The sequence below is a fragment of the Achromobacter sp. JD417 genome, assembly GCF_041879325.1.
In the GTDB taxonomy this organism is placed as follows: domain Bacteria; phylum Pseudomonadota; class Gammaproteobacteria; order Burkholderiales; family Burkholderiaceae_B; genus Achromobacter; species Achromobacter mucicolens.
Genome location: NZ_CP087159.1, coordinates 2,272,438 through 2,386,281 on the forward strand (window position 1 = coordinate 2,272,438; position 113,844 = coordinate 2,386,281).

100 protein-coding genes, 1 tRNA gene and 1 riboswitch (2 of these 102 cut by a window edge) are annotated in these 113,844 nt (G+C 67.4%); of the genes, 64 read left to right on the forward strand and 37 right to left on the reverse strand.

Features of this window, described 5'->3' with window-relative positions:
- A protein-coding gene (locus tag LN047_RS10435) for an ATP-binding cassette domain-containing protein (protein WP_373981701.1) crosses the window boundary here: on the reverse strand, positions 1–655 show its 5' portion. Its footprint begins 2,957 nt before the window's first position; only the first 655 of its 3,612 coding nucleotides appear in the window; the start codon lies at positions 653–655; its stop codon lies beyond the left edge, outside the window.
- A gap of 94 nt (positions 656–749) precedes the next feature.
- On the opposite strand from LN047_RS10435, the gene LN047_RS10440 reads away from it, so the two are divergent.
- Entirely contained in the window at positions 750–1,685 is a 936-nt protein-coding gene (locus LN047_RS10440; protein ID WP_056316296.1) for a LysR substrate-binding domain-containing protein, read from the forward strand.
- A gap of 45 nt (positions 1,686–1,730) precedes the next feature.
- On the opposite strand, the gene LN047_RS10445 is transcribed toward LN047_RS10440, so the two are convergent.
- The 4 genes from LN047_RS10445 to LN047_RS10460 all read right to left on the reverse strand — a co-directional run bounded on the left by LN047_RS10445 (position 1,731) and on the right by LN047_RS10460 (position 5,263).
- Positions 1,731–2,519 (reverse strand): ABC transporter ATP-binding protein, encoded by a 789-nt coding sequence (locus LN047_RS10445; protein ID WP_226848863.1) that lies wholly within the window; start codon positions 2,517–2,519, stop codon positions 1,731–1,733.
- Complete coding sequence (locus LN047_RS10450) at positions 2,507–3,277, reverse strand: ABC transporter permease (RefSeq protein WP_056316301.1); 771 nt, start codon at positions 3,275–3,277, stop codon at positions 2,507–2,509. Before LN047_RS10450 ends, LN047_RS10445 begins: the two co-directional genes overlap by 13 nt.
- Positions 3,278–3,295: 18 nt before the next feature.
- Entirely contained in the window at positions 3,296–4,294 is a 999-nt protein-coding gene (locus tag LN047_RS10455; protein WP_056316304.1) for an aliphatic sulfonate ABC transporter substrate-binding protein, read from the reverse strand.
- Positions 4,295–4,507: 213 nt separating this feature from the next.
- Positions 4,508–5,263 (reverse strand): SDR family oxidoreductase, encoded by a 756-nt coding sequence (locus tag LN047_RS10460; protein ID WP_373981702.1) that lies wholly within the window; start codon positions 5,261–5,263, stop codon positions 4,508–4,510.
- Between the two features lie 164 nt (positions 5,264–5,427).
- Here LN047_RS10460 and LN047_RS10465 point away from each other — a divergent pair, with 164 nt between their 5' ends.
- The 5 genes from LN047_RS10465 to LN047_RS10485 all read left to right on the forward strand — a co-directional run bounded on the left by LN047_RS10465 (position 5,428) and on the right by LN047_RS10485 (position 9,983).
- Positions 5,428–6,321, forward strand: coding sequence for an AraC family transcriptional regulator N-terminal domain-containing protein (locus tag LN047_RS10465; protein WP_373981703.1), 894 nt, complete (start codon positions 5,428–5,430; stop codon positions 6,319–6,321).
- 111 nt (positions 6,322–6,432) lie between these two features.
- A complete protein-coding gene (locus LN047_RS10470) occupies positions 6,433–7,620 on the forward strand; it encodes an FAD-binding oxidoreductase (protein WP_056316314.1) in 1,188 nt (395 codons plus the stop codon).
- On the forward strand, positions 7,604–8,233 hold the full coding sequence (locus LN047_RS10475; RefSeq protein WP_373981704.1) for a HutD family protein: 630 nt from the start codon (positions 7,604–7,606) through the stop codon (positions 8,231–8,233). Before LN047_RS10470 ends, LN047_RS10475 begins: the two co-directional genes overlap by 17 nt.
- Before the next feature lie 68 nt (positions 8,234–8,301).
- The gene (locus tag LN047_RS10480) at positions 8,302–9,051 is read left to right on the forward strand and encodes an electron transfer flavoprotein subunit beta/FixA family protein (protein ID WP_056316320.1); all 750 of its coding nucleotides are present in this window, start codon (positions 8,302–8,304) and stop codon (positions 9,049–9,051) included.
- Entirely contained in the window at positions 9,051–9,983 is a 933-nt protein-coding gene (locus LN047_RS10485; protein ID WP_373981705.1) for an electron transfer flavoprotein subunit alpha/FixB family protein, read from the forward strand. Before LN047_RS10480 ends, LN047_RS10485 begins: the two co-directional genes overlap by 1 nt.
- Before the next feature lie 7 nt (positions 9,984–9,990).
- On the opposite strand, the gene LN047_RS10490 is transcribed toward LN047_RS10485, so the two are convergent.
- Positions 9,991–11,004 (reverse strand): LysR family transcriptional regulator, encoded by a 1,014-nt coding sequence (locus LN047_RS10490; protein WP_334167452.1) that lies wholly within the window; start codon positions 11,002–11,004, stop codon positions 9,991–9,993.
- A 33-nt stretch (positions 11,005–11,037) separates the two neighbouring features.
- A complete protein-coding gene (gene hutG / locus LN047_RS10495; RefSeq protein ID WP_373981706.1) occupies positions 11,038–11,841 on the reverse strand; it encodes an N-formylglutamate deformylase in 804 nt (267 codons plus the stop codon).
- Between the two features lie 251 nt (positions 11,842–12,092).
- On the opposite strand from hutG, the gene LN047_RS10500 reads away from it, so the two are divergent.
- On the forward strand, positions 12,093–12,776 hold the full coding sequence (locus tag LN047_RS10500) for a MarC family NAAT transporter (RefSeq protein ID WP_056316331.1): 684 nt from the start codon (positions 12,093–12,095) through the stop codon (positions 12,774–12,776).
- A gap of 118 nt (positions 12,777–12,894) precedes the next feature.
- Here the strand turns inward: LN047_RS10500 and LN047_RS10505 are convergent, their stop codons facing one another.
- Positions 12,895–14,196 carry an LLM class flavin-dependent oxidoreductase gene (locus LN047_RS10505; protein ID WP_373982125.1) on the reverse strand — a complete coding sequence of 434 codons (1,302 nt, stop codon included), beginning with the start codon at positions 14,194–14,196 and terminating at the stop codon, positions 12,895–12,897.
- Positions 14,197–14,377: 181 nt separating this feature from the next.
- A riboswitch (TPP riboswitch) is annotated at positions 14,378–14,484 on the forward strand.
- Positions 14,485–14,582: 98 nt separating this feature from the next.
- Here LN047_RS10505 and LN047_RS10510 point away from each other — a divergent pair.
- Positions 14,583–16,034: a sodium:solute symporter family protein gene (locus LN047_RS10510; protein ID WP_373981707.1), complete on the forward strand. Its 1,452-nt coding sequence runs from the start codon at positions 14,583–14,585 to the stop codon at positions 16,032–16,034.
- Between the two features lie 418 nt (positions 16,035–16,452).
- On the opposite strand, the gene LN047_RS10515 is transcribed toward LN047_RS10510, so the two are convergent.
- From LN047_RS10515 to LN047_RS10535, 5 genes are all read right to left on the reverse strand, one after another.
- Positions 16,453–16,528 (reverse strand) — tRNA-Ala (locus tag LN047_RS10515).
- Positions 16,529–16,598: 70 nt separating this feature from the next.
- Complete coding sequence (gene xth, locus LN047_RS10520; protein ID WP_226848888.1) at positions 16,599–17,381, reverse strand: exodeoxyribonuclease III; 783 nt, start codon at positions 17,379–17,381, stop codon at positions 16,599–16,601.
- Positions 17,382–17,801: 420 nt separating this feature from the next.
- Positions 17,802–18,023, reverse strand: a complete 222-nt coding sequence (locus LN047_RS10525; RefSeq protein ID WP_063952506.1) for a hypothetical protein — start codon at positions 18,021–18,023, stop codon at positions 17,802–17,804.
- Between the two features lie 86 nt (positions 18,024–18,109).
- Positions 18,110–18,892 (reverse strand): 3-oxoacyl-ACP reductase, encoded by a 783-nt coding sequence (locus LN047_RS10530; RefSeq protein ID WP_373981708.1) that lies wholly within the window; start codon positions 18,890–18,892, stop codon positions 18,110–18,112.
- Positions 18,893–18,909: 17 nt separating this feature from the next.
- Positions 18,910–19,713 (reverse strand): FadR/GntR family transcriptional regulator, encoded by an 804-nt coding sequence (locus LN047_RS10535; protein ID WP_056316345.1) that lies wholly within the window; start codon positions 19,711–19,713, stop codon positions 18,910–18,912.
- A 289-nt stretch (positions 19,714–20,002) separates the two neighbouring features.
- On the opposite strand from LN047_RS10535, the gene LN047_RS10540 reads away from it, so the two are divergent.
- Together LN047_RS10540 and LN047_RS10545 are read left to right on the forward strand one after the other, a co-directional pair.
- Complete coding sequence (locus LN047_RS10540) at positions 20,003–21,439, forward strand: aldehyde dehydrogenase family protein (RefSeq protein ID WP_373982126.1); 1,437 nt, start codon at positions 20,003–20,005, stop codon at positions 21,437–21,439.
- 101 nt (positions 21,440–21,540) lie between these two features.
- Positions 21,541–22,245, forward strand: coding sequence for a riboflavin synthase (locus LN047_RS10545; protein ID WP_062840838.1), 705 nt, complete (start codon positions 21,541–21,543; stop codon positions 22,243–22,245).
- Between the two features lie 72 nt (positions 22,246–22,317).
- On the opposite strand, the gene LN047_RS10550 is transcribed toward LN047_RS10545, so the two are convergent.
- Positions 22,318–23,814, reverse strand: a complete 1,497-nt coding sequence (locus LN047_RS10550) for a M81 family metallopeptidase (protein WP_373981709.1) — start codon at positions 23,812–23,814, stop codon at positions 22,318–22,320.
- 306 nt (positions 23,815–24,120) lie between these two features.
- Between LN047_RS10550 and LN047_RS10555 the strand changes: the two genes are divergently transcribed.
- From LN047_RS10555 to LN047_RS10605, 11 genes are all read left to right on the forward strand, one after another.
- Positions 24,121–25,554 carry an amidase gene (locus tag LN047_RS10555; RefSeq protein WP_373981710.1) on the forward strand — a complete coding sequence of 478 codons (1,434 nt, stop codon included), beginning with the start codon at positions 24,121–24,123 and terminating at the stop codon, positions 25,552–25,554.
- Between the two features lie 59 nt (positions 25,555–25,613).
- Positions 25,614–27,197, forward strand: a complete 1,584-nt coding sequence (locus LN047_RS10560) for an ABC transporter substrate-binding protein (RefSeq protein WP_226848894.1) — start codon at positions 25,614–25,616, stop codon at positions 27,195–27,197.
- 18 nt (positions 27,198–27,215) lie between these two features.
- Positions 27,216–28,157: an ABC transporter permease gene (locus LN047_RS10565; protein ID WP_062840841.1), complete on the forward strand. Its 942-nt coding sequence runs from the start codon at positions 27,216–27,218 to the stop codon at positions 28,155–28,157.
- An 8-nt stretch (positions 28,158–28,165) separates the two neighbouring features.
- Positions 28,166–29,029, forward strand: a complete 864-nt coding sequence (locus LN047_RS10570; protein ID WP_062840842.1) for an ABC transporter permease — start codon at positions 28,166–28,168, stop codon at positions 29,027–29,029.
- 6 nt (positions 29,030–29,035) lie between these two features.
- Positions 29,036–30,688, forward strand: coding sequence for an ABC transporter ATP-binding protein (locus LN047_RS10575; protein WP_373981711.1), 1,653 nt, complete (start codon positions 29,036–29,038; stop codon positions 30,686–30,688).
- Between the two features lie 12 nt (positions 30,689–30,700).
- On the forward strand, positions 30,701–31,627 hold the full coding sequence (locus tag LN047_RS10580) for a 2-hydroxyacid dehydrogenase (protein WP_373981712.1): 927 nt from the start codon (positions 30,701–30,703) through the stop codon (positions 31,625–31,627).
- 45 nt (positions 31,628–31,672) lie between these two features.
- A complete protein-coding gene (locus LN047_RS10585) occupies positions 31,673–32,653 on the forward strand; it encodes an alpha/beta hydrolase fold domain-containing protein (RefSeq protein ID WP_062840845.1) in 981 nt (326 codons plus the stop codon).
- 8 nt (positions 32,654–32,661) lie between these two features.
- Positions 32,662–33,300, forward strand: a complete 639-nt coding sequence (locus tag LN047_RS10590; protein WP_262760290.1) for an FMN-binding negative transcriptional regulator — start codon at positions 32,662–32,664, stop codon at positions 33,298–33,300.
- A 17-nt stretch (positions 33,301–33,317) separates the two neighbouring features.
- A complete protein-coding gene (locus tag LN047_RS10595) occupies positions 33,318–34,061 on the forward strand; it encodes a class II aldolase/adducin family protein (RefSeq protein WP_373981713.1) in 744 nt (247 codons plus the stop codon).
- Positions 34,058–35,260 carry an alanine--glyoxylate aminotransferase family protein gene (locus LN047_RS10600; protein ID WP_373981714.1) on the forward strand — a complete coding sequence of 401 codons (1,203 nt, stop codon included), beginning with the start codon at positions 34,058–34,060 and terminating at the stop codon, positions 35,258–35,260. The genes LN047_RS10595 and LN047_RS10600 overlap by 4 nt, the downstream gene beginning before the upstream one ends.
- Positions 35,261–35,322: 62 nt before the next feature.
- Positions 35,323–36,903 carry an ABC transporter substrate-binding protein gene (locus tag LN047_RS10605; protein WP_373981715.1) on the forward strand — a complete coding sequence of 527 codons (1,581 nt, stop codon included), beginning with the start codon at positions 35,323–35,325 and terminating at the stop codon, positions 36,901–36,903.
- Between the two features lie 10 nt (positions 36,904–36,913).
- Here the strand turns inward: LN047_RS10605 and LN047_RS10610 are convergent, their stop codons facing one another.
- The gene (locus tag LN047_RS10610; protein ID WP_062840848.1) at positions 36,914–37,705 is read right to left on the reverse strand and encodes an IclR family transcriptional regulator; all 792 of its coding nucleotides are present in this window, start codon (positions 37,703–37,705) and stop codon (positions 36,914–36,916) included.
- A 183-nt stretch (positions 37,706–37,888) separates the two neighbouring features.
- Between LN047_RS10610 and speG the strand changes: the two genes are divergently transcribed.
- Positions 37,889–38,473, forward strand: a complete 585-nt coding sequence (speG, locus tag LN047_RS10615) for a spermidine N1-acetyltransferase (protein WP_056316355.1) — start codon at positions 37,889–37,891, stop codon at positions 38,471–38,473.
- Positions 38,474–38,494: 21 nt separating this feature from the next.
- Here speG and LN047_RS10620 read toward each other — a convergent pair whose 3' ends face one another.
- From LN047_RS10620 to LN047_RS10640, 5 genes are all read right to left on the reverse strand, one after another.
- Positions 38,495–38,812 carry an NIPSNAP family protein gene (locus LN047_RS10620; RefSeq protein ID WP_105238410.1) on the reverse strand — a complete coding sequence of 106 codons (318 nt, stop codon included), beginning with the start codon at positions 38,810–38,812 and terminating at the stop codon, positions 38,495–38,497.
- A 32-nt stretch (positions 38,813–38,844) separates the two neighbouring features.
- On the reverse strand, positions 38,845–39,834 hold the full coding sequence (locus tag LN047_RS10625) for a tripartite tricarboxylate transporter substrate binding protein (protein ID WP_373981716.1): 990 nt from the start codon (positions 39,832–39,834) through the stop codon (positions 38,845–38,847).
- Positions 39,835–39,884: 50 nt separating this feature from the next.
- Positions 39,885–41,570 (reverse strand): thiamine pyrophosphate-binding protein, encoded by a 1,686-nt coding sequence (locus tag LN047_RS10630; protein WP_373981717.1) that lies wholly within the window; start codon positions 41,568–41,570, stop codon positions 39,885–39,887.
- A gap of 149 nt (positions 41,571–41,719) precedes the next feature.
- The gene (locus tag LN047_RS10635) at positions 41,720–42,619 is read right to left on the reverse strand and encodes a helix-turn-helix domain-containing protein (protein WP_056316364.1); all 900 of its coding nucleotides are present in this window, start codon (positions 42,617–42,619) and stop codon (positions 41,720–41,722) included.
- A gap of 79 nt (positions 42,620–42,698) precedes the next feature.
- Entirely contained in the window at positions 42,699–45,023 is a 2,325-nt protein-coding gene (locus tag LN047_RS10640) for a heavy metal translocating P-type ATPase (RefSeq protein ID WP_373981718.1), read from the reverse strand.
- A 199-nt stretch (positions 45,024–45,222) separates the two neighbouring features.
- Between LN047_RS10640 and cadR the strand changes: the two genes are divergently transcribed.
- The 6 genes from cadR to lpdA all read left to right on the forward strand — a co-directional run bounded on the left by cadR (position 45,223) and on the right by lpdA (position 51,701).
- Positions 45,223–45,657: a Cd(II)/Pb(II)-responsive transcriptional regulator gene (gene cadR / locus LN047_RS10645; protein WP_056316368.1), complete on the forward strand. Its 435-nt coding sequence runs from the start codon at positions 45,223–45,225 to the stop codon at positions 45,655–45,657.
- Positions 45,658–45,761: 104 nt separating this feature from the next.
- On the forward strand, positions 45,762–46,355 hold the full coding sequence (locus LN047_RS10650) for a nitroreductase (protein ID WP_056316369.1): 594 nt from the start codon (positions 45,762–45,764) through the stop codon (positions 46,353–46,355).
- Positions 46,356–46,554: 199 nt separating this feature from the next.
- A complete protein-coding gene (locus LN047_RS10655; protein ID WP_056316373.1) occupies positions 46,555–47,787 on the forward strand; it encodes a 3-methyl-2-oxobutanoate dehydrogenase (2-methylpropanoyl-transferring) subunit alpha in 1,233 nt (410 codons plus the stop codon).
- Positions 47,788–47,789: 2 nt separating this feature from the next.
- Positions 47,790–48,833: an alpha-ketoacid dehydrogenase subunit beta gene (locus LN047_RS10660; RefSeq protein ID WP_373981719.1), complete on the forward strand. Its 1,044-nt coding sequence runs from the start codon at positions 47,790–47,792 to the stop codon at positions 48,831–48,833.
- Between the two features lies 1 nt (position 48,834).
- On the forward strand, positions 48,835–50,295 hold the full coding sequence (locus tag LN047_RS10665; RefSeq protein WP_373981720.1) for a dihydrolipoamide acetyltransferase family protein: 1,461 nt from the start codon (positions 48,835–48,837) through the stop codon (positions 50,293–50,295).
- A 2-nt stretch (positions 50,296–50,297) separates the two neighbouring features.
- Positions 50,298–51,701 (forward strand): dihydrolipoyl dehydrogenase, encoded by a 1,404-nt coding sequence (lpdA, locus tag LN047_RS10670; protein WP_373981721.1) that lies wholly within the window; start codon positions 50,298–50,300, stop codon positions 51,699–51,701.
- Between the two features lie 27 nt (positions 51,702–51,728).
- Here lpdA and LN047_RS10675 read toward each other — a convergent pair whose 3' ends face one another.
- Positions 51,729–52,640 carry a LysR substrate-binding domain-containing protein gene (locus LN047_RS10675; RefSeq protein WP_253857007.1) on the reverse strand — a complete coding sequence of 304 codons (912 nt, stop codon included), beginning with the start codon at positions 52,638–52,640 and terminating at the stop codon, positions 51,729–51,731.
- A gap of 89 nt (positions 52,641–52,729) precedes the next feature.
- On the opposite strand from LN047_RS10675, the gene LN047_RS10680 reads away from it, so the two are divergent.
- Entirely contained in the window at positions 52,730–54,001 is a 1,272-nt protein-coding gene (locus LN047_RS10680; RefSeq protein WP_373981722.1) for an amidase, read from the forward strand.
- Position 54,002: 1 nt separating this feature from the next.
- Positions 54,003–54,980, forward strand: coding sequence for a Bug family tripartite tricarboxylate transporter substrate binding protein (locus LN047_RS10685; RefSeq protein WP_373981723.1), 978 nt, complete (start codon positions 54,003–54,005; stop codon positions 54,978–54,980).
- An 18-nt stretch (positions 54,981–54,998) separates the two neighbouring features.
- Here LN047_RS10685 and LN047_RS10690 read toward each other — a convergent pair whose 3' ends face one another.
- Together LN047_RS10690 and argH are read right to left on the reverse strand one after the other, a co-directional pair.
- Complete coding sequence (locus tag LN047_RS10690) at positions 54,999–57,017, reverse strand: PEP/pyruvate-binding domain-containing protein (protein WP_373981724.1); 2,019 nt, start codon at positions 57,015–57,017, stop codon at positions 54,999–55,001.
- A gap of 130 nt (positions 57,018–57,147) precedes the next feature.
- Positions 57,148–58,569: an argininosuccinate lyase gene (gene argH / locus LN047_RS10695; protein WP_373981725.1), complete on the reverse strand. Its 1,422-nt coding sequence runs from the start codon at positions 58,567–58,569 to the stop codon at positions 57,148–57,150.
- Positions 58,570–58,729: 160 nt separating this feature from the next.
- Between argH and LN047_RS10700 the strand changes: the two genes are divergently transcribed.
- The 3 genes from LN047_RS10700 to LN047_RS10710 all read left to right on the forward strand — a co-directional run bounded on the left by LN047_RS10700 (position 58,730) and on the right by LN047_RS10710 (position 62,779).
- A complete protein-coding gene (locus LN047_RS10700; protein WP_152384131.1) occupies positions 58,730–60,103 on the forward strand; it encodes a mechanosensitive ion channel family protein in 1,374 nt (457 codons plus the stop codon).
- A 102-nt stretch (positions 60,104–60,205) separates the two neighbouring features.
- A complete protein-coding gene (locus tag LN047_RS10705) occupies positions 60,206–62,272 on the forward strand; it encodes an NAD(+) synthase (protein WP_253856998.1) in 2,067 nt (688 codons plus the stop codon).
- Positions 62,273–62,440: 168 nt separating this feature from the next.
- A complete protein-coding gene (locus LN047_RS10710) occupies positions 62,441–62,779 on the forward strand; it encodes a P-II family nitrogen regulator (protein ID WP_006386376.1) in 339 nt (112 codons plus the stop codon).
- Between the two features lie 72 nt (positions 62,780–62,851).
- On the opposite strand, the gene gspF is transcribed toward LN047_RS10710, so the two are convergent.
- Entirely contained in the window at positions 62,852–64,057 is a 1,206-nt protein-coding gene (gene gspF, locus LN047_RS10715; RefSeq protein WP_373981726.1) for a type II secretion system inner membrane protein GspF, read from the reverse strand.
- Between the two features lie 176 nt (positions 64,058–64,233).
- Here gspF and gspD point away from each other — a divergent pair, with 176 nt between their 5' ends.
- Positions 64,234–66,615: a type II secretion system secretin GspD gene (gene gspD, locus LN047_RS10720; protein ID WP_373981727.1), complete on the forward strand. Its 2,382-nt coding sequence runs from the start codon at positions 64,234–64,236 to the stop codon at positions 66,613–66,615.
- The gene (gene gspE, locus LN047_RS10725; protein ID WP_062840860.1) at positions 66,612–68,039 is read left to right on the forward strand and encodes a type II secretion system ATPase GspE; all 1,428 of its coding nucleotides are present in this window, start codon (positions 66,612–66,614) and stop codon (positions 68,037–68,039) included. Before gspD ends, gspE begins: the two co-directional genes overlap by 4 nt.
- A gap of 166 nt (positions 68,040–68,205) precedes the next feature.
- On the opposite strand, the gene gspN is transcribed toward gspE, so the two are convergent.
- The 9 genes from gspN to LN047_RS10770 form a co-directional block, all read right to left on the reverse strand.
- On the reverse strand, positions 68,206–68,970 hold the full coding sequence (gene gspN, locus LN047_RS10730; RefSeq protein ID WP_373981728.1) for a type II secretion system protein N: 765 nt from the start codon (positions 68,968–68,970) through the stop codon (positions 68,206–68,208).
- Positions 68,970–69,554, reverse strand: coding sequence for a type II secretion system protein GspM (gene gspM / locus LN047_RS10735; protein ID WP_373981729.1), 585 nt, complete (start codon positions 69,552–69,554; stop codon positions 68,970–68,972). The genes gspN and gspM overlap by 1 nt, the downstream gene beginning before the upstream one ends.
- Complete coding sequence (gene gspL / locus LN047_RS10740; RefSeq protein ID WP_373981730.1) at positions 69,551–70,543, reverse strand: type II secretion system protein GspL; 993 nt, start codon at positions 70,541–70,543, stop codon at positions 69,551–69,553. The genes gspM and gspL overlap by 4 nt, the downstream gene beginning before the upstream one ends.
- Positions 70,540–71,526: a type II secretion system minor pseudopilin GspK gene (gene gspK / locus LN047_RS10745; RefSeq protein ID WP_373981731.1), complete on the reverse strand. Its 987-nt coding sequence runs from the start codon at positions 71,524–71,526 to the stop codon at positions 70,540–70,542. The genes gspL and gspK overlap by 4 nt, the downstream gene beginning before the upstream one ends.
- Entirely contained in the window at positions 71,523–72,134 is a 612-nt protein-coding gene (locus LN047_RS10750) for a prepilin-type N-terminal cleavage/methylation domain-containing protein (protein WP_180100052.1), read from the reverse strand. Before LN047_RS10750 ends, gspK begins: the two co-directional genes overlap by 4 nt.
- Positions 72,131–72,565 carry a type II secretion system minor pseudopilin GspI gene (gene gspI / locus LN047_RS10755; protein WP_373981732.1) on the reverse strand — a complete coding sequence of 145 codons (435 nt, stop codon included), beginning with the start codon at positions 72,563–72,565 and terminating at the stop codon, positions 72,131–72,133. The genes LN047_RS10750 and gspI overlap by 4 nt, the downstream gene beginning before the upstream one ends.
- Entirely contained in the window at positions 72,552–73,040 is a 489-nt protein-coding gene (gene gspH / locus LN047_RS10760) for a type II secretion system minor pseudopilin GspH (protein WP_373981733.1), read from the reverse strand. The genes gspI and gspH overlap by 14 nt, the downstream gene beginning before the upstream one ends.
- A complete protein-coding gene (gene gspG, locus LN047_RS10765; RefSeq protein ID WP_373981734.1) occupies positions 73,012–73,440 on the reverse strand; it encodes a type II secretion system major pseudopilin GspG in 429 nt (142 codons plus the stop codon). The genes gspH and gspG overlap by 29 nt, the downstream gene beginning before the upstream one ends.
- A gap of 88 nt (positions 73,441–73,528) precedes the next feature.
- The gene (locus LN047_RS10770) at positions 73,529–73,972 is read right to left on the reverse strand and encodes a hypothetical protein (protein WP_373981735.1); all 444 of its coding nucleotides are present in this window, start codon (positions 73,970–73,972) and stop codon (positions 73,529–73,531) included.
- Positions 73,973–74,886: 914 nt separating this feature from the next.
- Between LN047_RS10770 and LN047_RS10775 the strand changes: the two genes are divergently transcribed.
- Genes LN047_RS10775 through LN047_RS10785 form a run of 3 tightly spaced genes read left to right on the forward strand, consistent with a single transcriptional unit; the run spans position 74,887 to position 79,259 of the window.
- The gene (locus LN047_RS10775; protein WP_373981736.1) at positions 74,887–76,875 is read left to right on the forward strand and encodes an alkaline phosphatase family protein; all 1,989 of its coding nucleotides are present in this window, start codon (positions 74,887–74,889) and stop codon (positions 76,873–76,875) included.
- A gap of 21 nt (positions 76,876–76,896) precedes the next feature.
- Positions 76,897–77,094 (forward strand): hypothetical protein, encoded by a 198-nt coding sequence (locus LN047_RS10780; RefSeq protein ID WP_174245375.1) that lies wholly within the window; start codon positions 76,897–76,899, stop codon positions 77,092–77,094.
- A 35-nt stretch (positions 77,095–77,129) separates the two neighbouring features.
- Positions 77,130–79,259 carry a phosphocholine-specific phospholipase C gene (locus LN047_RS10785; RefSeq protein WP_373981737.1) on the forward strand — a complete coding sequence of 710 codons (2,130 nt, stop codon included), beginning with the start codon at positions 77,130–77,132 and terminating at the stop codon, positions 79,257–79,259.
- 45 nt (positions 79,260–79,304) lie between these two features.
- On the opposite strand, the gene LN047_RS10790 is transcribed toward LN047_RS10785, so the two are convergent.
- On the reverse strand, positions 79,305–80,207 hold the full coding sequence (locus LN047_RS10790; RefSeq protein ID WP_062840868.1) for a LysR family transcriptional regulator: 903 nt from the start codon (positions 80,205–80,207) through the stop codon (positions 79,305–79,307).
- 92 nt (positions 80,208–80,299) lie between these two features.
- On the opposite strand from LN047_RS10790, the gene ggt reads away from it, so the two are divergent.
- From ggt to LN047_RS10815, 5 genes are all read left to right on the forward strand, one after another.
- Positions 80,300–81,928 (forward strand): gamma-glutamyltransferase, encoded by a 1,629-nt coding sequence (gene ggt / locus LN047_RS10795; protein WP_056316430.1) that lies wholly within the window; start codon positions 80,300–80,302, stop codon positions 81,926–81,928.
- 47 nt (positions 81,929–81,975) lie between these two features.
- On the forward strand, positions 81,976–83,487 hold the full coding sequence (locus LN047_RS10800) for an ABC transporter substrate-binding protein (RefSeq protein WP_373981738.1): 1,512 nt from the start codon (positions 81,976–81,978) through the stop codon (positions 83,485–83,487).
- Between the two features lie 129 nt (positions 83,488–83,616).
- On the forward strand, positions 83,617–84,561 hold the full coding sequence (locus LN047_RS10805; RefSeq protein ID WP_056316436.1) for an ABC transporter permease: 945 nt from the start codon (positions 83,617–83,619) through the stop codon (positions 84,559–84,561).
- Positions 84,558–85,436 carry an ABC transporter permease gene (locus LN047_RS10810; RefSeq protein ID WP_056316437.1) on the forward strand — a complete coding sequence of 293 codons (879 nt, stop codon included), beginning with the start codon at positions 84,558–84,560 and terminating at the stop codon, positions 85,434–85,436. The genes LN047_RS10805 and LN047_RS10810 overlap by 4 nt, the downstream gene beginning before the upstream one ends.
- 14 nt (positions 85,437–85,450) lie before the next feature.
- Positions 85,451–87,319 carry a dipeptide ABC transporter ATP-binding protein gene (locus LN047_RS10815; RefSeq protein ID WP_152385475.1) on the forward strand — a complete coding sequence of 623 codons (1,869 nt, stop codon included), beginning with the start codon at positions 85,451–85,453 and terminating at the stop codon, positions 87,317–87,319.
- A gap of 752 nt (positions 87,320–88,071) precedes the next feature.
- On the opposite strand, the gene LN047_RS10820 is transcribed toward LN047_RS10815, so the two are convergent.
- Positions 88,072–88,872, reverse strand: coding sequence for a LysE family translocator (locus LN047_RS10820; RefSeq protein WP_373981739.1), 801 nt, complete (start codon positions 88,870–88,872; stop codon positions 88,072–88,074).
- Positions 88,873–89,159: 287 nt separating this feature from the next.
- Between LN047_RS10820 and LN047_RS10825 the strand changes: the two genes are divergently transcribed.
- The 18 genes from LN047_RS10825 (at position 89,160) to LN047_RS10910 (ending at position 108,334) form a co-directional block, all read left to right on the forward strand.
- The gene (locus tag LN047_RS10825; RefSeq protein WP_063952521.1) at positions 89,160–89,696 is read left to right on the forward strand and encodes a YaeQ family protein; all 537 of its coding nucleotides are present in this window, start codon (positions 89,160–89,162) and stop codon (positions 89,694–89,696) included.
- 75 nt (positions 89,697–89,771) lie between these two features.
- On the forward strand, positions 89,772–90,365 hold the full coding sequence (locus tag LN047_RS10830) for a TetR/AcrR family transcriptional regulator (RefSeq protein WP_056316442.1): 594 nt from the start codon (positions 89,772–89,774) through the stop codon (positions 90,363–90,365).
- A gap of 119 nt (positions 90,366–90,484) precedes the next feature.
- Positions 90,485–91,177: an SDR family oxidoreductase gene (locus LN047_RS10835; RefSeq protein ID WP_373981740.1), complete on the forward strand. Its 693-nt coding sequence runs from the start codon at positions 90,485–90,487 to the stop codon at positions 91,175–91,177.
- A 17-nt stretch (positions 91,178–91,194) separates the two neighbouring features.
- Complete coding sequence (locus LN047_RS10840; protein WP_373981741.1) at positions 91,195–92,700, forward strand: MFS transporter; 1,506 nt, start codon at positions 91,195–91,197, stop codon at positions 92,698–92,700.
- A gap of 171 nt (positions 92,701–92,871) precedes the next feature.
- Positions 92,872–94,560, forward strand: a complete 1,689-nt coding sequence (locus LN047_RS10845) for a diguanylate cyclase (protein WP_373981742.1) — start codon at positions 92,872–92,874, stop codon at positions 94,558–94,560.
- Positions 94,561–94,622: 62 nt separating this feature from the next.
- Entirely contained in the window at positions 94,623–95,420 is a 798-nt protein-coding gene (locus tag LN047_RS10850; protein ID WP_056316452.1) for a GntR family transcriptional regulator, read from the forward strand.
- Between the two features lie 19 nt (positions 95,421–95,439).
- Positions 95,440–96,645 (forward strand): ABC transporter substrate-binding protein, encoded by a 1,206-nt coding sequence (locus LN047_RS10855; RefSeq protein ID WP_373981743.1) that lies wholly within the window; start codon positions 95,440–95,442, stop codon positions 96,643–96,645.
- Positions 96,646–96,653: 8 nt separating this feature from the next.
- Positions 96,654–97,526, forward strand: coding sequence for a branched-chain amino acid ABC transporter permease (locus tag LN047_RS10860; RefSeq protein ID WP_056316458.1), 873 nt, complete (start codon positions 96,654–96,656; stop codon positions 97,524–97,526).
- Between the two features lie 2 nt (positions 97,527–97,528).
- On the forward strand, positions 97,529–98,500 hold the full coding sequence (locus LN047_RS10865) for a branched-chain amino acid ABC transporter permease (protein WP_373981744.1): 972 nt from the start codon (positions 97,529–97,531) through the stop codon (positions 98,498–98,500).
- Positions 98,493–99,248, forward strand: a complete 756-nt coding sequence (locus tag LN047_RS10870) for an ABC transporter ATP-binding protein (protein ID WP_062840874.1) — start codon at positions 98,493–98,495, stop codon at positions 99,246–99,248. The genes LN047_RS10865 and LN047_RS10870 overlap by 8 nt, the downstream gene beginning before the upstream one ends.
- Positions 99,245–99,955, forward strand: a complete 711-nt coding sequence (locus tag LN047_RS10875) for an ABC transporter ATP-binding protein (RefSeq protein ID WP_262761669.1) — start codon at positions 99,245–99,247, stop codon at positions 99,953–99,955. Before LN047_RS10870 ends, LN047_RS10875 begins: the two co-directional genes overlap by 4 nt.
- Positions 99,956–99,957: 2 nt before the next feature.
- Positions 99,958–101,226 carry a 3-isopropylmalate dehydratase large subunit gene (locus LN047_RS10880; protein WP_373981745.1) on the forward strand — a complete coding sequence of 423 codons (1,269 nt, stop codon included), beginning with the start codon at positions 99,958–99,960 and terminating at the stop codon, positions 101,224–101,226.
- A complete protein-coding gene (locus LN047_RS10885; RefSeq protein ID WP_373981746.1) occupies positions 101,223–101,723 on the forward strand; it encodes a 3-isopropylmalate dehydratase in 501 nt (166 codons plus the stop codon). Before LN047_RS10880 ends, LN047_RS10885 begins: the two co-directional genes overlap by 4 nt.
- A 10-nt stretch (positions 101,724–101,733) precedes the next feature.
- A complete protein-coding gene (locus LN047_RS10890) occupies positions 101,734–103,404 on the forward strand; it encodes a hydantoinase B/oxoprolinase family protein (protein WP_142049207.1) in 1,671 nt (556 codons plus the stop codon).
- Positions 103,401–105,449 (forward strand): hydantoinase/oxoprolinase family protein, encoded by a 2,049-nt coding sequence (locus LN047_RS10895; RefSeq protein WP_373981747.1) that lies wholly within the window; start codon positions 103,401–103,403, stop codon positions 105,447–105,449. The genes LN047_RS10890 and LN047_RS10895 overlap by 4 nt, the downstream gene beginning before the upstream one ends.
- 9 nt (positions 105,450–105,458) lie before the next feature.
- Positions 105,459–106,067, forward strand: coding sequence for a cysteine hydrolase family protein (locus LN047_RS10900; protein WP_152384151.1), 609 nt, complete (start codon positions 105,459–105,461; stop codon positions 106,065–106,067).
- A complete protein-coding gene (locus LN047_RS10905; RefSeq protein ID WP_373981748.1) occupies positions 106,064–107,461 on the forward strand; it encodes an FAD-dependent oxidoreductase in 1,398 nt (465 codons plus the stop codon). Before LN047_RS10900 ends, LN047_RS10905 begins: the two co-directional genes overlap by 4 nt.
- Before the next feature lie 9 nt (positions 107,462–107,470).
- The gene (locus LN047_RS10910; RefSeq protein ID WP_373981749.1) at positions 107,471–108,334 is read left to right on the forward strand and encodes an oxaloacetate decarboxylase; all 864 of its coding nucleotides are present in this window, start codon (positions 107,471–107,473) and stop codon (positions 108,332–108,334) included.
- A gap of 114 nt (positions 108,335–108,448) precedes the next feature.
- Here LN047_RS10910 and LN047_RS10915 read toward each other — a convergent pair whose 3' ends face one another.
- On the reverse strand, positions 108,449–109,069 hold the full coding sequence (locus tag LN047_RS10915) for a chorismate lyase (protein WP_373981750.1): 621 nt from the start codon (positions 109,067–109,069) through the stop codon (positions 108,449–108,451).
- 115 nt (positions 109,070–109,184) lie between these two features.
- On the opposite strand from LN047_RS10915, the gene LN047_RS10920 reads away from it, so the two are divergent.
- Positions 109,185–109,916 carry a pseudouridine synthase gene (locus LN047_RS10920; RefSeq protein WP_373981751.1) on the forward strand — a complete coding sequence of 244 codons (732 nt, stop codon included), beginning with the start codon at positions 109,185–109,187 and terminating at the stop codon, positions 109,914–109,916.
- A gap of 372 nt (positions 109,917–110,288) precedes the next feature.
- Here the strand turns inward: LN047_RS10920 and LN047_RS10925 are convergent, their stop codons facing one another.
- Positions 110,289–111,200 carry a LysR family transcriptional regulator gene (locus tag LN047_RS10925; protein WP_062840885.1) on the reverse strand — a complete coding sequence of 304 codons (912 nt, stop codon included), beginning with the start codon at positions 111,198–111,200 and terminating at the stop codon, positions 110,289–110,291.
- Between the two features lie 332 nt (positions 111,201–111,532).
- Between LN047_RS10925 and LN047_RS10930 the strand changes: the two genes are divergently transcribed.
- Together LN047_RS10930 and LN047_RS10935 are read left to right on the forward strand one after the other, a co-directional pair.
- Positions 111,533–112,735, forward strand: a complete 1,203-nt coding sequence (locus LN047_RS10930) for an efflux RND transporter periplasmic adaptor subunit (RefSeq protein ID WP_373981752.1) — start codon at positions 111,533–111,535, stop codon at positions 112,733–112,735.
- Between the two features lie 14 nt (positions 112,736–112,749).
- A protein-coding gene (locus LN047_RS10935; RefSeq protein WP_373981753.1) for an efflux RND transporter permease subunit crosses the window boundary here: on the forward strand, positions 112,750–113,844 show its beginning. It continues 2,085 nt past the right edge of the window; the window shows 1,095 of its 3,180 coding nt (coding positions 1–1,095); its start codon is at positions 112,750–112,752; its stop codon lies beyond the right edge, outside the window.

The following is a 113,844-nucleotide window of genomic DNA, read 5'->3' on the forward strand; positions in this document are numbered from 1 at the left end:
CGCCCCAGGCCTTGCCCTGGCCATATGACTTGAGCGTGGGCAGGCCCTGCACGGCGTCCAGGAATTCTTCGCCAAATTCGTTCAGCGACCGGCTGCGCGCCAGGCTGGCGCGCCGGTCCAGCATGTGCACCGCCATCGGCCCGAACAGCGCGAACAGCGCCGCGGCCAGGAACACCAGGGCGGTCGGCACGTCCCAGAATGCGATGACGGCAAAGATCGCGAACGGCGCGGCCGCGGCGATGGCGACCTGCGGCAGGTACTGTCCAAAGAACGTCTGCAACTGTTCGACGCCGTCCACCACGGTGAGCATGACGCCGCCGGTGCGCTGGTTGGCGAACCACGCTGGCCCCAGCGCGACGATGCGGTCGTAGAGGCGCGCGCGCAGCGTGTGCTGGATGGCGGCCGACGTGCGGTTGGCCTGCACCGTGCGCCAGTCGTCCAGGAACGCGCGCAGCAGCACCATGGCCGCCACGCACAGCGCGGGCGCCGCCCAGTCCTGCCACGGCGCACCGTCGAACACGCGGGCCAGCAACTGGCCCAGGAACACGTAGCGTGCAATCCCGGCTGCCAGGGCCAGCAGGCCCAGAAAGATGCCGCCCGCCATGCCGGCGCGCAGACCCTCGGTCAGGCGCCACAGCCTCGAATCGAAATACATAGCCATTACTCCATCCAGAGCCTGCATGGTCCCCGATCCGGCCTGCATGCGAAAGCGATGAATTTTCAATCAAGGGTTGAGATAAACTCAACCGATGTCCGACGCCTCCACCCGCACTCCGCCGCTGGCCGCCTTGCGCGCCTTCGAAGCCGTGGCCCGGCTGGGCAGCCTGAGCCGCGCTGCCGCAGAGCTGAACGTCACGAAAAGCGCCGTCAGCCATCAGTTGCGGGCGCTTGAGGCCGATCTGGGGGCGCCGCTGCTGCGCCGGGGCGGCACCGTGCGGCGCGCCGAGACCACGGAAGCGGGCGCCGCGCTGCTGGCATCCGTACAACAGGCCTTGACCCTATTGGAGACGGCCTGCCGCAATGTCCGGGCCAGCGCCCGCGGCAAGCGGCGCTATACGTTGAACGTGTCCGCCAACCCGTCGCTGGCCGCGCTGTGGCTGGCGCCGCGCATCGGGCGGTTCATCGAACTGCATCCGGACATCGACATCCAGGTGTATCTGCACGCCAGCCAGGATCCGGCCTGGAAAACCCAGGACATCGATCTGGCCTTCCTGCACGTGCGCGCGATGGGACCGCACATCGCCGCGCCCGGCGACATCCCGCTCATGACCGAAACCGTGGTGCCGGTGTGCAGCCCGGCGCTGGTGCCCGAGGCCGAGCGCAACGATCCGGGCGTGTTCCTGCGTCATCGCTGGCTGGAGGAAAAGCACATCGACAGCCCCGAGACCGACTGGCGCACGTGGCGTCCCAGGCTGGGCCTGGCCCCGGACGACTGGCAGGACCCGATGGTGCTGAGCGGCCTGAGCACCGTGGTGGCCGCCGCGGCGGCGGGCGTCGGCATCGCGCTGGGCCGCGCGCCGCTCATCGACGAAGACCTGGCGAGCGGCCGGCTGGTGCCGTTGGCGCCCCACCTGCGCATGGCGGGTTCGTGGGGCTATGTGATGCGCATCCACGCCAACCGGCCGATGGATCCTTCGTTGCCGGCGCTGGTGGAGTTCCTGGCCGAGGAAGGCCGCCGCGCGTAGCAGGGCGTGGGGGAAGGGCGGGGCACCCATCGGACCCCCCCGCCATTAGTCGGCCGCCAGCTCCATGCTGCGCGTGACTTCCTCCTGCACGCGCTCCCAGATGGCACGCTTCAGTTCCACGAAGCGGGGCGACAACTGCACGTCGGCGCTGCGCGGATGCGGCAGGTCGTTCTGGATGTCCTGCACGATGCGGCCGGGCTTGGATCCCATGACGGCCATGCGCGTCGACAGGGTCAGCGCCTCGTCGATGGAGTGCGTGATGAAGACGATGGTCTTGCCGCTCTGCTCGTAGATCGACAACAGCTGGTCTTGCAGCACCTGCCGCGTCATCGCGTCCAGCGCGGCGAAGGGCTCGTCGAACAGCATCACGTCCGGGTCGTTGGCCAGCACGCGCGCGATCGACACGCGCTGCTTCATCCCGCCCGACAACGCATGCGGATACTTGTCCGCCGCGTGCTTCAGTCCCACCATCTCGATGAAACGGCGGGCAATCGGCGCGCGTTCCTGGCGGGACATGCCCCGCATCTTCAGGCCGAACTCCACGTTTTCCTGGACCGTGCGCCACGGAAACAGCGCGTACTGCTGGAACACCATGCCGCACGCGGCGGTCACGTCGGTGACCTCTCTGCCGTTGATCTGCACCGATCCGGTGTTGGGCGTGATGAAGCCGGCCATCAGGTTCAGCAGCGTCGACTTGCCGCAGCCCGAGGCGCCCAGCAGCACCAGGAATTCTCCGCGCTTGACCTCCAGGTTCACCTTGTCCAGCACGGGCACGTCGCCGTAGGCCTTGGAGACGTCCGTCAGCCGGATCATCGTGTCGTTTATCGCTGCCATGCCAGCACCCACCGTTCAAGAAGCCGCAAACACAGATCGGTCACCAGCACGGTGAAACTGATCAGCACCATGCCCAGCACCACCGTGTCGGTCTGGAAGAATTCCTTGCCGTTCATGATCATGAACCCCAGGCCTTCCTTGGACGCCACCAGTTCCGCCGAGATTACGCAGGTCCAGGACAGGCCCAGGATGATCTTCATGCCCGACAGGATCTGCGGCAGACAGCCCGGAAACAGCACCTCGCGCATGACCTGCCAGCGGTTGGCGCCCAGGTTGCGCGCGGCGCGCACCAGCACCGGATCGATGCTGCGCGAGGCTTCCATCACGTAAAGCAAGGCGGGCACGAAGGAACCCATGAAGACGATGCTGTACTTCTGCGTTTCGGTAATGCCGAACCACAGCAGCGACAGCGGAATCCAGCTCATGGACGGCAGCGGGCGCAGGAACGAGATGATGGGATCGAAGACGGCGCGCGCCACCTTCGAGGTGCCCAGCAAAATGCCCAGCGGAATCGCGACGATCACCGCGGCCAGAAAGCCCACCATGACGCGGCGCGTCGAGGCCAGCACGTTGTAGAACAGCGTGCCCTGGTCGGACATGGACAGCGCCCGCGCCAGGACCTGGGACGGCGCGGGCAGGAAAATGGGATCGACCGCGCCGGCGCGGCACAGCCCCTCCCACAGCAACAGAAAACCGAGCAGCGAAAACACGCTGACCCAGAGCAGGCGTGTTTCGCGTGAAGAAGAACGTGCGGACATAGGCAGAATGTCCCGGGTTCAGAGATACGCGGACTGGACCCAGTCCTTGACGGCCGGCGCGCGGTCGATCTGCTTGAGCGACACCAGCATCTCGGCCAGTTTCTGCATGCCGTTCACGAAGTTGCCCGGTTCGATCATCAGCGCTTTCTGGTCCTCGGCCGAATACCACTGCGTCTGCTTGATGACCGCAAGCTGCTCGTCCTTGGACAGACCCGTCAGCTCCAGCAGCACGCCCGCGGCCTCCTCGGGCTGGTTCGTCAGCATCGCATTGGCCTGGAACACCGCCGTGAGGAACTTGCGCACGGCCTCGGGGTTCTCCTTGCCCAGCTTGGCATGGGTCAGCAGCACATCGGGACCCGGGGTGATGGCGTACTGCTTGTAGAGCGAGAACGCCGTATCGTCCAGCAGCACATGCGTGCCCGGCACGGCCTTGATGCGGTCAAAGGCCGGCGTCCACGCCACGGCGGCGTCGATCTGCCCGCCCTGGTAGGCCGACAGCAGGTTGGTGGCCGGCAGGTTGATGATGGCCACGTCGCGGTCGGGGTTCAGACCGGCCTGGCGCAGCACGTCCAGCAGCAGCACGTGGGCGCTGGAGGCGTAGGTGACGCCGATCTTCTTGCCCTTCAGGTCGGCCACCGACTTGACGTTCTCGCGCACCAGCACGCCCTCGGCGCGGCCGAAGTTGTTCGGGGTGGCGATGACCTGGAACTGGCGCGCGCCCGCGGCCATCAGCGCCAGCGACGACACCACGCCGGTGCCCGCCAGATCGATGTTGCCGGCCATCACCGCGCTCATGCGGTCGGACGACGTGGCAAAGCTCTGCCACTTGATGTCCAGGCCCTGCTTGGCGAACAGCCCCGTCTTCATGGCGATGTAGGCGGAGTAATGGCCCAGCCACGCGGAGCCGCCATAGGTGTAGGACGCGCCCGCGGCGCGGCCGATCATCGGAAAGCCCAGGGCGCTGGCGCCCGCAAGCGCGGCCGTACGCACCAGCATGGCGCGGCGATTCATGTTCATATTTTTCCCCTACTGTCTGTAGATTGACCGATGGATTCCATGTCGCCGGCACTCTGGGGTGCGGCAGACGAGACTTTCGCCCGAGCATCCGGCCGCGGCATGAATATAAGGAGCGGCGATGGTCAACATCAGCGGCGCTTAATCGGCGCGCCGCAGGCAGCAAGGGAAAGGCGGGCGCGGCCGCAACGCGCGGCCGTGCCCGAGGCGCCCGTGTCAGATGCCCTGGCCGCCCGAGACTTCGATGCGCTGGGCGTTGACCCAGCGGTTGTCTTCGGACAGCAGGCTGGCAATCATCGGCCCGATGTCGTCGGGCACGCCCACGCGTCCCAACGCGGTCATGTCCGCGAACGCCTTGTTGAACTCGTGCGTGTCGCGCACCGCGCCGCCCAGGAAGTCCGTTTCGATGGCGCCCGGCGCCACAGTGTTGACGGCGATCCCGCGGTGGCCAAGCTCCTTGGCCAGGTAAACCGTCAGCACCTCGACGGCGCCCTTGGCCGCGGCATACGCCGCCCAGCCGGGCGCCGACACGCGCGTCAGGCCGCTGGACAGGTTCACGATGCGGCCGCCGTCGGCCAGCAGCGGCAGCAGGTGCTGCGTCAGAAAGAACACGCCCTTGAAATGCACATCGACCAGCTTGTCGAAGGCCTCGACGCTCATGTCGGCAATCGGCGCCATCTCGCCATGGCCGGCATTGTTGACGAGATGATCGAAGCGGTCGCGCTGCCATGTCCGGGCCAGCGCAGCCTGCAGGCGGGCGGCAAAATCCGGAAACGCGGCGACGTTGCCTGCATCGAGCTGCAACGCCACGGCCTTGCCGCCCAGTTTTTCCACCTCGGCGACGACCTCGTTGGCCTGCGCCTCGCGGCTTTGGTAGGTGATGACGACATCGTTGCCGTGGCGGGCGAGGGCCAGGGCGGCGCTGCGGCCCAGGCCGCGGCTCGATCCGGTGACGAGAGAAATCTTGCTCATGGAATGGCTCCTTGGTGGTTTGCGGTGAGGCTTCCATTCTGTGGCGGATGCCGCCGATGGCCTTTGCCTGAACGTTGACGTTGTTGGCCTGATCCTCCAAATGTGCGCCCGGCCAGACGAGAAGCCATTACGATGGCCCCGTGGCAACCTCTTGCGAATCCTCCATGAACGACGCCTTGCGCGCGGCCGCCAGCCGCTACGCGGCGTGCCATGCCGGGCCCGCCGGTTTGGCACAAACCCCCATCCCGGGACTCGCCGTCATCCGCGCGGTGCAGCCCAGCGGGCTGGACCACGCGATCTCGCGGCCGCTTGCGTGCCTGGTGCTGCAGGGAGCCAAGCGCGTGTCGCTGGGTGCGGACATCTTCGATTTCGGCGCGGGCGATTCGCTGCTGATCACGGCCGATGTGCCCACCGTCAGCCAGATCACGCGCGCCAGCGCGGCGCAGCCATATCTGTCGCTGGTCCTGGATCTGGATCTGGCCGTCATCGCCGAACTGGCCCTGGAAATGAAGCTGGGGCCGGGAGAGCCCGGCGCGCCGGTGCGGGTGGAGCAGACGGATGCCGAAGTCGCCGACGCCGCGCTGCGTCTGCTGCGCCTGGTCGAACGGCCGTCTGCGCTGCCCATTCTGCAAGCCCAGCTGGTGCGCGAAATGCACTATTGGCTGCTGGCCGGCCGCCACGGGCAGGCAATCCGCCAGCTGGCCGGGCCGGCCGGCGCTGCCCCGCGCATCGCGCGCGCCGTCGCGCTGCTGCGGGCCGAGTTTGCGCAACCGCTGCCGGTCGAGCGGCTGGCGGCCGCGGCCGGCATGAGCGCATCGTCGTTCCATCAGCACTTTCGCGCGGCCACGTCGCTGTCGCCGCGCCAGTTCCAGAAGCAACTGCGCCTGATCGAGGCGCGCCGGCGCATGACGGCCGAGGGCGCATCCGCCAGCAGCGCGGCGTTCGCCGTGGGCTATGAAAGCGTGCAGCAGTTCACCCGTGAATACCGGCGGATGTTCGGCCTGCCGCCGGGCAGGGATGCCGAGGCGATACGCGCCGCCGCCAGCGCAGCCGCCTGACATCCGGCGCGCTTTTCCAGAACGCTTTTATTAAGTATTCGCGGCGCTTATATTGCCGCGGCTCCGAAAGGCCGGGCCCACACTCGCGGCACTTGTCCTTGGAGCCTTGTCGTGAAAAGTTATGACGTGATCGTGATTGGTGCCGGCGTGATCGGCAGTTCGGTGGCCTTTCACCTGGCCGAGCTCGGCGCGAAGAACGTGCTGGTGCTGGACCGCGAGACCATCGGGGCGGGCACCACGTCGCAGTCGTCCGGCATCCTGCGCACGCACTATTCCGTGCGCGAGAACGTGGAGCTGGCCCAACGCTCCTGGAGCGTGTTCAACAATTTCGCCAGCTATCTGGGCGACGACGAGGCCTCCTGCGGACTGGTCAAATGCGGCTACCTGATCACCGCCGCCGACGACGACAAGCTGGAACCGCTGCGCGGCGCGCTGGCGCAGCAAAAGGCGCAGGGCATCGCGCTGGAATTGCTGGACGCCGCCCAGGCCCGCGAACTGCTGCCCATCGCGTCTTTCGACAACGCCGCGCTGATCGGCTACGAGCCGGAAGCGGGCTTTGCCGACGCGTACCTGGTGGCCACCAGCTTTGCGCGCGGCGCGCGCCGCCGTGGCGTCACCATCCGCGAGAACGTCAACGTCCAGCGCCTGCTTATCGACAACGGCCGCGTGACGGGCGTTTCCACCTCGGAAGGCGACTACCACGCCCCGTTGGTCATCAGCACGCAGAACATCTGGACGCCCGAGCTTGCTGGCTGGACGGGCGTTGCCATGCCCGTCGTGCCTGAGCGCCACGCCGTGCTGGCGCTGGAATGCGACGCCGCGCCCTATACGTATTCGATGCCCGTCTTCAAGGACCTGGCGTCGCCCGGCATGCTGTACTGCCGCAGCTACGGCGGCAACCAGATGCTGGTGAGCGAGGGCGTCGTGGGCGAGGCGCTGCAAAAGAGCGACGCCGAACAGGGCGACATTCCGCTGGACTACGTGGCGGAAGTCGGCGCCCAGGTCGCGGACCGCTTTCCGGCCTACGAGACGGCCGGACTGGCGTCGTCCTGGACCGGCGTCTACGACGTGACGCCCGACTGGAATCCCGTGCTGGGCCGCGTGCCCGGCGTGCAGGGCCTGATCGTGGGCTTTGGCTTCTCGGGCCACGGCTTCAAGCTGTCGCCCACCGTGGGCCGCGTGCTGGCGCAGGAGGCGCTGGGCCTGGCGACCGACGTGTCGCTTACGCCTTATGAACTTGGCCGCTTTCAGCGCGGCGCGTTGTTGACCGGGAAGTACGGCCTTGGCGCGGTGTCCTGATCTGGCCGCGCCGCAGCGCGCCAGCTGGCTGGCGCTGCCGCCCGAGCCTTGGAAGAACGGCGGCGGTGTCACGCGCACGCTGGCGGCCGACCCGGACGGGCGTTGGCGTGTCAGCATCGCCGACATCGAGCGCGACGGTCCGTACTCGCGCTTTCCCGGCTACGACCGCGTGTCGGTGGTGCTGTCCGGGGAAGGCGTGACGCTGCAAGGGGAAGGGGTTTTGGTGGCGTTGCGGCCTTGCGAACCCGCGCCGTTCGGGGGCGATGATGTGCTGCAGTCCACGCTGATCGGCGGACCCGTGCGCGTGCTGAACCTCTTTGTCCGGCGTGGCGAGGCGGTGGCGTCGGTGACTTGCGCGGGCGTGGCGGCGGGCCGATGCGACGTGGGCGGTTTGCCCGGCGCGATGGCGGGGCGCGCGGTCACGCAGTTGATCGTGGCCGCGGACTCGGGGGGTGCGGGCGGTCGGGGTGGTTCTCCGGGGGAGCTGGAATCAGGCGAATACCTGCTGTGGCGGGGCGTCCCCGCACCAGACACCCACCCGCTGCCGGCCACCCCCGCCGCCGGATTCGCGGTGATTCTCACCATCGCCGTCTCCGCTGCCAGCCCCGGCTGAACAAGCTGCATCCGTTTCCGCCGCGATGCGGTAACGGCCGTTGATTCCTTTCACTCAGGAGTGTTTCCATGAAGGTACTTGCCGCGGTCAAGCGCGTGGTTGACTACAACGTCAACGTACGCGTCAAGGCCGACCAGAGCGGCGTGGACATCGGCAACGTCAAGATGTCGATGAACCCGTTCGATGAAATCGCCGTCGAGGCCGCCGTGCGCCTGAAAGAGCAGGGCGCTGCCGCCGAGGTCGTGGCCGTGTCCTGCGGCACGGCCCAGTCGCAAGAGACGCTGCGCACCGCGATGGCCATCGGCGCCGACCGTGGCGTGCTGGTGCAGACGGATGCTGCGCTGCAGCCGCTGGAAGTGGCCAAGCTGCTGCGCGCCGTCGTGGAGCAGGAAGCGCCCGCGCTGGTGATCCTGGGCAAGCAGGCGATCGATGACGACGCCTGCCAGACCGGCCAGATGCTGGCGGCCCTGCTGGGCTGGCCGCAGGCCACCAACGCCAGCGCCATCGCCATCGGCGACGGCACGGCGCGCGTCACGCGCGAGGTCGACGGCGGGCTGGAAGTGGTGGAACTGACCCTGCCCGCGATCGTCACGGCGGACCTGCGCCTGAACGAGCCGCGCTACGTCACGCTGCCCAACATCATGAAGGCCAAGAAGAAGCCGCTGGATGTCCAGACGCCCGACGCGCTGGGCGTGGATCCGGTGTCCCGCCTGCAGACGCTGCGCGTCGAGGAACCCGCGGCGCGCGCGCCCGGCATCAAGGTGGCGGACGTGGCCGCGCTGGTCGACAAACTGAAGAACGAAGCCAAGGTGATTTGATGACGGTCCTTGTTATTGCCGAACACGACAATCGGGCGCTCACCGGCGCCACGCTCAACACCATCGCCGCGGCCACCCGGCTGGGCCTGCCTGTCCACGTGCTGGTGGCGGGCGGGGACGCGCAGCCCGTGGCCGACGCCGCCGCGCGCGTTGCCGGGGTGGACAAGGTGCTGTTGGCGCAAGCGCCGCAGCTTGCCGATGGCTTGCCCGAAGCCCTGGCCGCGCAGGCGGTCGCGCTTGCCCCCGGCTACTCGCACCTGTTCCTGCCCGCGACGGCGCAGGGCAAGGGTGTGGCGCCGCGCATCGCCGCCTTGCTGGACGTGGCGCAGATATCGGATGTCATTGAAGTGCTGGCGCCCGATACGTTCAAGCGTCCCATCTACGCCGGCAATGCCATCGCAACGGTCAAGAGCGGTTACCCGGTTATCGTCGCCACCATCCGGCCCACGGCCTTCGACCCCGCGTCCGCCGACGGCGGCAGCGCCACGGTTGAAACGGTCGAAGCCGTCGCTGGAAGCGGGTTGGCGCGATTCGTCAGCCGCGAGATCGCGGTGTCCGAACGCCCCGACCTGGGCGGCGCCCGCGCCGTGGTCTCGGGCGGACGCGGCCTGGGCAGCGCCGAGAACTTCAAGTTGCTGGATCCGCTGGCCGAAAAGCTGGGCGCCGCTCTGGGCGCCTCGCGCGCGGCGGTAGACGCGGGCTACGCGCCGAACGACTGGCAGGTCGGCCAGACCGGCAAGATCGTCGCGCCGGAGCTGTACGTGGCGGTCGGCATCTCGGGCGCCATCCAGCATCTGGCGGGCATGAAGGATTCCAAGGTCATCGTGGCCATCAACAAGGATGGCGATGCGCCGATCTTCGGCGTGGCCGACTACGGGCTGGTCGGCGACTTGTTCGAGGCCGTGCCGGCGCTGACGGCATCGCTGCCGTAATCGGGCGTCAACGCCGCAGGCTGCGCCACAGCGTGGCCGGCGGCAGCCCCAGGGCCGGCGCAAGTTCCTTCTGGATCAGGCGCTCCATGGCCATCAGGATCACGTCGCGGGCCTCAAAGGGCAGCTTGCCCACTTCCTGCTGGCGCGCGGCCAGGAACAGCGTGCGCGACAGGCTGGGATCGTCGGCCCGCGCCGCGCCCAGATAGGGCGCCAGCGGCAGCACGCGCAACTGGTCCAGAAAGTGGCGCGACTGCCAGATGCACAGCGGCGTGCTGATGCCAAAACCCAGGCCCGCGGTGACCAGGCTGAGCAGCGGATCTGTGTTGTCGAATTCGTAGGTGCGTTCAATGGTCACGCCGTGCGACTCGACCAGCCGGTCGATCTCGGCGCCGATGAACGAACGCGCGCTGTAGCGGATGAACTGCGCGCGCTTGCCCAATTCCTTGAGCGTATCGATCCGGTCCATGTTCATCGAGCGCGGAACGATCAGCACGTAGGGCTCGCTGAACAGGCTGTACTTGCGGATGTTGGGTTTGCCCGCGGACGCGCTGGTGGTGACGACGAGGTCCAGCTGCCGGTCCTCCAGCTGCTTGTCCAGCACGGGCGTGATGCCCGACCACAGCCGGATCTGGCGCGACGCGCCGGACAGGCCATGGATCAGCGTGGGCCCCAACGTGCCTGCAAAGGAATCCACGCAACCGAAACGCACGATGTTTCGCTTGGCCCGGCTAAGGTTGCGCACGCTCTCGGTCATGTCGCCGGCCTGCGCCAGCAGCTGCGCGGCGTGTTCGAACAGCAGCTCGCCGGCCGGCGTGGGCCGGGCCGGGCGGGTGCTGCGGTCCAGCAGTTCGGTCGACATGGCGGCTTCAAGCTGCTTGATCCGCTGCGACACCGCCGCCTGCGAGAACCCCAGCAGCCGCGCCGCGCCGGACACCGACGCGGCCTCCACGACCGCCACCCAGGTCAGCAGCAGGTTCCATTCCGGATAGTTTTCCGTGGTGCTGAACGAAAAGCGGGTCATGGCGTTGGCGTCCGGCTGCGAAGGGCGGGGGGGTTAGCGTTGGCGCGCGGTGGTCTGGCGCAGCGCGGCAGTCACCATGCCTTCGACCACCGGGATGACCTTGCCGGCCAGGTCGGGGCGATAGCCGTACGGGTACGTTTCGTCCATGTAGGTGGACTGGCACATCTCGAGCTGGATGGCGTGGACGTTGTCCGCCGGGGCACCGTAGTGGCGGGTGATGTAGCCGCCCTTGAAGCGGCCATTGACGGCCCAGGAGTAGTCGGTGCACGCGTCCAACTGGCCTTGCACGGCGGCCAGGATATCGGGCGCGCACGACGCGCCATCAGACGTGCCGATGTTCAGGTCCGGCAGCTTGCCTTCGAACAGGCGGGGCAGGACGCTGGCGATCGAGTGGGCTTCCCACAGCAGCACCGTGCCGTGCTCGGCCTTGATGCGGTCGAGTTCTTCGCGCAGCTTGGCGTGATACGGCTTCCAGTACGCCTCCAGCCGCTGGGCGCGTTCGCCGTCGGTCAGCACGGCCTCGTTCTGGTACAGAGCATCGCCGCGAAACGCCTGAGTGGGACACAGGCCGGTCTTGGTCTGCCCGGGATACAGGCTTTCGTCGTTGGGCGGACGGTTCAGGTCGACCACGTAGCGCGAATAGCGCGCGCCCAGCACGGAGGCGCCCAGCGCCTGGGCAAATTGATACAGGGTGTCCAGGTGCCAGTCCGTGTCGCCCGACTGCAGGGCGACGGACGTCATTTGCGGCTGTTGCGCCTCGGGAATCTGGCTGCCGAGGTGGGGAATGGAGATCAGCAGCGGGGCGGTGCCGCGGCTGAAGTGATAGATGTCGCTCAAGAGAAACTCCGGGTGGCAATGGCAATGCGCCGCGGCAGAACCGCGGGCGGCGGGCGCTTGTATGCTAGGCAGCGCGGCCCGCCGCGAGAATTGCATCAGTTTAATGGATGCTGATGATTAGCCGGGGCGATGCTGAACGCCTTGACCAAGGCGCGGACGCGGGGGAACGCGCCCGCTTCGTGTCCTTGCGGCAGCAAACCGCCGGGCGGGGTGAGGTAGAGTAGATGGCTCGCACACTCTAGCGAGCCTTCATGATCGATGAACTGATTCAACTGGGCAAGCTGGTCAGCCTGGGTCTGGCGCTGATGCTGCCGCTGGCCAATCCGCTGACTTCCATGACGCTGCTGCTGTCGCTCGGAAACCAGATTCCGTTCAAGGAACGGCAGAAGCAGGTGACCCAGGCGGCGTTCTATGTCGTCGGGATCATGCTGGTGACGTACTACGCCGGCGCGCTCTTGATGCACACCTTCGGCATTTCGATCCCCGGGTTGCGCATCGCGGGCGGGCTCATCGTGGTCACCATCGGCTTCAGCATGCTGTTTCCGTCGGACCATCCACGCGCCCTGGAGGCCGAAGCCACGGCCGATGCGTTGGAGCGCGAAAGCCCGAACATCGCCTTCGTGCCGTTGGCGCTGCCGGGCACCGCCGGCCCGGGCACGATCGCGATGATCATCAGCGGCGCATCCTCGGTCGATTCCGCCATTGCGCCCGACTATGTGCGCTGGGTGGTCGCCGTGGCGCCCGTTATCGTCTTCTCGCTGCTGGGGCTGCTGTTCTGGATCTGCCTGCATTGGGCGGGCCGCATCGTGGCCGTGATCGGCAAGAGCGGCGTCGAGGCCATCTCGCGGGTCATGGGCTTTCTGCTGGTCTGCATGGGGGTGCAGTTCGTCATCAATGGCGTGCTGGAGATCGTGGGCACGTACCCCAATCTGTAGATGCCGGGCCCCGACCGCGAATTCGTGACCTGGGCCCGATCGGGCGGGCCTGCATCGCGTGCGTGACGGGCGTCCGGCGGGTTCTGGTCCCGTTGACGGCCCGTCAGTTTCCCGCCCTTCAGTTGCCCGCCATTCGCCGTTCCGGCCGATCCAAGCCCAGATGTCCGCGCAGCGTGGCGTGTTCGTAGTCTTTACGGAACAGCCCGCGCTTTTGCAGCACCGGCACCACCTGTTCCACGAAATCGTCGATGCCGCCCGGCAGTGACGGGGGCATGAGATTGAAGCCGTCGGCCCCTTCGTTCCTGAACCAGTGTTCCATCCGGTCGGCGATCTGCTCTGGCGTTCCCACCATCGTGCAGTGCCCGCCGCCCGCGGCCAGCCTGCCCAGCAACTGGCGCACCGTGGGCTGTTCGGTCTCGATGATGCGCAGGATCGTCGCGTAACGCCCCTTGGGCCCCTTGAACTCGGACAAGGGGGGCAGGGGCGGCACGGGGGCATCCAGTTCCCAACCCGAGCAATCCTGCAGGACGAACATGCCCAGCTGTCGCAGGGAGGCGTCCGCGGGCAGCAGCTCGTCCAGTTCGCGCTGCTTGGCGCGGGCTTCGGCTTCGGTCGCGCCGACATAGGTCACCAGCCCGGGCATGATCGGCACAAAGGCGTCGCGGCCCGCGGCCCGCACCCGCTGCTTGATGTCGCGGTAATAGGCTTGCGCGGCTGGCAGGTCGTAGGCCACCGCGTAGATGGCTTCCGCGCGCCGCGCCGCCAGATCGCGGCCCTGGTCCGAGGCGCCCGCCTGGAACAGCACCGGATGGCCCTGCGGCGGTCGCGGCACGGTCAACGGGCCGTCCACCAGGAAATGTTCGCCGTGGTGATCGATCTTGTGCAGGCGGTCGGGCACGCCAAAGTAACCGTTGCGGTCGATGGCCAGGGCGTCGTCGTCCCACGAGTCGAACAGCCGCAGCGCGACGTCGACAAACTCCTCGGCGCGCGCGTAGCGCCAGTCGTGGCCGGGCATGGCTTCGTAGCCGTGGTTGCGCGCTTCGGCGTCGAACATCGACGTCACCACGTTCCACCCCATGCGGCCGCCGGAGATGTGATCCAGCGAGGCCACCATGCGCGCCGCATGAAAAGGCGTGAAGAACGTGCTGGATACCGTGCTGATCAGGCCGATGTGCGTGGTGGCGCGGGCGATGGCCGCCATCGTGGTCAGCGCTTCCAGGTACCAGCGCGGACCGTCGCCGATGTTGTCCATCGACTGGCCGTCGGCAAAGAAGATGGCGTCCAGCTTGCCGCGTTCGGCCGTGCGCGCCAGGCTTTCGTAATAGGCGATGTCCCCCAGCCGCTCTGCCGCCGAGTCCGGGTGGCGCCAGGCCGCGCGGTGGTGGCCGCAGCCGAAAATGAACAGGTTCAGGTGCATCATGGCGATCAGGTCTTCTTTGGCGTCATCGGTTGCCGCGTCCGGCACGCCCGCCGGTGCCGCAAGCGGGCGAAATTAGCATAAATCACCCGCGCGGGCGCCCGCCACCCTTGCCAGCCACCCTCGCCCGCCACACCGGCCTGCGCCGCGCGTTGACATCGCCGCGCCGCTCTCCTAACCTTGCGGCAATTCCTGGGGGAGCCCTGCATGGGCTGAGATTCCGCGGCAACGCGGTAACCCTTTGAACCTGATCCGGGTAATGCCGGCGAAGGGAAGGACTCCGCAAGTCTCGCGCGCCCTCCCTGATTCCACTCATCTTGCGGCCTTCCGACGGCGGGCCGCCGCGTTACGCGTGTGGCCGCAGGCCGCCCGCGGGAGGACCGACCTTCATGTTGACCCAAACCACCGCCCTGATATGGCTGTTGCTGTTCTCGGGCGGCTTTGCCGTGGCCAGCGTGCTGTACACCCGGCGCAAGCGCAGCACGCTTGAAGACTACATCGTCGCGCGCAACAGCCAGGGGTCGTTTGGCACGATCCTCACGCTGATGGCGTCCACACTGGGCGCCTGGATTCTTTTCTCGCCCGCACAGGCGGCCACCTGGGGCGGCTTGGCGGCCGTGATCGGCTACGCGCTGGGCTCGATGTCGCCGCGGCTGGTCATGATTCCGCTGGGACGCCGCATGCGCGAACTTATCCCGCACGGTCACACGCTGACGGAGTTCCTGATGGCGCGCTACGGCCGGCCCATGTATGGCCTGGCGCTGTTCATCATGCTCTTTTATCTCTTCATTGCGCTGTCCGCCGAGGTCACGGCCATTGCCAAGCTGGTTGCGATGCTGGCGCCCGTGCCGTTGTGGACCACGGCCGCCATCGTGATGGGGACGACCTTGCTCTACACCACCTACGGCGGGCTGCGCTCTTCGATCTTCACCGATCAGGTGCAGATGATGATCATCGTGCCGCTGCTGGTGGTGTTGTGCGTCGTGGGCTGGCAGGCGGCCGGCGGCGCCTTGCCCACCATCGAGGCGCTGCAGGCCAAGGCGCCGCAACTGCTGGATGTGACCGACCCGGTGGGCGTCAAAGCCGGCCTGACCTTCTTTGTCGCCATCCTCTTGACCGGCATCTTCCACCAGGGCAACTGGCAACGCATCTACGCCGCGCGCGACGCGCGCACGATGCGCAACGGCTTTCTGCTGGGCGGCGTGCTGGTGGCGCCGTTCATATTCCTGATGGGCCTGTTCGGCCTGGCGTTTGTCGGCCTGGCCCCGGCGGGCGACAGTTCCATTGCGCTGTTCAGCGTCATCATGCCGCACGCGCCGGTGTGGTTCGTCATCGCCCTGATCCCGTTGGGCCTGGCGCTGGTCATGAGCACCGCCGACACCGCCATCAGCGCGGTGACCAGCATCATCGCAGTCGATCTGCGCCGCCTGATGCCCAACGCCACCGCGGGCACCATGAAGCGCCTGGCGCGCTCGCTGGTGCTGCTGATGGCCATTCCCGTCATGATCGTGGCCTCGCAGGGCTACAGCGTGCTGTACCTGTTCCTGCTGGCCGACCTGCTGTGCTCGGCCGCCGCGTTCCCGGTGTTCTACGGTCTTTTCAGCCGCAAGCATGACGGTTTCACTGCCACGCTCTCGACCATCACCGGCCTCGTCGCCGGGCTGTTCTTCTTTCCCGCACCGGGCGACAAGCCCGTGTTCCTGCTGGAATCGTTCCTGCTGGCGGCGTTTGTGCCAGTGGTGACGACGGTGCTGATCCGGCTTGTGATGCGCGGGCGCAAGGAGTTTGATTTTGCGACGCTGAGCGGGGCGGTGCGCAGGTTGGATCAGGAGCGGGTTTGAGGGGAGGGGCCTAGCGGATAGGCATGGGCTTGGCAGGCGTCTTGTCCCGAACAAGATCGAAGATTTCGACCTCCTCGTCACTTAGTGGGCCGGCTTCATGAGCGATGGCTGCCATTAGCGAGCCTAGGCATGTATGGCGGCTTGGCCGGACGGCTGGGGCGGGATTGTCGAAGAGGCTCAAATCGCTACTGCGACTTTGCTCGGCTACGCGATCTCCCGCTGCGGTATACCGCGGTTCGGACGTGTGCTGAAGTTTGATGAAAGGCATAAAGAGAGTCCGCTCGGCCATTGCGGCCCGATGGCGAACATTCTGGGCCCGCCAGCGACGGCGGCCAACGCCTACACGAAGCAAATCAGACGCACAGAAACAAAAAAGCCTTGGCACACAAAAGTGTCCAAGGCTTTTCCGTCTGGAATTTGGTGGAGCGGAGGAGGATCGAACTCCCGACCTTCGCATTGCGAACGCGACGCTCTCCCAGCTGAGCTACCGCCCCAAATCAAGCAAGAGCAGAAATATACAGGAATTCGGCCCCGCTACGCAACACGGGGCGGCACTAAATTTTTTCAGACGAATTGCAGGGTGGCGATGACCGGCGCGTGGTCTGAGGGCTGCTCGTTGCGGCGGGGTTCCTTGTCGATGACGCAGGCGACGCAGCGCTTGACCAGCGGGGCGGACAGCAGCACGTGGTCGATGCGCAGGCCGGCGTTGCGGCGGAAGGCGAATTGGCGGTAGTCCCACCAGCTGAACGACTTTTCCGGTTGCTCGAACAGGCGGAACGAGTCGGTCAGGCCCAGGTCGATCAGCGAGCGCAGCGCCTGGCGTTCGGGTTCGGACACCAGGACCTGGCCTTCCCACTTTTCGGGGTTGTGCACGTCTTCGTCGGCCGGGGCGACGTTGTAGTCGCCCAGCACGGCAAGGCGGGGGAATTGCTTGATCTCGTCGGCCAGCCACTTGCGCATGGCTTCGAACCATTCCAGCTTATAGGCGTACTTGTCGGAGCCGACCGACTGGCCGTTCGGGCAGTAGGCGCAGACGACGCGCACGTCGCCTTCGGGGCTGGGAAAGGTCAGGGCCAGCACGCGCTGCTGCGAATCCTCAAAGCCGGGAATGTTGCGCACCATCGTCGTGCCGGGCATGCGCGAGATGATGGCGACGCCGTTGTAGGTTTTCTGGCCGGCCCAGACGGCGTGATAGCCGGCTTCCTTGAACGCCGCCTCGGGGAACTTGTCGTCGGTGAGCTTGAGTTCCTGGATGCACAGCACGTCGACGGGATTGGCGGCGAGCCAGTCGAGGACCTGTTGCAGGCGCACGTTCAGGGAGTTGACGTTCCAGGTGGCGAGTTTCATGTTTTCTTCAGACCGTTTATTCAGGCGGTTCTTGGCGGTGGCGCCTTCCAAAACCCCGGTCTAGCTACTCATCTGGCTACGCATCCGGGGCGTGGTTGGCATTCGCCGGGGATAAGGCCAGATGATACCCGCTCATGCTGTCTTCTTCTGCTTGCTGAACTCCGCAAGGTCCGCAAGGTGTCTGACACCCTGGGGAGACGATCCTCAGTTCGTGGCGGCGTCCCAACGGGTGTCAGACACCGGCCAGCGAAGCTCCGCCATTGCCGCAAGGTGTCTGACACCCTGGGGAGACGATCCTCAGTTCGTGGCGGCGTCCCAACGGGTGTCAGACACCGGCCAGCGAAGCTCCACCGTCGCCGCAAGGTGTCCGACCCCTTCAAGCAAAAACCCCGATTCCTGCGAATCGGGGTTTTTCTTTTGCTACTCACTGATGTGATTGAACTCGACCGAGCCCGGTTCGATGCCGCCGCGCCGCAGCCGGCCGTCGACATCGTCCGGATTTCCGCCCGCCGCGTCTGCCGCCGGCAGGTCCAGCCAATTTGCCAGTTCCTGCTTCGCCTGCTGGCTATCGGAGATCCCGCCATTGACCAGCGCCACGCCGTCGCTGCCGTCGAGCTTTCGATAACTGATCTGTGTCTTCATCTTGCCTCCTGGGTTGCGGTGGATTGCCGTTCCACCGTAACACACGAGACAACGGCGTTGTCCGGGCAGCAGCCCGATCCGCTTCCTTAGCCCTTGACCAATCCGCCATCCACAATCAGGTTCTGCCCGGTCACCGCGCGCGACCACGGGCTGGCGAAGAACAGGACCGCGTCGGCGAATTGTTCCGGCGTGGTGACCTCGCGCAGCGGGGTGCCGGCGGCGATCATGTCGAAGACGGCGTCGGGGGTGGCGGCGGAGGCGTCGGTGGTGCGCAGCAGGCCGCCGGACACCATGTTGACGGTGATGCCGTCAGCGCCCAGCTCGTGCGACAGCGTGCGGGTGAAGGCCAGCAGCGCGGCCTTGGCGGCGGTGTAGTCGTGGTAGGGCACGACCGGGTTCTGGACGAGGTTGGTGCCGACGTTGATGATGCGTCCGCCGCCGGCAGCGCGCATGCCGGGCAGGGCGGCTTGGGTGGTGTTCAGCGCGGCGCGCACGCTGCCTTCGAGCTGGGCGTTCATCTGCGCCCAGTCCAGCGTGTCGGCGTGGGGGCGGGCATCGCCATTGAACTGGAAGGCGGGCAGCGCGTTGTTGACGATGGTGTGGACCGGCTGGTCGAAATGCTGGCTGGCGCGGGCTACCATGGCGGCGACGGCCGCGGGGTCGCGCACGTCGGCCTGCACGGCCAGGGCGCGGTCCGGGGCGGTGGCGGCAAGGGCCTGCGCGCGGTCGGCGCTGTTCAGGTAGTTGATGACGACCTTGGCGCCTTCACGCAGAAAGGCCTGCGCGATGGCGGCGCCCAGGCCGCGGCTGGCGCCGGTGACGATGACGAGTTGCTGGGCCAGGGTGGGTTGCGGGCGTTGCAATGACATGAATTGAAGCTTCCTGCTTAGTGTTCCGAGCCGCTGTTGAGCATGCGGCTGCGGGCTTTTTCGATATGGGCGCGCATGACGTTGCGGGCGCCCTCGGCATCCTGATCGCGGATCAGTTGATAGATGTGGCGATGTTCGTCGATGGCGGCGCGCGTGCGCTTCCAGGGTTCGCTGTGGACCAGGTGGCGCATGACGTTCACGGCGTGGCTGACGTCGTACTCCAGCGACTTGAGCACCTGCACGAAGCGCTGGTTGCCGGTGGCGGACGCAATGGCGCGGTGAAACCCGTAGTCGTGATGGTGGGCAATGGCGCCAGACGCGTCGGCCTCTTCGTAGCCGGTCAGCATGCGGTCCATTTCCTGCAGGTCTTCGGGCGTGCGGCGCAGCGCGGCAAGGTGGGCGCATTCGGGCTCGATCACCATGCGCAGTTCCAGGCCTTCCAGAATGTGGCCCACGCGGCGCGCGGGGTCCACGGCGGGCATGCCGCCCATCAGGTCCGGTTTGGACTTGACGTAGGTGCCGGACCCGCGGATCGAGTCCACCAGCTGATCCTCGCGCAGGCGGTCCAGCGCCTGGCGCACGACCGGCCGCGACACCTCGAAGAGGGCGGCCAGTTCCAGTTCGGTCGGCAGCTTGTTGCCGGGCGCGATCTTGCCGGTGGCGATCGCGTAGAACAGGCTTTCGTAGACGCGCTCGGCAAAACGCTCGGCGCGGACGTAGCCCAGGCCGGACGCCACCTCGGCCAGAACGTCCAGTTCGGGACGGGGGCGGGTGGCCGCGGCCAGCAGCGATTCCAGCTGCGGGTCACGCACGTTGCTCATCGGACGCTCCTTGAAGTGGGGACGGGTTGTCATGCGGCATGACTTCCGCGCAGGGCGCTAAGCCCCTGAAAGATTAGGGATAACCCGATCATCCAGAAAAATATCCTGAACCTTGGGATAAAAGCTGTCATTCCAATTGACAAGTTACTGAGGGCTCCCGTACCTTGCCATCACACCACAACGCCCGCGCGCATGACGCGCTGGCGGCGCGGCTGGCCCTCTGCCGGCAAGCGCCTGGAGACACGCAGATTCCCCCAACCGGCCGTTCGGCCGCTACTTTACTCCGCACATCGTGACTCAGAAGAACTTTATCGCCAACCAATGGGTGGCCGCGGCCACCGGTGAAACCATTCCCGTCCTGAACCCGTCCGATGGCAAGCCTTTCGAGGAACTGGCCCGCTCGAACGAGGCGGACGTGGACCGTGCAGTCAAGGCCGCCCGCCAGGCTTTCGAGGGCGAGTGGGGCCAGATGGCGCCCGCCGCGCGCAGCCGCCTGTTGATGAAGATCGCCTTCGCGCTGCTGGACCGCCAGGAGGAACTGGCGCAGCTGGAGTCGGCCGACACGGGCAAGCCCATCAAGCAGGCGCGCGCCGACGCCGCCGCGGTGGCGCGCTACTTCGAGTTCTATGCCGGCGCGGTCGACAAGCTGCACGGCGAGACCATTCCCTACACGCCCGGCTTCACGGTGCTGACTGTGCGCGAGCCCCACGGCGTGACCGGCCACATCGTGCCGTGGAACTACCCCCTGCAGATCTTCGGCCGCAGCGTCGGCGCGGCGCTGGCTGCGGGCAATGCCTGCGTGGTCAAGCCCGCCGAGGACGCCTGCCTGTCGCTCCTGAAGCTGGCCGAGATCGCCGCTGAAGTGGGCCTGCCCGCCGGCGCGCTGAACATCGTCACCGGGTACGGCCACGAGGCGGGCGCCGCGCTGTCCGCGCATCCCGGCATCGACCAAATTTCGTTCACGGGCTCGCCGCAGACGGGCAAGATGGTGGCGCACGCCGCCGCCGAAAACCACGTGCCCGTCACGCTGGAGCTGGGCGGCAAGTCGCCGCAGATCGTGTTTGACGACGCCGACCTGGACGCCGCGATGCCGGTGCTGCTGGGCGCCATCATCCAGAACGCCGGCCAGACGTGCTCGGCCGGCAGCCGCGTGCTGATCCAGCGCGGCGTGTACGAGACCGTGCTCAAGCGCCTGTCCGACGCGTTCTCGGCCACGGTGACCGGCCCGGCGGCGGCCGACCTGGATGTGGGTCCGCTGATCAACGCGCGCCAGCAGGACCGCGTGCGCGGCTTCCTGGCCGAAGCCGAAGCGCAAGGCATGAAGGTCGCGGCGCGCGGCAAGCTGAAGGACGGCACGCCCGAGGCCGGCTTTTACCAGCCGCCCGTCCTGTTCCGCGACGTGCCGCCGGACAGCCGCCTGGCGCAGGAAGAAGTCTTCGGCCCGGTGCTGGCCGCCATGGTCTTCGACACCGAGGAAGAAGCGCTGGAAATCGCCAACGGCACGCTGTACGGCCTGGTGGCCGGCGTGTGGACGCGCGATGGCGGCCGCCAGATGCGCCTGGCGCGCAAGCTGCGCGCGGGCCAGGTGTTCGTCAACAACTACGGCGCGGGCGGCGGCGTGGAGCTGCCGTTCGGCGGTTCGCGCCAGTCGGGCTACGGCCGCGAGAAGGGCTTTGAAGCGCTGTACGGCTTCACGTCCTTGAAGACCATCGCGATCCGCCACTGATCGCGGGGCGGGGCGGCGGCCCTGACCCAGGACCCGGGCAAAATATCGGTTAACGTTGATGTTTTGCTTCCGGGGCCTGCCGCCCCGCATTCAGGATCCGTATGTTCACCGGTATTGTTCAAGGCACCGCGAAGATCGCAAAGATCGCGGATCGCGAAGGCCTGCGCACCTTCACGCTGGATTTTCCCCCTGGTTTCTGCACTGACCTGGCCATCGGCGCCAGCGTTTCGACGGACGGCGTCTGCCTGACCGTCACGGAAATCCTGTCCGAGAACCAGGCCACGTTCGACGTCATGCTGCAAAGCCTGGCGATCACCACGCTGGGCAGCTATGCCGAGGGCGACAGCGCGAACGTGGAGCGCGCGGCCAAGGACGGCGCCGAGATCGGCGGCCATCCGCTGTCCGGCCACGTGGACTTCACCTCGCAGGTGCTGATGGTGAAATCGTCGGACACCAATCGCCTGATGCGCTTCAGCATCCCCGAGGCCTTTCGCAAATACGTGTTCGCCAAGGGCTACATCGCCATCAACGGCGCCAGCCTCACCGTGTCGGAAGTGAACCGCGCCGAGGGCTGGTTCGAGGTCTGGCTGATTCCCGAGACGCGCCGCACGACGGTCTTCGAGGACAAGCAGGTGGGCGATGCGGTCAACATCGAGATCGAACGCAGCACGCAGGTCATCGTCGACACCGTGCGCGAAACCGTGCAGGAAAGCCTGGGCAAGCTGCAACCGCTGCTGGAAGCGATCCTGAAGGAAAAGGGACTGACGCTGGAAGACTTCGTCAGCCCGCAGGGCAAGCTGAAGTAATACCGCCCAAGCGCGGCCGCCGTGGCGGCCTTGTCTGCAATGGCCGGCGCCTTCGCGCCGGCCATGTCGTTTTCACGCCGCCCTGAACGGCTGCCCCTGCGGCCGCACCCGCATCCCGGGCTCAAGCCGCGTCCACGGCAGATCCGCAGGATCCGCCTGCATCGGGCCGGGCGCCTTGGCCACCAGCACCTCGTGCGCAATCGGCTGGAAGTCGGCCCGGAAATGCACCGAGCTTTTCACCACCAGGATCGCCATCTGTTCGGGCTGCACGCCGCCGACGCGGAAGAGGTTGCGGTCCAGCATCTGCGCCTTGCCGGCGCTGGCCACCACCCGCACGCCGCCAATCCGCAGCGTGGCCGTCGCGCCCAGGTCCACGTCCATGCCGTTCATCATCGGCCCGTCAAATCGCAGCTTGCCGTCCGATAACGCCTCGACCACAAATTCGCCTTCGAAGGCGGCGTCGCCCGCGACGCCGGACTGCCCGCCCAGACTGAGCGCAACCGTGGCGCCGACGCCAGCCTGCGTGGCGCGACGCACCGCCTCGGGGTCGTACAGCAAGCCCAGCGCCGCGTTCTGTGCGTCGGCTTGCACCAGCGCGCGCAGCATGCCGGTGGTGTTGGCGTCGCCGCCAGCGCCGGGGTTGTCCTGCGTGTCGGCGATCACGACGGGCCGCGTGGCGCCGGCTGCGAGGGCCTGCGCGCGGTGCACGGCTTCGGCCGGTTCCAGGAAATCAGGCGACCACTCGGGTTCCAGTTCCAGCACGCGCGCATACAGCGATTCGGTGACGGCTTCGACCGCGGCGGCGTCCGTGCCGTAGGCCCACACCACCGGCCCGCACTCCGGGAAATCCGCCGCCGGAAAGCCCGGCGCGAAAGAGATGGAGGCAACCCCCGGCGTCTGTTCCAGTTCGCTCAGCAGCGCGTACACGCCCTGCGAGGGTTGCAGCATCGTGCACATGCCGTTGATGGGAATCAGAAAGGGCAGGCGGCGTTCGCTGTGGGTCCATTGTTCTCCGGCCTGAATGCGCGCCATCAGCAGCCGCGCGGCCAGCACGCCGGTATCGGCCATGTCCACGTGCGGATAGGTGCGAAACGCGACCAGGCCGTTAGCGCTTTGCAGCATCCGCGCGGTGACGTTGGCGTGCAGGTCCAGGCTGGCGACCACCGGCACGCCGGGCCCCACGATCTCGCGCACGCGGGCCAGGAGTTCGCCTTCGCCGTCGTCCAGGTGCTCGGTGACCATGGCGCCGTGCAGGTCCAGGTAGATGGCGTCAAAGCCGCCAGCCCGCACCGCGTCCAGGATCTCGCCGGCGATGCGCTCGTAGGCATCGCGCGTCACGTGGGCTGACGGGCTGGCGCCCGCCCAGATCACCGTCTGCACGGTGTGGCCTTCAGCTGCCACGGCATTGATGAATCCGCCGGCAGGGATGTTGACCTCGCGCAGCGCCAGCATGTCCGCGCCGCGCACCATCGCGGGAAAGCCTTCGCCGCGCACGAAATTGTCGTAACCCGCCTTGGAGGGCGCAAAGGTGTTGGTCTCGTGCTGGAAGCCAGCAACCAGGATGTGCATGAGCGATTTTCCTTGCCGTGTGAGAGAGGGGGAATGCGAGCGTTCGGAAATTATTGGGGGCGGCGCCGCGATCAGCAATACCGCTGTCCACGCCCGAACGTGACAACGCATCCACAAGCCCGCCAGCGCGGGAAATCCCTGATGAATCGCGCGTTGCGTGCCTCGAAGTTGCTCGCTTAGAATATTTTTATGTACTACATCAGTATTGCTAAACAATACTTCAAACGTAGGCAGTAAATCAGGGCATCGAATCGGATGCGGGCTATCGCGCCGGCCACCCAGGCGCATCAAGGTTGCAGGGAAGTCATGCGGACAGACGAGTACGAAGAGCAGGACGGTTTGGCGTTGGCGGGGCTGGTTGCACGCGGCCAAGTCACGCCGGCCGAGCTGATGGAATGCGCGTTGCAGTTGGCCGAGGAACGCGGTGCGCCATTGAACGCACTCACCTATGTGCAGCGCGAAACGGGGCGCAAGCTGGCGGGCAACTGGACCGAACGCGGCCTGTTCCGCGGCATTCCCTTCCTGCTCAAGGATTCGGGCCTGCCGAGCATGCGATTTCCGTCCAGCCTGGGTTCGGCGCTGTTCGACGACACGGAATATGCGTTCGATGCGACGCTGGCCCAGCGCTTCGAAGCGTCGGGACTGATTCCATTCGCGCGGACCACGGTATCCGAGCTGTGCATGGGGCCGTCTACGGAGGCGCGCCGCAACGGCGGCGCCACGCTGAACCCGCGTGCGCTGGACCGGTCCGTCGGCGGTTCCAGCGGCGGTGCGGCGGCAGCGGTGGCGGCGGGCATCGTGCCGGTGGCCCACGGTAGCGACGGCGGCGGATCGATCCGCATCCCGGCGGCTTGCTGCGGGGTGTTTGGGCTCAAGCCCAGCCGGGGACGAGTACCGATGGGACCTGCGCGCGGCGAGGGGTGGGGCGGCATGGCGTGCGAAGGCGTGCTGACGCGCAGCGTGCGCGATACCGCGGCGGCGATGGACGGCATCAGCGGTTATGCCGCGGGCGCGCCCTATGCCGCGCCGCCCGCGCCCGGGTCGTATCTGGATTCCGTGCGCGAACAGCGCCGCGAGCCGCTGCGCATTGCCCTGTGGCGCCAGGCATGGAACGGGATCGCCATCGCGCCGGAATGCCTGGCAGCGGTTGAGCGCACCGCCCGCCTGTGCCGGGAACTGGGACACGACGTGGTGGAAGCGCCTTTGCCGGATCTGGACTATTCGGGATTCGTCCGCGCCCACGGCACGGTGCTGGCCACCAACATCGTGCTGGCCGTGCAGACGCGGCTCGCAATCCGCGGCCGCGAACTGCGTGACGACGACCTGGAACCGGTCATCCGCGACGGCCTGTCGGTCGGACGCGAACTGACGGCCACGCAATATGTGGATTCGATCAACCGATTCCACGCCATCGGACGCGCCATCGAGGCGGCCATGACGGATTTTGACCTGGTGCTGACGCCCACGCTGGCGCAACTGCCGGCCAAGCTGGGGGATCTGGCGCTGGAAGGCGAGTTCTGGGCGTTCCGCGAAAAGGTGTCTCGCTACGCGACATTCCTGGCGGTGATCAATGCTTCGGGCCAGCCGGCGGCCAGCCTGCCGCTGGACTGGACGGAATCGGGTGTGCCGGTGGCCAGTCAGCTCATCGGGCATTTTGGGCGCGAAGACCAGATCCTGCGCCTGGCCGCCGAGCTGGAGCGCGCGGCACCTTGGGCGGGACGGCAGATACTGCTGCCCTGATCCGCACCCCGGCCCGCGGCACGCTGCCGGCGCCGGACCAAACCATAAAAGGGGAATAAATGAAGCGATCCTTTCTGTTTTCCGCAGCAATGTTCCTGGCCGCAGCCGCACCGCTGGCCGCCGCGCCGGCCGCCAGCCACGCCGAGACCACGGCAAAGTTCGTGATGCATGCGCCGCTGCGCGTGCTGGATCCGATCCTGACGTCGGCCTATGTCACGCGCAACCACGGCTATCTCGTGTACGACACGTTGTTTTCGATGGACGCCTCGGGCCGGCCCCAACCGCAGATGGTGGACTCGTGGACGGTGTCGGAAGACGGCATGACCTATGTTTTCAAGTTGCGCGCCGGGCTGGTGTTTCATGACGGGGCGCCTGTCACGGCCGAAGACGTCGTCGCGTCACTGCAGCGGTGGCAGGCTGGCGACGCCACGATCGGCAACCGGCTGAAAAATGCCACGGCCGAACTGGCTGCGTCCGGCCCGGACACCTTCACGCTCAAGCTCAAGTCGCCCTACGGGCTGGTGCTGGAGTCGCTGGCCAAGGAGAGCTCGCCGGTGCCGTTCATCATGCCCAAGCGCATCGCGTCCGTGCCGGCTTCACAGGCGATCAGCGAGACGATCGGCTCCGGTCCCTACAAGTTCGTGCAGGCCGATTTCCAGGCTGGCGTGAAAGCCACCTACTTGAAGTTCGACGGCTACGTGCCGCGCAAGGAACCGGCCAGCGCGTTCGCGGGCGGCAAGGTTGTCACCGTGGACCGGCTGGAACTGCTGAACATCCCCGACAGCCAGACGGCGGTGAACGCGCTGCGCAATGGCGAGATCGACTTTCTGGAAGACGTGCCGCCCGACCTGATGCCGCAGTTGAAGGACGCCAAGGGCATCTCGCTCAAGTCTTATGGCAAGAACTCCAATATGTTTACCTTGCGGATGAACTGGCTGCAGGCGCCGTTCAATAACGTGAAGGTGCGCCGTGCGGCGCTGGCCGCCTTGTACCAGGCGGACTATCTGGATGCGCAGATCGGCGATCCGGACGTCTATCAGGTCTGCGGCGCGGTCCTGACCTGCGTGTCGCCCTATGCGTCCGAGGAAGGCGCCACGCAGATCAAGACGCCGGACCTGGCGCACGCCCGCAAGCTGTTGAAGGAAAGCGGCTATGCCAACGAGAAAGTGGTGGTGCTGCATCCGACCGACCTGCCCATCTTCGCCAACATTGCGCCGGTCACGGCGCAGGCGCTGCGCAGCATCGGCATGAATGTCGAGATCCAGTCGATGGACTGGGCCACGCTGCTCAGCCGCCGCAGCAAGAAAGAGGGCGTGGACCAGGGGGGCTGGAGCATCTTCCAGTCCAACATGTCCAGCCTGGACCTGATCTCGGCGGTCGGCAATCCCAATCTGGACGGGCGCGCCGACTCGACCTATCCCGGCTGGACGCACGACGCTGTCATGGACGAACTGCGCAGCCGCTTCGCTGCCGCCCGCACCGAGGACGAGCGCCGCGAACTGGCCCAGGCCATCCAGCGCCGCAACTACGAACAGGTGATGTACGTGCCGCTGGGCGGGTACTCCAAATTCAAGGGCTACAACGCCAAGTTCGCTGATCTGGTCGATGCGCCGATTCCCCTGTTCTGGACCTCGCCCAAGTAGCGCAAGGGGATCTCCATCATGCTCAACCTGATCTTCAAGCGCGTGCTGGCCGCCATCCCCGTGATGCTGGTGGTGGCCACCGTGGTGTTCCTGCTGCTGCGGCTGGCGCCGGGCGACCCTGCCCGCGTCATCGCCGGCGACATGGCCAGCGAGCAGGCGGTGGCCGAGGTCCGCGCCGAAATGGGCCTGGACCGTCCGCTGGCCACGCAATATGCACTGGCGATGGGCGCACTGCTCAAGGGCGACCTGGGCTCCTCGATCATTTCGAAGGACCCGGTCACCACGCTGATCGGCCAGCGGCTGGGGCCGACGATGGCGCTGGCGATCTGTGCGATCCTGCTCACCATCTTTGCCGCGATTCCGCTGGGCGTCTTTTCCGCCTGGTGGCACAAGGGCCTGTTCGACCGCGTGACGCTGGCGGTCACGGTGCTGGCGTTCTCCGTGCCGGCGTTCGTGGTGGGCTATCTGCTGATCCTGGCGTTCTCGGTGAAGCTGAACTGGTTTCCGGTGCAAGGCTATGCGGGACTGGCGTCGGGCTTCGGCACGTTCCTCTACCACATGGCGCTGCCCACCATCACGTTGGCGACCGTGTTCGTGGCGCTGATCACGCGCATTACGCGCGGCAGCATGCTGGAAGTGCTGGGCGAAGACTTCGTGCGCACGGCACGCGCCAAGGGCGTGCCCGAACGCTACGTGCTGTACCGCCATGCCTTGCGCAACGCCGCGGTGCCCATCGTCACCGTCATCGGGCTGGCGCTCACCACGCTGATCAGCGGGGTGGTCGTCACCGAGACCATCTTCAACATCCCCGGCGTGGGCCGCCTGATCGTCGACGCCGTGCTGGCGCGCGACTATCCGGTGGTGCAGGGCACGATCCTGTTCTTCTCGTTCGTGTATGTCTTCATCAACCTGGCGATCGACCTGCTGTATGTCGTGCTCGATCCGCGCATCCGCTACTGAGGCCGGACATGACCACAACTGCTCTGGACCGTCCCCGTTCCTTCTGGCCCGCGCTCACGCGCGATCCGCTCATGTTCACCGGGCTGGCGCTGCTGGCCGCGCTGGTGGGGCTGGCCATGCTGGCGCCCCTGATCACCTGGCATGACCCGGCCGCGCTGGCGCCCCGGATGCGGCTCAAGCCGGTCAGCGCCGAATATTGGCTGGGCACCGATTCGCTGGGCCGCGACCTGTTTTCGCGCGTGCTTTACGGCGGCCGGCTGTCGATCACGCTGGCGGCGCTGGTCAGCGTGATCTCGGTGTGCGCCGGCCTGCTGCTGGGCCTCCTGGCGGGCTATTTCCGCCAGTTGGATGCGGTGGTGATGCGCATCATCGACGGCATCATGGCCATTCCCGGCCTGCTGCTGGCCATCGCCATGGTGGCGCTGGGCGGCGCGACCATTCCCACCATGGTGACGGCCATCGCCATCCCGGAGATTCCGCGTGTGGCGCGGCTGGTGCGCAGCGTGGTGCTGTCAGTGCGCGAAGAGCCCTACGTCGAGGCGTCGCTTGGCATGGGCACGCCGACATGGCGCGTGCTGTGGCGCCACGTCCTGCCCAGCACGATCAACCCGCTGGTGGTGCAGGCCACGTTCATCTGCGCCTCGGCAATCCTGATCGAAGCCGTGCTGGGTTTTCTGGGCCTGGGCTTTCCGCCCGAGATCCCCAGCCTGGGCAGCATCATTTCCGAGGGCCGTCCGTTCTTCCAGCGCGCGCCGTGGATCGTCCTGTTCCCGGGCGTCTTCCTGGCGCTGCTGATCCTGTCAGTGAACCTGTTCGGCGACGCGCTGCGCGATCGCCTGGACCCGCGCATGGCGCGTCAACGCAAGGGCTGAAAGCCAATGTCCTCTCATCCCATTCTGGAAATCCGCGACTTGAAGGTCAGCCTGCCCGGCGCCGGTGACCGGCGTTACGCCGCCGAAGGCATCGCGCTGACCGTCAGCCCGCGCGAAATCGTGTGCATCGTCGGCGAATCGGGCTCGGGCAAGTCCGTCACGGCCAGCGCCGTCATGGGCCTGCTGCCCAAAAATGTGCTCAAGCTCGAAAGCGGGCAGATCCTCTTGTCGGGCCGCGACATCACGCACGCTTCCCTGGCCGAGCTGCGTGCGCTGCGCGGCGACCGGATGGCCATGATCTTCCAGGAGCCCATGACGGCCCTGAACCCGCTGATGCAGGTGGGCGACCAGATCGCCGAGATCTTCCAGTTCCATGGCCCGTCGCTGTCGCGCCGGGAAGTCGACCAGCGCGTGCTGGCGTTGCTGGCCGATATGCGGCTGCCGTCGCCCGAGACGCTGCGTCACGCCTTTCCCCACCAACTGTCGGGCGGGCAGCGCCAGCGGGTGATGATCGCGATGGCGCTGGCGATGGAACCGGCGCTGATCATCGCGGACGAGCCGACCACGGCACTGGATGTGACGTCGCAGGCCCAGGTGCTGCGCCTCTTGCACGGCCTGCGCGAGCGTCACGACACCGGCATCCTGTTCATCACGCACGACTTCGACGTGGTGGCCGAGATTGCCGATCGTGTGATCGTGATGCAGCACGGCCGTATCGTCGAGGCCGGCACGGCTGCCGAGGTGCTGGCCAATCCCCAGCATCCCTATACCCGCAAGCTGATCGACGCGGTGCCTAAAGGCAGGTTTGGCGCCGGCGCGCCCTTGGCCGCAGCCGATCCCGTCATCGCGGTCGAAAACCTGGGCATGCGCTTCGTGACGTCCAGCCTGTTCCGGTCCAAGCGGCGCGAGGTCAATGCGCTGGATGGCGTGTCGCTGTCGCTGGCCCGTGGCGAAACGCTGGGCATCGTCGGCGAATCCGGGTCGGGCAAGACGACGCTGGGCCGGTGCCTGGCGCACTTTGCCCGGCCCACATCCGGCCGCATCGTGATGAACGGCCAGGACGTCTCGAACCTGTCGCGCGCGGCCTGGCGGCAGTGGTGCAAGCGCATCCAGATGGTGTTCCAGGATCCCTACCGGTCCTTCAACCCGCGTCTGACGATCGAAGCCACGCTGTCCGAGGGGCCGCTGAACTACGGCGAAGACCCGGCCCGCGTGCAGGCGCGGATGCGCGACATGCTGGCACTGGTCAGCATCGATGCCAGCGCGCTCAAGCGCTATCCGCACGAGTTTTCCGGCGGGCAGCGTCAGCGGATTTCGATCGCGCGGGCGCTGATGATGGAGCCGGAAATCCTGATCGCGGACGAGGCGGTGTCGGCGCTGGACGTGTCCGTGCAGGCGCAGATCCTGGATCTGCTGGAGCAGATCCGCGCGCAACTGAACCTGAGCATGATCTTCATCACCCACGACCTGCGCGTGGCCGCCCGGCTATGCCACCGCATCGCCGTGATGCAGCGCGGCCGCGTCATGGAGATCGGCCCCGCCGAGCAGATATTCACGCGGCCCGCCAGCCGCTACACCCAGGAACTGCTGGCCGCCATTCCCGGCAAGGACGGGCTGGGCAGCCGCGATGCGGCCGGACTGGCGTTGGCCGGCGCTTGAAGGAAACCCCCAATGACACGCGTTGCCTTGCTGAGCCGATCCGCCAATCTTTCCTACTTTCAGCCGTTGTTGCTGGGTCTGGCGCCCGACCTGGACGTTGCCGTCTGGCCCGATCCGCGCAGTCTGCACGCCGAGGTGGCGGTCTGCTGGAATCCGCCCGTGGGCGTTTACGACGACATGCCGAACCTGAAGCTGATCCACAGCATCGCCGCCGGCGTGGACAACCTGCTGGACGGCCAGCGCACGCGCGGGCTGCCGGTCTGCCGCGTGGTGGATCCGCAACTGGCGCAGGGGATGCTGCAGTACGTGCTGTGGTGCGTGCTGACCTTTCACCGCAAGCTGGATCTGGCGCTGTCCAACCAGCGCGCCGCGCGCTGGAACCGGCCGCCGCAGACGCCGGCCTCGCAATGCCGGATCGGGCTGATGGGCCTGGGCGAGCTGGGCGGCGCCATCGCCGCCGTGCTGCCGGGGCTGGGCTATGCGGTCAACGGCTGGTCGCGCACGCCGCGCGATCTTGACGGCGTGCGCGTCTATGCCGGCGAGGCAGCCTTTGACGAATTCCTGGCCAACACCGATGTGCTGGTGTGCCTGGTCCCGCTGACTGACGCGACCCGCGGCATCCTGAACCGGCGCACCTTCGACGCCCTGCCGCAAGGCGCGGCGGTGGTCAATTGCGGCCGGGGAGAGCACCTGGTCGCGGCGGACCTGATCGACGCGCTGGCGCGCGGGCAACTGCGCGGCGCCGTGCTGGACGTGTTCGCGCAGGAACCCCTGGATCCGGCCGATCCGCTGTGGTCGACGCCGGGGGTGATCGTCACCCCGCACATGGCGACCATGCCCGCGCCCGCCACCGTGGCCGAGCAGGTCGTGGCCAACATCCGCCGGCTGGGCCAGGGCGAGGCCCTGGCCCACACCGTGGACCTGAAGCGCGGCTACTGACGCCGCCACCCGTTTTCCGATTGCCAACCCAAGACGAGACATTCCATGTATTTCGAAGATCCCGCGTTCACCATCCCGACCGGCACGCCTGCGCCCCTGGACCCGCAGATCGCCGAGTTCCTGCGGCGCATGGCTGCCGATGCGTCGCAGTATCCCCGCCGCGACACCCTGTCCATCGAACAGGGCCGCGCCAATGCCGAAAAGGTACGCCTGCCGTGGGCCCAGGGCGGCCCGCAGATGGCGCGCACAGCGGAACATCAGGTTGCGACGCGCCATGGACCGGTGCGCGTGCGTGTCTACTACCCGGCCGAGCGCCGGCTGCCGGGCGCCTTCATGTACATCCATGGCGGCGGCTTCGTGCTGTTCAGCATCGACACGCATGACCGCGTGATGCGCGAATACGCCGAGCGCGCCGGGGTCGTGGTGGTGGGGGTGGACTACACCCGCGCGCCGGAGGCCAAGTTCCCGCAGCCGCTGGAGGAGTGCGTGGACGTGCTGCGCTGGGTCGCCGCGTCGGCGGGCGAACTGGACATCGACGCCGGGCAGATCTTTGTGGGCGGCGATTCCGCCGGCGCCAACCTGTCCATGGGCACGGCCCTGACGCTGCGCGACGAAGGCGTGCCGCTCATCAAGGGGCTGGTGCTGAACTACGGGGGCTTCGGCAGCAATCTGTTCCGCAACTCGGTCGTGCGGTATGGCGCGGGTGAGTACGGTCTGTCGCTGCATATGATGATCTGGTTCCGCGGCATGCACATCCGCCACGGCAAGGATTTCTTCGATCCGCGCGTGGACATCCTGCGCGCCGACCTGCAAGGCCTGCCGCCGGCCTGGCTGGTGGTGACCGAATGCGATCCGCTGCATGACGACAGCATCGAGCTGGAGCGCAAGCTGCGCGAGGCCGGGGTGGACGTTGCGTCCAAGGTCTACCCGGGCACCGCGCACAGCTTTCTGGAGGCCGTTTCGATTGCCGCCGTCGCGGGTGAAGCCTTCGACGACACCGCGCGCTGGCTGCACGCGAAGGCCTAGGGGACGCCATGTACACCCCGCCGGCCTATGCCGAATCCGATATCGGTGCATTGCACGCGTTCATGCGCACCCACAGTTTCGCCACGCTGGTGACCGTGGGCGCGGCGGGCGCGAACGCCACGCACCTGCCGTTCCTGCTGCGCGAGGACGGCGCGTGCGGGACCTTGGTCACGCATCTGGCGCGCGCCAATCCGCAGTGGCGGGACCTGCAGGACGGCGCGCAGGCGCTGGTGCTGTTCCAGGGGCCGCATGCGTTCATTTCGCCCAGCTGGTACGTCAACCGGCAGACGTTCCCGACGTGGAACTACACCGCGGTCCATGCGCGAGGCACGCCACGCTTGATTGAGGCGCCCGAGGCGATCCGCGCGGTGCTGGCGGAAACGGTGGCGCGCTACGACACGCCGCTGGGTGGCGAATGGCGCTTTCCCGAGATGCCCGAGACCCTGACGGCGCCGCGCCTCACCGCGATTGCGGCGCTGGAGATCCCGATTGCCGGGCTGGAGGGAAAGATGAAGCTGAACCAGGACAAATCGGTGGCCGACCGCCTGGGCGTGATCCGCGAGCTGGAACGGTTGGGGGACGCGGGCAGCCTGGCGGTCGCCCGGCTGATCCGCGCCCAGCCGGACCTGGCGGCGGACAACGCCTGATTCCAACCGGAGCTCTCATGACGCAAGCACTCACCGAAGCGCACGTGCGCGACGAACTGGCCGCCCTGTACCGCCTCGTTGCCCACTTCCGCATGACCGATCTGATCGACACCCACATCAGCGCGCGGGTGCCGGGCACGCAGGACCATTTTCTGATTAACCGCTATGGCGTGCTGTTTCACGAAATGCGGCCACAGGACCTCGTGAAGATCGACCTGGACGGCAATCCGGTCGATCCGGGCGACGCCGACAGCCAGCCGGTCAACGCGGCGGGCTTCACCATTCATTCGGCGGTGCATGCCGCGCGCCACGATCTGGCGTGCGTGGTGCATACGCATACTGCGGACGGCATTGCCGTGGCGTGCCAGCGCGATGGCCTCCTGCCGATCACGCAGCATGCGCTGCGCTTCTACAACCGCCTCGGCTATCACGACTACCAGGGCATCGCGCTGGACCTCGAAGAGCGCGAAAGCCTCGTCGCCAGCCTTGGCCCGCACAAGGCCATGATCCTGCGCAACCACGGCCTGCTGGCGGCGGGATCGTCGGTGGCCGAGGCCTTCGTCAATATCTATTACCTGGAGCGCGCCTGCCAGGCGCAGGTCAAGGCCCAATCGGCCGGCGCGCCACTGGTGTTCCCGCCGGAGGCGGTGTGCGAGCGCACCGCGAGCCAGTTTGAACGGCCCACCGCCCCGATCTACACGCAGCGGGTATGGACCGCCGCGCGGCGCCTGCTGGAGCCGGACCTGGAGACAATCGAATGAAAGACAGCCTGACGACAGCCCGCGCCGAACTGGCCGGGCCGCAGTTCCTGCATACGCCCGGCCCGACGCACGTGCCCGATGCGGTGCGCGAGGCCATGGGCCGCCAGTGCATGGATCTATCCGATCCGCGGCTGGCCGAATTGGTCGCGGATTGCGAGGCGGGCTTGGCCCGTCTGCTGGGTACGCGGCGCGCGGACGTGCTGATGTACGCGGCCAACGGGCATGGCGCGTGGGAAGCCGCCATTGCCAATCTGGTCCCGCCCGGCGCGCAGGTGCTGGTGGCCGGCAGCGGCCATTTCGCGGAGGCGTGGGCCGTGCATGCCGAGGCCATGGGCGCCACGGCTTTGCGCACGCCGACCCGCCCCGGACAGGCGCTGGATCCGGCCGCGATCGAAGCGGCGCTGCGGGCCGACACGGCGCGGCGTATCGCCGCCGTGTTCGCCGTGCATACCGACACGGCCAGCGGCGTGACCAGCGACATTGCGGCCGTGCGCCGGGCCATGGACGCCAGCGGCCATCCGGCGCTGCTGGTGGCCGACGTGATCGCCTCGTTGGGCGCCACGCCCTTCCGCATGGACGAGTGGGGCGTCAACGTGGCGATCGGCGCATCGCAGAAGGCGTTGATGGGACCGCCGGGGCTGTCCTTCACCGCGGTCGACGCGCGCGCGCTGCAGGCCGCGCAAGCCAATCCCACGCCGCGTGCCTATTGGGACTGGGAGAAGCGCAAGAGCGATCTGCTTTACCGCAAGTTCTGCGGCACGCCGCCACAGAGCCTTCTGGCGGGCTTGCGCGCCGCGCTGGCGCTGATTGCCGCTGAAGGCGAGGAGGCGGTGTTCGCCCGCCACCGGCGCGTGGCGGACGCGGTGCATGCCGCGGTGAACGCGTGGTCGCGCGGCGGCGCGCTCAAGCTGTTCGTGCAAGATCCCGCCGCGCGGGCGGTCTCGGTCACCACGATTTCGGTCGCCGACGGCGTGGACGTCGAAGCCATGCGTACCGTGGCGCGCGAACGCTTCCACGTTGCCGTGGCGGGCGGGCTGGGGCCGCTCGCCGGTCGGATGTTCCGCATTGGCCACCTGGGCGACGTGCATCCCGCCATGATCCTGGGCGCGCTGGGCGGGGTGGATGCCGCGTTGCGGGCCTGCGGCATACCCAGTGGCGACGGCGCGCTGCTGGAGGCAGTCAAGGCGCTGCACGACTGAATCGGTTTGCTGGCGCGGCCCTGACCCGGCCGCCATTTCTGCCGTACCTACGATAAGGACACATGATGAGACAACGTGGTTTTGCGGCGGCCGCCCTGGCTGCCCTCGCGGTGGCGGTTTCCCTTTGTCCGGCCCAGGCCCAGGCCGAGCCGGTCAACGCCAAGGTGGTCATGCATGCGCCGCTGCGCGTGCTGGACCCGGTGCTGACCAATGCGTACATCACGCGCAATCACGGGTACATGGTGTACGACACGCTGTTTTCGCTGGACGCGAGTTCGCATCCGCAGCCGCAGATGGTGGCGTCGTGGACGGTTTCGCCCGACCAGCTGACCTATGTATTCACGCTTCGGCCGGGCTTGAAATTTCATGACGGTGCGCCCGTCTCCGGTGAAGACGTGGTGGCGTCGCTCAAGCGCTGGTCGCAGCGCGATCCCGTCGGTTCGCGCCTGGCCGGCATCACGCAGCGCATGGACAGCCCGTCGGCCGACACCTTCCGCATCGTGCTCACCAAACCCTACGGGCTGCTGCTGGATGCGCTGGCCAAGCCGGGTTCGCCTGTGCCGTTCATCATGCCGCGTCGCATCGCGGCGACGCCGCCGTCCGAGGCCATCAAGGAAACTGTCGGCTCGGGTCCGTACAAGTTCGTGCAGGCCGAGTTCCAGGCCGGCGTGAAGGCCGCGTATGTGAAGAATGCGGATTACGTGCCGCGCAACGAGCCGGCCAGCCGCTTTGCCGGGGGCAAGGTCGCCATGTTCGACCGCATCGACGTGGTGAACGTGCCGGATGCACAGACCGCGGTGAACGCACTGCGCCAGGGCGAGATCGACTTCGTCGAGAACGTGGCGCCCGACCTCTTGCCACAGCTGGACGGCGTGAAGACCGTGACGGTGCAGAGCTATGGCGACGCGTCCGAAACTTACACCTTGCGCATGAACTGGAAGCAGCCGCCCCTGGACAACGTGAAGGTGCGGCGTGCGGTGCTGGCCGCGCTGTACCAGGCCGACTACCTGGATGCCTCGCTGGGCGATCCGGCCTACTACAAGCTGTGCGGCGCCATGTTGAGCTGCATCTCGGCATATCAGACCGAAGACGGCGCCACGCAGACCAAGCCCGCCAATCTGGCGCAGGCGCGGGCGTTGCTGAAGGACAGCGGCTACGCGGGCGAGAAGATCGTGGTGCTGCATCCGACCGACGTGCGCAGCCTGTCCAGCCTGGCGCCCGTGACCGCGCAGGCGCTGCGCAGCATCGGTATGAACGTGGAAGTGCAGTCGATGGACTGGGCCACGCTGCTCTCGCGGCGCAGCAAGGACGCGCCGCTCGCCGAAGGCGGCTGGAGCATCTTCCATTCCAGTCTGACCAGCATGGACCTGCTGAACCCCATCGTGAACGCCAATCTGGACGGACGGGGCGAGGGCGGCTATCCGGGCTGGACCAAGGACGACACCATCCAGCGCCTGCGCGCCGAGTTCGAGTCGGTGAATGGGCTGGAGGCGCAGAAGCGCGTGGCCGCCGAAATCCAGCGGCGCGCCTACGAGCAGGTGATGTTCGTGCCGCTGGGGGGATACTCGGAATTCAAGGCGTACGACAAGAAGTTCGACGGCATGGTGCCGGCCCCATTGCCGCTGTTCTGGCGCGGCAAGTAGGAAAGGCCGTTCAGGACAGCCCCACCTTGCCGCTCAGCCCCCGCGCCGCGGTCAGCAAGAGCGGCGAATAGCGTCGCGCAAACTCCGCCGGCGAGGCCCATTCGGACACCAGCCCGGCGATCTGGATGGCCGCCACCGGCCGATGCCGATGATCCAGGATGGCGGCGGCCAGGTTCAGCTCACCCAGCATGCTTTCCTCGATGGCCGTGGCATACCCATCCTGGCGCGCCTGCTGGACCAGCCCCCGGATGCGGTCCGGGTCGTTGTCGGTCTTGGGCGTGCTGGGGATGGTGTCGAGCGGCATGTCCTTGGACCGGGAAAGGATGTCTTCGACTTCTTCCTCGGGCAGGTGGGACATGATGGCCCGTCCGCCGGCCGTCTGCACCATGGGCAGGGCGCGGCCGGCCAGCGTGCTGCTGAAGGTCTGGCGCTTGGTCTGGCGGCGCAGGGCAAAAATGATGTACAGGTCGTCGAACAGGCTCAGTTCGACGCGTTCGTTGGTTTCGCGCTGCATTTCGGCGATCAGCGGGGTGGCGCGTTCAAGCAGCGGCACACTGCGCATGTAATCGAAGCTGCGTTGCAGGATCTTCTTGCCGGGCGTGTAGCCCTTGCCGCCCGCGCCGCGTTCCAGGTAGCCCAGCGTGACCAGCGTGTGGGTCATGCGCTGCGTGGTGCTGCGGTCAAAGCCGGTGATCTCCATGAGCTCGTTCATGCTCATGGTTGACGGGCGCTGGGCAAAGGCTTCCAGCAGTTCGAAGCCTTTGGCCAGGGATTGCACGAAGAGAGGGTCGGGACGGCTCATGGGAATCGCTTGTAGGGTGGCGGTGGGCGTCCGCGCCGGTTGGAAACTGCAGGGATTTTATAAAGATTCCAAGGTATTTCCTAGAGATACTTGCGTGCTCGCAACCGGCTCCGGTTTCCCGAAGGCGGGACGGGTGGGCTTGACATAGAATGGCCGCACATCAGCGGTCATTTCGAGGTACCCATGTCGGCCACATCCGATATCAAACTACGCCCGCTCGAACGCGGCGACCTGCACTTCGTGCACAAGATCAACAATAACGACGTCATCATGCGCTACTGGTTCGAAGAGCCGTACGAAGCCTATGACGAACTCGTCGCGCTGTACGACCGCCACCTTCACGACCAGAACGAGCGGCGCTTCATCATCGAGCACGACACGGGGCAGCCGGCCGGGCTGGTCGAGCTTGTGGAGATCGACTACATCCATCGCCGGGCAGAATTCCAGATCATCATCGCGCCCAGCTACCAGGGCAGGGGCTACGCCAAGGCCGCGACGCGCATTGCGGTGGGCTATGCGTTTCGGGTGCTGAACCTGCACAAGGTGTATCTGGTGGTGGACAAGGACAATACCGCCGCCGTGCACATCTACGAACGGTGCGGCTTCCAGATCGAAGGCCTGCTCAAGGAAGAGTTCTTTTCCAACGGCGCGTACCGCGATGCCTATCGGATGGCGCTGTTGCAGCATGACCATCTGCGCGACGTGGGACCGGGCGCGCCGGACGCGCCCGTGCTGCGGGACTGGCCGCAGGAAGAGCAGGCGGGCTAGCGCCGCCTGCTGCGTGCTACATCACGGCTTGAAGAACGCCGTCGGCGTCATCAGGCGGTTTTCCTGGCTGATCAGGTAGCCGGCTTCGGCGCTCTTGGTCAGGTAGGTCGCCCAGGCCGGATCCTTCTGCAGCGCCTGGCGCTTGGCTTCGCGGTCGGCGGCGCTGTCGTACACCCAGATGTGCATATAGGAGTTGACGTTGCCGGTTTCGGTCTGCATGTAGGCGAGCGGCTTGCCCAGATGGCGGCTCTGCACCTCGTAGCCGTGCTCGGCATAGAGCGCCAGGTGTTTCTTGATGGTGCCGGCGCGGCACGTGTAGGTACGGACGTCGTAAAGCATGTTGATCCTTGATAGGGGTAGCGGAAAGCGTGTTATTCGGCCGTGGCGCCGGACTGCTTGACCAGCTCGCTCCAGCGTTCCACTTCGGCGTTCACATATTTCTGGAAGGCGGCGTGGCCGTCGCCCACGGGGTCGGCGCCCAGGCCCTTCAACTTGTCCTGCACGGCCGGGTCGGCGACGCTGTCGGTGACGGCCTTGGACAGCTTCTCGACCACCGGTGCGGGCGTGGCGGCCGGCACGAACAGGCCGAACCACGACCGCGCGTTCATGGCCGGGTAGGCCGCCTCGGAGAACGCGGGCACGTTGGGCAGCGCCGCATGGCGCTGCGTGCCGGTGACCGCGATGGGCGTGAGGCGCCCGGCCTGCACCTGCGACAGCACTTCGGGCAGGTTGGCGAACATGATCTGGACCTGTCCGCCCATGAGGTCGTTGAGCGCCTGCGCGCCGCCCTTGTACGGCACATGCGTCATCTGCGCGCCCGCCAGCGAATTGAACTGCGCGCCGGCCAGGTGCGAAGCCGTGCCGGTGCCGCCCGAGGCGTAGTTCACGCGGTTGCCGTTGGCCTTGGCATAGGCCGCCAGTTCCTGCGGGGTCTTGGCCGGCACCGAGGGGTTCACCACCAGCAGCAGCGGCACCGACGCCAGATTGGACAGGCCGGCGAAGTCGCGCGTCAGGCTGTAGTCGAGCTTGTGATAGAGCGTGGCGTTGATGGCGTGGCTGGACGTGGCCATCAGCAGCGTGTAGCCGTCGGGTTCGGCGCGCGCAGCCATGACGGCGCCGATGTTGCCGTTGGCGCCCGCCTTGTTTTCCACCACCACGGGCTGGCCAAGCCGCGTCGACATGGCCTGCGCCACGGTGCGCGCGATCACGTCGGTGGCGCCGCCCGCGGCGAAGGGCACGATGATGCGCAAGGGGCGTTCGGGGAAATCGGCCGCGGCGGCCGTTGCTGCCGTGCCCAGCGACGCGGCGGCCATCAGAACGGTGGCGGCCAGGCGCCGCACGGGGGTCAGGGTTTTCGTCATGTCTCTCTCCAGTGTTTTGGGTTTTTTTATGGGTTGCCGGGCCTGGTCTCTCAGGCGCCGGCGGTGCGCGCCTTTTCGCGCAGGCTCGTCAGGGTGGCCCGGGGCGTGATCACCTCCGGGTCCAGGCTGAGTTCGATCAGATAAGGGGTTCCGCTGTCCAGCGCGCGTGCCAGTGCGGGCGTGAAGGCTTCATGCGTCTGTACGCGTTCGGCCGTCACGCCGAACGATTGCGCATACGCCACGAAATCCGGGTTGCACAGGTCCGTGCCGATGGTGCGGCCGGGGTAATGCACCTCCTGGTGCATGCGGATCGTGCCGTACATGCCGTTGTTGAACACGATGAAGACGATGCCAAGCTGGTGCTGCTTCACGGTGGCCAGCTCCTGCGAAGTCATCAGGAAGCAGCCGTCGCCCGCCAGGCAGATCACCTGGCGGTCGGGGTGGCGCAGCTTGGCCGCGATGGCCGCGGGCACGCCGTAACCCATCGCGCCGCTGGTCGGCGCCAGCTGTGTGCGCGGGTGGGTGAAACGGTAGTAGCGATGCGCCCAGGCGCTGTAGTTGCCCGCGCCATTGGTCAGGATGGCGCTCGGGTCCAGCTGGTCGCGCAGCGCGGCAATGACGCGCGCCGGGTCCAGGCCCGTGCGCGGGGCAGGCAGCTCGGTGTAACGCAGGTAGTTGTCGTGCAGGCGCTGCGCCCACGCGCGCCACGGCGATGCGTCCACGGGCTCCAGCTCCACCGCCGTCTTGGCGAAGGCGTCCATGCCGGCCTGGATCTTCACGGCCGGCTGGTACACGCGGCCCAGCTCTTCGGGGCTGGCAAGCACGTGGATCAGGGTCTGGCTGGGCACCGGCGATTGCAGCAGCGAATAGCCGCCCGTCACCATCTCGCCCAGGCGCGCGCCCACCGCCAGGATGACGTCGGCCTGGCGCACCGCCTCGGCCAGCTCGGGGTTCACGCCGATGCCGACTTCACCCACGTATTGCGCGTGGTGGTTGTCAAAGAGGTCCTGGCGGCGGAACGAACACGCCACGGGCAGGCCGTTCAGTTCGGCAAAGCGGGTCAGGCTTGCCAGTCCCGCGTCGGTCCAGCCCGAGCCGCCGACGATCATCAAGGGGCGCTGGGCGCCTGCCAGCAGCGTGCGCATGCTGGCCAGGGTGTCGGGCGCCGGATAGGCCTGCGGCACCTGGATCGTGCCGCAGGGCAGGGCCGGGGCCACGTCGGTCAGCATGTCCTCGGGCAGCGCCAGGACGACCGGGCCGGGGCGGCCGGACGTGGCGACGGAGAACGCGCGGTTCAGGTATTCGGTGACGCGCGCGGCGCTGTCGATCTGCGCCACCCACTTCGTGAACTGGCCGAACATGCGGCGGTAGTCGATTTCCTGGAACGCCTCGCGCTCGACCATGTCGTTGCCGACCTGGCCGACCAGCACGATGAGCGGGGTGGAATCCTGGAAGGCCGTCTGCACGCCGATGCTGGCGTTGGTGGCGCCGGGGCCGCGCGTGACCATGCAGATGCCGGGGCGGCCGGTCAGCTTGCCGTGCGCTTCGGCCATGAATGCCGCCGCGCCTTCGTGGCGGCAGGACACCAGCCGGATGCGGTCGCTGTGCGCGTACAGCGCGTCCAATACGTCCAGGTAGCTCTCGCCGGGTACGCCGAATACGGTATCCACGCCGTGGTCCAGCAGGGCCCGCACCACGTGCTGGCCGCCCGTCATCAATGTCGAAGTGTCGTTCATCGCAATTTCAATCTGGCCGCAGCGCGGCGGGTTGAGTCCGGATGAACTTTACGCAGCCCCGGTCAGGGCGCGTTAGGACAGATCAGAGCTTGTTTTGCACTTTTTTGCGGGCTGGCCCGCGCGGCCGCAGTTCGCCGGTCACTCAGCCATCACTCGATGGGGCGGTAGTACTTCTTGCGGAAGTCGCCCGGCGTGCAGCCGGTGTGCTTCTTGAAAAAGCGCGCGAAATAGGCCGGATCCTCGATGTTCAACTGAAAGCCGATCTCTGCGATGCCCAGATCCGTGTTGCACAGAAGCCGCTTGGCCTCCAGCGCGATGCGTTCCTGCACGAGCTGGCTGGCCGTGCGTCCCACGCTGCGCTTGACCGCCTCGTTCAACTGGCGTTCGCTGATGCACAGCGCGTCGGCGTACTGGCGGATGGCCGAGAAATCCAGGTAGTGCTCTTCGATCAGCATGGTGAAGCGCTTGGCCAGCGAATAGCTGGGACCCGCCGCGGTTTCACGCTCGTCGGCCGGATACAGCCGGCGCAGCTGCGTCAGGAGGATCAGCAGGTAAGAGCGCACCACGTCGAACCGGCCCGTCTGGCGGTCGCGCGTTTCGCGTTCGATTTCCGCCAGCAGCGGCAGCATGGCGTCGTGCTGCTCGCGCGTCAGGTAGATGACCGGCGACCCGCCGGCCAGGTGAAAGAACGGGAACTTGGCAATGTCGTCGGCGCGCGGAAACATCTGCGCGAAGAACTCGGTGCTGATGTTCATGACGTAGCCGCTGGGCTTGACCGACGACGTCCAGGCGTGGATCTGGCCGGGCGACAGGAAAAAGACCGAGTGGTCGCGCACCGCGTGCTGCTCGAAGTCCAGCAGGTGGGTGCCTTGCGCCTCGGTCATCCACAACAGGTGGTAGTAGCGGTGCCGGTGCAGGAAACCGCGCGGGATGTCGTCGTGGTCCTGCAGGCGCACGAGGTCGAAGTAAAAGGATCCCTCTCCCGAGAAATCCGAGGATTCGAAGGTGGGAAAGGTCTCCGGGACGGGCGAAATCGTACCTGCGGACAAGCGGGCGTCTCCTTGATGGCGCGCGGGGCGGCTCTGTTTTTCGCCATCATACGGGGATTCGCCGCGCCGCCCGCTTCGCTTACCGGCTGGCCGGGGCGGCGCGCAGCAGCCGCAGGCCGTTCGCCACCACCAGCAGGCTCGCGCCCACGTCGGCAAACACCGCCATCCACAACGTCGCGTGGCCCGTCACGGCCAGCGCCAGGAACACCACCTTGATGCCCAGCGCCAGCGCGATGTTCTGCACGAGGATGCGGTGCGTGGCGCGCGACAGGCGCAGGAAGGTGCCGATCTTGCGCAGGTCGTCGTCCATGAGGGCCACGTCGGCGGTCTCGATCGCCGTGCCGGTGCCGGCCGCGCCCATGGCAAAACCGATGTCGGCCCGGGCCAGCGCGGGCGCGTCGTTGATGCCGTCGCCCACCATGCCGACCCGGACGTCCGGCGCCAGCTTGCTTTCAATGGCGGCCAGCTTGTCCTCGGGCAATTGGTCGCCGCGCGCCTCGTCGATGCCGACCTGGCGCGCGATGGCCTGCGCGGTCGGCGTGTTGTCGCCCGTCAGCATGAGCGTGCGCACGCCCAGGCCGTGCAGGTCGGCGATGGCCTGCGCGCTGGTGGGCTTGACCGTGTCGGCCACGGCGGCCACCGCCAGCACGCGGCTGCCGTCCGACAGCGCGATGACGCTCTTGCCATGGCTTTCCAGCTCGTCAAAGCGCGTGTCGAGCGCGGCGCTGGAGACCCCCAATTCCCGCATCAGGCGGCGGTTACCCAGGTGGTACGTCTGCCCGCCCACCTGGCCGCTGACGCCGCGGCCGGGCAGGGCGGCAAAGGCCTCGACTTCCAGCAGCGTGCTGCCCGCCTGGCGCGCGGCGTTGGCCACGGCCAGTGACACCGGGTGATCCGATCGGGCCGCCAGGCTTGCCGCGACGAGGGCGGCGGGGTGGGGGCCAGGCGCCGCCGCGTCCCAGTCCTGCAGGTCGGTTTGAACGGGCTTGCCGTGCGTCAGCGTGCCGGTCTTGTCCAGCGCCAGCCATTTCAGGTTGCGGCCTTCTTCCAGATAGACCCCGCCCTTGACGAGGATGCCGCGGCGCGAGGCGGCGGTCAGGCCGCTGACGATGCTGACCGGCGTGGAAATCACCAGCGCGCACGGGCAGGCGATGATCAGCAGCGCAAGCGCGCGGTACAGGGCATCGAACCACGGCTGGCCCCACAGCAGCGGCGGCAGCACCGCCACGGCCAGCGCAATGGCCACGACCGCAGGCGTGTAGATGCGCGAGAAGCGGTCGATGAAGCGCTGCGTGGGGGCGCGCGCGCCCTGCGCCTGTTCCACCGCGTGGATGATGCGCGCCAGCGTGGTGTTGCCCGCCGCGGCGGTCACGCGGTACTCAAAGGAGCCGGAGGTGTTGATGGTGGCCGCGAAGACGGGATCGTCCTGCGTCTTTTCGACGGGCAGGCTTTCGCCCGTGATCGGCGACTGGTCCACGGCCGACGTGCCGTTCACGACAATGCCGTCGGCCGCGATGCGCTCGCCCGGCCGCACGCGCACGATCCCGCCCGGTTGCAGCGACGCGGCGGGCACTTCGACCCAGCTGCCGTCCGCCTGCCGCAGGGTCGCCGTCTCGGGCGCCAGGTCCAGCAGGCCGCGCACGGCGTTGCGGGCGCGGTCCAGCGAACGGGCTTCGATCAATTCGGCCACGTTGAACAGGAACATCACCATGGCCGCCTCGGGCCACTGGCCGATCAGCACCGCGCCGGTGACGGCGATGCTCATCAGGGCGTTGATGTTCAGGTTGCCGTTGCGCACGGCGATCCAGCCCTTGCGATAGGTGCTGACGCCGCAAGCCAGGATGGCAGCCACGGCAAGCGCGGCGGTCACCAAGAGCGGCGCGTCCAGGTAGTGCGAGACTTCCGACAGGGCGGCCAGCACGCCCGCGCCGCCGATCAGCCACCAGTTCACCGCCTTGGCGGCGGGGGCGGGCGCGGCGGCCGCGCCGTCGGCCAGGGGCTCGGGCGTCATGTCCAGCGACTTGATGGCCGCGACGATGCGATCCAGCGCGCCCTCCGCGTGGACGACGGTCAGGATGCGCTGCATCAGGTTGAAGTCCAGCGCATGCACGCCATCCACGCCGTCCAGCTTTTTGCGGATCAGCGTTTCCTCGGTGGGGCAGTCCATCTGCCCGATGCGCAGGCGCGCCAGCAACTGGCCGGGGCCGGGGGTGAGCGTCGCGGCGGCTGCGCCGGTAGCTGGCTGCAGGATGGCGTCGCCGTGATCGTGGCCGCAGCAGGCGTCCGGGCCATGCGCGTGTCCGTGTCCCTGTGCAGGGTGTCCGTGACCGTGCTGGTTGCTGGAATCCTTGGCGGAATCGTGATCGCAGCAGGCATCATGGCCCGTCTTTTCGATGCGCGCCATCGCGACCGGCGCTGCCCGCGGTTGGGTGGGTTCGCCGCCGCAGCAGGGGCCGCAATCTGCGCCCGACTGATGTTCGCGTTGTTTGACCGGAGGTAAAGACATCCGCTTGACCCTTCAAATAAGCTGATGACGCAATTCCACACCTTGGAGTTACTATAGGGTCAACCCCTAATCATCGGATCGGATCCGGGAGGCAGCAATGCGTATCGGCGAATTGGCCACGGCGGCCGGCACCACGGTCGAAACCGTCAGGTACTACGAAAAGGAAGGACTGCTGCCCGCGCCGGAGCGGGGATTGAACAACTACCGCAGTTACGGGCAGATGCACCTGGAGCGCCTGCGCCTCATCCGCAACTGCCGGGCGCTGGACATGACGCAGGACGAGATCCGCGCCATCCTGTCCGTGGCCGACAACCACCGCACCGGTTGTGGCCCCATCAACCAGCTGTTCGACGAGCACATCTCCCACGTGGACGAGCGCATCGCCGAACTGATGCAGCTGAAATCCCAACTGAGCGAATTGCGCCAGCGCTGCGTGTCGGCGCGCCCGGACACGGACGACTGCGGCATCCTGCACGGCCTGACCGAAATGCAGGTCGAAGAGCGGCAGGAGCGCCATACCCATCTGGGGTGACCGCGCACGGCGCGATGTCCTTGTTGCAGGTCAGGGGATCGGCGATGGGGCGGCCGTCATCGCGTACTATCGGAATCTGTTTTTTCCCATTTGCGCATCGATCAATGACCGTCACCCAGACCGCCACCCCGCTCCACGCCCTGACTTCGCGCCGCTCCTTCAAGTTCCTGCGGGCCCCGGCGCCCAAACCCGACGAACTCGAACAGATCCTGCAGGCCGCCATGGCGGCGCCCGATCATGGCGCGCTGCGCCCGTGGCGCTTCGTCGTGATCCAGGGCGAAGCCATCGGCAAGCTGGCGGACATGGCGCTGGACGCGGTCAAGCGCAGCGGCGATCCGCGCATGACGCCTGAAAAGGAAAAGTCTGTCCGCGAATGGATGGCCGGCGTGCCGTTGTTCATCGCCGTGGCCCAGAAGATCGCCCACGACAACACCAAGATCCCCGAGCAGGAACAGCTTCTGGCCACGGGCTGCTCGGTCATGAACATCCTGAACGCGGTCCACATGCTGGGCTACGCCGCCTTCTGGAGCACCGGCCTGGGCACCTACGTCGAAGACGTGCAGAACGCGCTGGGTCTGGACTCGCTGGATTACCGCTTCCTGGGCTTTCTGGCCGTGGGCACGCCCGCGTGCGCGGTGCCCCCCGCCAAGCGTCCCGACTACCGTGAATTCGTCACGGAATGGACCGGCGCCGCCTGAGGAAAACCCTCAGTCCAATACGGCCCCAAAAGGCCGCGCGGCCCGCTCATCGGCCCTGTCCCCTGTGCTAATCTCGTCAACGGCCTTGCCCATGTATCCCCGGGCGCAGGCCGGCGACGGCAGCGTCCGAGGTCACACGCCTCTGGCAATGCCTTGGTAGGAAGAAAACGCATGACACGATCAAGCGTGGAGACAATACATGAGCCAATATGGGCCGCTGAAGTTGCACGTCCCCGAGCCGACAGGGCGACCGGGTTGCAAGACAGACTTCTCCTATCTGCATCTATCGCCGCCCGGCGAGGTGCCCAAACCCCCCATTGATGTTGCCGCGGTCGACACCGGTCCACTGGCCTACAGCCTGGTCCGGGTCATCGACAATGACGGCCATGCCGTCGGGCCGTGGGCGCCGGAGATCAGCCACGACATGCTGCGCGCCGGCATGCGGGCAATGCTCAAGACCCGCATCTTCGACGGGCGCATGCTGACCGCGCAGCGCAAGAAGAAGATCTCGTTCTACATGCAGAGCCTGGGCGAGGAGGCCATCGGCACCGCCCACGCGATGGCGCTGGAAAAGGGGGACATGTGCTTTCCCACCTATCGCCAGCAAAGCATCCTGCTCTCGCGCGATGTGTCGCTGGTGACGATGATGTGCCAGCTCATGTCCAACGAGCGTGATCCGCTCAAGGGCCGCCAGCTGCCGGTCATGTATTCCGACCGCGAAAACGGCTTTTTCACGATTTCGGGCAACCTGGCCACGCAGTTCATCCAGGCGGTGGGCTGGGCCATGGCGTCGGCCATCAAGGGCGATACCCGCATTGCCTCAGCCTGGATCGGCGACGGCGCCACCGCCGAAGCCGACTTCCACACCGCGTTGACCTTCGCGCACGTTTACCGCGCGCCCGTCATCCTGAACGTGGTCAACAACCAGTGGGCCATTTCCACCTTCCAGGCCATCGCCGGCGGCGAGGGCGCGACCTTCGCGGGCCGTGGCGTGGGCTGCGGCATTGCGTCGCTGCGGGTGGACGGCAACGATTTCCTGGCGGTCTATTCCGCCTCGCGCTGGGCGGCCGAGCGCGCCCGCCGCAACCTGGGCCCGACGCTGATCGAATGGGTGACCTACCGCGCGGGGCCCCACTCAACGTCGGACGATCCCTCCAAGTACCGGCCCGGCGACGACTGGAGCCACTTTCCCCTGGGCGACCCGATCGAGCGCTTCAAGAAACATCTCATCCTGTTGGGTATCTGGTCCGACGCCGAGCACGACGCGGTCCGCGCCGAACTCGACGCCGAGATCCTGGCGGCCCAAAAGGAAGCCGAGAGCTACGGCACCCTGGTGGACGGTCACGTCCCCAGCGCCGCCAGCATTTTTGAAGACGTGTACAAGGACATGCCGGAGCATCTGCGCCGGCAGCGCCAGCAGCTCGGAGTCTGACCATGGCAATCGATAACAACGCTGGTCCGGCCTCGACGCCGATGACCATGATCCAGGCTTTGCGCTCGGCCATGGATGTCATGCTTGAGCGCGACAACAACGTCGTGGTGTTCGGGCAGGACGTGGGTTACTTCGGCGGCGTGTTCCGCTGCACCGAAGGCCTGCAGGCCAAATACGGCAGCTCGCGCGTGTTCGACACCCCCATTTCCGAAGGCGGCATCGTCGGCGTGGCGGTGGGCATGGGCGCCTACGGCCTGCGGCCGGTGTGCGAAATCCAGTTCGCCGACTACTTCTATCCGGCTTCGGACCAGATCGTGTCCGAGGCCGCGCGCCTGCGCTACCGGTCGGTCGGCGAATTCATTGCCCCCATGACCATCCGCATGCCTTGCGGCGGTGGGATCTACGGCGGGCAGACGCACAGCCAGAGTCCCGAGGCAATGTTCACGCAGGTCTGCGGGCTGCGCACGGTGATGCCGTCCAACCCGTATGACGCGAAGGGGCTGTTGATCGCCGCCATCGAGAACGACGATCCGGTGATCTTCCTGGAACCCAAGCGGCTCTACAACGGCCCGTTCGACGGCCACCATGACCGGCCGGTCACGCCGTGGACCGGCCGTCCCGGCAGCGTGGTGCCCACGGGCTACTACACCGTGCCGCTGGAATCGGCGGCCATCGTGCGCCCGGGTTCGGAACTGACGGTGCTGACCTACGGCACCACGGTGCACGTGTCGCTGACCGCGGCCGAGGAAACCGGCATCGACGCCGAGATCATCGACCTGCGCAGCCTGTGGCCGCTGGACCTGGACGCCATCGTCAACTCTGTCAAGAAGACGGGGCGCTGCGTGGTCGTGCACGAGGCCACGCGCACCTGCGGCTTCGGCGCGGAACTGATTTCCCTGGTGCAGGAACACTGCTTCCATCATCTGGAGGCGCCCGTCGAGCGCGTGACCGGTTGGGACACTCCCTATCCGCACGCGCAGGAATGGGCGTACTTCCCCGGCCCGCGCCGGGTCGGCGAAGCGTTCAAACGCGCGATGGAGGCATGACATGGGGATTCATATCATCAAGATGCCCGACATCGGCGAAGGCATCGCAGAGGTCGAGCTGGTGGGCTGGCACGTCAAGGTGGGCGACACGGTCGCCGAGGACCAGCCGCTGGCGGACGTGATGACGGACAAGGCCACGGTCGAGATCCCGTCGCCGGTGGTCGGCAAGGTGATCTCGCTGGGCGGTGATGTTGGCCAGGTGATGGCCGTGGGCGGGGAGCTGATCCGCCTGGAAGTCGAAGGCGAAGGGAATGTGAAGGCGGGCGCTGCTGCGGCGGCCGCGCCGGCGGGGAAAGCGGCTGTGCCTGCGGCTGGCGGAATTGCTGCCGACGGCGCGCAGCGCGCTGGTGGTCCGAGTCTGGTGGAAAGTGGCGTGGCGGCATCGACGCCCGGCGTGTCGACGCCCGGCGCATCGACGCCCGGCGCATCGACGCCCGGCGCATCGGCGCCCGCAACTTCCCCGCCGGCCAAGTCATCATCATCCGCATCAACATCCGCATCTGCCTCTGGCCCCGCGTCGGCGCCGGCCAAGTCGCCAGCCGCCCGCCAATCCGGCGGCGCGCCCGCAGCAGTCCGTCAGCCCGGCGAAAAGCCGCTGGCGTCGCCCGCAGTTCGCAAGCGCGCGTGGGACCTGGGCGTGGAGCTGCGCTACGTGCAGGGCAGCGGCCCGGCAGGGCGCATCCTGCACGAAGACCTGGATGCCTGGCTGCAAGGGCAGGGCGCCGCCAGCAGTGCGCGCGGCGGGTCGGCCTATGTGGAACGCAACGACGAAGACGCCGTGCCCGTCATCGGTCTGCGCAGGAAGATCGCGCAGAAGATGGCCGAGTCCAAGCGCCGCATTCCGCATTTCAGCTACGTCGAGGAAATCGACGTGACCGAGCTCGAAGACCTGCGCGTGCAGTTGAACGCCAAATGGGGCGAGTCGCGCGGCAAGCTGACGCTGCTGCCGCTGCTGGCCCGCGCGATGGTGGTGGCGCTGCGCGATTTCCCGCAGATCAATGCGCGCTACGACGACGAGGCGGGGGTGGTCACGCGCTATGGCGCGGTGCACATCGGCATTGCCACGCAAAGCGACGGCGGCCTGATGGTGCCGGTGATGCGCCACGCCGAGGCGCGCGACCTGTGGTCCATGGCCGCGGAGATCAATCGGCTGGCGCAGGCGGTGCGCAGCGGGTCGGCCGGCCGCGACGAGCTGTCCGGTTCGACCATCACCATCACCAGCCTTGGTCCCTTGGGCGGCATCGTCACCACACCGGTCATCAACCATCCCGAGGTCGGCATCGTGGGCGTGAACCGCATCGTCGAACGCCCCGCCTTCCGCAACGGCACCGTGGTGGCGCGCAAGCTGATGAACCTGTCTTCGTCCTTCGACCACCGCGTGGTGGACGGCATGGACGCGGCGCGCTTCATCCAGGCCGTGCGCGCGCTGCTGGAACAACCCGCGCTGCTTTTCGTGGAGTGAGCATGAGCCAGATCACAAAGACAACGACATTGCTGGTGATCGGCGGCGGCCCCGGCGGCTACGTGGCCGCCATCCGCGCCGGGCAGCTGGGCGTGCCGACCATCCTGGTCGAGGGCGCGCAGCTGGGCGGCACCTGCCTGAACATCGGCTGCATCCCCTCCAAGGCCCTGATCCACGCGGCCGAGGAGTTCGACAAGGCGCGCCACTACGCCGGCGAATCGGCGCTCGGCATTGCCGTGGACACGCCGCGCATCGACATCGCCAAGACGGTGGCCTGGAAAGACGGCATCGTCGGCAAGCTGACGGGGGGCGTGGGCGCGCTGCTCAAGAAAAACGGCGTGGAAGTCGTGCGCGGGTGGGCGACGCTCCTGGACGGCAAGACGGCGGAAGTCGAAACCCCGGATGCGGGGCGCGTGCGCATCCAGTGCGAGCACCTGCTGCTGGCGGCTGGCTCCGAACCCACGCCGCTGCCGTCCATGCCTTTCGGCGGCATGGTGGTGTCGTCCACCGAGGCGCTGTCGCCCGCCAGCATCCCGAAGCAGCTCGTGGTGGTGGGCGGCGGCTACATCGGCCTGGAACTGGGCACCGTGTACCGCAAGCTGGGCGCCGAAGTCGCGGTGGTGGAAGCGCAGGACCGCATCCTGCCGACCTACGACGCCGAGCTCACCAAGCCCGTCTCGGCCGCGCTGGGCAAGATGGGCGTGGCGTTGCACCTGGGCCGCAAGGTGCTGGGGTTGAACGGCAAGGGCGACGCGGTGCGGGTGCAGGACGCCAGTGGCGCCGAAACCCTGCTGCCGGCCGACCGCGTGCTGATCTCGGTGGGACGCCGTCCGCGCACGCAGGGCTGGGGGCTGGAAAGCCTGCAGCTGGACCGCAAGGGCAACGCGCTGCGCATCGACGACCAATGCCGCACGTCCATGCGCGACGTCTGGGCCATTGGCGACATCGCCGGTGAACCGATGCTGGCGCACCGCGCCATGGCGCAGGGCGAGATGGTGGCCGAACTGGTGGCGGGCAAGCGCCGCCACTTCCAGCCAGCCTCCATCCCGGCCGTGTGCTTCACCGACCCCGAGGTCGTGGTGGCGGGCCTGTCGCCGCACGACGCCGAGGCCGCTGGCCTGGATTGCGTGACGGCGTCCTTCCCCTTCGCCGCCAACGGCCGCGCCATGACGCTGGAATCCACCGACGGGTTCGTGCGCGTGGTGGCCCGGCGCGACAACCACCTGATCGTGGGGTGGCAGGCGGTAGGCCGTGCGGTGTCGGAGCTATCGACGGCTTTTGGCCAGTCGTTGGAAATGGGCGCCACGCTGGAAGACGTGGCGGGCACCATCCACGCGCATCCCACGCTGGGCGAGGCGGTCCAGGAGGCGGCGCTCAAGGCGCTGGGGCATGCTTTGCATATCTAGCGGCGCGAGGGCAAGGCGGGCTGGCGCCTAGCGGCGCACGCCCGCTTGCGCCAGCGCCGCCGTGAATCCCTCCAGGGCCGGGTTCCCCTGGTCCCGTAGCGCGGCAAGCACGATCTGCGCTTTTTCGCCCGCGACGTCGCGCAGGGGCAAGAACCGCAGCGAGTCCGGACGCATCCGGCTCAAGGATTGGGGCACGATCGCCGGTCCGACGCCGGCCTCCACCAGCGTCAACAAGGTGGGGATCACACTTTCCTGCGCAATCAGAGGCTTTAACTGCGCACGTGCGAAAAGCCGCTGAATCATGCTGTGGAAATACGGAGAGATATCCTGCCGGTATCCCACCAGTGGGAACGCCAGAAGTTCCTGTAGCGACACGTCGCGCTGGGGCGCCAGCGGGTGATCGTGGCGCAATGCCACGCGCAGGGACTCTTCGTGGACGACCACGGTCTGGATATCGGCGTCCAGCGGGTGCGGGCGCATCAGGGCCACCTCCACGACGCGCGAGCGCAGGGCAGGGTCCATGTCCACCGAGTTCATTTCGCGAAGATCGATCCGTACTTCCGGGTGCGAGTCGCGGTATTGGCTGAGCGCCGACACCAGCGGGGAACTGGCAGCGCTTGGCGTGATGCCGATGACGAGCGAGCCGGTTTCGCCGCGCGCCGTGCGGCGAACCTCACGCAGCATCAGTTGGGTGTCCGCGGAGATCCGCCGCGCCCGTTCGTACATGATCTCGCCTGCGGGCGTCAATTTGACCGAACGTGTCGTGCGCTCGAATAAAGGCACGCCGACCAGCGTTTCGAGCCGCTTGATTTGCTGCGTGAGCGGCGGCTGTGTCATGAACAGTCTTGCCGCCGCCCGGGCGAAATGCAGTTCTTCGGCCAGGGTGCAAAAGAGCACCAACAGCCGTCCATCTAAAAAGATTAATTCCGATTTAGACATAATCATCGCCAAATTACATATTGGACGTAGATTAATTGGTTTCCTAACATTCGGCATCCCAGTTGTTCAGCCGTTTGCCGGAAACCGTCATGCCTGTCGCGCCCTTTCCCTTGTCCGTCCAGGAAATCTCTCGCCGAGTGCGCGAGGGCGTGGCACCGCCGCTGGCGGCCGTGCGCACCAGCTTGGCTGCGATCTGCGAGCGGGACAGCGCCATTCGGGCATGGAGCCATGTTGCGGATCCCGCGGCGCTGGAAGCGATGGAACAAATTGGCGGTCCGTTGGCCGGCGTGCCGATCGGGGTCAAAGATGTGATGGACGTCGCGGACATGCCCACCTGCTTTGGCGTGTCTGCGCTGGCCGGTGGCGCCGCCCGGTTCGACGCATGCTGCGTGGGTATGTTGCGCGCCGCTGGCGCGCTGCCCGTGGGCAAGACCGTGACGGCGGAGTTCGCCTTCAGGACACCTGGCGCCACGCGTAATCCGCACGCGCCAGGCCATACGCCGGGCGGTTCGTCCAGCGGCTCTGCGGCGGCGGTGGCCGCAGGCATGGTGCCCGCCGCGCTGGGAACGCAAACAGGCGGTTCCATGATCCGGCCGGCGGCATTCTGCGGCGTGGTGGGTTTCAAACCCAGCTTTGGCCAGGTGTTCCGCGATGGCATGAAGCTGACATGTGAATCGCTGGACACCATCGGTTGGTATTCGAACACCGTCGAAGATGCGCAGGCGATCGCGCAGGTGCTGATCGCGCACGACGACCTTGGCGCAGTTGACCGACCGTTGACGGTCGCGGTGCAGCTGGACAACCCCAATGCGGCGCTGTGTCTTGAAAGCCAGCGGGAGATCGCGCGGGCGTGCGAGGTATGGCGCGCGCATGGCGTGCGCTGCCAGCCTGTGGACGCCAGCGCGGAGACGGCGCTGCTGCTGCGCGCGCATGACGTGATCATGCACTACGAATTTGCGCGCAGCCTGATGCCGGTGGTAGCGCGAAATGGGGATGTTGTGAGCCCGGCCCTGCGGCAGGCGGTGGCGCACGGTCTGGCCGTCAGCGCGGGAGAGTACCGAGAGATGCTCGCGGTGCAAGCGTCGCTGCGGCATGGCTGGCGCGCGCGCTATGGCGGCGCGGATCTGATCCTGACGCCTAGCACGCCGGGGCCCGCGCCGAAGGGGCTTAGCCATACGGGCGACGGCGTCTACAACAAGATCTGGTCGGTGTTGGGCTGGCCTTGCCTGCACCTGCCGACTGCGTTCAACCAGGCAGGCCTGCCCATCGGCATGCAACTGGTTGGTAATTGGGGAGAGGACCGAAGGTTGCTCGCCCTGGGCCGGAAACTACATCATCTGCTGACTCAGCAAGGGGAATGACATGAGGTTCAAGTTACTGAAGCGCGCTCTGCTGGCGCTGTGCGCGGCCACCGCAATCTCGGGTGGCGCGCGGGCCGCGGGCGAGTATCCCGACCGGCCAGTCAATATTGTTGTGCCCACGGCAGCAGGCGGTACCGTGGACATCGTGGCCCGCATCATGGCGGAGAAACTGGGCCCGGAGCTGGGCCAGCCCGTGATCGTGATCAACAAGCCCGGCGCGGGCGGGGTGGTCGGCACCCAGGCGTTTTTGCGCGAGCCTCAGGACGGCTACACCTTGCTGTTCACCGCGAACAGCAACCAGCTGATCGTGCCCTGGGTCTACAAGGATGCAAAGTTCGATCCCATCAATGATTTCGCGCCGATTGCGGCGGTTGGGGAAGTACCCAATGTCCTATGCGTGAATCCGGCGTTCCCGGCAAAGGACATGAATGCGTTTATGGCGCTGGTCAAGTCCAATCCGGACGTATACCCGTACGCCTCGGCGGGCGCGGGCACGTTGAATCACCTATTGGGTGTCATGCTCAGTGAGCTGGGCGGCTTGCGCATGCAGCATGTCCCGTACCGCGGCGTGTCGCCGGCGATGGCGGACGTCATGGGCAACCAGGTGCCGATGCTGTTCGCCAGCCTGCCATCCGCGTTGGAGAGCATCAAGGCCGGCAAGCTGCGCGCGCTGGGTGTCAGCAGCGCCGAAAGGAATGCGCTGTTGCCCGATGTTCCGGCCATCTCGGAGTTCATTCCCGGCTTTACCGGCGACCTGTGGGTCGCGTTCTATGGTGGAAAGGACATGCCCGAGGCCGCCATCGCGAGGATGCATCAGGCGATCCAGAAGGTCCTGGCCGATCCCGCGCTGAAGAAGAAGTTCGATCAGTTGGGCGTCACGATGATGCAGGATGGCCCCGCTGAACTGGCCGCGCGCCAGCAGGCAGAATTCATGCAATGGAAGCAGATCGTGCAGGCGTCGGGCGCTGCGCCGGACTGATCCCGGCTTCGCGGCAGCCTACCGGCTCCCGTCGATGTAAGGCCGCGCCTGCAGGATCAGGATCTTGTCTGCCTGCACGGCCCATTCGATGTCCTGGTCTCCATTTCCCAAGCGCTTTTTCACCTGCTGTCCCACGGCGGCCAGCCGGGCGACCAGGGCATCATTCAGCACCTGCCGGCCGCCCGCGATGGGCACTTCGCGCACGCCGCCGCCCGCGTCAGCCACGAGCTGCGTGTCCTCGGCGGAACGGCTCAGCACCTGAACCGCCTTGGACCAGCTTGAGTACATGACCTGTTCGGCCTGCCGCTTGCCTTCCACCACCTTGATGCCCAGTCCGCGCTTGGCGGACAGGTAGGTGACGTGGCGGCGCGAGGCGTCGAAGGGATCGCGCGTGATCATGACGCCCGAGCTGTCGGGCGCCGCGGCCCGTTGCACCAGCACCCCCATGACGACGGCGTCCTGCCCGAAGCCCGCCGTGCGGCGCGCCTCGAAAGCCTCGAAGTTGTAGACCGATGCCCATACCGTCTGCACGGCCCGGGCCAGCGCGTCGGGCTGCGTGACGTTCGGCACGGTGGTGTACAGGCCCGCGCCGCTGAAACCCGGCAGGTCTTCGGAATTGGACGAGCTGCGCACGAAGACGCCGTGGCCACCCAACTGCTTTTCCCAGCGGGCGCGCCAGGCGGCCGACAGGGCGGGGTCGGGCGTTGCGTCGACGATGTCCTGGCGCAGCTTGGCCAGTTCGGCGCGCCGCACGTTGGCGTCGCTGGCAAAGTCGGCCCGCTGCGCCAGCGCCGCCACGCGCGCGGGCACTCCCAGCTGGTCCATGAACGCCGCGTATTGGGCAAACGGAATGCAAAATCCATCCGGCACGCTGGCCGCGGGCGGCAGCACGGCCGTCAGCGCGCCCAGGTTCGCCGCCTTGACCCCGCAGTGGCGGCTGTCGCGCGTGGTCATGCCGGACAGCGGCTTTAGGGCGCGCACCGACAGGTCGGGCTTGGGCAGCGAGGCGGCAGCGGAGGGGGTTGCCGCCGTGGCTGGCGACGCGGCCGGCTGCGCGATGCGCTGCACCCGGTAGCCGTTGCTTTCGACGGTCAGCTCGACCCATTGGCCATCATGCTCGCGCAAGGCCGCCACGGCGTCGCGCACGTAGGCATTCGGAATGCGCCAGCCCTTGGCCAGCAGGTTCACGTGGGACAGCAGCGTGGATGGGCGCTGCGTGACCAGGCCCGCCACTGGCGTCAGCGCCACGGGCACCTCGTCCAGCACCACGATGTCGGTGGGCGAGAGGTCAGGCGTTTCATCCACGGCCTTGACGATGCGCAGCCGGCCCTGCGCGCGCCCGGTATTCAGCGGCAAGAAGGTCTGCTCGCGCAGCAGCGCCTCCTGCGTGACGAAGTCCAGCCCGGCCCGCCGTGCGGTCTCTTCCTGCAGCGTGGAATTGCTCTTGAATTTCAGCGGGAGAGGGAACGTGGCCGCGAGCCGCTGCGCCGTCAGGGTCAGCAATTCTGGCGTCAGCAGATCGCCTTCCCAGAACTCATAGGTATAGCCGGGCAGGCTGTTCTGCCAGCTCAGCGTGCCGAACAGCAGACGACGATTGGGATCCTTGTACTGCGCCACCAGCGCGGCCCGGTCGCCGGACAGCAGCCGCCGCTCACGCGCAAAGGTCTCGTGCAGCGCGTACCGCGGCGTGTTGACGTAATAGATGCGGTCGGCGCGCTGGCGGTCGATGACGAACAGCACATGAGGGATTTCCAGCGGCGTGCCGGCGTTATAGACCCGCGCCAGTTGATCGAATTCGGCCCGGGTCTTGATCTGCGCCAGGAACCGCGGGCCTCCCCACCGCGCGTCCTCGGCCTTGCGTGCCTCGACCTCGTCGGGGCGCAGGGGGCGGCCGTTTTCGTACGGGGAGGGTTTGCGGGCGGTTTGGGCTTGGGCGGGCGGCGCGCCGGCGCCAACGAGCAGCGCGGAGACGGCCAGCACGGCCAGCGACATCCGCAGTGGAATAAGGGGCCTGAGCGGCGCGCGCGCGAGGATCATGGTCTCGGGGACAGAGCGGCAAAGGCGCCATCATATCCGGCCCGGGAGCGGGATTGCTGGCTGGGGGCGGAAACAACAAGGCCCCCAAAAAAGGGGGCCTTGCATCCAACGCATCTACGGCAAGCCGAAATCAGCCTTGCGCCGTTTCCGCCAGCACGCGCTGGGCTTCTTCAGCGACGCGTTCGGGGGCCGTGCCGCCCACGTGCTTGCGCGCAGCGACCGAGCCTTCCAGCGTCAGGACCTGGTGCACGTCCTCGGTGATGCTGGGGTGGTAGGCCGTGAGTTCGGCGGTGGACAGGTCGGCCAGGTCGCAGCCGCGCTGTTCGCAGTCACGCACGGCGTGAGCCACGACTTCGTGGGCGTCGCGGAAGGGCACGCCGCGCTTGACCAGGTAGTCGGCCAGATCGGTGGCGGTGGCAAAGCCCTGCAGGGCCGCGGCGCGCATGTTGTCGGCCTTGACCTTGATGCCGCCGGCCATGTCCGCGAAGATCGTCAGCGTGTCGCGCAGCGTGTCGGCCGTGTCGAACAGGCCTTCCTTGTCTTCCTGGTTGTCCTTGTTGTAGGCCAGGGGCTGGCCCTTCATCAGGGTCAGCAGGGCGACCAGGTTGCCGTTAACGCGGCCGGTCTTGCCGCGGGCCAGCTCGGGCACGTCGGGGTTCTTCTTTTGCGGCATGATCGAGCTGCCGGTGCAGAAGCGGTCGGCCAGGTCGATGAAGCCCACGCGCGGGCTCATCCAGAGCACCAGCTCTTCGGACAGGCGCGAGACGTGCGTCATGATGAGCGCGCCGGCGGCGCAGAATTCGATGGCGAAGTCGCGATCGGAGACGGCATCCAGCGAGTTGCGGCACACGCCCTCGAAGCCCAGCGTCTTGGCGACGCGTTCGCGGTCGATGGGGAACGACGTGCCGGCCAGGGCGGCGGCGCCCAGCGGCAGGCGGTTAACGCGGCGGCGGCAGTCGGCCAGGCGCTCGGCGTCGCGGCCGAACATTTCGGCGTAGGCGAGCAGGTGGTGGCCGAAGGTGACGGGCTGGGCGACTTGCAGGTGCGTGAAGCCGGGCATGATGGTGCCGGCGTTTTCCAGGGCGACCGCGGCCAGGGCGTGGCGCAGCTGGCGCAGCAGATCCTGCAGGGTGTCGATTTCGTCACGCAGCCACAGGCGGATGTCGGTGGCGACCTGGTCGTTGCGCGAACGGCCGGTATGCAGGCGCTTGCCCGCATCGCCCACCAGTTCCACGAGGCGCTTTTCGATGTTCAGGTGGACGTCTTCCAGGTCGAGCAGCCACTGGAACGAGCCGGCGTCGATCTCGGACAGGATCTGGGTCATGCCGCGCTGGATGTCGGCCAGATCCTGGGCGCCGATGATGCCCTGGGCGGCCAGCATGTCGGCGTGCGCGAGCGAGCCCTGGATGTCGTGGCGCGCCAGGCGCTTGTCGAAATCCACGGACGCCGTGTAGCGTTTGACGAGTTCGGAAACCGGCTCGGAGAACCGGGCGGACCAGGCCTGCGCCTTGTTGGCGAACTGGTTTTGATCGGAGGAGGGAGTGTTTGCCATGATGGGCAGGATTATAGGGCCTTGCGCCACGCCGGGCGACGGCGGCCGTTATGCGGGGCCGGAACCCGCAGATGGCGCGAGTTGTCGGATAATCCCGGTCAGTTCAAGACCCCGGTTTCAAGACCCCAGTTTCAAGACCCTGTAAAGCGAGTACGGATCCATGCCCCTGGAATGGGAAGAGCTAGTCACCCAAATTGATACCCATATGCCCCGGGAGATCTGGGCGCAGACGCTGATCGGCATCGGCGCGCTCATCCTGACCGCGCTGTTCGTGCAGTGGGTGGTCGCGCGGGTGGTCCTGCTGCTGGCGCACCGGCTGCTCGTGGTCAGCGGCCACGGCGATTGGGACAAGGCGCTGCAGCGCCGCCGCGCGTACCAGAACCTCTGGTACGCGGTGCCGTTTGCGGTGGTTTCCATGGGCATCGACCTGGTGCCCCATGCCGAGCGGGTGGTCACCATCGTGGGCCGGCTGGCGCACGCGGGCGCCTGGATCTGCGTGTTCATCGCGTTTTCGGGCGTGCTGAGCGCCTGGCAGGACACCTATTCGGCCACGACCCGCGCGCAGACCCGGTCCATCAAGGGCTACATCCAGATCGGCAAGCTGATCCTGATGGCGGTATGCACCGTCCTGGTGCTTTCCATCCTGATCGACCGCTCGCCGCTCTGGATGATCTCTGGCCTGGGCGCGCTGTCGGCGGTGCTGCTGCTAGTGTTCAAGGACACGCTCCTGTCGCTGGTGGCCAGCACGCAGCTCACCAGCAACGACATGCTGCGTATCGGCGACTGGATCGAGATGCCGCAATGCAATGCGGACGGCTTCGTCAAGGACATTGCGCTGCACACCGTGAAGGTGCAGAACTGGGACAACACCGTCACCACGGTGCCGACCTACAAGCTGTTCTCGGAAAGCTACCGCAACTACCGGCACATGTTCGAATCCGGCGGCCGGCGCATCAAGCGCACCATCCGCATCGACGCGGCCAGCGTGCGCTTTCTGACCGACGACGAGGCGCAGCGGCTGATGAAGTTCCGGCTGCTGCACGACTATCTGCAAAGCAAGACCCAGGACATCGTCCAGGCCAACCAGACGCTGGGCGAACTGGCCAGCGTGCCGGCCAACCGGCGCCGTCTGACCAACATCGGCACGCTGCGCGCCTATGCGCTGGCCTACCTGAAGCAGAATCCGGAAATCCGCCAGGACATGGCAATGATGGTGCGCATGATGGAGCCCACCTCCGAGGGCATTCCGGTCGAGGTGTATTGCTTTACTGCCGTGACCGCGTGGGTGGAATACGAACGCATCCAGGGCGACGTGTTCGACCATCTGCTGGCGATCCTGCCCGAGCTGGGCCTGCGCCTGTACCAGCAGCCGTCCGGCGCCGACATCGGCGCCATGGGCGGATACCTGCGCGACAGCGCCATCCAGGCGGCGCTGTCGGCCGAGCGCGACCGGCAAGGATCCATGGACGGCAGTCCGGCGCTGCCGTTCGAGCGCGGCCTGACCGACGGCAAGATGCCGCGCCAGGCGGAATAGGGCCCGTGAGATAATCCGGCCGTTGATTCCCGGGCCTCCAGCCCCCCCGGCGCACCCCTCCACGTCGCAATCTCCAGGCGAACCTCCCAGGCGAAATCCCCGATGTCGAATCCGTTCTTCAACCTGTATTCCCACGGCTTCGCCCGGGTCGCGGTCGGCGTGCCCGAGTGCCGGGTGGCCGATCCCGCGTTCAATGCCGCCCAGACCATCGCGCTGGCGCAGCAGGCTGCCCAAGGCGGCGCGGTGCTGGCGGCTTTCCCGGAACTGGGCCTGTCGGCCTACACCTGCGACGACCTCTTTCACCAGAAGGCCCTCTTGGACGCCTGCGAGGCGGCGCTGGCTCAGGTGGTCGAGGCGACCGCCGACCTGGATATCGCAATCGTCGTGGGGGCGCCGCTGCGGGTGGCGCACCAGTTGTTCAACTGCGCGGTGGTGGCGGCCGGCGGGCGCGTGCTTGGCGTCGTGCCCAAGACATATCTGCCGAATTACGGCGAGTTCTACGAAGCCCGCCAGTTCAGCGCGGCCGACTGCGCCATCGGCACGCAGATCGACCTGCTGGGCCAGACGGTGCCGTTCGGGTCCGAGCTGCTGTTCCAGATGGAAAAGCTGCCGCTGTTCCAGTTCCACGTTGAAATCTGCGAAGACGTCTGGGTGCCCATTCCCCCGTCGTCCTATGCCGCGCTGGCCGGCGCCACGGTGCTGGTCAACCTGTCGGCCTCCAATATCGTCGTCGGCAAGTCCGCATACCGTCACCAGCTCGTGTCGCAGCAGTCGGCGCGCTGCCTGTCGGCCTATATGTACACCTCGGCCGGCCGGGGCGAGTCGTCGACGGATCTGGCCTGGGATGGGCAGGCGCTCATTTACGAAAACGGCGAGCTGCTGGCCGAATCCGAACGCTTCCTGAACCATTCCCACCTGCTGTTCTCGGATGTCGACCTGGAACGCCTGTCGCGCGAACGCATGCGCCAGAGCACCTTCGGCCAGTCCGTGCGCCGCCACGCGGACGAAGTCCGCCGGTTCCGCCGCGTGCCGGTGCCGGTGAATCCGCCGCTGGAGGACGCCGAACTGGCGCTGGAACGGCGCGTGGCGCGCTTTCCCTATGTGCCGGCCGACCCGCAGCGCCGCGACGCGCGCTGCAAGGAGGTCTACAACATCCAGGTGCAGGCGCTGGCGCAGCGCTTGTCGGCCAGCGGCATGAAGAAGGTGGTCATCGGCATTTCGGGCGGGCTGGACTCCACGCATGCGCTGCTGGTGTGCGCCAAGGCCATGGACGCCCTGGACCTGCCGCGCTCGAACATCCTGGCGGTCACGATGCCGGGTTTTGCCACCAGCACCCGCACGCTGCAGCAGGCGCGCCGCCTGATGGCGGTGGTGGGCTGCACGGCCTCCGAAATCGACATCCGCCCCAGCTGCCTGCAGATGCTCAAGGACCTGGGCCATCCCTACGCCAACGGCGAGCCGGTCTATGACATCACCTTCGAGAACGTCCAGGCGGGCGAGCGCACCAACCACCTGTTCCGGCTGGCCAATTTCAGCAACGCCATCGTCATCGGCACGGGCGACCTGAGCGAGCTTGCACTGGGTTGGTGCACGTACGGCGTGGGCGACCACATGTCGCATTACAGCGTCAACGCCAGCGTGCCCAAGACGTTGATCACGCACCTGGTGCGCTGGGTAGCCGAATCGGGCCGGCTGGGCGACGAGGGCGCACAGGTGCTGCTGGACGTGCTGGGCACCGACGTCAGCCCCGAGCTGGTGCCGGGCGGCGCGGACGACAAGCCCGAGCAAAAGAGCGAGGCCTCGATCGGCCCTTACGAGCTGCAGGACTTCAACCTGTACTACACGCTGCGCTACGGCTTTGCGCCGACCAAGGTGGCCTTCCTGTCGTGGACGGCCTGGCGCGACCGCGAGGCGGGCGCGTGGCCCGAGGCCGGCCACGTCGTGCGCAACGAATACGATCTGGCCGCCATCAAACGCAATCTGAAGATCTTCCTGGACAAGTTCTTCCGGACCAGCCAGTTCAAGCGCACCTGCATCCCGAACGCGCCCAAGGTGGGTTCCGGCGGCTCGCTGTCGCCGCGCGGCGACTGGCGCGCGCCCAGCGACTCCGAGTCCGTGGTGTGGATGCGCGAGGCCGACCAGATTCCCGACGAGGCGCCCCAAAGCTGACGGCGGCGCCGCGCACCACATTGGGGCGGCGGCAGAAAATTCGCGGGCGCCGCGTGGCGACCGCGCGGTGTTATTCTCTGTCCATTGCGCCCGGCGCCCGCCTGTGTCACAAGACAGCGGGCCGCGCGGCAGGGCGACGCACCACATCAAAAACCCAGGACGACCAACGTGAAACAAGTCACCGCCATCATCAAACCCTTCAAGCTCGACGAAGTCCGCGAGGCGCTGGCGGAAGTCGGCGTCAGCGGCCTGACGGTCACCGAAGTCAAGGGTTTCGGCCGCCAGAAGGGCCACACCGAACTCTATCGCGGCGCCGAATACGTGGTGGACTTCCTGCCCAAGATCCGCGTCGAAGTCGTGCTGCCCGACGACCAGGTCGAAGCCGCCATCGAAGCCGTCGTCAAGGCTGCCCGCACCGGCAAGATCGGCGACGGCAAGATCTTCGTGACGCCGGTGGAACAGGCCATCCGCATCCGCACCGGCGAGAGCGACGAAGAGGCGCTCTGATCCGCATCTTTCTCGGGCCGCGCCAACACGCGGCCCGTATTCCCCAGGCCTGCCGTCTGGCGGCCCGCGTTCCTACCTGATCAACTGGTTCATCTCCAGAATCGGCATCATCACCGCCAGCACGATCAAGAGGACGAATCCCCCCATCAGCAGTATCAGCGCCGGCTCCAGCAGGGCCGTCATCGCCATCGCGCGCCGCTCCAGGTCGCGCGACAGGTTCTGCGCGCCCCGGTCCAGCAGTTCGGGCAACCGCCCGGTCTTCTCGCCGCTGGCGATCAGGTGCACCAGCAGCGACGGAAAGACCTTTTGCGCGCCCAGCGACGATGACAGCGCCGCGCCCTCGCGCACGCGCGCCGCGGCCTCGTCGACCGCCAGGCGCAGCACGTCGTTGCTGAGCGTGCGCCGCGCGGCTTCCAGCGCGGTCAGAAGGGCCACGCCGCTGCCGCTCAGGATCGCGAGGGTGGACGCAAAGCGCGCGGCGTTCACGCCCAGCACGAAGCGGCCGGCCAGCGGCAGCCGCAGCACGCGCGCGTGCCAGGCCCGCCGCGCGGCCGGCGCGCGCAGCGCGTAGCGCCACAAGGCGATGGCCGCCACGACTGCAATGCCCGTGACCGCGCCCCATTCGCGCACGTAGTCCGACAGCCCCAGCATCACGCGCGTGAGCATCGGCAATTCCTGCTTGGCCTGGCTGAAGGCGGACACCACCTGCGGCACCACATAGCCCAGCAGGAAGATCACGATGACCACCGATACGCTGGCCACCACCGCCGGGTAGATGAAGGCCGTCATGACCTTGCTGCGCAAGGTGTTGCGTTCCTCGATGTAGTCGGCCAGCTTTTCCATCACCTGCGCCAGGTTGCCCGATTCCTCGCCCGCGCCGATCAGCGCGCGATAGATTTCGGGAAAGTCGCGCGGCCGCGAGGCCAGCGCCGCCGACAGGCGATGGCCGGCGCGCACGTCGTCGCGCACGCCGCCCAACGTGGCGGCAATGTGTTTTTTCTCGGCCTGTTCCAGCGTGGCGCTAAGCGCCGCATCCAATGGCAGGCGAGCGGCCAGGAGGCTGGCGAGCTGGCGCGTCAGCCACGCCAGATCGGCGTCCGACAGACGCGCGCGCAGCGCCGCGCCCATGCCTTCGGCGCGCGCCGCCAGCGCGGTCGACAAGGGCAACAAACCGCGGCCGCGCAACTGGTTCCGGGCGCCGCGTTCGGAGTCGGCATCGATCGTGCCGCGCACGATTTTTCCGAGCGCGTCGGTGGCTTCATAGCGATAGGAAGGCATGGCTGTAATAAAGCGGAAGCACCTGCCGAAATCGCCAAGAGCCCCGAATTTAAAGGGTTTCCAGCCCGTCACCTTGCCTATGAAATATGACCGGGATGTTGCAGTCACACCCCGTATACTCCGACGCGCTTTCCCGTTTTTCCAAACGATTTCACGTCTCGGGCACCTATCTCGTCATGCGTCACATCGCGCAATTCAGCCTTGCATTCCTGCTTGCCGCAAGTCAACTCGGACCCGCCGCCGGCACGGCTCACGCACAACAGGCGGACAACCGCGTCAGCCTGAACTTCGTCGACACGGACATCCCCGCCGTGTTGCGCGCGCTGTCCCTGTTCACGCAGCGCAACTTCCTGGTGGACCCCCGCGTCAAGGGCAAGCTCACCCTGGTTTCGGATCGTCCTGTCGATAGCGCGCAGGCGCTGTCCATGCTGACCGGCGCATTGCGGCTGCAAGGGTTTGCCATCGTCGACGTGGACGGCGTGACGCGCGTCGTGCCCGAGGCCGATGCCAAGCTGCAAGGCAGCGCCGTTGTGGGCGGAGCGGGACCGGCAGGCGCCAAGCCTGCGGCTGGCGCGCCGGCCGCGGCGGGCAGGGCGCCCGTGCCCGTGTCGGCCTTTGCCAAAGGCGGGGGCAACAGCGGCGAAATGCTGACGCGGGTGTTCCCGCTGAAGTACGAGAACGCCGCGAACCTAGTGCCGGTGCTGCGCCCGATGGTGCCGCCGAACAACCCGATCAACGCGTACCCCGGCAACAACACGCTGGTCGTGACGGATTACGCGGACAACCTGGAGCGCATCGCCGCGGTCATCGCGCGCATCGACGTGCCCAGTTCGATGGACACGGACGTGGTGCCGGTGCAATCGGCCATTGCGACGGACATCGCCATCCTGGCTTCACAGCTGCTCGACACGCAAAGCAGCGACCCCACGCAGCGCATCGCGGTCGTGGCGGATCCGCGCAGCAACAGCGTGCTGGTGCGTTCGGGCAGCCCGGCGCGCACGCGCCTGGCGCGCGAACTGATCCAGAAGCTGGACGCGCAGCAGAACCGCGCGGGCAATCTGCATGTGGTGTACATGCGCAACGCGCAGGCCACGCGCATTGCCGAGGTGCTGGGCGGGCTGCTAACGGGCCAGGCAAATTCGGCGCCGGGCGCCGCGCCGGGCGCCAGCAGCAGCACCGGCGGCGCGCAGGGCGGCGCACGCGCGCAGAACACGGCCAGCAGCGCGGGGACGCAGGCAGGCATGGGCATGTCCAGCCAGTCGGGCTCGTCGCGCAGTGGCCTGTCGGGCGAACAGGAGCGCATCGCGCGCGAAGACAATTCGACGCAGGCGGTGTCGTATTCCGCGGGCGGCGCAACCATCCAGGCAGACCCGGCCACCAACTCGCTCATCATCTCCGCGCCCGAGCCGCTGTACCGCAGCCTGCGTGAAGTGATCGACCAGCTTGACCAGCGCCGCGCGCAGGTGCTGGTGGAAAGCCTGATCGTGGAAGTCAGCGAAGAGAAGGCCGCCGAATTCGGCATCCAGTGGATGACCGGCGCGGGCAACATCAACGGCAATGGCACCAGTTTCATCGGCGGCACGAACCTGGGCGGCAGCGGCATCACCGGCAACGGACCGACCTCGATCGACGCGCTGGGCAGCGGCTTGAGCCTGGGCGTGGTCAAGGGCACGGTCGACGTGCTGGGCAACGAGGTCATCAACCTGGGCGTGCTGGCGCGCGCCATGCAGAACACGGGCGAGGCCAACATCCTGTCCACGCCCAACCTGCTGACGCTGGACAACCAGTCGGCCAGCATCCTGGTCGGCAAGACGGTGCCGTTCGTGACGGGCCAGTACGTGACCTCGGGCAGCAATGGCAGCTCCAATCCGTTCCAGACCATCGAACGCGAGGACGTGGGCCTGAAACTGAACATCCGGCCGCAGATTTCCGAAGGCGGCTCGGTCAAGCTGGACATCTACCAGGAAGTCAGCAGCATCGACGAAAGCCGCTCGAACGCCACCACCGGCATCGTCACCAACAAGCGCGCCATCGACACCAGCGTGCTGATCGACGATGGCCAGATCATCGTGCTGGGCGGCCTGCTGGAAGACAACGTGACGCTCACGTCCAACGCGGTGCCGGGACTGAGTTCGTTGCCCGTGATCGGTTCGCTGTTCCGCTACGACACGCGCAAGCGCACCAAGACCAACCTGATGGTGTTCCTGCGCCCGTACGTGGTGCGCGACGCCAACCGCAGCGCCAGCGTCACGATGGACCGCTACGACTACATGCGGCGCGCGCAGGGCGCGGTGCAGCCGCGCGACCACTGGGCGCTGCCGGACATGCAGGCGCCGATGCTGCCGCTGCCGGGCTCAGCCCCGTCGGTGTCGAACAACGCCTACGATTTGCGGCCCGAGCAGCAGGCGGCCACGCTGCGCCGTCCGCCGCCGGCCACGGTCGAGACCTTTGCGGTGCGCCAGTATCCCGGCACGCCGCCCGCACCCGCCCAGCAACCCATCCGCGCGCCGCGGCCCGTCATGATGACGGTGGCGGTGGACCCCGAGAAGCTGCTATGAGCGCGCATCCCTTACCGTACGCCTGGGCCCGCGCGCAGCGCGCGGTGCTGTCGCTGCGCGGGGGGCAGGCGCAGTTGACGGTCAGTCCGCGCACGCCGGAATGGGCCGTGCGCGAGATCCGGCGCTGCCACGGCGACATCGGCCTGACGCGAATCGACGACGAGGCGCTGGAGACGCTGCTGACCGCGGCCTACAGCCACTCGGAAGACGCGGCGTCGGTCATGGGCGTGGCGGAGAACGAGATCGACCTGGACCGGCTGATGCAGGACATGCCCGAAGTGGCGGACCTGCTGGAAGCGCAGGACGATGCGCCCGTGATCCGCATGATCAACGCGCTGTTCGCGCAGGCCGCGCGCGATGGCGCCAGCGATATCCATATCGAACCCTTCGAAACGCATTCCGTGGTGCGCTACCGCGTGGACGGCACGCTGCGCGACGTGGTGTCGCCGCGCAAGGCGTTGCACGCCGCGCTGATTTCACGCATCAAGATCATGGCGCACCTGGACATCGCCGAAAAGCGCCTGCCGCAGGATGGCCGCATCGCGCTGCGCGTGGGCGGGCGTCCCATCGACGTGCGCGTGTCCACGTTGCCGACCGGGCATGGCGAGCGCGCCGTGCTGCGCTTGCTGGACAAGGAGGCCGGCCGGCTGCAACTGGAAAAGCTCGGCATGAGCCCGGGCGTTCTGTCGCAGCTGGACCGTCTGATCCGCCAGCCGCACGGCATCGTCCTGGTGACCGGCCCGACCGGCAGCGGCAAGACCACGACGCTATATGCGGCGCTGAGCCGTCTGGACGCCTCCACCAGCAACATCCTGACGGTGGAAGATCCCATCGAATACGACCTGGCCGGCATCAGCCAGACGCAGGTCAACGCCAAGATCGACATGAGCTTTGCGCTCGCCCTGCGCGCCATCCTGCGCCAGGACCCGGACGTCATCATGATCGGCGAAATCCGCGACCTGGAAACCGCGCAGATCGCGGTGCAGGCTTCGCTGACTGGTCACCTGGTGCTGGCCACGTTGCACACCAACGATGCCGTGTCGGCCGTCACGCGCCTGACCGACATGGGCGTCGAACCCTTTCTGCTGGCGTCGTCGCTGCTGGGCGTGCTGGCGCAGCGGCTGGTGCGCAAGCTATGCCCGGCGTGCAAGTCGCCCTCGATGCTGGACGGCGTGCAGGTCTTTCACCCCGTGGGCTGCGAGGCCTGCAACCACACCGGCTACAGCGGCCGCTCCGGCATCCACGAGCTCTTCACGGTGGACGACGAGGCCCGCCGCCTGATCCACGAAGGCCGCGACGAACGCGAACTGCGCCGCGCCGCAGCGGCCGCCGGCATGCGCAGCATGCGCGAAGACGGCCAGCGGTGGGTGGACGCGGGGCAGACGTCGCCGGAGGAAATCCTGCGCGTCACGCGCGACGCGTAGCCCGCGGCCGTTTGCGCTGGGTGTCTGACACCTCATGCGTCCTACAAACTCTGGTCGGTGTCTGACACCCAGGTCTGGGCGGTGTCTGACACCCTGGTGAGTGGTCCTTCATCTGCCGCGGGCCTTCCCAGGGTGTCTGACACCTTCCCGCGCTCCGTCGCCGCTCCTATCGCCCGGATTTCCCCACGCTGAACGTCACCGTGTCGCCCGAGCGGCGGCCCAGGGTCGACAGCAGGCCGTCCAGCGCGGCGCGGTCGGCCTCATTTACCGATCGGGCGAACGTGGCTTCGCCCTGGAAGCTGATGCCTCGGGGGCCGTCGCCGCCCTGGCCCTTGACGTCAAGCAGGCCGCTTTCCGTGCTGAGGACCAGCATCGCGCCGGTTTTACCGCCCTGCACGCGCAGCAAATAAGTCCCCACCGGCGAGATGGGCGAGAGCGCAGTCGCGGCGTTTCGCCAGCGCACGTCCACGGCCGGGCCGGGGGGAAGCGGGGCGCCCAGGCGCAAGGGCTGCCAGTTGATCTCCAGCATGCCTTGCGGCGACAACGTATTCCAAGGCGCGCCGAGCGCAGGCAGAACCGTTGCGGGCACGCGCAGGGACGACGCGGGCAGCGCCAGACCGTTCCACCCCGGGCGCGCGCGCAACGCGCCTTGCAGCCAGGGATGCGAGATGTCGAGCGCCATCGTGTCCCAGCGCCATTGCCATTGCACCGGTTGCGGCAGCACGCGGCGCGCGCCTTGGGCGCCAAGGGCGATCCACGCGCTGCCGTGCCACAGCGTGCCGCTGGCGTCGGCCAACGTGACCGGCGCGTCGGCGGGCAAAAGCGCCAGCACCCATCGCGCAGGCAGTACGGCGGCACCCGCAGCTGCGGCGCACAACACGCCAGCCAGCCACAGGCCCGCCACGCGGCGTGAAGGAAGTTTCAGCGGCATCAGCGGCTCCCGACCGCCTGCGGCGGCCGCAGCACGACCTTGCCGTTGACCAGGCCCGGCAGCGGTCGACCGTTGGCGTTTGCGGCGCGCGTCAGGTCCACCTGCGAGATGGCCAGCCCCCAATCGCGCCCCGCGCCGTCCAGCCAGCGCATCAGCGCCGATGACGGCGCCTGCGCCAACGACAGCGTGACGCCGCCCGCGTCGGCATCGGCCAGCGTCCATTGCCCGGCGGGCAGGCCGGCGCGTTCCAGGCTGGCCGACAGTTCCTGCGTGCTGGGCATGGCCCCCGCGGGCACCGCGTCGCGCTGACGCAGGGCGGAGGCTTGCGCCGTCAGGTCGGCGACGGTGGCGGCCTGCGTGCGCAGGCCTGGCAGCTCGGCGTGCAGTTTGCGCACGGTGTTCAGGGCGGGCTCGATCAGCGTCACAAAGCAAATCGCCGCGCCCAGAAGCAACGCCGCGCCGGCGACGAGGCGGCGTTCGCGTGGGGCCAACGCCTGGTAGCGCGCTCGGGCGCGCGCCAGCGCCGGGTCCACGGGTTTGCGGGCGCCCTGCCACGCAGCTTGAAGTCGATGTAGCGGTGTCATGGTTGGCTGCGCACGATGCGCCAGGTGTTGTCGGTGTCGCCGCGTTCCAGCTTCAGCCCCAGGGCGGCGGCTTGTTGGATCAGCGCCGGCGTTTCGGCGACGCGTTGTGCTTGCGGGCCGGCGTCCGCCAGTTGCAGCGTGAGCGCCTGGTCGGCATACGTCAGGTGCGCGACCTTGTCGGCGGCAAAGGGCAGCGCCTGCGCGGCGGCGCGGGCCAGCGGCAGGAAGTCGCCGGCGCTGGCGGCGCCGCGGTTGGCTTGCAACGCGTCCAGCCCCTGCTGCGCCTGGCGCGCGGGGTCCAGCACGACGGGCACGTTCGGAAACGCCGCCAGCACCTGATCGTGCATGCCACGACGCAAGGTGTCCGCTTCGCCGCGCAGTTGCGCGGCATACAGGTTCAAACCCGCAATCCACACCACGGCCGCCAGCGCGCCCCATCGCCACACCGGCCGCCAGCGTGACACGCTGAGCGGCGCAAGATGCGGCATGGCCAGCGACCAGGCGGGCGAGGGCGCGTGCCAGCGCGGATCGGCAGGGTCGCGCAGCGGCGCATCGGTGGCTGGCGCCAGCGCTTGCGGGGCGATCAGCGCGCGCACGCGCAGGCCTTGCTCGCTCAGCAGGCTCCACGCGCGGCGCACCGGTTCGCGCGGGGACCAGGCCAGCGTAACGGACCCGTCAGCGGCGCGTGCGCCGTGACCGATGGCAAGGCCATCCAGGTCGCTCAGGACCAGCGGTTCCAGCGCGCCGCGCACGGCCGCCCCGAAATGCGCGCGCGCCACGGCGGGAATCTGCACCGTGGCCGAAATGACGTCGGCCGGGTGCAGAACCGCTTCGCACGCGGCCTGGGGCCAGGCGTGCCCAAGGGCGCGTAGCGCCAGCTCGCCTTGCCGCACGCAGCGGCCGCGCCGGTCGAACCAGGCGTAGGGCAGCGGCGAATCGGCGCCAAATTCCTCCAGCGCGGGCAGGGCGATGCGCAGGGTGTTCTTCAAGGTGTTTCTCTCGTCCAGAGGGTTTCGGGAGCGGCCGGCGGGGCGCTGCGCATCAACGCCTGCATGGAGACGCGCGCCCGTTCGTAGACCACGGTGCCGCTGGCCAGGAACCAGCTGCTATTGGTGGAGACGGCGGGCGCGGGCGTTTTCACGCCCGTGCCCGCCAGCCGGTTGGCGAAGTCGCCGGTGTTGTTGAACCAGTTGCCGCGGTCGCGCTCGCCCGCCAAGGCGCGGGCCTGCGCAAGCGACAGCCCCGGCACCAGCGCGGCGATCACCTCCGCGGGCGCGGTGTTGACGTTGACCTGGGTGGCCGACGGCAGCAGCGTCATCGTGCGCCGCAACGCGTTTCGCATGGGCGGTTCAAGGTCCAGCAGCGCCGCGACTTCGTCCACGCCGCGCGGCAACGGCGCACGCGCCAGCGGGCCCGGCTGCGCCGCGGTATTGGGCGCGTCCGCCGCCAGCGCGGGCGGCTGTGCGGCCGCAACGATGTCCACGATGCGCGCGGCCAGCGTGTCGGGCAGTTCCAGCGTGCCGAGCAGGCGCCGCAGAATCTCTTCCTGCTCGGGCTGCGCCACGCCATTGCGCGCAACGTTGTAAAGGTTGTACTTGCCCTGTTCGTCCTGGACCCCGCCCGAGAACACCGCCACGCGGTCGTCGCCGGGGCGCTCGATACGGGTGTCCAGCACTGGGGTCGCCCAAATCTGGTCGCCGCGGGTGGTGGGCTCGCGCCGGCCATGGTCGCGCACCACCAGCCGCGCCCAGTCGATGCCGCCCGCAAGCATCGCGCGCGCCTGCACGCGCGCCAGTTCGTTCTCCACGCGCCGCGTGCTGGCGGTCTGCCGCTGGAACAGGCTGGTGGTCAGCGCGGCCACGATCGCAACCACGATGAGCGCGCTGACGACCGCCGCGCCGCGTTGGCGGTTCCCGCCGCCTCTCCCATGACCGCTGCACGAGGCCTGTGCGTGAACAGCCCTGCGGCTCATGGCAGCTCCAGGATGCGCGAGTAGCGCCGCAGATCGCCCGGCACGCCACGATCAAAAACAATCTCCAGACCGCTGGGCGCCGCCGCGAACGCCGCGTTCGCGTCCACCCAGCCCACGCCCGGCACCCACGCGCGCAGTGCAAGATTGCGCACGCCCGGCAAAAGCAGCACGCCGTCAACGGCCGCCGGCAGCGGACTGCGCGGCCCGGATGGGCCACTCGTGCGCCACAGTCCGTCGTTGCGGACCTGCCATTGAACACGCTGCCACAGGCCGTTGCCATCGGGATCGGGACGCAGGACTTCCAGCGTCTGCCCGCCGGCGGCGCGCGGCAACAGCCGCAGGCCCGTCGTGAACGACACCGCGTCCAGACCCGGTGAATCGAACGCAGGGCCCGCGTACGACAGCTCCACATCGCGCGCCATCTGACCCAACGTGCGTACGATGGCGTCCGTGTCCTCGGCCTGCGCGGCGATAAGATCGCGCGCGCCTGACACGCTGGCCAGGCCGCGCCAGGCCATCAGGCTGACAAGCGCCATCAGCGCCAGGGCGACCAGCACCTCGATCAGCGTGAAGCCAGCCTGGGATTGCGGTGGGCGGCGCACGGTCATCGCAAGCTGGACAGCAGTCCGTCGAGCTGCAGCAGGATCGCGCCATTGCGCGAAGACGCGGCGTCGCGGACCTTCACCGACACCTGCCGAAAGCTGCGGTTCATCGAATTGGTAAAGACCAGTTCGCACTGCAGCGCCAGGCCGCCTTGCGGACACGGCACCGTCTGCGAGCCGGCGCGCGGCAGCGTCTGTTCCAGACGCAACTGCGCAAGCGCGTTCTGCGCCGCCAACAAAGCCAGGGTCTTGTCCTGTAGCGCGCGGTTGTTCGCGGCCATGACGCCCGTGGCGCGCAACGCCGCGCCCATCGCCACGGCGATGATCGCCAGCGCGACCAGCACTTCAATCAGCGTGAAACCGCGTTCGCGGTTGCGCGGACGCGGCAATGCCGCGCCATCAAGGGCGGCCTGGGCGAATTCGTCAGCGGATCTCATAGCGTCCCGCGGCATCGCGTTGCAGTATCACGCGCACGTCTGCCGCGCTCAACGTCAACGTCATGGGCGCGGCCACCCATTCCGTATTGAAGATCAGCGGCCGGTCCGGATCCAGCCGCCATTGCACCGGGCTGGCCGACCAGGCCTGCGGACGCAACACCTCGTCCGTGTCGAGACGGTCGGGAGGCACCGGGATGTCGTCTTGCGCGGTAGGGCCCGCCGCGCGGCCGTTGCGCTCGAACGACCACCCCTGGCCGTTTGCCAGCCAGCGGATCGGGCGCCCGTCGCTGCGCGCTTCGCTCTGCGCCACGGTGAACGCGTCCGCCAGCCGCTCGGCGTCAGCGCGAAGACGATTGTCGCCACGCCCGACCGACAGGCTCACCATGCTGGCCGCGATGGCCACGATCACCAGCACCACCAGGACTTCGACCAGCGTGAAACCGCGTTCAGAGTTCCCAGGAACCGATGTCGGCATCGCCGCTTTCTCCGCCGGGCTTGTTGTCGGCGCCGAACGAGAAGACATCGACGTCGCCTTTGACGCCGGGACTCAGATATTGGTAGGGGTGTCCCCACGGATCGTTGGGCAGCTTGTCCAGGTAGCCACGCCAGTTGGCAACGCCCTCCGGCTTCTGCGCCAGCGCCCGCAGGCCCTGCGCCGTGGTCGGATAACGGCCATTGTCCAGCCGGTACAGCTTGAGCGCCTGCATGATGCCCGCAATGTCCTGCCGGGCGGCCGCCTGACGCGCCTGATCCGGGCGATCGAGCACGCGCGGCACCACCAGCGCGGCCAGAATCCCCATGATCACAATCACCACCATGATCTCGATGAGGGTGAAGCCCTGCTGGCGGACAAGCCCGCGCGGTAACTGACGCACTTTGCAACTCCGGTCTTTCAGTAGAAGCCCGGGATTGTGGACATGAAATATGACAGTAATGCGCACGCCGGCAGGTCACCCGCCGCATTCACTTCAAGCGCGTGATTCCACCCGGCGCGTCCTGGGCAGCCGGCGCGGCCAGGCGGCTCGCGCGGCCAGACTGCTCGACCGTCACGGCGTCCGCCGCGATGTCGCGAAGCACGATGCCCGGCGCCACTTCAGCCCCCTCGCGCCAAGCCAGCGGCGGTCCGCCGTCCACGCTCAGCACGGCAGCACCATCGGGCCCAGCCGCGATCACCCCCAGCACCGTTATCTGCGTGCGCATGGCTTCGTCCTTGCCGAACCACAACGCGACCGGCGTATTGTCGGCCGCACGCGGCGCAGCGGCCGAAACCGCCGGGGGCAGGGGCCCGGGCTGTGGCGCAAGCAGAATAGACGCCCACACGCCAAGCCCCGCGGCAAAAACCAGCACGGCAAGGACACGCAGCAAGGCGGGCGCGGAGGGCAGGGGCAGGCGCAGGGACAAAGGCATGGGATTGAACGGCAGATGAAGCAACGCGGCCGACTATAGCGGCGTTTCATGACAGCAATGTTGGGTGTCTGACACCTGGCACCGTCGTCTTTCCCCAAAAGAAATCAATACGGGGTGTCTGACACCCATGGAAGTGAATGCCGGTCTGCCGCAATGTCTCATCGGGTGTCAGACACCCGGCACCATCATCTCCCCCCAAAAAAATCCCGACCCAAACCCCGCCACACGCGAAGCGTCATCGCCACGCCGCAAGACATCGCGTAAGTCCCCGGAGGCCGCCCGCGCGGCCGAACGGGGACGGGCACCGCAAGAAGCTCGTAGCCCGAAAAGTCCCACCCAAAAATGCCAAGCACACCAACCGCCCCAGCACCCGAAAAATTGCAATTGCAAGAGTCCGGTGCGGTGGCGGCCCGGGGTGCGCGGGGCGTCGATAAGCCCGAGGGAATCTGAAGGGAACCGAAGGCGGACGAAGATGACGAAGGGGCAGTCCGGAGCGAAGGCTCCGGACCGCAATCGTGGCCCCGCGCGCCCCGGGCCGTCGCCGTGCCGGACGTCTCAAGAACTCAACCCCAGGCAAGCCAAAACGCAAAAAGCGAACAAGCCGTCAGGCAGCTCGGGGAGAAGCTCACCGGCATGTCGTGTCGACTTTCCGAGTGCCAGACACCCGCCACTACAACAATCCGGGCCGCCGAAAATCCACCCCCTGCCTTGCCTCGCACGCAATCCCCCCGCCCGGAAGTCCGACGCGCATTGCCTCATCCGCAAAAGAATCCTGATTCAGCAATCAAGGTTTCTCGCCTTTGCTTCACGGGTCTTTCACGTTGGGTCGCCACCATGTCGGCCAGCGTAAGACCCCCTTCATGAAAAAGAGAAGAGAAGCAATGCAGACATTGAATTGGAGAAGATGGTGCGCCATGTTGCTGGCGACCAGCGTGTTGGCAGGCTGTGGCGGCGGCGACGATGACGACGACGTGCCCGTTGCCCCGCCTGAGCCGACCCAGCCGCCCGTGACAACGCCGGGCGAGGCGAACGCCAGCAAGGTGCTGTTTGTCGGCGTGGACGGCCTGACGTATGACGCGCTGCGGCGCGGCGTGGCGGACAACACGCTGCCCAACTTGAGCCAGCTGACCGTCACCCGCGCCTGGACCGGCGGCGTGACCGGCACCGTGACCCAACAGCCCACGCTCACCGCACCCGGCTGGGCCACCTTGCTTACCGGGCAATGGGCCGACGTCCACGGCGTGCGTTCCAACGCACAGAGCCAGGGCATGAAAGCCCCCAGCCTGTTCCAACGCATCAAGACCGCACAGCCTGAAGCGCGCACCGCCGGCGCCTTCAACTCGCCGCTCCTGGCCGGCCTTTTAAGCACCGACCGCGACGCCGGCTACGTCCAGACGCTAACCGACTGCGCAGGCCAGGACGACTGCGTCGCCTCTCAAGCCCGCGACCGCATCGCCGAAGGCTACGACCTCGTCGTCGCGCAATTCGGCGCGCCCGAACGCGCCGCCGCCGAAAACGGCTTCGGCACCACCTACGACGCCGTCATCCGCCAGACCGACGCCGCCCTGGGCGTGCTGGCCAAACAGCTGGCCGACCGCCGCGCCGCGCATCCCAACGAAAACTGGCTCATGGTCGTCGCCACAAGCCACGGCCTGGACAAGACCGGCGGCAGCGACGGCCTGCCGTTCTCTTCCAACAAGACCATCCTGCTCGCCGCCAATCAGCCCGCGCTGCTCGGCGGCAGCGCCGACGACGCCTCGTTCGACGGCGTATGGGACACCAACTGGTACGCGCTGCCCAGCGCGGCGGACGTGGCGCCCACCGTCCTGTCGCACCTGGATGCCTTGCCCGACGCCGCCGCCTACGACATGGCCGGCACCGCGCTCAGCGAGCCGCTGGCGCTGCGCCGCGTCGCCACCCGCACCTCCATGGACAACAAGAGCGTCACCGTCACCTGGGTCCGCGTTGGAGAACCCGCCGGCGACATCGTCGTCAGCCGCGACGGCAACGAAGTCGCGCGCCTGCCCGGCACCGCCACCGAATACGTCGACACCGGCTTCACCTTCACTGCCGAGGGCGTGCATGAAGTGGCCTACAGCGTCTCCACCGGCCACGCGGTCAGCGCCGCGCGCGCCACGGTCGTCTACGTCAAGCCCGTGCCCCTCTTGGCCTCGCTGCGCACCGGCCTGACCATGTTCTTCCCCTTCGAGGGCGACGTGGCCGACAAGGCCGCCGGCGGCGGCGCGATCACGCCCTTCGACGGCATCCAGGCGCCCGCCTATGCCGACCCCGGCGTGTACGGCAAGAGCTTCCGGAACGAGCGCGGCTCGGCGGCCCTGGGCGCATTCAAGCTGGACTATCCGGCGGGCCTCCTGGACAGCGTGCAGGCGTTCACCATCGGCTTCTGGTTCCAGTCCGACGGCACCGCCAATGACCGCTCGATCATCGGCAATAAAGACTACAACTCCGGCGGCAACCCCGGCATCACCATCGCCCAATGGGCAGGGCCCGAACTGCGCTTCAACATCGCCGGCGGCGGCAAGCGCGCGGACATCAACGGCGTGAAGTTCACGCCCAACAAGCCCGTCTACATCGCCATGACCATCGACAAGACGGCCCGCACCATGACCGCCTACCGCTACGACAGCGAACTGGGCTTTGTGCGCAGCGTGACCTCCACCGCCACGCCCGGCGTCAACTTGGCCCAGGTCGCCGGCATCTTCGGTCCGCACATCGGCCTGAACGAAGACGGTCGCGGCACCTACGGCATCTGCTGCGCCGGCACCAAGGGCCCATACACGATGATTTTCGACGACCTGGCGTTCTGGTCGCGGGCGTTGACCGAGGAAGAAGTGAAGTCCCTCGCCCTGTCCGGCAAGTCCGTCCACGAACTGTTTCCCTGATGTCCCAAGGATAAATACCCCATGAGCAAGTCCATGATTTTGCGCGGTTTCCTGCGCGCCGGCGCGGTGCTGATGCTGACCGCCACCCTGGCCGCCTGCGGTGGCGACGATGGCGGCGACGACGACGCCGCCACGCCCGGCAATCCGGGTACGCCCACCCAGCCCGAAACGCCCACCACGCCGCCGCCGGCCAAGCCCGAACTGCGTTGCGCGCCCTGAACCGCGCCTATTCCAGACACATAGGAAAATCCTCCGTGAAGTCCGATAAAGACACGATCCACGCCGGCAAGCGCCGGTTCCTGCGCAACGCCGCCGCCTCCACGGCGGGCCTGACCGCGCTGTCGATGTTCCCGCCCGCGATCCGCCGCGCGCTCGCCATTCCCGCCAATAACCGCACCGGCACCATCAACGACGTCGAGCACGTGGTCATCCTGATGCAGGAGAACCGCTCGTTCGACATGTACTTCGGCACGTTCAAGGGCGTGCGTGGGTTTGGCGACCGCATCACCATCCCGCTGCCGCAGGACCGCTCGGTCTGGGAACAGACCAACGGCACGCGCGTCGTCATGCCGTACCACCTGGACAGCACGCAGGGCAACGCCCAGCGCGTGGCCGGCACGCCCCACGACTACGTGGATGCGCAGATGGCCTGGGACGGCGGCCGCATGTATCAATGGCCCCGCTACAAGCAGAACCAGTCGATGGGCTACTACCGCCAGAAGGAAGTCGAGTTCCAGTTCGCGCTGGCCGATGCCTTCACCCTGTGCGACGCCTACCACTGTTCCACCCACGGCGGCACCAATACCAACCGCCTCTTTCACTGGACCGGCACCAACGATCCGCTGGCGCAGGGCAACGGCCCGTCGACCCGCAACCAATGGGACAGCCTGGGCGCCTCGAACATCGGCTGGACCTGGAAGACGTATCCGGAGCGCCTGCAGGAAAACGGTGTGACGTGGAAGGTCTACCAGAACCTGCCCGAGAACTTCGGCGACAACCCGCTGGCCGGCTTCCAGCAGTACCGCCGCGCCAACGAACTGGCGGGCAACGGCAGCAATGGCGCGCCTTACCCGGCCTGGACGCCCAGCATGGACGCGGCCAATCCGCTCTACAAGGGCACGGCCAACACGATGCCGGACGGCGGCTTCCTGCAGGCGCTGCGCGACGACGCGATGAACGGCACGCTGCCGCAGGTGTCATGGATCGTGGCGCCGGCAACTTATTCCGAACACCCCGGCCCCTCCAGTCCCGTGCAGGGCGCCTGGTACATCCAGGAGACGCTGGACGCGCTGACCGCCAATCCGGACGTCTGGAGCAAGACCGTCCTGCTCATCAACTTCGACGAGAACGACGGCTACTTCGACCACGTGCCGCCGCCCGCTGCGCCCTCGCTGAATACCGATGGCTCGATGGCCGGCGCCTCCACCGTCAACACCGACCTGGAGCGCCACACGCACGCGTCCGCCCAGGACGCCGCCGACAACCGCGTCTACGGCCCCGGCCCCCGCGTGCCGATGTACGTCGTGTCGCCCTGGAGCCGTGGCGGCTGGGTCAATTCCCAGGCCTTCGACCACACCTCCGTGCTGCAATTCCTGGAAGCCCGCTTCGGCGTGAAGGAAGAGAACATCAGCCCGTGGCGCCGCGCCGTGCTGGGCGACCTGACCTCGGCCTTCAACTTCGCCACGCCCAACGACGAAAAACTGCCCGACCTGAACATCCTGACCCGCAGCGGATCGGACCAGGAACGCGCCGCGCAGGAAGCGCTGACTGCCGTGCCGCTGCCCGATCCGTCCACGCAGGCCAAGGGTGTGCAAGAGCCCGGCGTGCGTTATTCCCGCGCCTTGCCGTACGAGCTGCACGCGAGCGGCCGCAGCCAGCCGGGCACCGGCAACATGTGGCTGGTGTTTTCAAACACCGGAAAGCAGGCCGCGGTGTTCCATGTGTATGACCGCCTGCATCTGGACCGCCTGCCGCGCCGCTACACCGTGGAACCGGGCAAGCAGCTCGAAGGCAGCTGGGACACGGCGGCCGACGGCGGCAAATATGACCTGTGGGTCCTGGGCCCCAACGGCTGGCACCGCCATTTCGCCGGCGACGTGGCGCATGACCGCACGGCGCAGCAGGATGCCGAGATCCGCGTCTGCTACGACATCGCCAATGGCGACGTCTACGTCAGCTTCATCAACGCCGGCAAGACACCGTGCACCTTTGAAGTCACGCCCAATGCGTATTACGCCAACCACGAGCGCTGGACCTTCACGGTCGCAGCCGGCGCGCAGGTCGAGCAGCATTGGGCGCTGGCGGGCAGCCACGCGTGGTACGACTTCACGGTGCGGCTGGCCGAGGATCCGTCGTGGCTGCGCCGCTTTGCCGGCCGCGTCTAAACCGGCAAGGCGTCCGTGACCGATCCGGCCATGGCGATGTAAACGTCACGCGGCGGTCTGCGGTTCGCGTGCGCGGAAGGCCTGCGCGCACGCCTCGCAGATCGCTGCCGTGATGCCCTGGCGGGCGTGTTCGCGGCGTTCCAGCATCCCGATGGAGCGCGACAGCGGCCCCAGGTCGTCGGGCAGGTGAAAGATCCGCAACTCCGGACTATGCTGCCAGTTCGCGCCGTTGATCAGCGGCAGCAGCGTCACGCCGACTTCCTGGCGCACCAGTTCCACCAGCGTCTCGATCGCGTTCAGTTCCAGGAAGTCATTGACCGGCACCGCCATCCGGCGCAGCAGCCGGTCGATCTGCAGCCCGGTGCGCTGGGTGCGGTCAAAGCGCAGGAACGGATTGCCCGCCAGCACCTCGCGGGCGTCCTTGCCGGCCGCCGAGCGCGGGGCGATCACCACCATCTGTTCTTCATAAAGTGCGGTCCAGCGCGTGCTGGCCATCTTGCGCCCGGCTTCCACCAGGAATGCCGCATCCAGCTCGCCATCCTCGACCTTGCCCGCCAGCTCGCTGGCCTTGCCCGACAGGATGCGCACGTCCAGCTTGGGATGGGCCTTTTTCAATCCCGAGATGACCTTCGATAGCGTCCCCATGCAGGACACGATGCTGCCCACCGACACGGACCCGGCCAATTCGCCGGGCGCGGTGTTCGGCCGCCGCAGTCTGTCGTATAAATCAAGCAAGTGCTTGATTTCAGGAAGCAATTCGCGCCCGGCCGCGTTCAGGATGGCCAGGCGCCCGCTGCGGTCGAAAAGCTCTCGCCCCAGCTCGGCTTCCAGCGAGCGCATCTGAAAGCTGACGGCCGCCTGCGTCAGGGCCACCTGTTCGGCCGCTTCCGAGAAGGAACCATGGTGCGCGACGGCCAGAAACGTGCGCATGAACCGGATCGTACTCATAAAAAATTCTTTTATGACGGAACAAAAAATCAAATTGATTTAATTAAAGCACGAGAGTAACTTCGCCCGCTTAACCTTATGAGACCCGCCACATGAAAACCTTCGACTGGGCCAACCCGTATCCTTCCGTCCGCATTCCGCTGTTTGCCCGCAACGTGGTTTCCACGTCGCACCCGCTGGCTGCCCAGGCGGGGCTGCGCATGCTGCTCAAGGGCGGCAACGCCGTTGACGCCGCCATCGCGGCCGCGGCCACGATCGTCCTGGTCGAACCGGTTTCCTGCGGCCTGGGTGGCGACTGCTTTGCCATCGTCTGGGACGGCAAGGAGCTGCACGGCCTGAACTCGTCGGGCGTCGCGCCCGCCGCCTGGAACACCGAATACTTCAAGCGCAAGTACGGCACCGACGCCAATGGCCTGGCCATCCAGCCCAAGCGCGGCTGGGACGCGGTCACGGTTCCCGGCGTGGTGGCCGGCTGGGCCGCGCTGCATGAAAAGCTGGGCAAGCTGCCGTTCGAACAACTGTTCGAACCCGCCATCGAGATCGCCGAACGCGGCTATGCCGTGCCGCCCGTCGTGGCGCACAAGTGGGCCGCCGCCGCCGAGGAACTGAAGTCGCAGCCCGGCTACGCCCAGGCCTTCCTGCCCGAAGGCCGCGCGCCCAAGGTCGGCGAGCACTTCCGCTTCCCCGACGCCGCCAACACGCTGCGCCGCATCGCCGAATCCAAGGGCCGCGACTTCTATGAAGGCGAACTGGCCGAGCGCATCGCCGCCTTCAGCAAGGAATGCGGCGGCGCGATGACGCTGGAAGACCTGCGCGGCTACCGTCCGGAATGGGTCAAGCCCATCTCCAAGTCCTATCGCGGCTACGAGTTGCACGAAATCCCGCCAAACGGGCAGGGCATTGCCGCGCTGATCGCGCTGGGTATCGTCGAACGCTTCGACATGGCCGACATCCCCGTGGATTCGGTGCAGTCGCAGCACATCCAGATCGAAGCCATGAAGCTGGCGTTCGCCGACCTCTACAAGTATGTCGCCGACCCCCGCGCCATGCAGGTCACGCCCGAGCAGATGCTGTCGGACGCTTACCTGGACAGCCGCGCCAAGCTGATCCGCCTGGACCAGGCCACCCACTTCGAGGCCGGCCGTCCGCACGCAGGCGGCACCATCTACCTGACCGCCGCCGACGAAAACGGCATGATGATCTCGTTCATCCAGTCCAACTACATGGGCTTCGGGTCGGGCGTGGTCGTGCCAGGCACGGGCATCAGCATGCAGAACCGCGGCGTGGGCTTCTCGATGGATCCCAAGTCGGCCAACGTGGTCGAAGGCGGTAAGCGCCCGTTCCACACCATCATCCCGGGTTTCCTCACGCGCGGCGGCAAGCCGGTCATGAGCTTTGGCGTCATGGGCGGCGACATGCAGCCCCAGGGCCACATGCAGACCGTTGTCCGCATGATCGACTACCACCAGAACCCGCAGGCCGCGTGCTGCGCCCCGCGCTGGAAGGTCAACCGCGACTTCACGCTCGACATCGAGACCAATATGAAGGCTTCTACGATTGCGGGACTGAAAGACCTGGGGCATGCTTTGAAATCCGTTGACGATCCGTACATGGATTTCGGCGCCGGCCAATTCATCTGGCGCATGTCCGAAAACGACAACGAACTGGGATACGTCGCCGCCAGCGACAGCCGTCGTGACGGCCAGGCGGTGGGCTTCTAAAGCGCTTCCTTAAACCGGCAAATGCAGCAACAAGGGGAATAAACACAATGAAACGCTTGACCATGACCTTCGGCGCCAGCCTGCTGGCGCTGGCCGCCGGCGCCGCCAGCGCCCAGAACATCCGCATCGGCCTGCAGGAAGATCCCGATGTCCTGGATCCGCACCGCGCCCGCACCTACGTGGGCCGCATCGTGTTCACGTCGCTGTGCGACAAGCTGGTGGACATCGATCCCAAACTGCACTTTGTGCCGCAACTGGCCACCTCGTGGTCGTTCAGCGACGACAACAAGGTGCTGACCTTCAAGCTGCGCGACGACGCGTCGTTCCACGACGGCACCAAGTTCGACGCGGCCGCGGCCAAGGCCAACCTGGAACGCGCCATGAGCCTGCCCGACAGCCTGCGCAAGGGCGAGCTCCGTTCGGTCGCCAAGGTCGACGCGCCGGACGCCACCACGCTGGTGCTCACCCTGAAGGAACCGGACGCGACGCTGCTCGCGCAGCTGTCCGACCGCGCCGGCATGATGCTGTCGCCCAAGACCTTCTCGGACGACGTCGCCGCCGTGGGCCGCAAGCCCATCTGCTCGGGTCCGTACAAGTTCGTCGAACGCATCCAGAACGACCGCATCGTTCTCGAAAAATTCGACCAGTACTACGGCGCCAAGGACTACGCGTTCAAGCGCCTGACGTTCCTGCCCATCCCGGACACCACCGTGCGCCTGTCCAACCTGCGCGCCGGCGACCTGGACATGCTGGAACGCCTGAATCCGTCCGACGCCCCGCAGGTCAAGACTGACGCCAGCCTGACGTTCGCGCCGGTCGCGGGCCTGGGCTTCCAGCAGTTCATGTTCAACGTGGGCAACGGCAAGCGCGCCGAGGACAACCCGTTCAAGAACAAGTTGGTGCGCCAGGCATTCCAGTACGCCATCGACCGCAACGCCATCAACGAAGTGGCCGGCGGCGGCATCTTTGAACCGGCCCAGCAGCCGTTCCCGCCCGCCAGCCCCTATCACAGCGACAAGTTCCCCGTCACCCAGCGCGACGTGGCCAAGTCCAAGAGCCTGCTCAAGCAGGCGGGCTTTGACCGCGTGAAGGCCGAGCTGGTGTTTGGCAACAACACCACCACCTCGTCCATCGCCGAGATCGTCCAGGCGATGGCCGCCGAGGCGGGCTTTGACCTGTCGCTGCGCCCGACCGAATACGCGGCGCTGCAAAAGGAAGCCTCGGGCGGCAACTTCCAGGTCGTGATGCTGGGCTGGTCCGGCCGGGTCGATCCCGACGGCAACATCCACGCCTTCGTCACCTGCAAGGGCGCGCTGAACGACGGCCACTACTGCAACCCTGAAGTCGACAAGCTGCTCAACCAAGCCCGCACCGTGCCGGACGAGGCCAAGCGCAAGGCCATCTACGACCAGGCGCAGACCATCATCCAGGACGAACTGCCCGGCGTGTACAACTACTACCAGCCGTGGCCCTTCGTCATGAGCAAGAAGGTCCAGGGTTTCACTCCCTACCCGGACGGTATGATCCGGCTCAAGGGCGTGACGTTCGCGCAGAAGTAATGTTGGGGCGGCAATCGACCGCCGCACCCGCCGGACGCGCCTTGCGCGTCCGGTTGTCGTTTGCGGCGGACGCGCATCGTCCCTTGTCCGGCCGGCGCCGTCCGTCGTTCCTGTCTTACGGTTTTCCTCATGCTTAAACTCATCTTGCGCCGCGTGATCGTCGCGATCCCGACACTGATATTGGTGTCGATGATCGTGTTCATGCTGCAGAAAATCCTGCCCGGCGATCCGGTGCTGACCCTGGCCGGCGAAGAGCGCGACCCGGCCGTGCTGGACTACCTGCGCGACAAATACCGCCTGAACGACCCGTTGCCGATGCAGTACGCGGCCTGGGCCGGGCAGGTGCTGCAAGGCGACCTGGGCAAGTCCCTGCGCACCGACGTGCCCGTCACGACGCTGATCGCGCAAAAGCTGCCCGTCACCCTGCAACTGGCCGCCATGGCGATGTTCTTTGCGCTTTTGGTGGGCATTCCCATGGGCATCATCGCCGCGGTGCGCAAGGGCAAGCCCGTCGAGATGGGCGCCAACATCGCGGCGCTATCCGGCATGTCCATTCCCAATTTCTGGCTGGGCATCATCCTCATCATGGTGGTGTCGGTGCAGTGGAAGCTGTTGCCGGCCTCGGGCTACGTGTCGCCGTCCGAGGACTTCTGGCTGTCCATCAAGACCATGCTGATGCCGTCGCTGGTGCTGTCCACCGCGATTGCCGCATACCTGATGCGCCACACCCGGTCGTCCATGCTGGAGGCGCTGTCCGCGGATTACGTGCGCACCGCGCGCGCCAAGGGCGTGTCGCCGCGCAGCGTGGTGCTGCGCCACGCGCTGCGCAATGCGCTCATGCCGATCGTCACGCTGGTCACGCTGCTGTTTGGTGAACTGCTGGCCGGTGCCGTGCTGACCGAACAGGTCTTCACAATCCCGGGCTTCGGCAAGCTGGTGGTCGACGCGGTGTTCACCCGCGACTACGCGGTGGTGCAGGGCGTGGTGCTCTGCGTGGCGGTGGGCTTCATCCTGATGAACCTGCTGGCCGACATCCTGTACATCCTGGTCAATCCCCGCCTGAGGCACTCATGAGCGCAATTCCTGCAACGGCCGCAGCCGTCACGCCGCCCCGCAGCCGCAATCGCGCGTGGGCCAAGTTCAAACGCAACCGCATCGCGATGCTCGGCCTGGGCATCGTGCTGTTCTTCGTGCTGGTAGCCATCCTGGCCCCGTTCATCGTCAGCCAGGATCCCTTGCAAACCAGCTTCACCACAATCCGCAAGGCGCCGTCGGCGGCGCATTGGCTGGGCACGGACGAGCTGGGCCGGGATATTTACAGCCGCATGGTCTACGGCGCGCGCGCCTCGCTGATGGCGGGCCTGGTGTCGGTGTTGATCGCGCTGGTCGTGGGCGTGCCCTTTGGCCTGGCCGCGGGCTACTTCGGCGGCTGGACGGACAGCGTCATCTCGCGCGCCACCGAGGCGCTCTTGGCCATTCCCTTCCTGATCCTGGCGATTGCGCTGGCCGCCTTCCTGGGGCCCAGCCTGACGAACGCAATGATCGCCATCGGTGTATCGGCGGCGCCCAAGTTCATCCGGTTGACCCGAGGGCAGGTGCTGGCGGTCAAGAACGAGGACTACGTGCAGAGCGCCCGCGCGCTGGGTGCTTCCGACCTGCGCATCATCGGCCGGCACGTGTTTCCCAACGTCATGCCGCCGCTGATCGTGCAGGCCACGATCACCATCGCCACGGCCATCATCGCCGAGGCCAGCCTGTCCTTCCTGGGCCTGGGCCTGCAGCCGCCGACGCCGTCGTGGGGCTCGATGCTGAACACGGCCAAGAACTTCATGACCCAGGCGCCCTGGATGTCGATCTTCCCCGGATCGGCCATTTTCCTGGTGGTGCTGGGCTTCAATCTGCTGGGTGACGGGCTGCGCGACGCGCTCGATCCGCGTCAGGAAAAGTAATCGATATGGCAACCATGGATTCCAACCGCGTCGTCCAGGTCAATGACCTGACGGTGCGGTTCAAAACGCCCGAACGCACCGTGGAAGCGGTGCGCAATGTTTCCTTTCACGTGAACCGCGGCGAGACGCTGGCCATCGTGGGCGAGTCGGGGTCCGGCAAGTCCGTGACCTCGCTGGCGCTGATGCGTCTGGTCGAGTACGGCGGAGGACATATCGCCAACGGCGGGATGCTGCTGCGCCGGCGCAGCGGCGACGTGCTGGATCTGGTCAATGCGCCCGATTCCACGCTGCAACGCGTGCGCGGCGCGGATGTCGCCATGATCTTCCAGGAGCCGATGACCTCGCTGAACCCCAGCTTCACGGCCGGCAACCAGATCGCCGAGGCCCTGCAGCTGCATCAGGGGCTTGACGCCGCGGCCGCCCGCGCCGAGACGCTGCGCATGCTGGAGCGCGTGCGCATTCCCGAGGCGCGCGCCATCCTGGACCGCTATCCGCACCAGCTGTCGGGCGGCATGCGCCAGCGCGTGATGATCGCAATGGCGCTGTCGTGCAAGCCGCAACTCTTGATCGCCGACGAGCCGACGACCGCGCTGGATGTCACGATCCAGGCGCAGATCCTGCAACTCATTCGCCAGCTCCAGGAAGAGATGGACATGGGCGTGATCTTCATCACGCACGACATGGGGGTAGTGGCGGAAGTGGCCGACCGCGTGCTGGTGATGTACCGGGGCGACAAGGTCGAAGAGGGCGGTTCGGACGAGATCTTTGCGCGTCCGCAGCATGCCTACACGCGGGCGCTGCTGTCGGCGGTGCCGCGCCTGGGCGCGATGCAGGGCACGGACGAGCCGGCGCCGTTTCCGCTGTTGAAGGTGGACGAGGCCGCGCGCGTGCCGGATCCGGCCAAGCTGGTGGATACGCCGGTGGCCGCGCCCTCGACGGTGCGGCGCGAGAACGGGCCGGTGCTGAAGGTGCGGGATCTGACGACCAGCTTTGACATTACCGGTGGCATCCTGGGCCGGGTGCAAAAGCGCGTGCATGCGGTCGAGAAGGTCAGCTTTGACCTGTACCCGGGCGAGACGCTGTCGCTGGTGGGCGAGTCGGGGTGCGGCAAGACGACGACGGGCCGTTCATTGCTGCAATTGGTGAAGAGCAAGAGCGGGTCGATTGAATTCGACGGCAAGAATATCGGGGCGTTGCGCGGCAGCGCAATGCAGACGCTGCGCCAGCACATCCAGTTCATTTTCCAGGACCCGTTCGCGTCGCTGGATCCGCGGATGACGGTGGGCTATTCGATCATGGAACCGCTCTTGATCCACAAGGTGGCGCGTGGCAAAGCGGCGCAGGATCGGGTGCGGTGGCTGATGGACAAGTGCGGGTTGCTGCCTGAAATGATCGACCGCTATCCGCATGAGTTTTCAGGCGGGCAGCGTCAGCGGATCTGCATCGCGCGGGCGCTGGCGCTCAATCCCAAGGTGGTGATCGCGGATGAGTCGGTGTCGGCGCTTGACGTGTCGATTCAGGCGCAGATCGTGAATCTGCTGCTGGATCTGCAGCGAGAACTGGGCGTGTCGTTTTTGTTTATCTCGCACGATATGGCGGTGGTGGAGCGGGTGAGCCACCGGGTGGCCGTGATGTATCTGGGGCAGATCGTGGAGATCGGGCCTCGGCGGGCGATCTTCGAAAATCCGCAGCATCCTTATACGAAGAAGCTGATGGCGGCGGTGCCGATCGCGGATCCGCAGCGGCGGCATCGGGAGCGGTCCCTGCTGGTGGATGAGATTCCCAGCCCGATGCGTCGGGTGGGGGATGAGCCGCTGGTGGAGCCGCTGGTTGCCGTGGGTGAGGGGCATTTTGTGGCGCGGCATGCCATTGGGGTTTATTGAGGCGGTGTGGGCTGGTTTGCTTGGTTGCCTCTGGCTTTGCTTTTTGTTTGCTGTATTTGCTGTATTTGCTGTATTTGCTGTATTGGCTGTATTGGCTGTATTGGCTGGCGGTGCTGTCGATGCTGGCGGTGCTGGCGTCGGGCGGGGTTCTTGAGCCGCGGCCGGCGCCGGCCCGGGTGCAAGCGCGGGGCCACGATTGCGGTCCGGAGCCTTCGCTCCGGACTTGCCTAGGCGGCCCCCCCCTGCGTCATCCTCGTTGGCGCCCTTCGGCGCCTGCCTTCGGATTCCCTTGGGCGCATCGACGCCCCGCGCTCGCACCCGGCCCGTCACCAGCCGCTCTGTCAGTTGCTGGCGCGGGGTGGCGGGGCGATTTGGGTTCTTGCGTTTTTGCCGCGGGTGGGGTGGGGCGGAAGATCTTGCGGGGCCGCCAAAATCGGCCGCGCGGGCGGCCTTCTTTGGCGTTTGGGTGTCTTGCGTCGTGGTGATGACGCTGCGCGCTGGTGACGCGGTATTTGGTCGCCGTCGGGTGTCTGACATCCTTACGAGATGCGCGCCGTCAGGTGTCTGACACCCTTACGAAATGCGCGTGGTAGTGCAGTCGACCTTCCCGGGTGTCTGACACCCATCGGAGCGCGGGTGTTCTCCTCCGTCAGGTGTCTGACACCCTTACGAGATGCGCGTGATAGTGTGGCCGGCCTTCCCGGGTGTCTGACACCCATCCAAGCGCGGGTGTTCAAACAACCCGCCATTCATCAGCGCTTTTCCAGCGCCAACCTCAATCCAAATGCAATAAACACCGCCCCGGTCACACGGTCCAGGCCGCGGGTGACTGCGGGCCGGGAAAGCCAGCGGGCCAGGGGGCGGGTGGCGGCTACCAGCAGGACGAACCAGAGCATGCCGACGATCGCGTGGACCGTGGCTAGCAGCAGGCTGAAGCGAAGGACGTCGGCGCCGGCGGGGATGAACTGGGGCAGGAAGGTGATGTAGAAGACGCCGACCTTGGGGTTCAGGGCGTTGGTGAGGCAGCCGCGGACGAACCAGGCGGTGGCGGTGCTGCCGGGGCGCGTGGCGGCGGCGATTCTGGAGGCGGGGGGCGCCGTACCGTTGCCGGTGGCGGTGGCGGTGGCGGTGGCGGTGGCGGTGCCTGTGCCTGTGCCAGTGCCTGCGCCTGCGCCTGCGCCTGCGCCTGTGCCAATGCCAATGCCAGCCTCCGCGCCCGTACCACTGATCTGCCTGGCGGCCTGGCCTGAGTTCTTGCGCACGGCGCGGGTGCTCCACAGCAGCTTGATGCCTAGATAGAACAGGTAGATGGCGGCGCAGATGCGCAGAGTGTCGTAGGCGAGCGTGGACACGGCCAGCAGCGATCCAAGTCCGAAGGCCGCAATCGCGCCCCATAGCAGGCAGCCTGCGCTGATGCCCAGGCCGGCCATGAGGGCGCGGCGGCTGCCTTCGACGGCGGCGGTGCGCAGCACCAGGGCGTTATCCAGGCCGGGGGTGATGGTCAGGATGGCGGCGGCCAGGGTGAAGGCGAGGAGGGCGGCTGTGGCTGTCATGGCGCGGGAATGTTGAGTGGCGCTGCCGGCAGGGTTGGCGCGGCGCAGGCCCGGCAAGTGTAACGTCGGGTCTAGCCGTTGGGCTTGATCCTTGAGTCTTGACCCCTGAGCCTTGACCCCTGAGCCTTGACCCCTGAGCCGTGGCCTGTGGCGCTTGGCACGCAGCTTAGGGTGGCTGCAATGCCTGCCGGCATGGGCGATTCACGAATGCCGAGGCGCGTGGCGCCCCGCAGCGGGCGGTTATCATGGCGGCCTTCCCGCAATTCGCTTTTGAACGGACCTACGCCATGGCCCTGCGCGCCACCATCTACAAGGCCGACCTGAACGTCGCCGATACCGATCGCCATTATTACGGCAGTCACGGGCTTACCGTGGCGCGTCATCCCTCGGAAACGGACGAGCGGATGATGGTGCGGCTGGCGGCGTTTGCGTTGCATGCGCAGGAGGAGCTGTCGTTCACGAAGGGGCTGAGCGATACCGATGAGCCGGACCTGTGGGTGAAGGACCTGACGGGCGAGATCAAGCTGTGGATCGAAGTGGGCCAGCCCGAAGAGCGCCGCATCCTGCGCGCCTGTGGCCGGGCCGACGAGGTGATCGTGTACTGCTATGGCGGTTCGGCCAGCAAGATCTGGTGGGACGGCGTGCGCAACAAGCTGGAACGCACGCGCAACCTGAAGGTGATCAACCTGCCGGCCGAGCAGAGCCGGGCGCTGGGCCAATTGGCCGAACGCACGATGCAGCTGAACGCCAATATCTCGGACGGCGTGGTGTATTTTTCGGCGGCCAAGGGCGAAGTCACCCTCGAACCCGAGGCGTGGCGCTGAAATAGGGGACGGGGCTTGCGCTTCGGAACAGGGCGGGCTTAATATGACGATAATCATATTTCTGGCGTCCCGGTCATGTCTGCCTCCCGCAAGGAACAATCCCACGAACGCATCGTCGATGCGGCGGCGCGCGCGATCCGCCGCGCCGGGTATTCCGGGGTAGGCGTCGCGGACGTCATGAAGGAAGCTGGCCTGACGCACGGCGGCTTCTACGCGCATTTCCCTTCGCGCGACGCGTTGCTGGCGGCGGCGATGGAGCGTGCCGGCCAGGACGGCGCGGCGCGCCTGTCCCAGAACATGGCGCGCCGCCGCGCCGAAGGCGCCAGCCCGTTGCGCGCCTGGGTCGAAGCCTACCTTAGCGACGCGCATCTGGCCGGCTGCGAGCGGGGTTGCCCCGTGGCGGCGTTGGCCTCGGAAATTCCCCGCCAGTCGGACGATGTGCGCGAGGTGGCGGCCAGCCGGGTGCAGCGGCTGATGGAAGCCGTGCAGCAGGTGCTGCCCGCCCAGGCGGGCGAACACGCGGCCGCGGCCGTGCTCAGCACCCTGGTCGGCGCGTTGCAGCTGGCGCGGGCGTTGGGCGACAACCCGCGCGGACGCGCGGTGCTGGCCTCGGCCCGACAGGCGGTGCTGGACCAGTACGACCACGAGGCTGCCGCAACGTCTCACTGATTCGATTTTCTCCGGCCGCGCTGCGCGGCCGTTTTGCTGCCTTTAAATATGATGATCATCATATTCTGATTCACCGAAGTCCCTACCTTCACATCGATTCATCCTCAGGAATGCGCATCATGGAACTGAAAAACGCCGTTGTTTTCATCACGGGCGCCAATCGCGGCCTCGGTCTGACTTTTGCCCGCGAGGCGCTGGCCCGCGGCGCCCGCAAGGTCTACGCCGCCGCGCGCGATCCGTCTGCCATCACGCTGGAGGGCGTCGTGCCCGTCAAGCTGGACGTGACGCGCGCCGAAGATGTGGCCGCCGCCGCCGAACTGGCGGGCGACGTGACGCTGGTCATCAACAATGCAGGCATTGCGGACTTCGGCGGGTTTCTGGCGCCGGGCAGTGTGGAGTCGGCGCAGCGCCATCTGGACGTCAACCTGCTCGGGCCGCTGCGCGTGTCGCAGGCCTTCGCGCCGGTGCTGGCCGCCAACGGCGGCGGGGCGATCCTGAATGTCCTGTCGATCGCCAGCTGGCTCAACAGGCCGATGCTGGGCGTGTACGCGATGAGCAAATCCGCCGCTTGGGCGCTGACGAACGGGCTGCGCCAGGAGCTGCAGGCGCAGAACACGCAGGTGCTGGGCCTGCACATGGGCTTCGTGGACACCGATCTGACCAAAGACATCGATGCGCCCAAGTCCTCGCCGCAGGCCATCGTGGCCCAGGCGCTGGACGCGCTGGAGGCGGGCGAGCGCGAAGTGCTGGCCGACGAGCTGACGCGCCAGGTCAAGCAGGGTCTGACCGCCAGCCCGGCCGTCTATCTGTAAGCGGGGACCGGACAGCCATGCGTATCTCCACAACTTCCGCCGAGTCCGCGGCCGGCCTGGGCGCCAATGACCCGGCCTACGGCACGGCGGATACCGCCGGCGACAAGGCTGCGGTGGTCAGCCTGACCGCAACCGGCGTCGCCTCGTCGCAGCCCGCCGCGCCACAAGCCTCGCCCTGGCCCGTCTTCTGGATCGCCAGCATTGCGGTCTTCCTGGTGTCGCTGGACAGCACGATGCTGTATGCGGCGTTCGGCGCGCTGCGCGAAGGATTTCCGACGGCTTCGGCCGCGGACATGTCCTGGGTGCTGAACGCCTATACGGTGGTCTTTGCGGCCATGCTGATCCCCTCGGGCGGACTGGCCGACACGCATGGCCGCAAGCGCATGTTCATGGGCGGGGTGCTGCTGTTTCTGGCGGCGTCCGCGGCCTGTGGGCTGGCCGCCACGGAACAGTGGCTCATCGCCGCGCGCGTGCTGCAGGCGGTCGGTGCGGCGCTTTTGACGCCGGCGTCGCTGTCGATCGTGCTGGCGGCCTTTCCGGCGTCGCAGCGGTCCGTGGCGGTGAGCCTGTGGGGCGCGGTGGGCGGACTGGCGGCGGCCGTCGGGCCGAGCCTGGGCGCTTTTGTGGTGGATGTGGCCGGCTGGCCCTGGGCGTTCTACATCAACCTGCCGTTGGGCGCGGTGTCGTTGTGGTTCGGCGCGGGCCTGCTCAAGGAGTCGGTCAAGCCCGACGCACGCCGGCGCGTGGATGGGCTGGGCATGGCGTTGCTGATGGTGGGGGTGGGGGCGGTGGCGCTGGCCATCGTGCAGTCGGAGTCGCCAACGTGGCAGCGCGGCGAACTGGCGGTTGCGGCCGCCGTGGGCGTGATGGCGCTGATCGCGTTCGTGGTCTGGGCGCGCGTGACGCCGCACCCGCTTGTCGATCTGGCGCTCTTCAAGCACCGGACGTATCGCTACGTGAATCTGGCGACGCTCAGCTTTGGCATTGCCTTTGCCATGATGTTCTTTGCGTTCTTCTTCTACATGACGGGCGTGTGGCACTACAGCCTGCCGCGCGCGGGGCTGGCGGTCACGCCCGGTCCGCTGCTGGTGATGCCGACGGCGATCATCACCGGCCGGCTGGCGGCGCGGATGGGGCATCGGCCCTTCCTCGTGGGCGGCGCGCTGGTGTATGCCGCCAGCGGCTTGTGGTTCCTGTTGGTGCCGGGCGCGGAACCGGCCTATTTGCGCGAATGGTTGCCCGGGCTGCTGCTGAGCGGCATCGGGGTGGGCATGGTCCTGCCGTCGCTGTCGGGCGCGGCGGTGAACCGGCTGCCGGCCCAGCACTACGCGGTGGGCAGCGCGGTCAACCAGGCGACGCGCCAGATCGGCGGCGTGCTGGGTGTGGCGGTCACCGTGGTGCTGCTGGGGCATGGCGCCGCCAGCCACGCGGATTTCTCGCCCATCTATCTGACGCATGTGGGTCTGGCCCTGCTGACCGCCTTGCTCTGCCTGCCGGTGGACACCCGGCCGAAAGCGGCCTGAGCGGGAGGGCGCAAGGGCGGGGGAACCCCCGCCGCAGTACGGAAAACGGGGACGCAATCTGCCTGATCAACCCGCCGAAATGATGCATTTTTGGTGCGGAACGTGACAGAATGTCAGCCACCACGCGCTGGCCGGCTGTACCGGTGAATTCCGTATTGATCAGGTTTCGAAATGCCCGTTTCCGGAGATGCGTCCCCCATCCCACCGCCTGGCCCTGACGCGGCCGGCGCGCCGCGCGAACCGGACGGTCCGCTGGACAGGTTGGCGCGACTGGCCCGGCGCACGATAGGCGTGGACACGGTCATCATCGCGTGCACCGACGCCGATGGCGCGTGGCGGGCGGTGGCTGGCGCCGCGCCGGGGTCCGCGCCATGTCCCTGGTCCCTCGACCATCCGGTGCGCGCCGCCGATGGCCGCCTGCTCGGCACGCTGCGCCTGCTGCACAGCCAGACGCGCCATCTATCCCCCGACGATCAGCAAGCCTTGCAGGATCTGGCGGGCCTGGCGGCCACGGCCATTGAAAAGCGCCACGCGCTGGCCTGCGAGCGTGCCGACGAAGACACCTGGCGCGACGAAGCCCGCAAGCTGTCGCTGGCCATTGCCGGCAGCGGCACCGGCGTGTGGGACCGCAACGTGGTGACCGGCGAGATCACCTATTCGCCGGGCTGGAAGGCCTTGCTCGGTTACAGCGAAGCCGAGCTCACGACGCGCATCGAAGACGCGTACACCCGCCTGCATCCGGACGATCGGGACTATGTTCGGGCGGCCATGCAGGATCACTTCGATGGCAAGACCGATAGCTACGAAGTCGAGCACCGCATCCGCTGCAAGGACGGCAGCTACAAGTGGATCTGCAGCCGCGGCAAGGTCGTCAGCCGAGACGAAACGGGCCGCGCGCTGCGCATGATGGGCACGACCACGGACATCAGCACCCTGCGCGCCATGTCCGAAAGGCTCAAGCGCACCGCGGATCTGGTCGTGAACCTGACCGACGCCGTGCCCGGGCTGGTGTTTCAATGCCGGCCGGTGCCGGAGGGGGGGTCGTGGTTCTCGTACGTCAGCGCGGGCATCTGGGACATGTTCGAACTGACCGCCGACGACGTGCGCGCAAGCACCACCGCCATCGAGCGGCGCATCCATCCCGACGACCTGCCTGCCTACCGCGCGTCGCTGCAGGCAGCGGCCGCGGCGCAGATGCCTTGGCATCTGGAATTTCGCGTCTGCCTGCCGCTTCAGGGCGTGCGCTGGCGGCAGGGCGATGCCAGCCCGCGCCGCGACGCCGACAATGGCGTGGTCTGGCACGGCTTTGTCACCGACATCACCGACCGCAAGCGGGCGGAACTTGAATTGCGCGAACTGGCCGCGACCGACGCCCTGACCACCTTGCCCAACCGCCGCCACTTCATGTCGCGCATCGCCGCGGAGCTGACGCGCATAAAGGGGCAGGGCGGTCAGGGGGCGGCCGTGCTGATGTGCGACCTGGACCACTTCAAGCACATCAACGACACCTGGGGCCACGCCATCGGCGATGGTGTGTTGCAGCATTTCGCGAACATGCTGCGCGCCCAATTGCGCGAAATCGACCTGGTGGGCCGCATCGGGGGCGAAGAGTTCGCGGTCGTCCTTCCAGACACCGACTTCGAACGCGCGCACGTCTTTGCCCGCAACGTGCAGCGGCGGATCGCCGACACGCCGTATTCCACGGGCGGGTGCCCCATCCCGCTGACGGTCAGCATCGGGATTTCCGCGCTGCACAACAACGACGACGATGCGGGGCTGGCGCTTAGCCGCAGCGACCGCGCGCTCTATTTCGCCAAGCAGCGGGGACGCAATCGGATCGAGTCGGTGTTTTCCCGATAGAACAACCGCCCGGACCCTTTGTTCCATTGACCGTACATTAGGACACCCCTAGAGTTCCCGTCATGGGAACCTCATTGCCACTTCCGAAATACCACCAGATCTATCTCGTCCTGCGCGAACAACTGCAGGAGGGGCGGTTCGACCAGGACGGCGTGCCGGGCGAGCATGCGCTGGCGGACCAGTTCGACGTCGCGCGCATCACCATTCGCAAGGCGATGGAAATGCTGGTCGCCGACGGCCTGGTGTCGCGGCGCCCCGGCCTGGGCACCTGGCCCCTGCGCGGCGCAGCCGCCGCGCACAGTGCGCCGGCGCCCGATTCGCAGCAGAAGGCGCACCTGACCGGCCTGCTGGAAAACATCGTCAACATGGGCCTGCGCACGTCGGTGCAGGTGCTGGACAGCACGCTCGTCTATGCGCCGCCGTCCGTGGCCGACGCCTTGCATATCCCGCCCGGCACCCCCGTGCACAAAAGCCTGCGCGTGCGCAGCACCGATGCCGGGCCGCTCTCGCATATCACCACCTACGTGCCGCAGTCCGTGGCCGATTTCACGCGCGAAGACCTGGAACGCGAACCCCTCCTGATGCTGCTGGAAGCCGCGGGGGTGGAGTTCGGCGGCGCCACGCAGACGATTTCAGCGCGCCTGGCCGATGCGCAGGTCGCGCGGCTGCTGGACGTCGCGGTCGGTTCGGCGTTGCTGGCCGTCACGCGTCTGGTGCGCGACGTGGGCGACCGGCCGGTGCAATTGCTGCAGGGCCTGTACCGGCCCGACCGCTACCAATATCAGTTGCAGCTATCGCGCGTCGGCAGCATCGACGCCAAGGTCTGGGTCAGCGAAGAGCTGTCGGCCCAATTTCATTGAACCCCTCGGAGATCCGCCCATGAATTCGCGCCGCACTTTCCTCTATCAATCCGCCGCCGCGGCGGCCCTCGTGTCCGCCCCGTGGGTGGCCCGGTCGCAGGGCGCCGCGCCCATCAAGGTCGGGGTGCTGCACCCGGTGACGGGCGCGCTGGCGTATTCGGGTCAGCAATGCCGCCTGGGTGCGCTGCTGGCCATCGAGGACATCAACAAGGCGGGCGGCATCAAATCGATGGGCGGCGCGCCGCTGCAGGCGGTGCTGGGCGATGCGCAGTCGCGTCCCGAGGCGGGCTCGGCCGAAGTCGAGAAGATGAACGAGGCGGGGGTGTCGGCGATCGTGGGCGCGTATGCCTCGGCGATCTGCCTGGCCACGACGCAGACGGCCGCCAAGTACAACCTGCCGCATGTCGTGGACGTGGGCGTGGCCGACCAGATCGTCGAGCGCGGCCTGAAGAACACCTTCCGTTTCGGTCCGGGCTACCGCGCCTGTAGCGAACGCGCCATCCTTGACCTGGCCGCGCTGAACGACGCCGCCGGCAAGCCGGCCAAGACCGTGATGATCGTGCACGAGGACTCGCTGTTCGGCACGGGCACCGCCGCGCTCCTGTCCAAGTCGCTGCCGGAGCACGGCTTCGAGGTCAAGGAAGTCGTCAAGCACCCGAACCCGACGCGCGACTTCAACAACATCGTGCTGCGTATGCGGTCCGTGAATCCCGACATCGTGATCCCGGCCAACTACTACAACGAATACGCCTTGCTGCTGCGCGCCATGAAGCAGCAGAAGGTGCAGCCCAAGGCCATCTACTCGGTGCTGGGCGGCGCGGCCTCCAGCTACAAGTTCCTGAAGGAATTTCCGGACATCGCCAACGGCATCATCGACTGCAACCACTGGTTCAACCCGAAGGATGCGCGCGTCGCGCCGCTGAAGGCCCGCGTGGAAGAGAAGGGCGCGTACTTCAGCTACGAAGTCTTCATGACCTACACCGCCATGCTGCTGCTGGCCGATGCGCTGGAGCGCGCCAAGTCCGCCGACCGCGCCGCGATCATCGAGGCGCTGGCGTCCAGCACCTTCCAGGACAACCTGATGCCCTATGGCCCGACCAAGTTCGTCAATGGCCAGAACACCGGGGCGCAGCCGCTGCTCACGCAGGTGATCGGCGGCGACATCAAGGTGATCTTCCCGGCCGAATACCGCCAGGCCGATGCCGTGTTCCCGCTGAAGGCCTGACAAGACCCATGCTCGATCCCGCCATCCTCTTTTCCTCGGTGCTGAACGGCCTGACGACGGGCGCCGTGTACGCGCTCATCGCCCTGGGCCTGACCCTGATCTACGGGGTGCTGCACATCATCAACTTTGCCCACGGCGCGGCGCTCATGGTGGCGCTGTACGCCGTGTATCTGCTCAAGGACCGGCTGGGCATCGATCCCTATGCCGCCTTGCCGCTGGTGGTGCCCGGCATGTTCGTGCTGGGCTACGCCTTGCAGCGCGTCGTCATCAACCGCGCCAGCCACGGCAAGGACGAGAACATCCTGCTCGTGACGCTGGGCCTGGCGATCGTGCTGGAGAACCTGGCGCTGGTCTGGTTCAAGTCCGACACGCGCAGCATCGACACCGCGTACACGCTGTCCACGGTCGAGATCGGCCCGGCGATGATCGCGCTGCCCAAGGTCATCGCCTTCTGCGGCGCGCTGGCGGTGGCGGCGGTGCTGTTCTGGATCATCCGCAGCACCGACCTGGGCCGCGCCATCCGCGCCGTCGCCCGCGAAAAGCAGGGCGCCAAGCTGATGGGCATCGACGTGGAAAAGGTCTACGCGGTGTCGTTCGGCATCGGCATGGCCTGCCTGGGCGCGGCGGCGTGCTTTCTGCTGCCGGCCTACTACGTCAATCCGCAGGTGGGCAGCGGCTTCGTGCTGGTCGCCTTCACCATCGTGGTGCTGGGCGGCATGGGCAGTTTCGTGGGGGCGCTGGTGGGCGGACTGCTCATTGGCGTGGTGGAGTCCATCGGCGGCCTGTTCCTGGGCGACTCGCTGGGACAGATGGGCATCTTCGCGATCTTCATCGCGGTGCTGCTGTTTCGCCCGCAGGGGCTGTTCGGGGCGAGGGGCTGAGCATGAAACGGGATCTTTTCGCTATTGCGCTATTCGGGGTGGTGCTCGCGGCCGTGGCCGCGCTGGCCCAATCGGGCGTGCTGCTGACGTTCGTGATGATGTCGCTCTACGCGGCGCTGCTGTCGCAGGCCTGGAACATCCTGGGCGGGTACGGCGGCCAGCTGTCGTTCGGGCATGCGCTTTTTTTCGGCGTGGGCGCGTACGCGCAGGCGCTGGGCCAGTTGAACCTGGGCCTGAACCCGTGGCTGGTGCTGCCCATGGCGATCGCGCTGGGCGCGCTGGTCGGCGTGGCGGTGGGCGGGCTGACGTTCCGCTACGGGCTCAAGGGCTCGTACTTTGCGCTCGTGACGCTGGCATTTGCTGAAGTCTTTCGCATTCTTGCGCTGTCGGCCTCGTTTACTGGCGGCGGCGTCGGGCTGATGGTGCCGCTGCAGGAAGGCGTGGCCAACATGCAGTTCGGCTCGCGCCGCGGCTACATCTACCTGCTGCTTGCGTTCGTGCTGCTGGCCCTGCTGGTGACCGCGTGGCTGCGCCATTCGCGTTTCGGCGCCTACCTGCAGGCCGTGCGCGACAACGAGGACGCGGCGCGCGCCATCGGCGTGAATCCGCTGCGCGTCAAGCTGGGCGGCATTGCGCTGTCGGCCGCCTTCATGAGCGTGGCCGGCGCCTTTTACGTACAGGTCTTCCAGTACATCGACCCGGGCATCGCTTTTGGCTCGGCCGTGTCGGTGGAGGCCCTGGTGGGCGCCATTGTGGGCGGCATGGGCACCTTGTGGGGGCCGCTGCTGGGCGCGGTAACGCTGCATGCGCTGGCCGACCTGACCCGCAACCTCTTCGGCGAGCTGCCGGGCATCAGCATGGTGATCTACGGCGTGGTGCTGATCCTGATCGTGATGTTCATGCCGCGCGGCATCACCGGCGGCGGGCAGTCGCTTGGCCGCCTGTTTGGAATGAAGGAGCGCGCCCGTGTCTGATATCCTGCTTCAAGCGCGCAATCTGTCCATCACGTTCGGCGGCCTGAAGGCCGTGCAGGACGTGAGCCTGGATGTGCGGGAAGGCTCGCTGACCGCGCTGGTCGGCCCCAACGGCGCGGGCAAGACGACGCTGTTCGGCCTGCTGTCGGGCTTTCTGAAGCCCGGTTCGGGTTCGGTGCACTTTGCCGGCCAGGACATCACCGGGCAGGCGCCGCACGAATCCGCGCGGCTCGGCCTGACCCGCACTTTCCAGATCGTGCAGCCATTCGGCGCGCAGACCGTGCGCCAGAACATCGCCGTGGGCGCACATCTGCGCCTGGCGGATCGCGACGAGGCGCTTGCCGCGGCCGAGGCCGTGGCCGCGCGCGTCAACCTGCAGGCCTCGCTGGATAAGCCGGCGGCGGACCTGACGGTGGCCGGACGCAAGCGCCTGGAGCTGGCGCGCGCGCTGGCCACGCGGCCGCGCCTCCTGCTGCTGGACGAGGTGCTGGCGGGCCTGAATCCCAGTGAGATCGACGAGATGATTCCGGTGGTGAAAAAGCTGGTGGACGATGGCGTCACCGTGCTGATGATCGAACACGTGATGCGGGCGGTGATGAGCCTGGCCGAGCATGTGTGGGTGCTGGCGCAGGGCCGCCTGATCGCCTCGGGCACGCCCGGCGAGGTGACGCGCGACCCGAAGGTCGTGGAGGCCTATCTGGGCCACGGCGCGGCGGCGCGGCTTGCCGCGCAGGGAGCGCCGGCATGAGCGCGCTGCTGGAGGTCAAAGGCTTGCGGGCGGGCTACGGGCGCATGGAAGTGCTGCGCGGCGTGGACCTGGACGTGGGGGCTGGCGAGATCGTGGTGCTGCTGGGCAGCAACGGCGCGGGCAAATCCACCTTGAACAACACGGTGTGCGGCCTGTGCCGGCCCTGGGGCGGCTCGGTGCGTTTCGAAGGCCAGGACCTGACCGGCCGCCACTACCGTCAGGTGGTGCAGGCGGGCCTGATCCAGGTGCCCGAGGGCCGCCGCGTGTTCCCGAACCTGAGCGTGCGCGAGAACCTGGAACTGGGCTCGTTCACCCGGGCGCGCGAGCGCCGCGCGCAAAACCTGGATAAGGTGCTGGACATCTTTCCGCGGCTGCGGGAACGCCTGGACCAGCTGGCCGGCACGATGTCGGGCGGGGAGCAGCAGATGCTGGCCATCGGCCGTGGCCTCATGGCCGAGCCGCGCCTGTTGATCCTGGACGAACCCTCGCTTGGCCTGTCGCCGTTGATGGTCGAGGAACTGTTCGGCCTCATCAAGCGGTTGCATGGCGACGGACTGGCGATTCTGCTGGTCGAGCAGAACGTCGGCCAGTCCCTCGAAACCGGGCAGCGGGCCTATGTGCTGGAAAACGGCGCCGTGCGCTACAGCGGCAGCTGTCCCGACCTTTTGGCTAGCGACGACGTGCGCCGCGCCTATCTGGGGATGTAATCATGGCCCAGCCTCAAACCCTGGCCCAGAAGCTGATCGCCGCCGCCTGCGGGCGTGAGACGGTGGCCGAGGGCGAAATCGTGACCTGTGCGGTCGACCTGGCGATGTTCCACGATTCCAGCGGTCCCCGGCGCCTGCAGCCCATGCTGCAGGAGCTGGGCGCCACGTTGTGGGATCCGTCCCGCATCGTGCTGGTCATCGACCACTACGTGCCGGAATCGGACGACGAATCGCGCCGCATCGTGCGCATCGCGCGCGACTGGGCCGCGGAGCAGCAACTGCCCAACGTGTATGACTCGGTCGGCATCTGTCACGTGGTGGTGCCGCAGCACGGCCACATCCGCCCCGGCATGTTCTGTGTGGGCGGCGATTCGCATTCGCCGACCGGCGGCGCGTTTGGCGCGTATATGTTCGGCATCGGCAGCACCGAAATGCTGGGCGTGGCGGTCACCGGCCAGATCTGGGTCAAGGTGCCCAAGACGCTGATGATGCACTGGCGCGGCCAGCTGGCGGCCGGCGTCACCGCCAAGGACATGATGCTGCACATGATCGGCCGCTACGGCATGAACGGCGGGCGCTACCAGGCGGTGGAATTCTGCGGCGAGGCCGTGCGCGCGCTGTCGATGCAAGAGCGCATGACGCTGTCGAACATGAGCGCCGAGCTGGGCTCGCAGGTGGGCCTGATCGCCCCGGACGAGACCACCGCGGCCTATCTGCGCGAGGCGGGCGTGACGGCGGACCTGGACCTGGCGCGTTGGCAGAGCGACCCGCAGGCCGACGCCGAATGGCACGAGTTCGATGCCGCGGCGCTGGCCCCGCAGGTCGCCGCGCCGCACAGCCCGGCCAACGCGCGCGGCGTGGACGAATACAACGACGTGCAGGTGCAGGTGGCCTACATCGGCGCCTGCACCGGCGCCAAGCTGGACGACCTGCGCGCCGCCGCCAGCGTGCTGCGCGGCCGCCGGCTGGCGGACGGCATGCAACTGATGGTGGCCCCGGCCAGCCGGGTGGATCAGGAACAGGCCGACCGCGAAGGCGTCATGCAGGTGCTGCGCGACGCCGGGGCCCAGGTGCTGGCCACGTCCTGCGGCGCCTGTGCGGGCTATGGCGGGTCCATTCCGGACGGCGCCAGCGTCATTTCCACCACCGCGCGCAATTTCAAGGGGCGCATGGGCTCGGAGACCGCGCAGGTCTACCTGGCTTCGCCCTATACCGTCGCGGCGTCGGCCGTGGCGGGCCGCGTGGCCGATCCCCGGGAGTTCCTGGCATGAACGCTGACACCACGACGCACCGCGTCTGGCGCGTGGGCGCGGACATCGACACCGATGCGCTGGCGCCGGGCGCCTACATGAAATTCGGCATCGACGAGATCGCGCGCCACTGCCTGCAGCGGGTCCGGCCCGACTTTGCCGGCCAGGTCCAGCCCGGCGACGTGCTGGTGGCCGGCCCCAACTTCGGCATCGGCTCGTCGCGCGAGCAGGCGGCTGCGGCGCTCGTGCGCCTGGGCGTGGCCGCCGTGATCGCGCCGTCCTTCAACGGCCTGTATTTCCGCAACGCGTTCAACGTGGGGCTGCTGCTCCTGACGTGCAGCCAGGCCGACACCCTTGCCGAAGGCGAAGGCATCACGTTCGACCCGGCCGCCGGCCGCATCGGCCGTCCCGGCGGCAACCCCGCCGAGTTGCATTGCGAGCCCGTGCCCGGCTTCCTGCTTGACATGGTGCAGGCCGGCGGACTGCTGAATCTGCTGAAACAGCGTCAAACCTCTTAGGAACAACATCATGCTTGACCCCGTTACCCTGGCGGTCCTGAAGGGCCGCCTGGAACAGATCGCCGACGAAATGGACGCGACGCTGTACCGCAGCGCGTTCAATCCCATCATCGCCGAGGCCCATGACGCCTGCCACGGCATGTACGACGCCGCCACCGGCGCCACGCTGATCCAGGGCAAGTCGGGCCTGCCCGTCTTCGTGGGCGCGATGGCGTTCGCGGTGAAGGCGGCGGCCAAGGCCGCGGCCGGCCGTGGCGGCATGGTGGATGGCGACGTGTGGCTGTTCAACGATCCTTACGAAGGCGGCACGCACGCCAACGACTTCAAACTGGTCAAGCCGGTGTTCCGCGGCGGCAAGCTGTTCTGCTTCCTGGCGTCGGCGGCCCACTGGCATGACGTGGGCGGCGCGGTGCCCGGCAACTACAACCCGGCCGCCACCGAATGCTGGCAGGAAGCGGTGCAGATCCCGCCCGTGCGCATCGTGCGCGCTGGCGTGCTGGACCAGGACGTGCTCGCCATCCTGAAGGCCAACACGCGCCTGCCCGACAGCCTGTGGGGCGATCTGAACGGCCAGCTCGCGGCGCTGGAACTGGGCGCGCGCCGGCTGGACGGCCTGCTGGACGAATACGGCGATGCGACGGTGCTGGAGTCCCTGGACACCCTGCGCGAACGCGCGCGCCGCCTGATGCGCGATCACATCGCCCGCCTGCCGGATGGCGAGTACGCCTTTGAAGACATGCTGGACAACGACGGTGTGCGCGATGCGCCGCTGCGCATCGCGCTCAAGCTCACCATCGCCGGTGACCGCCTGGGGCTGGACTTCACCGGCACGTCGCCGGCCTGCGCGGGTCCGGTCAACATTTCGCGCGCCACCGCCATCGCGGCCTGCTATGTGGCGCTCAAGCACCTGTTCCCGGATGTTCCCGCCAACGCGGGCGTGCTGGACGCGGTGGACGTGACGCTGCCGGACGGCCTGGTGATCTCGGCCGACCGTCCGCGACCGGTCGGGGGCTACACCGAAACCATCCTGCGCATGATCGACGTGATTTTCTGCGCGATGGCCCAGGCCGCGCCGGACCGCGCGATGGCGCAGGCCTACGGCACCATCAACGCGCTGTCGATCGCCGGCTACCGCAGCGACGCCGCCCGCAAGGGCCAGCGCTGGGTGATGTTCAGCTTCTTTGGCGGCGGCCACGGCGGGCATTCGGACGGCGACGGCCTGAGCCACGGCAATGCGCCGATCTCCACCGCCACCATTCCGCCGCTGGAAATCCTGGAAGCGGCGTATCCGGTGCGCTTCACGCAATGGGCGCTGCGTCCGGATTCGGCGGGCGATGGCGCGCATCGCGGCGGCCTGGGCGCGATCTATGAAATCGAATTGCTGGAAGACAGCGCCGAGGCGTTCATCTTCGGCGAGCGCGGCCGCAGCGCGCCCAAGGGCATTGCGGGCGGCGGCCAGGCCGCGCTCAACGTCTTTCGCTATCAGCAGGACGGCCAGTGGCTGTCCCCGCCCATGAGTTCGAAGATGCTGGGCATCCGGCTGCAACGCGGCGACCGCGTGCGCCTGGAAACCCCGGGCGGAGGCGGCTATGGCGATCCCGCGCGGCGTGACCCCGCGGCGCGCGAGCACGACCGCAAGATGGGCTATGTGAGCGACATTCAGAAGGAGCAGTCGGCATGAGCGCGGCGCAAGGTTTGGTGGTGGGCGTGGACGTGGGCGGCACGTTCACGGATCTGTTCGTGCTGGACGAGGCGGGCGGCAGCGCCCGCGTGGTCAAGGTGCCGTCGACCCGCGGCGAGGAAGCGCGCGGCTTCATGAACGGCATCGCCCGCGTGGCTGACGGCGCCGGCGACATTGCGACGATCGTGCACGGCACCACCGTGGGCACCAACGCACTGCTGGAGCGCAAGGTCGCGCGCACCGGCATCATCACGACCGAGGGCTTTCGCGACGTGCTGGAAATGCGCCGCCGCGACCGGCCGCAGACCTGGGGCCTGCGCGGCAACTATGAACCCGTCGTGCCGCGCGATCTGCGCCTGGAAGTGCGCGAGCGCGTGCTGGCCGATGGCGCGCTGCACACGCCCGTGGACCTGGACCAGGTCGAGGCCGCGGCGCGCACGCTGCTGGCGCAGGGCTGCGACGCGGTGTGCGTGTTCTTTGTGAACGCCTACGCCAATCCCGTCAACGAAGCCCAGGCCGCCGCCCGCGTGCGCGCCATCTGGCCCAACGGCAACGTCACCGCCGCCACCGAGGTGCTGCCCGAGATCCGCGAGTTCGAGCGGTGCTCGACGGCGGTGTTGAACGCCGCGCTGCAGCCCGTGGTGGGCAGCTACCTGACGCGCCTGGAATCCGATCTGCAGCAGCACGGCTTCCAGGGCGAACTGCTGGTGGTGCAGAGCAATGGCGGCGTGATGTCGCGCCAGACGGCGTGCGACGTGCCCGTGCGCACCGCCTTGTCGGGGCCGGCGGCGGGCGTAATCGCCTGCGCGGCCATTGCCCGCGCCGCGGGATTTCCCAATGTGGTCACGGGCGACATGGGCGGCACCTCGTTCGACGTGTCGCTGGTGGCCGAAGGCGAGGCCTCGCTGTCGGCGCAGACCGCCATCGACTTCGGCATGGTCGTGCGCGCGCCGATGATCCAGATCGAAACCATCGGCGCGGGCGGCGGCTCGATCGCCAGCGTCGATGCCGGCGGGCTGTTGCAAGTCGGCCCTGAATCCGCGGGCAGCATCCCCGGCCCGGCCTGCTATGGTCGCGGCAACACCCGGCCCACCGTCACGGACGCCAACGTGCTGCTGGGCCGCATTGCTGCGGACCGCCCGTTGGGCGGGGGTCTTCTGGCCAAGATGGACGTCGACCTGTCGCGCGCCGCCATCGAGGAACACGTGGCGCGTCCGCTGGGCCTGGACGTGCACGCCGCGGCGGAAGCCATCCTGACGGTCGCCAACGCCAAGATGGCCGGCGCGATCCGCGTCGTGTCCATCGAGCGCGGCCACGATCCGCGCAAGTTTGCCTACATGCCGTTCGGCGGCGGCGGCGCGCTGCACGTGTGCGCCATGATGAACGAGGTGGACGCCGCCCACGGCATCGTGCCGCGCTATCCGGGCGTGACGTCGGCGCTGGGCTGCGTCATGGCCGACATGCGCCACGACGGCGTGCAGACCTTGAACGTGGCGCTGGATGCGCTGGACGCGGCCGACCTGCTGGGCCGCATCGACGGGCTGGCAGACGCCTGCCAGCAGCGCCTGGATTCGGCGGGCGTGTCGTTCGAGGGCATCCGCGAAAGCATCGAACTGGACATGCTGTACGTGGGCCAGAGCCACACCGTGCGCGTCGAAGTGGGCCGCGCGGACATCAGCCGCGAAGGCATCGCCGCCGCATTCGATCGCGCCTACCAGGCCGCCTTTGGCCGCAGCCTCACCGGCATTGCGGTGCGCATTCTGAACCTGCGCTACGCGCGGATCGGCCAGCGTCCCAAGTTCGATCTGGCCCTCCTGGCGCCCACCAGCACAGCCATGCCCGCCGCGCTGGGCACGCAGGCCGTCTTTCATGCCGGGCAATGGCACGATGCGGTGCGCTACGCGCGCCTGGACCTGCCGGTCGGCGCCGAGGTGGCCGGCCCGGCCATCCTGGAGCAGCCCGACACCACCATCTGGATCGAGCCCGGCTTTGCGGGCCGGGTCGATTCCCTGGGCAATCTGCTGATCGCCCGGACTGCATCGTAGGAGCCCGCCATGCACGCCTTCGATCCCCGCACGACCGCGCTGGTCATCATCGACCTGCAGAACGACTTCCTGGCGCCGGGCGGCGCCTACGACCGCGGCGGCGCGGTCAGCCCGCAGGCCAGGGCTTTGCCCGCGCGGGTGGCGCCCGTGGCCCGCGCGCTCAAGGGGCAGGGCGGTTTCGTGGCCGCCAGCCAGTTCACGCTGTGGCCCGATGCGCATGGCGAACCCATGATCTCGCCGCATCTCAAGCAACTGCGCCCGTTCCTGCGCCGTGGCGATTTCGTGGCCGGCTCACCCGGGCAGGCCAACGTGGCCGAGCTGGACGGGCTGGTCGACGTATCGGTCTGGAAGGTCGCGTACTCCGCCTTCTTCAACACGCAGCTCGATTGGGTGCTGCGGCGCGCGGGCATCTCCAGCGTGGTCGTGGCCGGCATCGTCACCAATGGCGGGGTCGCCAGCACGGTGCGCGATGCCCACATGCGCGACTATCACGTGACGGTGCTGGCCGATGGCTGCGCCGCGCCCACGCCTGCCATGCACGAGGCCGCGCTGGCGGACCTGCGCACGGTGGCCGAGGTGGTGTCGTGCCAGGACCTGCTGGACAGGCTGGCATCGTGAGCGCACCCGTCGTCAGAAGGGGCGTGGCGTCCGGCGCGGACGCGATGCACGTGGCGGTGGCCATCATCGGCGCGGGCGCCTGCGGCCTGACTGCTGCGCTGCGTCTGGCCAGCGCCGGCATCGAGACGGTGCTTATCGAACGCGATGCCGTGCCCACCGGATCCACGGCGCTGTCTTCCGGTTTCATTCCCGCGGCAGGCTCTGCCGTGCAGCGCGCCGCAGGCATCGAGGACGACGCGCAGCGCTTTGCCGCCGACATCCAGGCCAAGGCCAACGGCACGGCCTCGCCAGCCCTGGTGGCTGCCTACACCGGCGCGGCCGCCGCCGCCATGGACGCATTGGCCGCGCACGGGTTGCGCTTCGAGGTGCTGGACGGCTTCCTGTATCCGGGACACACGGCGCGGCGCATGCACACGCTGCCCGAGCGCACCGGCGCCGCGCTGGTCGCCGCCCTGGAACGCGCCGCCACCGGGGCTGGCGCCTACCTGCTGACGCGCGCGCTGGCCCGCGAAATCTGGACGGACGACGAAGGCCGCGTGTCGGCGGTGGGCTGCGAACGCCCGGACGGCTCGGTCGACGTGATCGGCTGCGATGTCCTGATCCTGGCTTGCAACGGCTTTGGCGGCAACGCCGCGATGGTGGGCGAGTACCTGCCCGCCATGCGCGAGGCCGTCTACGGCGGCCATGCGGGCAACGACGGCAGCGCCATCCAGTGGGGCACGCAGCTGGGCGCGCGCCTGGCGGACCTGGGCGGCTACCAGGGCCATGGCTCCTGGGCCACGCCACAAGGCGCGCTGATTTCCTGGGCGGTGATGATGGACGGCGGCGTGCAGATCAACCGCGAGGGCCGGCGCTTTCACGACGAAACGCACGGCTATTCCGAGGCCGCGGTCCACGTGCTGGCGCAGCCGCACTCGGTCGCCTGGAACGTCTTCGACGACCGCACGCTTGCGTTGGCGCGCGGGTTTCCCGACTTCGTGCAGGCCGAGCAAGGGCAGGCGCTCAAGACGTGCGCCGGCGTGCCAGAGCTGGCCGCGCTGATCGGCTGCGATCCGCTCGTGCTGGGCCAGACGCTGGATGCGGTCCGCCCCGGCGCGCCGGATCCGCTGGGACGCCGCTTTGAACGGACCCTGCAGGCGCCGTACCACGCGGTCAAGGTGACCGGCGCACTCTTTCACACACAAGGCGGATTGGACATCGACGCGCAATGCCGCGTTCTGGACTCCGCCGGCCAGGCGCTGCCCAATCTCTTGGCCGCGGGCGGCGCCGCCCGGGGCGTTTCGGGCAACGACGTGTCGGGCTATCTGTCCGGCAACGGCTTGCTCAGCGCGGTTGCGGGCGGGCATATCGCCGCGGCCACGGCGGCGGCGCTGCTCGGGCGCCGCCTGGATTAGGAACCCAAGATGCAAACACAGAATCTGAAAGCGCAATTGGCGGCCGGCACCGTGCTGGCTCCCGGCGTCTACGACGCCTTGTCGGCGCTGATCGCCGAGCAGGCGGGCTTTTCCGCGCTGTACCTGTCGGGGGCGTCGATCGCTTACTCGCGGCTGGGCCGCTCGGACATCGGCCTGACCACGTACACCGAGGTCGAGGACACGCTGGCCCGCATCGCCGAGCGCGTGTCGGCGGCCGTGATCGTGGATGCCGACACGGGATTCGGCAACGCGCTGAACACTCAGCGCACCGTGCGCGGCTTCGAGCGCGCGGGCGCGGCCATGATCCAGCTCGAAGACCAGACCTTTCCCAAGCGCTGCGGCCACCTGGACGGCAAGAGCGTGATTCCCGCTGCCGAGATGTGCGGCAAGCTGCGCGCCGCCGTGGACGCACGCGTCAATGCGTCGACGCTGATCCTGGCGCGCACCGACGCGCTGGCGTCCGAGGGCCTGGAGGCGGCGCTGGACCGCGCCGAATCCTATCTGGAAGCCGGTGCGGACGCGCTCTTCATCGAAGCGCTGCGCACGCCGGAGCAGATGCGCGCGGCCTGCGACCGCTTTGCGGCGCGCGTGCCGCTCCTGGCCAACATGGTGGAGGGCGGCAAGACGCCGGTGCAGGACGCCGGCGCGCTCGCCGCCGTGGGGTTTCGCATCGTGATCTTCCCGGGTGGCACCGCGCGCGCAGTCGCGCATACGCTGCAGGGCTATTACGGCAGCCTGCGCCAGCACGGCACGACGGGGCCGTGGAAGGACCGGATGCTGGATTTCGACGGGCTCAATGACGTGATCGGCACGCCGGAACTGCTGGCGCAGGGGCGGCGGTACGAAGGCTGAAACCGATTACAGCGGGGGGCAGGGTTCCTGAATCGGGGCGGTGTGCGCGGTTGTGACAGCAGCGGGGGCGCCGCGTGGGCTAAACGTTCTCGGTGCGGCCCGCACTCAGCCGCCTCAGCGCGGCGTGCGCTGGTGCGGCACGAGCGGCGGCACGGGCTGGCCGGCGATCAATTCCCAGAAGTCCGGCAGAAAGCACTCGGCCACCAGCAGCGGCTGGCCCTGGCGCCAGAACACCGAGCGGCGCGCCCAGATCCGGCCGGCCTGCAGCGCGCGGGCTTCGGGCGGCAGAACGTTCGAGGCGGTGGCATGGAACGGCACGGGCGAAGCCAGACGGCGGCACGCGAACGGCGACCGGATGACCGTGCTGTCGTGATACAGCATGTCGGCCAGCGGCCGGGTCAACAGGCGCCGCATCCCTTGCCAGGCCCCGTGCGAGGCCGTCAGCGGCGTCAGGCTGCGCGCCGGCACGCTGTCCACGCCATTTACCGACATCAGTACTTCGCGGATCCACACGGGCGCGCCTGGCGCGATCTGCATCGCGCGCGCCTCGTCGGCCGGCGCGCCGTCGGCGTACTCGGCCAGGACCCGCAGACGCACTTGCCCGACCTGGCGCAGGCCAGCGGTCAGCGCGCCGGGGCGGAACAGCCAGTGGCGTTGGGCGGGGGACAGAAGGGCCGGGGCTTGCGCCAGCCAGCCGGCGGCGAGAGGGGGGCGATGGGCTGCGGGTTTCGTCATGGCTGCGTATTATGCCAAGCCCCGCGATGCCAAGCCCCGCGGCAACGCCGTCTGCATCGCAATGCCGCAGGGCAGGGGCAAGGGCAGAGCAGCCGGCCCGCATACAATACCGCCCATGGAAAAAGTACGTATCTCCAAGCTCATGTCCGAGCGCGGACTCTGTTCCCGCCGCGAGGCGGACAGCTATATCGAGCGCGGCTGGGTCCGCGTCGACGGCGTCGTCGTGTCCGAATTGGGCGCGCGCGCCTATCCTGACCAGGTCATCACGCTGGAACGCGCCGCGCACGCGCGCCAGACCTCCCGCGTCACCATCCTGATCAACAAGCCCGTGGGCTATGTGTCCGGCCAGGCCGAAAAAGGCTACACGCCCGCCGTGGCGCTGATCGATTCACGCTCGCGCTTTGCCGGCGACCGCGCCCCGCAGCGCTTCGACCGCGCCCACCTGGACGGGCTGGCCGTCGCTGGCCGCCTGGACATCGATTCGCAAGGGCTGCTCGTCCTGACGCAGGACGGCCGCGTCGCCAAGCAGCTGATTGGCGAAGACTCCACCATCGACAAGGAATATCTGGTGCGCGTGCAGGGCGAGCTCTCCGACAACGGGTTGGCCTTGCTGAACCACGGCCTGTCGCTGGACGGCAAGCCGCTCAAGCGCGCCCAGGTGCGCTGGCAGAACCACGACCAGTTGCGGTTCGTGCTGCGCGAAGGCAAGAAACGCCAGATCCGCCGCATGTGCGAAATGGTGGGACTGAAAGTGATCGGCCTCAAACGCGTGCGCCTCGGCCGTGTTGCGCTGGGCGACCTGCCGCTGGGCCAATGGCGCTACTTGCGCGACGACGAATCGTTCTGAGCCGGTGCCCGCCAGCCGGGTGCGACCGAGTTATCTTCTAAGCCGGTGTCTGACACCCTGGTGAGGCAGTCTTCCTTCCAAGATCCTGCCCCAAGGGTGTCAGACACCTACCACCGCTCGACCGAGTTTCGTCTGAGCTGGTGTCTGACACCCTGGTGAGACAGTCTTCCTTCCAAGATCTTGCCCCAAGGGTGTCAGACACCTACCACCGCTGATCAATGCAAGTGTCTGACACCCTGGTGAGAACCTCTCCACCTTGAGACGCCGTCCAAAGGGTGTCCGACACCGTCAGCGAGGCACCTCTCACAGCATTGGTCACATCACCCGACAACACCTGTCGGACGCCGAAGGATTTTTCAGTCTGTTTCGGGCTTAGCCGCGTTTCATGAAAGCAGGCGTATCCTTCGCTTGCCAGTGGCTGCCCAGCCGCTCCATCAGGAACTCGATGAAGATCCGGGTCTTGGCGGGCAGCAGGCGCGTCTCGGTGACGGCGTGGACCGGAAACGGGCCCAGCTGCCAGTCGGGCAGCACGCGCTGCAACTGGCCGGACTGCTGTTCCGCCAACTGACCTCCCACCAGCACCGCAATGCCCGCGCCCAGCATGGCCAGGCGGCGGGCCATGGCGACGCCGTTGACGGAAAACCGGTTGCCCGGCGTGAACTCGATGTGCTGTTCGCCGTTGGTGAGCGGCCAGCGCGTCACGCGGCCGGCGCCTTCCGCGCGGAACTCAATGCACTCGTGCCGGGTCAAGTCGCTGGGATGCTTCGGTTCGCCGTGCTTCTCCAGGTATTCGCGCGAGGCATACAGGTAGGCAGGCAGCATGCCCAGCAATCTTGCAATCTGGGTCGAGTCGGGCAGGTCGCCGATTTCGATCGACACGTCGCAGGTCTGGAACACGCGCGATGCGTGGTCCGGGTTCGCGAGGTCCAGGAAAAACGTCACATCGGGATAGCGCCGGGAAAACTCCATGAACGATTCAGCCAGGAAGTCCGTGCCGAAGTCCGCGGGCATGTTCACCCGCAGCGGCCCGGCCGGCGTGTCCACCAGCTTCTGCAGTTCTTCATGGGCGATCTGCGCCTCGGCCACGATGCGCTGGCAGCGTTCGAAATACAGCCGCCCGGCGTCGGTCAGTTCCACCTTGCGCGTGGTGCGGCTCAGCAGCCGCAACCCCACGGACCGCTCCAATTCGGCCACCTGGCGAGACAAGGTCGACTTTGGCACGCCCAGCGTTGCCGCAGCGCGGCTAAAACTGTTTGTCTTGGCGACCTCGACGAAGAGTTCCATTCCCTGTAGGCGTTTCATGACCGAATTTTGTCACAGTGCGGATCGGACAATTGTCCCATAAATGGAATGATGTTTTCTCTTCATGCCCCTTTGTTTCTAAAGCGGGATAACTCAGAATGCGAGTTCTGCAATGCAGCAATGCGATAAACGTCCAGCCTTGCGTGTTCCACGCGAATCCACCCAGGTCGAACGCCGCGGACCGCGCCAAGACGGTCTGACGGGCTGATGTTCTTCGCAGAATCGCCCCAGGCAAACCGGCCCCTTCAGGGCCAACAGGCACGCGGCGCTTGCGCGGCGTGGGGCTACCTTTATTGAAATCGGGAATGCAATCTATGAATAAGAAAAGCGCTATGTGGCGCGGCGCGGCGGTTTTCGCGCTGACGGCATCGGCTCTCACCCTGGCCGCTTGCGGCAAGAAGCAAGAGGCGCCCCAGGCGGGCAAGCCGCAGGTCACGGTCGTCACCCTGGCGACGCAGCCCGTTTCCCTTACCACCGAACTGCCTGGCCGCACGTCCCCGTTCCGCGTGGCCGAAGTCCGCCCGCAGGTCAATGGCATCGTCCAGAAGCGCCTCTTCACCGAGGGCGGCGAGGTCAAGGCGGGCGAACAGCTCTACCAGATCGATCCCGCCCTCTACCAAGCCAACGTCGACAGCCAGAAGGCTGCGCTGGCCCGCGCCCAGGCGCAGCAGAAGACGGCCGCGCTGCTGGCCGAACGCTACAAGCCGCTGGTCGCCACCCGCGCGGTCAGCCAGCAGACCTACGACAACGCCGTCGCCTCGCGCGATCAGGCCGCCGCCGACGTGCTGTCGGCTAAGGCGGCGCTGGACACGGCCCGCATCAACCTCGTCTACACCAAGGTGCTGTCGCCCATCGACGGCATCATCGGCCGCTCCGCGGTCACCGAAGGCGCGCTCGTGACGGCCAACCAGACCAGCGCGCTCGCCGCGGTGCAGCAAATCGACCCCATCTACGTCGACCTCACGCAGTCCAGCGTGCAATTGCTGCGCCTGCAGGATGCCCTGGCCAGCGGCCAGCTGCAAAAGGCGGACGGCGAGCAGGCCGCGCTGGTCACGCTGACGCTGGAAGACGGCTCGCAATACAAAGAGACCGGCAAGCTCCAGTTTTCGGAAGTGACCGTGGATCCGGGCACGGGCTCGATCACGCTGCGCGCGGTGTTCCCCAATCCAAACCGGCGTCTGTTGCCCGGCATGTTCGTGCGCGCGCGCCTGGCTGACGGCGTTGCGGCCGACGGCCTGCTGGTGCCGCAGCGCGGCGTGACGCGCAACCAGCGCGGCCAGCCGACCGCGCTGGTCGTCAACGCCAAGAACCAGGTCGAACTGCGTGACCTGAAGACCGACCGCGCCATCGGCGACAAGTGGCTCGTGACGGACGGCCTGTCCGCCGGCGACCGCGTGATCGTGGAAGGCCTGCAGATGGTGCGCCCCGGCGTTGAAGTCGTCGCCACCGAGGCCAGCGCCAAAGCGCCGCAGCCGCAGCAGCCGCAAGCTGCCGGCGCCGCGCCGGCCAAGCAGTAATCAGGGAGCCACGCATGGCAAAGTTTTTTATCGACAGGCCGGTATTTGCCTGGGTGATCGCGATTGTGCTGATGATGGCCGGCGCGCTGTCCATCCTGCAATTGCCGGTTGCCCAGTATCCCAACATCGCGCCGCCCGCCATCGGCATCGCGGTGACCTACCCGGGCGCGTCCGCGCAGACCGTGCAGGACACCGTCGTGCAGGTGATCGAGCAGCAGATGAACGGTCTTGACGGCCTGCAGTACATCTCCTCGGAAAGCAACTCCGACGGCAGCATGTCCATCACGCTGACCTTCAAGCAGGGCACCAACCCCGACACCGCGCAGGTGCAGGTCCAGAACAAGCTCGCGCTGGCGCAGCCGCTTTTGCCGCAGGAAGTGCAGCAGCAGGGCATCCGCGTCACCAAGGCCACCAAGAACTTCCTGATCGTCGCGGGCTTCGTGTCCACCGACGGCTCGATGACCAAGGACGACCTGGCCGACTACGTCGCCTCGTACGTGCAGGATCCCATCAGCCGCACGCAGGGCGTGGGCGACTTCCAGCTCTTCGGCTCGCAGTATGCGATGCGGATATGGCTGGACCCGGCCAAGCTCGTCAACTACGGGCTGACCACGGTCGACATCACCACCGCAATCAAGGAACAGAACGTCCAGGTGTCGTCCGGCCAGCTGGGCGGCCTGCCGTCCGTGCGCGGCCAGCAGCTGAACGCCACCATCATCGGCCCGTCGCGCCTGCAGACGCCCGAGGATTTCGGCCAGATCCTGCTCAAGGTCAATGCCGACGGTTCGCAGGTGCGCCTGCGCGATGTCTCGCGCATCGAACTGGGCGGCCAGACCTACGCCATCGACAGCTTCTACAACGGCAATCCGGCTTCGGGCCTGGCCATCAAGCTGGCGCCGGGCGCCAACGCGCTGGACACGGCGCAGGCGGTGCGCGACACCATCAACAACCTCAAGCCGTATTTCCCGCCGGGCATGGACGTCGTCTATCCGTACGACACGACGCCGTTCGTCAGCCTGTCGATCCATGAAGTGTTCAAGACGCTGGTCGAGGCCATCATCCTGGTGTTCCTGGTGATGTATCTCTTCCTGCAGAACTTCCGCGCCACC

What these genes read in the sequence shown, in the direction of transcription:
- LN047_RS10440 (WP_056316296.1), top strand. Translation starts at nt 750, where the DNA reads ATGTCCGACGCCTCCACCCGCACTCCGCCGCTGGCCGCCTTGCGCGCC.
- LN047_RS10445 (WP_226848863.1), bottom strand. Translation starts at nt 2,519, where the DNA reads ATGGCAGCGATAAACGACACGATGATCCGGCTGACGGACGTCTCCAAG.
- LN047_RS10450 (WP_056316301.1), bottom strand. Translation starts at nt 3,277, where the DNA reads ATGTCCGCACGTTCTTCTTCACGCGAAACACGCCTGCTCTGGGTCAGC.
- LN047_RS10455 (WP_056316304.1), bottom strand. Translation starts at nt 4,294, where the DNA reads ATGAACATGAATCGCCGCGCCATGCTGGTGCGTACGGCCGCGCTTGCG.
- LN047_RS10460 (WP_373981702.1), bottom strand. Translation starts at nt 5,263, where the DNA reads ATGAGCAAGATTTCTCTCGTCACCGGATCGAGCCGCGGCCTGGGCCGC.
- LN047_RS10465 (WP_373981703.1), top strand. Translation starts at nt 5,428, where the DNA reads ATGAACGACGCCTTGCGCGCGGCCGCCAGCCGCTACGCGGCGTGCCAT.
- LN047_RS10480 (WP_056316320.1), top strand. Translation starts at nt 8,302, where the DNA reads ATGAAGGTACTTGCCGCGGTCAAGCGCGTGGTTGACTACAACGTCAAC.
- LN047_RS10485 (WP_373981705.1), top strand. Translation starts at nt 9,051, where the DNA reads ATGACGGTCCTTGTTATTGCCGAACACGACAATCGGGCGCTCACCGGC.
- LN047_RS10490 (WP_334167452.1), bottom strand. Translation starts at nt 11,004, where the DNA reads ATGACCCGCTTTTCGTTCAGCACCACGGAAAACTATCCGGAATGGAAC.
- LN047_RS10500 (WP_056316331.1), top strand. Translation starts at nt 12,093, where the DNA reads ATGATCGATGAACTGATTCAACTGGGCAAGCTGGTCAGCCTGGGTCTG.
- LN047_RS10505 (WP_373982125.1), bottom strand. Translation starts at nt 14,196, where the DNA reads ATGATGCACCTGAACCTGTTCATTTTCGGCTGCGGCCACCACCGCGCG.
- LN047_RS10510 (WP_373981707.1), top strand. Translation starts at nt 14,583, where the DNA reads ATGTTGACCCAAACCACCGCCCTGATATGGCTGTTGCTGTTCTCGGGC.
- xth (WP_226848888.1), bottom strand. Translation starts at nt 17,381, where the DNA reads ATGAAACTCGCCACCTGGAACGTCAACTCCCTGAACGTGCGCCTGCAA.
- LN047_RS10525 (WP_063952506.1), bottom strand. Translation starts at nt 18,023, where the DNA reads ATGAAGACACAGATCAGTTATCGAAAGCTCGACGGCAGCGACGGCGTG.
- LN047_RS10530 (WP_373981708.1), bottom strand. Translation starts at nt 18,892, where the DNA reads ATGTCATTGCAACGCCCGCAACCCACCCTGGCCCAGCAACTCGTCATC.
- LN047_RS10535 (WP_056316345.1), bottom strand. Translation starts at nt 19,713, where the DNA reads ATGAGCAACGTGCGTGACCCGCAGCTGGAATCGCTGCTGGCCGCGGCC.
- LN047_RS10545 (WP_062840838.1), top strand. Translation starts at nt 21,541, where the DNA reads ATGTTCACCGGTATTGTTCAAGGCACCGCGAAGATCGCAAAGATCGCG.
- LN047_RS10550 (WP_373981709.1), bottom strand. Translation starts at nt 23,814, where the DNA reads ATGCACATCCTGGTTGCTGGCTTCCAGCACGAGACCAACACCTTTGCG.
- LN047_RS10555 (WP_373981710.1), top strand. Translation starts at nt 24,121, where the DNA reads ATGCGGACAGACGAGTACGAAGAGCAGGACGGTTTGGCGTTGGCGGGG.
- LN047_RS10560 (WP_226848894.1), top strand. Translation starts at nt 25,614, where the DNA reads ATGAAGCGATCCTTTCTGTTTTCCGCAGCAATGTTCCTGGCCGCAGCC.
- LN047_RS10565 (WP_062840841.1), top strand. Translation starts at nt 27,216, where the DNA reads ATGCTCAACCTGATCTTCAAGCGCGTGCTGGCCGCCATCCCCGTGATG.
- LN047_RS10570 (WP_062840842.1), top strand. Translation starts at nt 28,166, where the DNA reads ATGACCACAACTGCTCTGGACCGTCCCCGTTCCTTCTGGCCCGCGCTC.
- LN047_RS10575 (WP_373981711.1), top strand. Translation starts at nt 29,036, where the DNA reads ATGTCCTCTCATCCCATTCTGGAAATCCGCGACTTGAAGGTCAGCCTG.
- LN047_RS10580 (WP_373981712.1), top strand. Translation starts at nt 30,701, where the DNA reads ATGACACGCGTTGCCTTGCTGAGCCGATCCGCCAATCTTTCCTACTTT.
- LN047_RS10585 (WP_062840845.1), top strand. Translation starts at nt 31,673, where the DNA reads ATGTATTTCGAAGATCCCGCGTTCACCATCCCGACCGGCACGCCTGCG.
- LN047_RS10590 (WP_262760290.1), top strand. Translation starts at nt 32,662, where the DNA reads ATGTACACCCCGCCGGCCTATGCCGAATCCGATATCGGTGCATTGCAC.
- LN047_RS10595 (WP_373981713.1), top strand. Translation starts at nt 33,318, where the DNA reads ATGACGCAAGCACTCACCGAAGCGCACGTGCGCGACGAACTGGCCGCC.
- LN047_RS10600 (WP_373981714.1), top strand. Translation starts at nt 34,058, where the DNA reads ATGAAAGACAGCCTGACGACAGCCCGCGCCGAACTGGCCGGGCCGCAG.
- LN047_RS10605 (WP_373981715.1), top strand. Translation starts at nt 35,323, where the DNA reads ATGATGAGACAACGTGGTTTTGCGGCGGCCGCCCTGGCTGCCCTCGCG.
- LN047_RS10610 (WP_062840848.1), bottom strand. Translation starts at nt 37,705, where the DNA reads ATGAGCCGTCCCGACCCTCTCTTCGTGCAATCCCTGGCCAAAGGCTTC.
- speG (WP_056316355.1), top strand. Translation starts at nt 37,889, where the DNA reads ATGTCGGCCACATCCGATATCAAACTACGCCCGCTCGAACGCGGCGAC.
- LN047_RS10620 (WP_105238410.1), bottom strand. Translation starts at nt 38,812, where the DNA reads ATGCTTTACGACGTCCGTACCTACACGTGCCGCGCCGGCACCATCAAG.
- LN047_RS10625 (WP_373981716.1), bottom strand. Translation starts at nt 39,834, where the DNA reads ATGACGAAAACCCTGACCCCCGTGCGGCGCCTGGCCGCCACCGTTCTG.
- LN047_RS10630 (WP_373981717.1), bottom strand. Translation starts at nt 41,570, where the DNA reads ATGAACGACACTTCGACATTGATGACGGGCGGCCAGCACGTGGTGCGG.
- LN047_RS10640 (WP_373981718.1), bottom strand. Translation starts at nt 45,023, where the DNA reads ATGGCGCGCATCGAAAAGACGGGCCATGATGCCTGCTGCGATCACGAT.
- cadR (WP_056316368.1), top strand. Translation starts at nt 45,223, where the DNA reads ATGCGTATCGGCGAATTGGCCACGGCGGCCGGCACCACGGTCGAAACC.
- LN047_RS10650 (WP_056316369.1), top strand. Translation starts at nt 45,762, where the DNA reads ATGACCGTCACCCAGACCGCCACCCCGCTCCACGCCCTGACTTCGCGC.
- LN047_RS10655 (WP_056316373.1), top strand. Translation starts at nt 46,555, where the DNA reads ATGAGCCAATATGGGCCGCTGAAGTTGCACGTCCCCGAGCCGACAGGG.
- LN047_RS10660 (WP_373981719.1), top strand. Translation starts at nt 47,790, where the DNA reads ATGGCAATCGATAACAACGCTGGTCCGGCCTCGACGCCGATGACCATG.
- LN047_RS10665 (WP_373981720.1), top strand. Translation starts at nt 48,835, where the DNA reads ATGGGGATTCATATCATCAAGATGCCCGACATCGGCGAAGGCATCGCA.
- lpdA (WP_373981721.1), top strand. Translation starts at nt 50,298, where the DNA reads ATGAGCCAGATCACAAAGACAACGACATTGCTGGTGATCGGCGGCGGC.
- LN047_RS10675 (WP_253857007.1), bottom strand. Translation starts at nt 52,640, where the DNA reads ATGTCTAAATCGGAATTAATCTTTTTAGATGGACGGCTGTTGGTGCTC.
- LN047_RS10680 (WP_373981722.1), top strand. Translation starts at nt 52,730, where the DNA reads ATGCCTGTCGCGCCCTTTCCCTTGTCCGTCCAGGAAATCTCTCGCCGA.
- LN047_RS10685 (WP_373981723.1), top strand. Translation starts at nt 54,003, where the DNA reads ATGAGGTTCAAGTTACTGAAGCGCGCTCTGCTGGCGCTGTGCGCGGCC.
- LN047_RS10690 (WP_373981724.1), bottom strand. Translation starts at nt 57,017, where the DNA reads ATGATCCTCGCGCGCGCGCCGCTCAGGCCCCTTATTCCACTGCGGATG.
- argH (WP_373981725.1), bottom strand. Translation starts at nt 58,569, where the DNA reads ATGGCAAACACTCCCTCCTCCGATCAAAACCAGTTCGCCAACAAGGCG.
- LN047_RS10700 (WP_152384131.1), top strand. Translation starts at nt 58,730, where the DNA reads ATGCCCCTGGAATGGGAAGAGCTAGTCACCCAAATTGATACCCATATG.
- LN047_RS10705 (WP_253856998.1), top strand. Translation starts at nt 60,206, where the DNA reads ATGTCGAATCCGTTCTTCAACCTGTATTCCCACGGCTTCGCCCGGGTC.
- gspF (WP_373981726.1), bottom strand. Translation starts at nt 64,057, where the DNA reads ATGCCTTCCTATCGCTATGAAGCCACCGACGCGCTCGGAAAAATCGTG.
- gspD (WP_373981727.1), top strand. Translation starts at nt 64,234, where the DNA reads ATGCGTCACATCGCGCAATTCAGCCTTGCATTCCTGCTTGCCGCAAGT.
- gspE (WP_062840860.1), top strand. Translation starts at nt 66,612, where the DNA reads ATGAGCGCGCATCCCTTACCGTACGCCTGGGCCCGCGCGCAGCGCGCG.
- gspN (WP_373981728.1), bottom strand. Translation starts at nt 68,970, where the DNA reads ATGCCGCTGAAACTTCCTTCACGCCGCGTGGCGGGCCTGTGGCTGGCT.
- gspM (WP_373981729.1), bottom strand. Translation starts at nt 69,554, where the DNA reads ATGACACCGCTACATCGACTTCAAGCTGCGTGGCAGGGCGCCCGCAAA.
- gspK (WP_373981731.1), bottom strand. Translation starts at nt 71,526, where the DNA reads ATGAGCCGCAGGGCTGTTCACGCACAGGCCTCGTGCAGCGGTCATGGG.
- LN047_RS10750 (WP_180100052.1), bottom strand. Translation starts at nt 72,134, where the DNA reads ATGACCGTGCGCCGCCCACCGCAATCCCAGGCTGGCTTCACGCTGATC.
- gspI (WP_373981732.1), bottom strand. Translation starts at nt 72,565, where the DNA reads ATGAGATCCGCTGACGAATTCGCCCAGGCCGCCCTTGATGGCGCGGCA.
- gspH (WP_373981733.1), bottom strand. Translation starts at nt 73,040, where the DNA reads ATGCCGACATCGGTTCCTGGGAACTCTGAACGCGGTTTCACGCTGGTC.
- LN047_RS10770 (WP_373981735.1), bottom strand. Translation starts at nt 73,972, where the DNA reads ATGCCTTTGTCCCTGCGCCTGCCCCTGCCCTCCGCGCCCGCCTTGCTG.
- LN047_RS10775 (WP_373981736.1), top strand. Translation starts at nt 74,887, where the DNA reads ATGTTGCTGGCGACCAGCGTGTTGGCAGGCTGTGGCGGCGGCGACGAT.
- LN047_RS10780 (WP_174245375.1), top strand. Translation starts at nt 76,897, where the DNA reads ATGAGCAAGTCCATGATTTTGCGCGGTTTCCTGCGCGCCGGCGCGGTG.
- LN047_RS10790 (WP_062840868.1), bottom strand. Translation starts at nt 80,207, where the DNA reads ATGAGTACGATCCGGTTCATGCGCACGTTTCTGGCCGTCGCGCACCAT.
- ggt (WP_056316430.1), top strand. Translation starts at nt 80,300, where the DNA reads ATGAAAACCTTCGACTGGGCCAACCCGTATCCTTCCGTCCGCATTCCG.
- LN047_RS10800 (WP_373981738.1), top strand. Translation starts at nt 81,976, where the DNA reads ATGAAACGCTTGACCATGACCTTCGGCGCCAGCCTGCTGGCGCTGGCC.
- LN047_RS10805 (WP_056316436.1), top strand. Translation starts at nt 83,617, where the DNA reads ATGCTTAAACTCATCTTGCGCCGCGTGATCGTCGCGATCCCGACACTG.
- LN047_RS10810 (WP_056316437.1), top strand. Translation starts at nt 84,558, where the DNA reads ATGAGCGCAATTCCTGCAACGGCCGCAGCCGTCACGCCGCCCCGCAGC.
- LN047_RS10815 (WP_152385475.1), top strand. Translation starts at nt 85,451, where the DNA reads ATGGATTCCAACCGCGTCGTCCAGGTCAATGACCTGACGGTGCGGTTC.
- LN047_RS10820 (WP_373981739.1), bottom strand. Translation starts at nt 88,872, where the DNA reads ATGACAGCCACAGCCGCCCTCCTCGCCTTCACCCTGGCCGCCGCCATC.
- LN047_RS10825 (WP_063952521.1), top strand. Translation starts at nt 89,160, where the DNA reads ATGGCCCTGCGCGCCACCATCTACAAGGCCGACCTGAACGTCGCCGAT.
- LN047_RS10830 (WP_056316442.1), top strand. Translation starts at nt 89,772, where the DNA reads ATGTCTGCCTCCCGCAAGGAACAATCCCACGAACGCATCGTCGATGCG.
- LN047_RS10835 (WP_373981740.1), top strand. Translation starts at nt 90,485, where the DNA reads ATGGAACTGAAAAACGCCGTTGTTTTCATCACGGGCGCCAATCGCGGC.
- LN047_RS10840 (WP_373981741.1), top strand. Translation starts at nt 91,195, where the DNA reads ATGCGTATCTCCACAACTTCCGCCGAGTCCGCGGCCGGCCTGGGCGCC.
- LN047_RS10845 (WP_373981742.1), top strand. Translation starts at nt 92,872, where the DNA reads ATGCCCGTTTCCGGAGATGCGTCCCCCATCCCACCGCCTGGCCCTGAC.
- LN047_RS10850 (WP_056316452.1), top strand. Translation starts at nt 94,623, where the DNA reads ATGGGAACCTCATTGCCACTTCCGAAATACCACCAGATCTATCTCGTC.
- LN047_RS10855 (WP_373981743.1), top strand. Translation starts at nt 95,440, where the DNA reads ATGAATTCGCGCCGCACTTTCCTCTATCAATCCGCCGCCGCGGCGGCC.
- LN047_RS10860 (WP_056316458.1), top strand. Translation starts at nt 96,654, where the DNA reads ATGCTCGATCCCGCCATCCTCTTTTCCTCGGTGCTGAACGGCCTGACG.
- LN047_RS10865 (WP_373981744.1), top strand. Translation starts at nt 97,529, where the DNA reads ATGAAACGGGATCTTTTCGCTATTGCGCTATTCGGGGTGGTGCTCGCG.
- LN047_RS10875 (WP_262761669.1), top strand. Translation starts at nt 99,245, where the DNA reads ATGAGCGCGCTGCTGGAGGTCAAAGGCTTGCGGGCGGGCTACGGGCGC.
- LN047_RS10880 (WP_373981745.1), top strand. Translation starts at nt 99,958, where the DNA reads ATGGCCCAGCCTCAAACCCTGGCCCAGAAGCTGATCGCCGCCGCCTGC.
- LN047_RS10885 (WP_373981746.1), top strand. Translation starts at nt 101,223, where the DNA reads ATGAACGCTGACACCACGACGCACCGCGTCTGGCGCGTGGGCGCGGAC.
- LN047_RS10890 (WP_142049207.1), top strand. Translation starts at nt 101,734, where the DNA reads ATGCTTGACCCCGTTACCCTGGCGGTCCTGAAGGGCCGCCTGGAACAG.
- LN047_RS10895 (WP_373981747.1), top strand. Translation starts at nt 103,401, where the DNA reads ATGAGCGCGGCGCAAGGTTTGGTGGTGGGCGTGGACGTGGGCGGCACG.
- LN047_RS10900 (WP_152384151.1), top strand. Translation starts at nt 105,459, where the DNA reads ATGCACGCCTTCGATCCCCGCACGACCGCGCTGGTCATCATCGACCTG.
- LN047_RS10910 (WP_373981749.1), top strand. Translation starts at nt 107,471, where the DNA reads ATGCAAACACAGAATCTGAAAGCGCAATTGGCGGCCGGCACCGTGCTG.
- LN047_RS10915 (WP_373981750.1), bottom strand. Translation starts at nt 109,069, where the DNA reads ATGACGAAACCCGCAGCCCATCGCCCCCCTCTCGCCGCCGGCTGGCTG.
- LN047_RS10920 (WP_373981751.1), top strand. Translation starts at nt 109,185, where the DNA reads ATGGAAAAAGTACGTATCTCCAAGCTCATGTCCGAGCGCGGACTCTGT.
- LN047_RS10925 (WP_062840885.1), bottom strand. Translation starts at nt 111,200, where the DNA reads ATGGAACTCTTCGTCGAGGTCGCCAAGACAAACAGTTTTAGCCGCGCT.
- LN047_RS10930 (WP_373981752.1), top strand. Translation starts at nt 111,533, where the DNA reads ATGAATAAGAAAAGCGCTATGTGGCGCGGCGCGGCGGTTTTCGCGCTG.